This window comes from Streptomyces sp. NPDC018000 (assembly GCF_044328025.1).
In the GTDB taxonomy this organism is placed as follows: Bacteria; Actinomycetota; Actinomycetes; order Streptomycetales; family Streptomycetaceae; genus Streptomyces.
The window spans coordinates 667,010-782,352 of the sequence record NZ_JBIRGM010000001.1 but is presented as its reverse complement, the minus strand read 5'-3'; the positions used below and the strand labels follow the sequence as shown (position 1 = coordinate 782,352).

96 protein-coding genes, 3 tRNA genes and 3 pseudogenes (2 of these 102 running past the window's edge) are annotated in these 115,343 nt (G+C 69.2%); 49 read left to right on the top strand and 53 right to left on the bottom strand.

Translation table 11 applies throughout. The annotated features are described in order from the left end of the window. The 5 genes from ACH4EW_RS03740 to ACH4EW_RS03720 form a co-directional block, all read right to left on the bottom strand. Positions 1–439, bottom strand: partial view of a rod shape-determining protein gene (locus tag ACH4EW_RS03740; protein WP_398250815.1) — the 5' end (the start) only. 581 nt of this gene lie to the left of the window's left edge; the window shows 439 of its 1,020 coding nt (coding positions 1–439); the start codon lies at positions 437–439; the stop codon falls past the left edge of the window. Positions 440–727: 288 nt separating this feature from the next. Continuing rightward, on the bottom strand, positions 728–1,141 hold the full coding sequence (gene ndk, locus ACH4EW_RS03735; RefSeq protein WP_398250812.1) for a nucleoside-diphosphate kinase: 414 nt from the start codon (positions 1,139–1,141) through the stop codon (positions 728–730). A gap of 96 nt (positions 1,142–1,237) precedes the next feature. Further along, positions 1,238–1,597, bottom strand: coding sequence for a DUF4233 domain-containing protein (locus tag ACH4EW_RS03730; RefSeq protein WP_398250809.1), 360 nt, complete (start codon positions 1,595–1,597; stop codon positions 1,238–1,240). 3 nt (positions 1,598–1,600) lie between these two features. Next, positions 1,601–3,124 carry a bifunctional folylpolyglutamate synthase/dihydrofolate synthase gene (locus ACH4EW_RS03725; RefSeq protein WP_398250806.1) on the bottom strand — a complete coding sequence of 508 codons (1,524 nt, stop codon included), beginning with the start codon at positions 3,122–3,124 and terminating at the stop codon, positions 1,601–1,603. A 135-nt stretch (positions 3,125–3,259) separates the two neighbouring features. Continuing rightward, entirely contained in the window at positions 3,260–5,881 is a 2,622-nt protein-coding gene (locus tag ACH4EW_RS03720) for a valine--tRNA ligase (protein ID WP_398250803.1), read from the bottom strand. 140 nt (positions 5,882–6,021) lie between these two features. Between ACH4EW_RS03720 and ACH4EW_RS03715 the strand changes: the two genes are divergently transcribed. Beyond that, on the top strand, positions 6,022–6,975 hold the full coding sequence (locus tag ACH4EW_RS03715) for a hypothetical protein (protein WP_398250800.1): 954 nt from the start codon (positions 6,022–6,024) through the stop codon (positions 6,973–6,975). Between the two features lie 66 nt (positions 6,976–7,041). Here the strand turns inward: ACH4EW_RS03715 and clpX are convergent, their stop codons facing one another. From clpX to ACH4EW_RS03690, 5 genes are all read right to left on the bottom strand, one after another. Further along, positions 7,042–8,340, bottom strand: a complete 1,299-nt coding sequence (gene clpX / locus ACH4EW_RS03710; protein WP_093898220.1) for an ATP-dependent Clp protease ATP-binding subunit ClpX — start codon at positions 8,338–8,340, stop codon at positions 7,042–7,044. A gap of 156 nt (positions 8,341–8,496) precedes the next feature. Then, positions 8,497–9,180, bottom strand: a complete 684-nt coding sequence (locus ACH4EW_RS03705; RefSeq protein ID WP_398250797.1) for an ATP-dependent Clp protease proteolytic subunit — start codon at positions 9,178–9,180, stop codon at positions 8,497–8,499. A gap of 80 nt (positions 9,181–9,260) precedes the next feature. Continuing rightward, complete coding sequence (locus ACH4EW_RS03700) at positions 9,261–9,866, bottom strand: ATP-dependent Clp protease proteolytic subunit (protein ID WP_176729207.1); 606 nt, start codon at positions 9,864–9,866, stop codon at positions 9,261–9,263. Between the two features lie 480 nt (positions 9,867–10,346). Then, complete coding sequence (gene tig / locus ACH4EW_RS03695; RefSeq protein ID WP_398250794.1) at positions 10,347–11,741, bottom strand: trigger factor; 1,395 nt, start codon at positions 11,739–11,741, stop codon at positions 10,347–10,349. A gap of 169 nt (positions 11,742–11,910) precedes the next feature. Further along, positions 11,911–11,987: transfer RNA gene (locus ACH4EW_RS03690), tRNA-Pro, on the bottom strand. Positions 11,988–12,154: 167 nt separating this feature from the next. On the opposite strand from ACH4EW_RS03690, the gene ACH4EW_RS03685 reads away from it, so the two are divergent. Further along, positions 12,155–12,228: transfer RNA gene (locus ACH4EW_RS03685), tRNA-Gly, on the top strand. 104 nt (positions 12,229–12,332) lie between these two features. Here ACH4EW_RS03685 and ACH4EW_RS03680 read toward each other — a convergent pair. Continuing rightward, on the bottom strand, positions 12,333–12,527 hold the full coding sequence (locus ACH4EW_RS03680; RefSeq protein WP_398250791.1) for a hypothetical protein: 195 nt from the start codon (positions 12,525–12,527) through the stop codon (positions 12,333–12,335). 478 nt (positions 12,528–13,005) lie between these two features. Here ACH4EW_RS03680 and ACH4EW_RS03675 point away from each other — a divergent pair, with 478 nt between their 5' ends. Further along, positions 13,006–14,160 carry an acyltransferase family protein gene (locus ACH4EW_RS03675; protein ID WP_398250788.1) on the top strand — a complete coding sequence of 385 codons (1,155 nt, stop codon included), beginning with the start codon at positions 13,006–13,008 and terminating at the stop codon, positions 14,158–14,160. A 30-nt stretch (positions 14,161–14,190) separates the two neighbouring features. Here the strand turns inward: ACH4EW_RS03675 and ACH4EW_RS03670 are convergent, their stop codons facing one another. Both ACH4EW_RS03670 and ACH4EW_RS03665 read right to left on the bottom strand, forming a co-directional pair. Further along, the gene (locus ACH4EW_RS03670; RefSeq protein WP_398250785.1) at positions 14,191–14,697 is read right to left on the bottom strand and encodes an HD domain-containing protein; all 507 of its coding nucleotides are present in this window, start codon (positions 14,695–14,697) and stop codon (positions 14,191–14,193) included. Between the two features lie 242 nt (positions 14,698–14,939). After that, positions 14,940–16,085: a PP2C family protein-serine/threonine phosphatase gene (locus tag ACH4EW_RS03665; protein WP_398250782.1), complete on the bottom strand. Its 1,146-nt coding sequence runs from the start codon at positions 16,083–16,085 to the stop codon at positions 14,940–14,942. 104 nt (positions 16,086–16,189) lie between these two features. Here ACH4EW_RS03665 and ACH4EW_RS03660 point away from each other — a divergent pair, with 104 nt between their 5' ends. Next, positions 16,190–17,422 (top strand): GNAT family N-acetyltransferase, encoded by a 1,233-nt coding sequence (locus ACH4EW_RS03660; RefSeq protein WP_398250779.1) that lies wholly within the window; start codon positions 16,190–16,192, stop codon positions 17,420–17,422. A 131-nt stretch (positions 17,423–17,553) separates the two neighbouring features. Here ACH4EW_RS03660 and ACH4EW_RS03655 read toward each other — a convergent pair whose 3' ends face one another. Further along, complete coding sequence (locus ACH4EW_RS03655; protein WP_398250776.1) at positions 17,554–18,363, bottom strand: Fpg/Nei family DNA glycosylase; 810 nt, start codon at positions 18,361–18,363, stop codon at positions 17,554–17,556. Between the two features lie 108 nt (positions 18,364–18,471). After that, positions 18,472–18,960 carry a ribose-5-phosphate isomerase gene (locus tag ACH4EW_RS03650; protein ID WP_398250774.1) on the bottom strand — a complete coding sequence of 163 codons (489 nt, stop codon included), beginning with the start codon at positions 18,958–18,960 and terminating at the stop codon, positions 18,472–18,474. 212 nt (positions 18,961–19,172) lie between these two features. Between ACH4EW_RS03650 and ACH4EW_RS03645 the strand changes: the two genes are divergently transcribed. Beyond that, positions 19,173–20,645: an amino acid permease gene (locus ACH4EW_RS03645; RefSeq protein WP_398250771.1), complete on the top strand. Its 1,473-nt coding sequence runs from the start codon at positions 19,173–19,175 to the stop codon at positions 20,643–20,645. 111 nt (positions 20,646–20,756) lie between these two features. Here the strand turns inward: ACH4EW_RS03645 and ACH4EW_RS03640 are convergent, their stop codons facing one another. Further along, positions 20,757–21,353, bottom strand: coding sequence for a biotin transporter BioY (locus ACH4EW_RS03640; RefSeq protein ID WP_398250768.1), 597 nt, complete (start codon positions 21,351–21,353; stop codon positions 20,757–20,759). Between the two features lie 411 nt (positions 21,354–21,764). Here ACH4EW_RS03640 and ACH4EW_RS03635 point away from each other — a divergent pair, with 411 nt between their 5' ends. Then, positions 21,765–23,183, top strand: coding sequence for an amino acid permease (locus ACH4EW_RS03635; protein ID WP_398250766.1), 1,419 nt, complete (start codon positions 21,765–21,767; stop codon positions 23,181–23,183). On the opposite strand, the gene ACH4EW_RS03630 is transcribed toward ACH4EW_RS03635, so the two are convergent. Further along, on the bottom strand, positions 23,173–23,688 hold the full coding sequence (locus ACH4EW_RS03630) for a histidine phosphatase family protein (protein ID WP_398250763.1): 516 nt from the start codon (positions 23,686–23,688) through the stop codon (positions 23,173–23,175). The genes ACH4EW_RS03635 and ACH4EW_RS03630 overlap by 11 nt on opposite strands. A gap of 65 nt (positions 23,689–23,753) precedes the next feature. Here ACH4EW_RS03630 and ACH4EW_RS03625 point away from each other — a divergent pair, with 65 nt between their 5' ends. Beyond that, on the top strand, positions 23,754–23,954 hold the full coding sequence (locus tag ACH4EW_RS03625) for a hypothetical protein (RefSeq protein ID WP_398250760.1): 201 nt from the start codon (positions 23,754–23,756) through the stop codon (positions 23,952–23,954). A 221-nt stretch (positions 23,955–24,175) separates the two neighbouring features. Continuing rightward, positions 24,176–24,817: a superoxide dismutase gene (locus tag ACH4EW_RS03620; protein ID WP_398250758.1), complete on the top strand. Its 642-nt coding sequence runs from the start codon at positions 24,176–24,178 to the stop codon at positions 24,815–24,817. 136 nt (positions 24,818–24,953) lie between these two features. Here ACH4EW_RS03620 and ACH4EW_RS03615 read toward each other — a convergent pair whose 3' ends face one another. From ACH4EW_RS03615 to ACH4EW_RS03605, 3 genes are all read right to left on the bottom strand, one after another. Beyond that, entirely contained in the window at positions 24,954–25,829 is an 876-nt protein-coding gene (locus tag ACH4EW_RS03615) for an alpha/beta fold hydrolase (RefSeq protein WP_398250755.1), read from the bottom strand. A 69-nt stretch (positions 25,830–25,898) separates the two neighbouring features. After that, a complete protein-coding gene (fabV, locus tag ACH4EW_RS03610) occupies positions 25,899–27,110 on the bottom strand; it encodes an enoyl-[acyl-carrier-protein] reductase FabV (protein ID WP_398250752.1) in 1,212 nt (403 codons plus the stop codon). Between the two features lie 264 nt (positions 27,111–27,374). Next, positions 27,375–28,043, bottom strand: coding sequence for an O-methyltransferase (locus ACH4EW_RS03605; RefSeq protein WP_398250750.1), 669 nt, complete (start codon positions 28,041–28,043; stop codon positions 27,375–27,377). 78 nt (positions 28,044–28,121) lie between these two features. On the opposite strand from ACH4EW_RS03605, the gene ACH4EW_RS03600 reads away from it, so the two are divergent. From ACH4EW_RS03600 to ACH4EW_RS03590, 3 genes are all read left to right on the top strand, one after another. Beyond that, positions 28,122–28,772, top strand: a complete 651-nt coding sequence (locus tag ACH4EW_RS03600; RefSeq protein ID WP_398250747.1) for a CatB-related O-acetyltransferase — start codon at positions 28,122–28,124, stop codon at positions 28,770–28,772. Then, entirely contained in the window at positions 28,769–29,608 is an 840-nt protein-coding gene (locus tag ACH4EW_RS03595; RefSeq protein ID WP_398250744.1) for an MOSC domain-containing protein, read from the top strand. The genes ACH4EW_RS03600 and ACH4EW_RS03595 overlap by 4 nt, the downstream gene beginning before the upstream one ends. 115 nt (positions 29,609–29,723) lie before the next feature. Next, positions 29,724–29,870, top strand: a complete 147-nt coding sequence (locus ACH4EW_RS03590) for a hypothetical protein (RefSeq protein WP_398250741.1) — start codon at positions 29,724–29,726, stop codon at positions 29,868–29,870. 202 nt (positions 29,871–30,072) lie between these two features. On the opposite strand, the pseudogene ACH4EW_RS03585 reads toward ACH4EW_RS03590, so the two are convergent. After that, positions 30,073–30,625: pseudogene (locus ACH4EW_RS03585) on the bottom strand (IS4 family transposase); the annotation flags it as partial. 405 nt (positions 30,626–31,030) lie between these two features. Here ACH4EW_RS03585 and ACH4EW_RS03580 point away from each other — a divergent pair. Further along, entirely contained in the window at positions 31,031–31,369 is a 339-nt protein-coding gene (locus ACH4EW_RS03580; protein WP_398250738.1) for a hypothetical protein, read from the top strand. An 84-nt stretch (positions 31,370–31,453) separates the two neighbouring features. Next, positions 31,454–32,932 (top strand): annotated as a pseudogene (locus ACH4EW_RS03575) (DNRLRE domain-containing protein); the annotation flags it as partial. A gap of 1,431 nt (positions 32,933–34,363) precedes the next feature. Here ACH4EW_RS03575 and ACH4EW_RS03570 read toward each other — a convergent pair. The 6 genes and pseudogenes from ACH4EW_RS03570 to ACH4EW_RS03545 all read right to left on the bottom strand — a co-directional run bounded on the left by ACH4EW_RS03570 (position 34,364) and on the right by ACH4EW_RS03545 (position 37,554). Then, complete coding sequence (locus ACH4EW_RS03570) at positions 34,364–34,870, bottom strand: hypothetical protein (RefSeq protein ID WP_398250735.1); 507 nt, start codon at positions 34,868–34,870, stop codon at positions 34,364–34,366. Between the two features lie 139 nt (positions 34,871–35,009). Then, positions 35,010–35,582 (bottom strand): transposase, encoded by a 573-nt coding sequence (locus ACH4EW_RS03565; RefSeq protein WP_398251272.1) that lies wholly within the window; start codon positions 35,580–35,582, stop codon positions 35,010–35,012. A 40-nt stretch (positions 35,583–35,622) separates the two neighbouring features. After that, positions 35,623–35,751, bottom strand: a pseudogene (locus tag ACH4EW_RS03560) (IS5/IS1182 family transposase); the annotation flags it as partial. 39 nt (positions 35,752–35,790) lie between these two features. Next, on the bottom strand, positions 35,791–36,204 hold the full coding sequence (locus ACH4EW_RS03555) for a hypothetical protein (RefSeq protein ID WP_398250732.1): 414 nt from the start codon (positions 36,202–36,204) through the stop codon (positions 35,791–35,793). Between the two features lie 265 nt (positions 36,205–36,469). Next, positions 36,470–36,676 (bottom strand): DUF397 domain-containing protein, encoded by a 207-nt coding sequence (locus ACH4EW_RS03550; protein ID WP_398250729.1) that lies wholly within the window; start codon positions 36,674–36,676, stop codon positions 36,470–36,472. Then, positions 36,673–37,554, bottom strand: a complete 882-nt coding sequence (locus ACH4EW_RS03545) for a helix-turn-helix domain-containing protein (protein WP_398250726.1) — start codon at positions 37,552–37,554, stop codon at positions 36,673–36,675. Before ACH4EW_RS03545 ends, ACH4EW_RS03550 begins: the two co-directional genes overlap by 4 nt. A 213-nt stretch (positions 37,555–37,767) precedes the next feature. Here ACH4EW_RS03545 and ACH4EW_RS03540 point away from each other — a divergent pair, with 213 nt between their 5' ends. Next, on the top strand, positions 37,768–38,172 hold the full coding sequence (locus ACH4EW_RS03540; RefSeq protein ID WP_398250723.1) for an ATP-binding protein: 405 nt from the start codon (positions 37,768–37,770) through the stop codon (positions 38,170–38,172). 202 nt (positions 38,173–38,374) lie between these two features. On the opposite strand, the gene ACH4EW_RS03535 is transcribed toward ACH4EW_RS03540, so the two are convergent. The 3 genes from ACH4EW_RS03535 to ACH4EW_RS03525 form a co-directional block, all read right to left on the bottom strand. Then, positions 38,375–38,866, bottom strand: a complete 492-nt coding sequence (locus tag ACH4EW_RS03535; RefSeq protein WP_398250721.1) for a hypothetical protein — start codon at positions 38,864–38,866, stop codon at positions 38,375–38,377. 113 nt (positions 38,867–38,979) lie between these two features. Next, positions 38,980–39,234: a DUF6332 family protein gene (locus tag ACH4EW_RS03530; RefSeq protein WP_398250718.1), complete on the bottom strand. Its 255-nt coding sequence runs from the start codon at positions 39,232–39,234 to the stop codon at positions 38,980–38,982. Between the two features lie 302 nt (positions 39,235–39,536). Further along, positions 39,537–40,514 carry an ArsR/SmtB family transcription factor gene (locus ACH4EW_RS03525; protein ID WP_398250715.1) on the bottom strand — a complete coding sequence of 326 codons (978 nt, stop codon included), beginning with the start codon at positions 40,512–40,514 and terminating at the stop codon, positions 39,537–39,539. Positions 40,515–40,575: 61 nt separating this feature from the next. Here ACH4EW_RS03525 and ACH4EW_RS03520 point away from each other — a divergent pair, with 61 nt between their 5' ends. After that, the gene (locus ACH4EW_RS03520; RefSeq protein ID WP_398250712.1) at positions 40,576–41,784 is read left to right on the top strand and encodes an MFS transporter; all 1,209 of its coding nucleotides are present in this window, start codon (positions 40,576–40,578) and stop codon (positions 41,782–41,784) included. 72 nt (positions 41,785–41,856) lie between these two features. Here the strand turns inward: ACH4EW_RS03520 and ACH4EW_RS03515 are convergent, their stop codons facing one another. Further along, positions 41,857–42,504, bottom strand: a complete 648-nt coding sequence (locus ACH4EW_RS03515; protein WP_398250709.1) for a DsbA family protein — start codon at positions 42,502–42,504, stop codon at positions 41,857–41,859. Between the two features lie 131 nt (positions 42,505–42,635). Here ACH4EW_RS03515 and pepN (ACH4EW_RS03510) point away from each other — a divergent pair, with 131 nt between their 5' ends. The 4 genes from pepN (ACH4EW_RS03510) (at position 42,636) to ACH4EW_RS03495 (ending at position 51,292) form a co-directional block, all read left to right on the top strand. After that, on the top strand, positions 42,636–45,248 hold the full coding sequence (pepN, locus tag ACH4EW_RS03510) for an aminopeptidase N (RefSeq protein WP_398250706.1): 2,613 nt from the start codon (positions 42,636–42,638) through the stop codon (positions 45,246–45,248). A gap of 232 nt (positions 45,249–45,480) precedes the next feature. Beyond that, on the top strand, positions 45,481–46,539 hold the full coding sequence (locus ACH4EW_RS03505; RefSeq protein ID WP_398250703.1) for a hypothetical protein: 1,059 nt from the start codon (positions 45,481–45,483) through the stop codon (positions 46,537–46,539). Between the two features lie 197 nt (positions 46,540–46,736). Continuing rightward, positions 46,737–50,036 carry a S8 family serine peptidase gene (locus ACH4EW_RS03500; protein WP_398250700.1) on the top strand — a complete coding sequence of 1,100 codons (3,300 nt, stop codon included), beginning with the start codon at positions 46,737–46,739 and terminating at the stop codon, positions 50,034–50,036. 227 nt (positions 50,037–50,263) lie between these two features. Then, positions 50,264–51,292, top strand: a complete 1,029-nt coding sequence (locus ACH4EW_RS03495) for an aspartate-semialdehyde dehydrogenase (RefSeq protein WP_398250698.1) — start codon at positions 50,264–50,266, stop codon at positions 51,290–51,292. 58 nt (positions 51,293–51,350) lie between these two features. Here the strand turns inward: ACH4EW_RS03495 and ACH4EW_RS03490 are convergent, their stop codons facing one another. Then, entirely contained in the window at positions 51,351–51,698 is a 348-nt protein-coding gene (locus ACH4EW_RS03490) for a type II toxin-antitoxin system PemK/MazF family toxin (protein WP_398250695.1), read from the bottom strand. After that, complete coding sequence (locus tag ACH4EW_RS03485; protein WP_398250692.1) at positions 51,685–51,915, bottom strand: ribbon-helix-helix domain-containing protein; 231 nt, start codon at positions 51,913–51,915, stop codon at positions 51,685–51,687. Before ACH4EW_RS03485 ends, ACH4EW_RS03490 begins: the two co-directional genes overlap by 14 nt. Before the next feature lie 99 nt (positions 51,916–52,014). Between ACH4EW_RS03485 and pepN (ACH4EW_RS03480) the strand changes: the two genes are divergently transcribed. Next, positions 52,015–54,597 carry an aminopeptidase N gene (pepN, locus tag ACH4EW_RS03480; RefSeq protein WP_398250689.1) on the top strand — a complete coding sequence of 861 codons (2,583 nt, stop codon included), beginning with the start codon at positions 52,015–52,017 and terminating at the stop codon, positions 54,595–54,597. Positions 54,598–54,907: 310 nt separating this feature from the next. On the opposite strand, the gene ACH4EW_RS03475 is transcribed toward pepN (ACH4EW_RS03480), so the two are convergent. From ACH4EW_RS03475 to ACH4EW_RS03465, 3 genes are all read right to left on the bottom strand, one after another. Further along, positions 54,908–55,138, bottom strand: a complete 231-nt coding sequence (locus ACH4EW_RS03475) for a hypothetical protein (protein WP_398250687.1) — start codon at positions 55,136–55,138, stop codon at positions 54,908–54,910. A gap of 175 nt (positions 55,139–55,313) precedes the next feature. Further along, positions 55,314–55,586, bottom strand: coding sequence for a hypothetical protein (locus ACH4EW_RS03470; protein ID WP_398250684.1), 273 nt, complete (start codon positions 55,584–55,586; stop codon positions 55,314–55,316). Between the two features lie 74 nt (positions 55,587–55,660). Further along, the gene (locus tag ACH4EW_RS03465; RefSeq protein ID WP_398250681.1) at positions 55,661–55,840 is read right to left on the bottom strand and encodes a hypothetical protein; all 180 of its coding nucleotides are present in this window, start codon (positions 55,838–55,840) and stop codon (positions 55,661–55,663) included. A gap of 69 nt (positions 55,841–55,909) precedes the next feature. Here ACH4EW_RS03465 and ACH4EW_RS03460 point away from each other — a divergent pair, with 69 nt between their 5' ends. From ACH4EW_RS03460 to ACH4EW_RS03440, 5 genes are all read left to right on the top strand, one after another. Further along, positions 55,910–58,951 carry a beta-N-acetylglucosaminidase domain-containing protein gene (locus ACH4EW_RS03460; RefSeq protein WP_398250678.1) on the top strand — a complete coding sequence of 1,014 codons (3,042 nt, stop codon included), beginning with the start codon at positions 55,910–55,912 and terminating at the stop codon, positions 58,949–58,951. 657 nt (positions 58,952–59,608) lie between these two features. Next, positions 59,609–59,926: a hypothetical protein gene (locus ACH4EW_RS03455; protein WP_398250675.1), complete on the top strand. Its 318-nt coding sequence runs from the start codon at positions 59,609–59,611 to the stop codon at positions 59,924–59,926. A gap of 545 nt (positions 59,927–60,471) precedes the next feature. Next, positions 60,472–61,272, top strand: a complete 801-nt coding sequence (locus ACH4EW_RS03450) for a hypothetical protein (RefSeq protein WP_398250672.1) — start codon at positions 60,472–60,474, stop codon at positions 61,270–61,272. Beyond that, complete coding sequence (locus ACH4EW_RS03445) at positions 61,269–61,847, top strand: hypothetical protein (protein WP_398250669.1); 579 nt, start codon at positions 61,269–61,271, stop codon at positions 61,845–61,847. Before ACH4EW_RS03450 ends, ACH4EW_RS03445 begins: the two co-directional genes overlap by 4 nt. Next, positions 61,844–62,587 carry an ATP-binding cassette domain-containing protein gene (locus tag ACH4EW_RS03440; RefSeq protein ID WP_398250666.1) on the top strand — a complete coding sequence of 248 codons (744 nt, stop codon included), beginning with the start codon at positions 61,844–61,846 and terminating at the stop codon, positions 62,585–62,587. The genes ACH4EW_RS03445 and ACH4EW_RS03440 overlap by 4 nt, the downstream gene beginning before the upstream one ends. A 96-nt stretch (positions 62,588–62,683) precedes the next feature. Here ACH4EW_RS03440 and ACH4EW_RS03435 read toward each other — a convergent pair whose 3' ends face one another. Next, positions 62,684–63,220 carry an HNH endonuclease gene (locus ACH4EW_RS03435; RefSeq protein ID WP_398250663.1) on the bottom strand — a complete coding sequence of 179 codons (537 nt, stop codon included), beginning with the start codon at positions 63,218–63,220 and terminating at the stop codon, positions 62,684–62,686. Between the two features lie 330 nt (positions 63,221–63,550). Between ACH4EW_RS03435 and ACH4EW_RS03430 the strand changes: the two genes are divergently transcribed. The 14 genes from ACH4EW_RS03430 (at position 63,551) to ACH4EW_RS03365 (ending at position 82,616) form a co-directional block, all read left to right on the top strand. Then, positions 63,551–64,618 carry a mechanosensitive ion channel family protein gene (locus tag ACH4EW_RS03430; protein ID WP_398250660.1) on the top strand — a complete coding sequence of 356 codons (1,068 nt, stop codon included), beginning with the start codon at positions 63,551–63,553 and terminating at the stop codon, positions 64,616–64,618. A gap of 239 nt (positions 64,619–64,857) precedes the next feature. After that, positions 64,858–66,081: an ROK family protein gene (locus tag ACH4EW_RS03425; protein ID WP_398250657.1), complete on the top strand. Its 1,224-nt coding sequence runs from the start codon at positions 64,858–64,860 to the stop codon at positions 66,079–66,081. Positions 66,082–66,147: 66 nt separating this feature from the next. Continuing rightward, positions 66,148–67,485, top strand: a complete 1,338-nt coding sequence (locus ACH4EW_RS03420) for an ABC transporter substrate-binding protein (protein WP_398250654.1) — start codon at positions 66,148–66,150, stop codon at positions 67,483–67,485. A 91-nt stretch (positions 67,486–67,576) separates the two neighbouring features. Beyond that, positions 67,577–68,458 carry a carbohydrate ABC transporter permease gene (locus tag ACH4EW_RS03415; RefSeq protein ID WP_398251269.1) on the top strand — a complete coding sequence of 294 codons (882 nt, stop codon included), beginning with the start codon at positions 67,577–67,579 and terminating at the stop codon, positions 68,456–68,458. 1 nt (position 68,459) lies between these two features. Continuing rightward, positions 68,460–69,362: a carbohydrate ABC transporter permease gene (locus ACH4EW_RS03410; RefSeq protein ID WP_398250652.1), complete on the top strand. Its 903-nt coding sequence runs from the start codon at positions 68,460–68,462 to the stop codon at positions 69,360–69,362. A 3-nt stretch (positions 69,363–69,365) separates the two neighbouring features. Then, entirely contained in the window at positions 69,366–70,655 is a 1,290-nt protein-coding gene (locus tag ACH4EW_RS03405) for a 6-phospho-beta-glucosidase (RefSeq protein ID WP_398250649.1), read from the top strand. Beyond that, positions 70,646–71,620, top strand: coding sequence for an N-acetylglucosamine kinase (locus tag ACH4EW_RS03400; RefSeq protein ID WP_398250646.1), 975 nt, complete (start codon positions 70,646–70,648; stop codon positions 71,618–71,620). Before ACH4EW_RS03405 ends, ACH4EW_RS03400 begins: the two co-directional genes overlap by 10 nt. Positions 71,621–71,940: 320 nt before the next feature. Next, positions 71,941–73,332 (top strand): hypothetical protein, encoded by a 1,392-nt coding sequence (locus ACH4EW_RS03395; protein ID WP_398250643.1) that lies wholly within the window; start codon positions 71,941–71,943, stop codon positions 73,330–73,332. Positions 73,333–73,343: 11 nt separating this feature from the next. Then, the gene (locus ACH4EW_RS03390) at positions 73,344–74,381 is read left to right on the top strand and encodes a glutamate ABC transporter substrate-binding protein (RefSeq protein WP_398250640.1); all 1,038 of its coding nucleotides are present in this window, start codon (positions 73,344–73,346) and stop codon (positions 74,379–74,381) included. A 102-nt stretch (positions 74,382–74,483) separates the two neighbouring features. Further along, the gene (locus ACH4EW_RS03385) at positions 74,484–75,809 is read left to right on the top strand and encodes a hypothetical protein (protein ID WP_398250637.1); all 1,326 of its coding nucleotides are present in this window, start codon (positions 74,484–74,486) and stop codon (positions 75,807–75,809) included. A gap of 61 nt (positions 75,810–75,870) precedes the next feature. Next, on the top strand, positions 75,871–78,489 hold the full coding sequence (locus ACH4EW_RS03380) for a tetratricopeptide repeat protein (protein WP_398250634.1): 2,619 nt from the start codon (positions 75,871–75,873) through the stop codon (positions 78,487–78,489). Continuing rightward, a complete protein-coding gene (locus tag ACH4EW_RS03375; RefSeq protein ID WP_398250631.1) occupies positions 78,486–79,775 on the top strand; it encodes a PP2C family protein-serine/threonine phosphatase in 1,290 nt (429 codons plus the stop codon). The genes ACH4EW_RS03380 and ACH4EW_RS03375 overlap by 4 nt, the downstream gene beginning before the upstream one ends. Positions 79,776–79,918: 143 nt before the next feature. Next, positions 79,919–81,277, top strand: a complete 1,359-nt coding sequence (locus tag ACH4EW_RS03370) for a VWA domain-containing protein (protein ID WP_398250628.1) — start codon at positions 79,919–79,921, stop codon at positions 81,275–81,277. A gap of 109 nt (positions 81,278–81,386) precedes the next feature. Continuing rightward, entirely contained in the window at positions 81,387–82,616 is a 1,230-nt protein-coding gene (locus ACH4EW_RS03365) for an FHA domain-containing protein (RefSeq protein WP_398250625.1), read from the top strand. Between the two features lie 54 nt (positions 82,617–82,670). On the opposite strand, the gene ACH4EW_RS03360 is transcribed toward ACH4EW_RS03365, so the two are convergent. Continuing rightward, a complete protein-coding gene (locus ACH4EW_RS03360) occupies positions 82,671–83,654 on the bottom strand; it encodes a methyltransferase domain-containing protein (protein WP_398250623.1) in 984 nt (327 codons plus the stop codon). A gap of 149 nt (positions 83,655–83,803) precedes the next feature. Between ACH4EW_RS03360 and ACH4EW_RS03355 the strand changes: the two genes are divergently transcribed. The 4 genes from ACH4EW_RS03355 to ACH4EW_RS03340 all read left to right on the top strand — a co-directional run bounded on the left by ACH4EW_RS03355 (position 83,804) and on the right by ACH4EW_RS03340 (position 91,511). Then, positions 83,804–84,208 carry a globin gene (locus ACH4EW_RS03355; RefSeq protein ID WP_398250620.1) on the top strand — a complete coding sequence of 135 codons (405 nt, stop codon included), beginning with the start codon at positions 83,804–83,806 and terminating at the stop codon, positions 84,206–84,208. Positions 84,209–84,398: 190 nt separating this feature from the next. Then, positions 84,399–87,734 carry an FtsX-like permease family protein gene (locus ACH4EW_RS03350; RefSeq protein ID WP_398250617.1) on the top strand — a complete coding sequence of 1,112 codons (3,336 nt, stop codon included), beginning with the start codon at positions 84,399–84,401 and terminating at the stop codon, positions 87,732–87,734. A gap of 1 nt (position 87,735) precedes the next feature. Then, entirely contained in the window at positions 87,736–90,552 is a 2,817-nt protein-coding gene (locus tag ACH4EW_RS03345; RefSeq protein WP_398250614.1) for an FtsX-like permease family protein, read from the top strand. Then, entirely contained in the window at positions 90,549–91,511 is a 963-nt protein-coding gene (locus ACH4EW_RS03340) for an ABC transporter ATP-binding protein (protein ID WP_398250611.1), read from the top strand. The genes ACH4EW_RS03345 and ACH4EW_RS03340 overlap by 4 nt, the downstream gene beginning before the upstream one ends. Positions 91,512–91,590: 79 nt before the next feature. Here ACH4EW_RS03340 and ACH4EW_RS03335 read toward each other — a convergent pair whose 3' ends face one another. The 7 genes from ACH4EW_RS03335 to ACH4EW_RS03305 form a co-directional block, all read right to left on the bottom strand. Beyond that, entirely contained in the window at positions 91,591–92,280 is a 690-nt protein-coding gene (locus ACH4EW_RS03335) for a hypothetical protein (RefSeq protein ID WP_398250608.1), read from the bottom strand. Beyond that, positions 92,277–92,699 carry an acyl-CoA thioesterase gene (locus ACH4EW_RS03330; protein ID WP_398250605.1) on the bottom strand — a complete coding sequence of 141 codons (423 nt, stop codon included), beginning with the start codon at positions 92,697–92,699 and terminating at the stop codon, positions 92,277–92,279. The genes ACH4EW_RS03335 and ACH4EW_RS03330 overlap by 4 nt, the downstream gene beginning before the upstream one ends. Positions 92,700–92,704: 5 nt before the next feature. Then, the gene (gene ettA / locus ACH4EW_RS03325; protein WP_398250603.1) at positions 92,705–94,369 is read right to left on the bottom strand and encodes an energy-dependent translational throttle protein EttA; all 1,665 of its coding nucleotides are present in this window, start codon (positions 94,367–94,369) and stop codon (positions 92,705–92,707) included. A gap of 195 nt (positions 94,370–94,564) precedes the next feature. Continuing rightward, positions 94,565–96,007 carry an LAETG motif-containing sortase-dependent surface protein gene (locus ACH4EW_RS03320; RefSeq protein WP_398250601.1) on the bottom strand — a complete coding sequence of 481 codons (1,443 nt, stop codon included), beginning with the start codon at positions 96,005–96,007 and terminating at the stop codon, positions 94,565–94,567. Between the two features lie 235 nt (positions 96,008–96,242). Continuing rightward, the gene (locus tag ACH4EW_RS03315) at positions 96,243–96,875 is read right to left on the bottom strand and encodes a single-stranded DNA-binding protein (protein WP_398250598.1); all 633 of its coding nucleotides are present in this window, start codon (positions 96,873–96,875) and stop codon (positions 96,243–96,245) included. Positions 96,876–96,975: 100 nt separating this feature from the next. Continuing rightward, the gene (locus ACH4EW_RS03310; RefSeq protein ID WP_398250595.1) at positions 96,976–98,952 is read right to left on the bottom strand and encodes a GTP-binding protein; all 1,977 of its coding nucleotides are present in this window, start codon (positions 98,950–98,952) and stop codon (positions 96,976–96,978) included. Next, positions 98,949–100,601 (bottom strand): dynamin family protein, encoded by a 1,653-nt coding sequence (locus tag ACH4EW_RS03305; protein WP_398251266.1) that lies wholly within the window; start codon positions 100,599–100,601, stop codon positions 98,949–98,951. The genes ACH4EW_RS03310 and ACH4EW_RS03305 overlap by 4 nt, the downstream gene beginning before the upstream one ends. A 328-nt stretch (positions 100,602–100,929) precedes the next feature. Between ACH4EW_RS03305 and ACH4EW_RS03300 the strand changes: the two genes are divergently transcribed. From ACH4EW_RS03300 to ACH4EW_RS03290, 3 genes are all read left to right on the top strand, one after another. Continuing rightward, positions 100,930–101,002 (top strand) — tRNA-Arg (locus ACH4EW_RS03300). A 718-nt stretch (positions 101,003–101,720) separates the two neighbouring features. After that, entirely contained in the window at positions 101,721–102,455 is a 735-nt protein-coding gene (locus ACH4EW_RS03295) for a PDZ domain-containing protein (RefSeq protein ID WP_398250592.1), read from the top strand. Positions 102,456–102,766: 311 nt separating this feature from the next. Beyond that, positions 102,767–103,063, top strand: a complete 297-nt coding sequence (locus tag ACH4EW_RS03290) for a hypothetical protein (RefSeq protein ID WP_398251263.1) — start codon at positions 102,767–102,769, stop codon at positions 103,061–103,063. A gap of 393 nt (positions 103,064–103,456) precedes the next feature. Here the strand turns inward: ACH4EW_RS03290 and ACH4EW_RS03285 are convergent, their stop codons facing one another. Next, positions 103,457–103,942, bottom strand: a complete 486-nt coding sequence (locus tag ACH4EW_RS03285; RefSeq protein ID WP_398250589.1) for a hypothetical protein — start codon at positions 103,940–103,942, stop codon at positions 103,457–103,459. A 463-nt stretch (positions 103,943–104,405) separates the two neighbouring features. On the opposite strand from ACH4EW_RS03285, the gene ACH4EW_RS03280 reads away from it, so the two are divergent. Next, positions 104,406–105,167 (top strand): thioesterase II family protein, encoded by a 762-nt coding sequence (locus ACH4EW_RS03280; RefSeq protein WP_398250586.1) that lies wholly within the window; start codon positions 104,406–104,408, stop codon positions 105,165–105,167. Between the two features lie 90 nt (positions 105,168–105,257). Here ACH4EW_RS03280 and ACH4EW_RS03275 read toward each other — a convergent pair whose 3' ends face one another. The 3 genes from ACH4EW_RS03275 to ACH4EW_RS03265 all read right to left on the bottom strand — a co-directional run bounded on the left by ACH4EW_RS03275 (position 105,258) and on the right by ACH4EW_RS03265 (position 108,187). After that, positions 105,258–106,769: an FG-GAP and VCBS repeat-containing protein gene (locus ACH4EW_RS03275; protein WP_398250583.1), complete on the bottom strand. Its 1,512-nt coding sequence runs from the start codon at positions 106,767–106,769 to the stop codon at positions 105,258–105,260. Between the two features lie 221 nt (positions 106,770–106,990). Then, the gene (locus ACH4EW_RS03270) at positions 106,991–107,584 is read right to left on the bottom strand and encodes a DUF4291 domain-containing protein (RefSeq protein WP_398250580.1); all 594 of its coding nucleotides are present in this window, start codon (positions 107,582–107,584) and stop codon (positions 106,991–106,993) included. 132 nt (positions 107,585–107,716) lie between these two features. Next, the gene (locus ACH4EW_RS03265) at positions 107,717–108,187 is read right to left on the bottom strand and encodes a transglycosylase SLT domain-containing protein (RefSeq protein ID WP_398250577.1); all 471 of its coding nucleotides are present in this window, start codon (positions 108,185–108,187) and stop codon (positions 107,717–107,719) included. 622 nt (positions 108,188–108,809) lie between these two features. Here ACH4EW_RS03265 and ACH4EW_RS03260 point away from each other — a divergent pair. Next, entirely contained in the window at positions 108,810–109,232 is a 423-nt protein-coding gene (locus tag ACH4EW_RS03260; RefSeq protein ID WP_398250574.1) for a hypothetical protein, read from the top strand. Between the two features lie 132 nt (positions 109,233–109,364). On the opposite strand, the gene ACH4EW_RS03255 is transcribed toward ACH4EW_RS03260, so the two are convergent. The 4 genes from ACH4EW_RS03255 to iolC form a co-directional block, all read right to left on the bottom strand. Beyond that, complete coding sequence (locus tag ACH4EW_RS03255) at positions 109,365–110,864, bottom strand: CoA-acylating methylmalonate-semialdehyde dehydrogenase (RefSeq protein WP_398250571.1); 1,500 nt, start codon at positions 110,862–110,864, stop codon at positions 109,365–109,367. A gap of 12 nt (positions 110,865–110,876) precedes the next feature. Then, positions 110,877–112,721 (bottom strand): 3D-(3,5/4)-trihydroxycyclohexane-1,2-dione acylhydrolase (decyclizing), encoded by a 1,845-nt coding sequence (iolD, locus tag ACH4EW_RS03250; RefSeq protein ID WP_398251260.1) that lies wholly within the window; start codon positions 112,719–112,721, stop codon positions 110,877–110,879. A gap of 41 nt (positions 112,722–112,762) precedes the next feature. Continuing rightward, the gene (iolB, locus tag ACH4EW_RS03245; RefSeq protein ID WP_398250568.1) at positions 112,763–113,644 is read right to left on the bottom strand and encodes a 5-deoxy-glucuronate isomerase; all 882 of its coding nucleotides are present in this window, start codon (positions 113,642–113,644) and stop codon (positions 112,763–112,765) included. A 151-nt stretch (positions 113,645–113,795) separates the two neighbouring features. Then, positions 113,796–114,800 (bottom strand): 5-dehydro-2-deoxygluconokinase, encoded by a 1,005-nt coding sequence (iolC, locus tag ACH4EW_RS03240; RefSeq protein ID WP_398250565.1) that lies wholly within the window; start codon positions 114,798–114,800, stop codon positions 113,796–113,798. A gap of 132 nt (positions 114,801–114,932) precedes the next feature. Here iolC and ACH4EW_RS03235 point away from each other — a divergent pair, with 132 nt between their 5' ends. Further along, positions 114,933–115,343, top strand: partial view of a sugar phosphate isomerase/epimerase family protein gene (locus ACH4EW_RS03235; protein WP_398250562.1) — the 5' portion only. 516 nt of this gene lie beyond the right edge of the window; 411 of the gene's 927 nt are visible here — the first part of the coding sequence; it begins with the start codon at positions 114,933–114,935; its stop codon lies beyond the right edge, outside the window.

Here is a 115,343-nt window from a genome sequence, read left to right as displayed (position 1 = left end):
CGTGGACCGGCAGCCCTGAGCCGATGGCCGCCGCCATGGGCTCCTCGATGATGTGCACCTGGCGCGCGCCGGCCTGCGTCGACGCCTCGATGACGGCGCGTCGCTCGACTCCGGTGATGCCGGAGGGCACGCAGACGACAACCCGCGGGCGGGCCAGGTAGCGGCGCTTGTGGATCTTCAGGATGAAGTAGCGGAGCATCCGCTCGGTGATCTCGAAGTCGGCGATCACGCCGTCCTTCAGGGGCCGTACGGCAACGATGTTGCCCGGCGTACGCCCGATCATCTTCTTGGCCTCGGAGCCGACCGCCAGGATGCCGCCGGTGTTGGTGTTGATGGCCACGACGGACGGCTCGTTCAGAACGATGCCGCGCCCCCTGACGTACACCAGCGTGTTGGCAGTCCCGAGGTCGATAGCCATGTCACGGCCGATGAACGACATTGAGTTCCCCTTGCTCCCCATGAGGATGCGTCGGGCCTTCCAGGAAAGCGATGATGGCTTGTTCTGGTAGGCGAGATGAGCGCTGCGGGCGTGGAAGATTCCATCGTAGTGCCGTGTGCACGGACACCGCGCGAGGTCCTTCGCCTTGTGGGCGGAACGGGTGGCCGTTCCACTCATGGTGACGTTACGTCGCAGTGATGCGTTCCCGCGATCCGGGACCCTATGCCGAAGGGCGACCGAATTAATTCGGTCGCCCCAGGTCATGAGCGCTGTTCGGCTGATCCGAAGTCAGGAAAGGCCCGGGAAGAAGAGCTTCAGTTCTCGCTCTGCAGACTCCTCGGAGTCCGACGCGTGGATGAGGTTCTCCCGGGTGATCGTGCCGAAGTCACCACGGACGGAGCCGGGCGCGGCTGCGATCGGGTCGGTGGGTCCGGCCAGCGTACGAATACCCTCGATGACCCGCTCGCCCTCGGCGACCAGCGCCACGATCGGACCGGACTGCATGAACTCGACGAGCGGCTCGTAGAACGGACGGCCGACGTGCTCGGCGTAGTGCTGTTCCAGCGTGGCGCGGTCGAGGGTGCGCAGCTCCAGCGCGGTGATCCGCCAGCCGGCCTTGCGCTCGATCCGCCCGACGATCTCGCCGACGAGTCCGCGCCGGACGGCGTCGGGCTTGAGGAGAACGAGAGTGCGCTGGGTCATGGTGTGCGGCTCCTTGCAGGCATGCGGGTGCGGTGAAGCGAGGCTACAGGGGTACGGGGACGGACCTGCGGCCGGGTTTGGCCACGGGGTGCCGGATCAGCCACCGGCCGGGGCCTCGGACGCCTCCTGCGCGGCCGCCCATCGGGCCTTCACCTCGTCGATCTTGCGGCCGTAGTGCACCGAGGCCCACCACAGGGCACCGAAGACCAGGCCGAGGATGAACATCGTCGGGACGACGAAGCCGCTCAGCACCAGGGCGATCTGCAGCGCCCAGCCGAGCTGTATCCCGCCGGGGCGGGTGACCATCCCGCAGAGCAGTACGGACAACAGCATGCCGATGCCGCAGACCGTCCAGACCATGGTGTTCGTCAGGTCGTCGGACTTCATCGCGACGAGTCCGGCGAAGCCGATCACGAAGAACTCGCCGATCAGTGTCGATGCACAGAGCGTACGCACAGGTCAGTGCCTTCCCAGAAGCAGCCGGGCCTCGCCGACCGTGATCACGGAACCGGTCACCAGAACGCCGGCGCCCGCATACTCGTCCTCCTCCTCGGCAAGGGTGATCGCCGCCTCCAGCGCGTCGTCGAGACGCGGTTCGACCTGGACGCGGTCGACGCCGAAAACCTCGACCGCGACGGCGGCCAGTGCGTCGGCGTCCATCGCGCGGCCGCTGGAGTTCTGGGTGACGACGACCTCGGCGAAGATCGGCTCGAAGGCTTCGAGGAGCCCCTTGACGTCCTTGTCGTCGCTGGCGCCGACCACACCGATCAGCCGGGAGAAGCCGAACGCCTCGGAGAGCCCTTCGGCGGTGGCGCGGGCGCCCGCCGGGTTGTGGGCCGCGTCCAGGACAACGGTCGGGCTGCTGCGAACCACTTCGAGACGGCCCGGCGAGACCACCGAGGCGAAGGCCTGGCGGACCGTGTCGATGTCGAGTGCGCCGGGCTGCTCGGCGCCGATCCCGAAGAACGCCTCCACGGCGCAGAGAGCCACCGCCGCGTTGTGCGCCTGGTGGGCGCCGTACAGCGGGAGGAAGATCTCTGTGTACTCGCCACCGAGGCCGCGCAGCGTCAGCAGCTGGCCACCGACGGCGATCTCGCGGGAGACGACACCGAACTCCATGCCCTCGCGGGCGACCGTGGCATCGACCTCGACGGCCTTCTTCAGCATGACCTGCGCGGCATCGACGGGCTGCTGCGCCAGGATGACCGTTGCACCCTGCTTGATGATCCCGGCCTTCTCACCGGCGATCTCGGCGGGCGTGGCACCGAGCCGGTCGGTGTGGTCCAGCGAAATGGGGGTGACGACGGCGACCGAGGAATCGATGACGTTCGTCGCGTCCCAGCTGCCGCCCATGCCGACCTCCACGACGGCGACGTCGACCGGCGCGTCGGCGAACGCCGCGTACGCCATGCCCGTCAGCACCTCGAAGAAGGAGAGCCGGTACGGCTGCTGGGTGTCGACCATCTCCACGTACGGCTTGATGTCCTGGTATGCCTCGATGAACCGCTCGGGGTCCATCGGGGAGCCGTCCAGGCTGATCCGTTCGGTGATCGACTGGACGTGCGGCGAGGTGTAACGGCCGGTGCGCAGGTCGAAGGTGCCGAGCAGCGCCTCGATCATGCGGGCCGTGCTCGTCTTGCCGTTGGTCCCGGTGATGTGGATCGAGGGGTACGCGCGCTGCGGCTCGCCGAGCACATCCATAAGCGCGGCGATGCGCGTGACGGAAGGCTCCAGCTTGGTCTCGCCCCAGCGTCCGGCGAGCTCCTGCTCCACCGCGCGCAGTGCCTTGTCCACCTCGGGGTCGGCGGGGCGGGCGGGGATGTCCTGGCCCTGCGGCGGCGCCGAGCGGGTGCGCAGCGTACGGCTCCCGGCCTCGATCACCGCCAGGTCGGGGTCGCGCTGGGTCGCTTCGTCGACGATCTCGGCGAAGGTCTCGTCGGGATCGGAGGCGTCGTGCCGGTCGGAAGGGCGGGGCTCACTCACGTGGCCAGTCTACGGATGGGCACGGACATCGCGCGCAGCGCCCGGTGTCGCCGGAGTCCTGGCCGTGCGCGGGGATGGGCGAAGCCCTTGTACTCCCGCTGCCGGGAGTACAAGGGCTTCGTCTTCAGCGGGTGGTCAGCCTTGCGGCAGGTTCGCCAGCTGGTTGGTGATCCGCTCGATGTCCGCCTCGGCCTTGGCGAGCCGGCCACGGATCTTGTCGACCACGTTGTCCGGGGCCTTGCCGAGGAACGCCTCGTTGGAGAGCTTGCCGTTGGCCTGGGCCTTCTCCTTCTCGGCGGCGCCCAGGTCCTTCGTCAGACGCTTGCGCTCGGCCTCGACGTCGATCGTGCCGGACAGGTCGAGTGCGACCGTGGCCCCCGCGACCGGCAGCGACGCAGTGGCATGGAAGCCGTCCCCGGCCGGCTGCAGGCGCAGCAGCTGGCGGATGGCCGCCTCGTGCGGGGCGAGCGCCGTGCCGGTCAGGGTGAGCTCGGCCGGGACCTTCTGGCCGGGCTGCAGGCCCTGGTCGGAGCGGAACCGGCGGACCTCGGTGACGACCTGCTGGACGAGCGCGATCTCCTGCTCGGCGGCCTCGTCGCGGAAGCCGGAGTCCTTCGGCCAGTCGGCGATGACGACGGACTCGCGGCCGGTCAGCGTGGTCCAGAGCGTCTCGGTGACGAACGGGACGACGGGGTGCAGCAGCCGCAGCATCACGTCGAGGACCTCGCCGAGGACCCGGCCGGAGACCTTCGCCTGCTCGCCGCCGGCGAAGAACGTGGTCTTGGACAGCTCGACGTACCAGTCGAAGACCTCGTCCCACGCGAAGTGGTAGAGGGCGTCGGAGAGCTTCGCGAACTGAAAGTCGTCGTAGAACGCGTCGACTTCCGCGACCGTCTTGTTCAGCCGCGACAGGATCCACCGGTCGGTCGCCGACAGCCGCTCGACGGGCGGCAGCTCGCCCTCCACGGTCGCGCCGTTCATCAGCGCGAAGCGGGTGGCGTTCCAGATCTTGTTGGCGAAGTTACGGGAGGCCTTGACCCAGTCCTCGCCGATCGGCACGTCCGCGCCCGGGTTGGCACCTGTGGCGAGCGTGAACCTCACGGCGTCCGAGCCGTACGCGTCCATCCAGTCGATCGGGTCCACCGCGTTCGGGTTGGACTTCGACATCTTCTTGCCGAACTCGTCCCGGACCAGACCCGTAAGCGCGACGGTCTTGAAGGGGACCTCACCGTCCATCGCGTACAGACCGAACATCATCATCCGGACGACCCAGAAGAAGATGATGTCGTGCCCGGTGACCAGGACGTCGGTCGAGTAGAACTTCTCGAGGTCCGGGGTCTCCGCCGGCCAGCCGAGCGTCGAGAACGGCCAAAGACCGGACGAGAACCAGGTGTCGAGGACGTCCTCGTCCTGGACCCAGCCCTCGCCGGTGGGCGCCTCGTCGTCGGGGCCGACGCAGACCACTTCGCCGTTCGGCCCATACCAGACGGGAATCCGGTGGCCCCACCACAACTGCCGTGAGATGCACCAGTCGTTGAGGTTGTCGACCCAGTCGAAGTACCGCTTCTCCATGTCCTTCGGGTGGAGCGCGACCCGGTCGTCGCGGACTGCGTCGCCCGCGGCCTTGGCGAGCGTCTCGACCTTGACCCACCACTGGAGGGAGAGGCGGGGCTCGACGGTCGTCTTGCAGCGCGAGCAGTGCCCGACGGAGTGGACATACGGGCGCTTCTCGGCGACGACGCGGCCCTGCTCACCCATGGCGGCGACGATCGCGGAGCGCGCCTCGAAGCGGTCGAGTCCCTGGAAGGGGCCGTGCACGGTGATGACACCGCGCTCGTCCATGATCGTCATGAACTCGAGGTTGTGGCGCTGGCCGATCGCGAAGTCGTTCGGGTCGTGAGCGGGCGTCACCTTGACGGCACCCGTACCGAACTCGGGGTCGACGTGGGTGTCGGCGACGACCGGGATCGTCCGGTCGGTCAGCGGCAGCTTGATCCGCTTGCCGACGAGGTGCGCGTACCGCTCGTCGTCGGGGTGAACGGCGACGGCCGTGTCACCGAGCATGGTCTCGACCCGGGTGGTGGCCACGACGACGGTCTCGTCGCCCTCGCCGTACTTCAGTGAGACGAGCTCGCCGTCGTCGTCCTGGTAGTCGACCTCGATGTCGGAGATCGCGGTCAGACAGCGCGGGCACCAGTTGATGATGCGCTCGGCGCGGTAGATCAGCTCGTCGTCGTAGAGCTTCTTGAAGATCGTCTGGACGGCCTTGGAGAGCCCCTCGTCCATGGTGAAGCGCTCACGCGACCAGTCGAGCCCTGCGCCGAGGCGCTTCAGCTGGCCCAGGATCCGGCCGCCGTACTCGTCCTTCCACTGCCAGACGCGCTCGGTGAATGCCTCGCGGCCGAGGTCCTGCCGCGACTTCCCTTCCTCGGCGAGCTGCTGCTCGACCTTGTTCTGGGTGGCGATGCCCGCGTGATCCATGCCCGGCAGCCACAGCGTCTCGAAGCCCTGCATGCGCTTGCGCCGCGTGAGGGCGTCCATGAGCGTGACCTGGAAGGCGTGGCCCAGGTGGAGCGCACCGGTGACGTTCGGCGGCGGAATGACGATCGTGTACGGGGGCTTGTCACTCTTCGCGTCCGCGGTGAAGTAACCCCGCTCTACCCAGCGCTCATACAGCTTCCCCTCTACCTCGGCCGGTGCGTACTGGGTCGGCAGTTCGGGGTTGCTGGCTGGCGTCTGCTGAGTGTTCTCGGTCACGGGGGACAGTTTAGAGCCGTCACAGTCGTGCACTGAAACCGGTTTGTTCAGTAACGGTGTGACTCCCGGTGGTCCATGGCGGCGGACCTTCCGTCAGGATGTTCGGAACGCATAAGCATTCCGAACAGGGGACACCGCAGATGAGCTACAACCAGCCGGGCCCGTACAACGGGCAGCCGCCCCAGGGCCAGCCCGGACCGTACGGCAGCCAGCCGCCCCAGGCTCCGCCGCAGGGCCAGCCCGGTTACGGGTACCCCCAGCAGCCCCCCCAGGGTGCCCCGCAGCAGCAGCCCCAGCCTGGCTACGGCTACCCACAGGCCCAGCAGCCGGGCCCCTACGGCCAGCAGCCGCCCATGCCCCCGTACGGCGGCCAGATGCCGATACCGCCGGCCCAGCCGAAGAAGAAGACGGGCCTGATCATCGGCGGCGCGGTCGTGGCGCTGGTGGTCATCGCGAGTGGGGCGTACTTCCTGACGTCGGGCGGCGGGGACAACAGTGACGTCGCGGACAGCACGAAGGGCTACAAGCTGACGCCGGCCGCCTCGGTGGACGGGTACAAGAAGCAGTCGGCGGGATCGACCGATTCGAAGCCGATGACCGGCACCGAGAAGAAGAAGGCCGAGGAGATGGGGATCAAGAACCCCCAGCAGACCACGGCCAGCTACCAGTCCGGTTCCGAGGACAACCCGCTCATGGTGAAGGGCCTCGTGTTCTCGGGCGTCTGGGGCGATGTCACCGACCCCGCGAAGGTCATCGACAACTCGTTCGCCAATGCCGAGAAAGAGATGAAGAAGGACAACGAGGACATGGAGTCCTCCCTCGTCGGCAGCCCCAAGAACGTCACTCCGCCCGGGTTCGAGGGCGCGCTGATGAAGTGCCAGGACCTCAAGATGATCAACAAGAAGGGTGATGGCACCACCGAGAACGGCCCGAAGGAGTTCGTGATGCCCGTCTGCGTGTGGGCCGACTACAGCACCGCGGGCGTGGTCACCGGCGTCGACGTGGCACTCTCCATGGCCGGCAAGGGCATGTCCCAGGACGATGTGGCCGCCCTGACCGCCAAGCTCTACAACACGTCCCGCACCAAGGTCTGATCGCGGCAACACCGAAGGGGCGCCAGCCAGTTCATCTGGCCGGGCGCCCCTTCCGTTTGCGTACCGCTAGGCGGACTTCTCGTGCCGGCCGCCGTCGTTGTTCCCGATCGTCCGCGGCTCGCGCGGGACCAGGGTCGGGTTCACGTTGTTGCGGACGACGTCCGCCGTGATGACGACGCGGGCGACGTCCTTGCGGGACGGCACCTCGTACATCACGGACTGGAGGACCTCTTCCATGATGGCCCGCAGGCCACGCGCGCCGGTGCCGCGCAGGATCGCCTGATCGGCGATGGCCTCCAGGGCCGGGCGGTCGAAGTCCAGCTCGACACCGTCGAGTTCGAACAGTCGTTGATACTGCTTCACCAGCGCGTTGCGCGGCTCGACGAGGATCTGCAGCAGCGCCTCACGGTCCAGGTTGTGGACCGAGGTGAGGACGGGCAGCCGGCCGATGAACTCCGGGATCATCCCGAACTTCACCAGGTCCTCCGGCATGACCTCCTGGAACTGGTCGCTTGCCTCGATCTCCCGCTTGGAGCGGATCGTCGCGCCGAAGCCGATGCCCTTGGCACCCGCCCGCGACTCGATGATCCTCTCCAGACCGGAGAAGGCACCGCCCACGATGAACAGCACGTTCGTCGTGTCGATCTGGATGAACTCCTGGTGCGGGTGCTTCCGGCCGCCCTGCGGCGGTACGGAGGCGGTGGTGCCCTCCAGGATCTTCAACAGGGCCTGCTGGACGCCCTCGCCGGAGACATCGCGGGTGATCGACGGGTTCTCGCTCTTGCGGGCGACCTTGTCGATCTCATCGATGTAGATGATCCCGGTCTCGGCCTTCTTGACGTCGTAGTCCGCGGCCTGGATCAGCTTCAGCAGGATGTTCTCGACGTCCTCGCCGACATAGCCGGCCTCGGTCAGCGCCGTCGCGTCGGCGATGGCGAACGGGACGTTGAGCATACGGGCCAGAGTCTGCGCGAGAAGCGTCTTGCCGGAGCCGGTGGGGCCCAGCAGCAGGATGTTGGACTTGGCCAGTTCGATGGCGTCGTCCCTGCCCTGCGCGCCGCCGTTCTCGCCCGCCTGGACCCGCTTGTAGTGGTTGTACACAGCGACCGAGAGGGCCTTCTTCGCGGGCTCCTGCCCGACGACGTAACCCTCGAGGAACTCGTAGATCTCGCGCGGCTTGGGGAGTTCCTCCCACCGCACCTCGGAGGTCTCCGCGAGCTCCTCCTCGATGATCTCGTTGCAGAGATCGATGCACTCGTCGCAGATGTACACACCGGGTCCCGCGATGAGCTTCTTCACCTGCTTCTGGCTCTTTCCGCAGAACGAGCACTTGAGCAGGTCGCCGCCATCACCGATGCGTGCCACGAGGTGCTTCCCCTTCGCCTGGGAGCAGCCTGGTTCAGCGGCTCCTGGTGCCTCTATCCGACGGTACCTTGCCTTGCCCCCTGTTCGGGCCCCCCTTGGCTGGTTCACGCCGTCGATGCGGTGTGAACCAGCCGTGCCAAGGGGTGAAGGCCGACGTCAGGCGGCCGCTCCGGCCGCCTGCTTGCGGGTCGACACGATCTGGTCGACGAGACCGTAGGCGAGGGCGTCCTCGGCGGTCAGGATCTTGTCGCGCTCGATGTCGTCGCGGATCTTCTCCAGCGGCGTGGTGGAGTGCTTGGCCAGCATCTCCTCCAGCTGGGTGCGCATCCGCAGGATCTCGTTGGCCGCGATCTCCAGGTCGGAGAGCTGCTCACGGCCGGTCTGCGAGGACGGCTGGTGGATCAGTACACGGGCGTTGGGCAGCGCCATCCGCTTGCCGGGCGTACCCGCGGCGAGCAGCACGGCCGCGGCGGAGGCCGCCTGGCCCATGCAGACCGTCTGGATGTCCGGCTTCACGAACTGCATCGTGTCGTAGATCGCGGTGAGCGCGGTGAACGAGCCGCCGGGGCTGTTGATGTAGATCGAGATGTCCCGGTCCGGGTCCATCGACTCCAGGCACAGCAGCTGCGCCATGACGTCGTTGGCCGAGGCGTCGTCGATCTGCACGCCGAGGAAGATCACGCGCTCCTCGAAAAGCTTCGCGTACGGGTCGTACTCACGCACGCCCTGCGAGGTGCGCTCCACGAAGCGCGGCACGATGTAGCGGTTGTCCACCTGCGGGCCGGTGTAGAGGCCGCTCGCGGAGGCGCCGGGGAAGTTGTTCATGTGAGTGTTCACCATCCTGGTGGCGTTCTGTGGCTGTGTGTCTCGGCGTACGAGAGGTGCGCGGGGCGGTGGAGCCGGATCCGGTGGATACCGGATCAGGCGCCGGTGCCGCCGCCGCCCGGAACGCCCGATGCGATCGTGATGATCTCGTCGATGAGGCCGTACTCCTTGGCCTCCTCCGCGGTGTACCAGCGGTCGCGGTCGCCGTCGCGGATGATCGTCTCGACCGTCTGGCCGGAGTGGCGGGCGGTGATCTCCGCCATCCGCTGCTTGGTGCGCAGCAGGTACTGGGCCTGGATCTTGATGTCCGAAGCCGTACCGCCGATGCCGGCCGAACCCTGGTGCATGAGAATGTCGGTGTTCGGGAGCGCGAAGCGCTTGCCCGCGGTGCCGCCGGTGAGCAGGAACTGGCCCATCGAGGCCGCCATGCCCATACCAATGGTGACCACGTCGTTCGGGATGTACTGCATGGTGTCGTAGACCGCCATGCCGGCCGTCACCGAACCGCCGGGGCTGTTGATGTAGAGGTAGATGTCCTTGTCCGGCTCTGCGGCAAGGAGAAGCAGCTGCGCCGTGATCTTGTTGGCGATCTCATCGTCGACCTGCTGACCGAGGAAGATGATGCGCTCGCCGAGCAGTCGGCTGTAGACCTGGTCACCGAGGCCTCCACCGAGGGACGGCTCTCCGGCGGCGTAGGGCATCAGATTCGTCACGTATCCACCTGCTCGTCTCTGACGGCTCCGGCCGTCTCAGCGTCTTCGTACCGGGTGGGCGGGGACTCCCCTGCCCTTCCTATTCATGGACCCTAACGCGCAGGTAGGACAACGCCATCCCGCTTCCGCAACTGTTCGCTGGGAGCGCAAGCTCCGCAGTCCGCACAAGGGTTGTGGGGCACCGTACGCCATGTGCCGGCCGGTCTGACGACCTGGGGGGCGATTGGGAGTGGATCAGGGAGCGTCGTCGTGCGGCTTCGATTGCAAGGCGGAGGAGAGAGTCGGATGGGGTCTCCCCTGGTCGAGCGAAGCCGAGAGCTCGGGGAAGGCGCATCGATGACCGACGACAACGCGGCAAGCGGATTCGCAGGGCGGCGCGAGCCCGCTCCCTATCGGCCCCCAGGTCGTAAGACGACGGGCTCCGAACGCGCAGCGTCCGGAGCCCGTCGTGCGGGTTCAGCGCGAGGCTCAGGCCTCGTTCTTCTCCTCGGTGACCTCGGCAACGGCCTCGGCGGCACCATCGACGGCCTCGACGGTCTCGATGGCCTCCTCGTCGTCCTCCAGGTCGATGACCTCACCGTTGGTGTCGACGACCTTGGCGGCCTCGACGACCACGGCCAGCGCCTTGCCGCGGGCGACCTCGCCGACGAGCATCGGCACCTGGCCACCCTCGACGACGGCCTGGGCGAACTGGTCGGGGCTCATGCCGGAGGAAGCAGCGCGCCGCATGAGGTGCTCGGTGAGCTCCTCCTGGTTGACGTTCAGCTTCTCCTTGTTGACGATCTCGTCCAGGATGAACTGGGTCTTGATGCCCTTGATCGCCTGCTCGGAGGTCTCGGCCTCGAACTCCTCGACCGTCTTGCCCTGGATCTCCAGGTACTTGTCGAGGGTCAGACCCATCTGACCGAGCTGGTGGTGCTCCAGGTTGTGCTTGCGGGTCTGGACCTCGTCCGCGAGCAGCTTCTCCGGGATCGGGACCTCGGCCAGCTTCAGCAGCTCGTCGAGGACGCGCTCCTGGGCCTGGGTGGCCTGGTCGTACTGCTTGGTGTTCTCGAGGCGCTTGCGGCTGTCCGTCTTCAGCTCGTCGAGGGTGTCGAACTCGCTCGCCATCTGGGCGAACTCGTCGTCCAGCTCGGGGAGCTCACGGGCGGCGACGGCGGTGACCTTGACGGTGACCTCGGCCTCCTTGCCCTCGGCCGAGCCGCCCTTCAGCTCGGAGGTGAAGGTGGCCTCGCCACCCGCCTCCAGGCCGGTGACGGCGGCGTCGATGCCGTCGAGGAGCTCGCCGGAGCCGATGGTGTACGAGACACCCTCGGCCACGCCGTCCTCCAGGACCTCGCCGTCGACCTTGGCCTGCAGGTCGATCGTCACGACGTCGCCCTCGGCGGCGGCGCGCTCGACCGGGTTGGTGGAGGCGAAACGCTCGCGGAGCTGCTCCACGGCCTTCTCGACGTCCTCGTCGCTGACCTCGAGGGCGTCGACGGTGACCTCGATGCCGGAGTAGTCCGGAATCTCGATCTCGGGGCGTACGTCAACCTCGGCGGTGAAGGCCAGCAGCTCGCCGTCCTTCAGCTCGGTGATGTCGACCTCGGGCTGGCCGAGGACGTTGAGCTCCCCCTCGTTGACAGCCTCGGTGTAGAACTTCGGGAGGGCGTCGTTGACGGCCTCCTCCAGCACCGCACCACGGCCGAATCGCTGGTCGATGACCCGGGCAGGGATCTTGCCCTTGCGGAAGCCCTTCACCGTGACCTGCTGGTTGATCTTCTTGTACGCCGCGTCGAGGCTGTCCTTGAGCTCCTCGAAGGGCACCTCGACAGTGAGCCGAACCCGGGTCGGGTTCAGGGTCTCCACGGCGCTCTTCACGGTTCGGTCTCCTTGTGGCTGACTTCTTGGGGTTCTGCTCCGCCGCACGGGAGGCGGCTTCGCGGACCGAGCCCGGTACATCAGACACACGGGCACGCAATTTGCATAGTAACGGCAAGGAGACGGACTCCCACAATGCGCTCTTGCCGTGGGTCTGCGATCTTGCCGATGGTCGGGGTGGCCGGATTCGAACCGACGACCTTCCGCTCCCAAAGCGGACGCGCTACCAAGCTGCGCCACACCCCGTCGGTGCGACACGTAGGGTACATGCAGACGGGCGGCGCATCTGCCGCTTTTCGCGCGCGGCACCGAACGCGACACCGGGTGACCGCAATCGGGTGTGCGGACAGCGCCTGCGACCCGCTACGATGCTTCTCGTTGCCGCCGGTCCCCGGACCTTCGGTGCGGTGCTTGCGGGCGTAGCTCAATGGTAGAGCCCTAGTCTTCCAAACTAGCTACGCGGGTTCGATTCCCGTCGCCCGCTCCACGCTTGGGCCCGGTCCGACGAATTCCTCGTCGGACCGGGCCTTTTGCGTTCTGTTCGCGTTCCGCCGAGCCCCCTGCCGGGGCGTCGGCGTCGGCGCAGCCGGCTCAGAAGCTGATCTGGTTGATGGTCTCCGCTATCGAGTTCATGATCCTTTGTATCGACGGCGCCATGCCGGTCGATGCCAGGAAGAAGCCGAAGAGCACCGCGACGACCGCGGGTCCGGCCTTGAGGGATCCATTCCTGATCAGGACCACCAGGATGATCGCCAACATCAGCACCACAGACAGTGAAATGGCCACGACTGCTCACACCCTTGGTCGGTCCGCCTTGCCGGCCCGGAGGCGTGCGGCCGTGCACTCCCCCGATCCGTCCATCGTGCCACCAACTTCCCTGTGGTCGCCGCCAAGTGACGGAGCTAACGGACGGGATCGCGCCATCCTTGCGCCCCGCGTGCGCCCGGGGGCGCACGGCCGCACGAGGGGTGGCGCAGGCCCCGCCAAGGCTTCACCCATCCATGAGTGAACTGTGGATCAAATAATCACAACACCTTGCGACTGTGACGGTTCCCATACCCGCACACTTCATTCACATACAATTCCAAGACTTGAGTGCGGCACAATTCACCTCGCCCCAGCCGCCTGGCAATATGCCCTGTTCGAGGGGGGCAAAGCCGGGCATAGTGGGCGGTTTTGGCGGTTTCGCTTTTGATTGAACGCGGACATGCAATATCAGTGGGTAGATTTACGAATTGCAATCGAGGCATCTAAAGTGCTTTAGATGTTCCACGCTCCGAACGTATTTCAGAGGGCCCCGCTCCCATCAGCGACCCGGGAGTCGGAGCCCGGACGCCAAGAGACGAAGACTGCCGCTCCGGCGCCCCCCGCACCGGTGGGGAACAAGCCTCCGGCGGCTGCGCCGGCGAAGAAGCGCGATGCCTACTTCGACAACGTCAAGTATCTGGCCATCGTGCTCGTCGCGGTGGCTCACTCGTGGGAGCCGGTGATGGACGGCAGCCGGACCGTCCGTGCGCTGTACATGGTGGCGTACACCTTTCACATGCCGGCGTTCATCATCGTCTCCGGCTACTTCTCCCGCTCGTTCGACATGTCCGCCGCCAAGGTAAAACGCCTGGTCACCGGCGTCGTCGTGCCTTATGTGGTGTTCGAGACGGCGTATTCACTGTTCAAGCGGTACGCGGACGACTCGCCTGATCATCCGATCACCCTGATCGACCCCTGGTATCTCACCTGGTTCCTGGCCGCGCTGTTCATCTGGCGGCTCACCACACCGCTCTGGCAGGCGCTGCGCCATCCACTGCCCGTGGCGCTCGTCATTGCCATGCTCGCCTCTTTCTCCCCGACGATCGGCAACGATCTCGATCTCCAGCGCGTTCTGCAGTTCCTGCCGTTCTTCGTACTGGGACTCCAGCTGAAGCCCGAGCACTTCCAGCTGGTGCGCCGGCGCGAGGTGCGGATGCTCGCGCTCCCTCTGTTCGCCGGGGCCCTGGCGTTCGCGTACTGGGCGGCGCCGCGGATGCAGTTGGGCTGGTTCTACCGCAACAGCAGCGCGCAGGAGATGGGCGCCCCGTGGTGGTCCGGTGCCGTGATGACACTGGTCATGTTCGGCTGCGCGGTGCTGCTCACCATCGGGTTCCTGTCCTGGGTGCCGCGCCGCCACATGTGGTTCACCGCGCTCGGCGCCGGAACGATCTGCGGCTATCTGCTGCACGGATTCCTGGTCAAGGGCGTGGAATATGCCGGGGTGTTCGACACCTATGAGTGGCTCTCCTCGCCCGGCGGCCGGGTCGTCGTCTCGCTGGTCGCGGCCGGTGCGGTGACGCTGCTGTGTACGCCGCCGGTACGGCGGGTGCTGCGCCCGGTGACCGAACCGGAGATGAACTGGGCGTTCCGGCAAGGGGCGGGCAAGAGCTGATCCGGGTCGATCAGGCCCTGTCCGAGTGGATCAGCCCTTCGCCGTGTTGGCTTGAATTGATTGCTCGATGGGCGAATCACCCGAGGTGAGCCCGAGCAGCCCCCGTACCTGCGCATACTTCTCGGCCAGCCGGGTACGGGTCGCCGGTTCCAGCAGGGCGAGGCGGGCCGGGTCGGCGTTGTGTGCCAGATCGGACTCCTTGATCAACAGGGCGCCCGGGGTGTCGAGGATGCGCCGGGTGTACGAACGGAGGTCCTCGCCGTCACGCTTGGTGACGGCGAGGACCATGTCCTTGACATGCTGCGACAGCGCGGCGTCGGCCAGCCATTCCTCGGACAGTGCGTCGTCCTCGACTGCGTCGTGGAGCCAGGCCGCGGCGATCTGTTCGTCGCTGCCGCCCCTGATCCGTACGCCCTCCGCGACAGCGGCGAGGTGTTCGGTGTACGGACGTCCCGCCTTGTCCCGCTGCTCCGCGTGGGCCTCGCGGGCGATCGCCTCGACTTCGGCCGGGGTCAGTTGTGCGTGTGGCGTGGGCATGGCCCGACTCTACGGACGGGGCGCCGTTCTGCGCAGGGCCGCGCGGGCCGGGATCATGGTGGCGGCGAGGCCGAGCCCCACGGTCGCGGCGACGAACGATCCGTACAACATCGGCGGGAGTAAACCCCAGCGCCGCGGGCATGGCGGCGGCCGCGGGGCTGGACGAACGGCTCGACGCCCACGTTCCGGTGAAGGGCCAATCCCCGTTGACGCACGCCCGTTTTGCACTATTTGTGCACGGCTCAGGATTTGCGCGACAACAACAGCAGCGCCCGGTCGTCGTTGACGTCCTTGGCGCATGCCTCGATCAGATGCCAGGCCGCGCCCTCGAAGCCGGTGGGGACATAGCGGTCGGCCTCACCGGTCAGCCGGTCGATGCCCTCCGCGATATCGCGGTCGGACGCCTCCACCAGGCCGTCCGTGAACAGCATCAGTACGTCGCCGGGTGCCAGCGAGCCCTTCACGGCGTCGAACTGCGCCCCGTCGTACACCCCGAGCAGCGGACCCTCCGCGGCCTTCTCCTCCCACTGGCCGCTGCCCGAATGCAGCTGCAGGGCCGGCGGGTGACCCGCCGAGAAGAGTTCGTAGTCGCCCGATTCGAGGTCCAGGACCAGATGGATCGAGGTGGCGAAACCCTCGTCCCAGTCCTGGCGCAGCAGATAGCCGTTGGCCGCCGTCAGGAAGGCGTGCGGTGGCAGCGAGCCGAGGAGGCCGCCGAAGGCTCCGGACAGCAGCAGGGCGCGGGAGCCCGCGTCCATGCCCTTGCCGGAGACGTCGGTGAGTACGGCCTCCAGCGTCCGCCCGCCATTGGTACGGGCGGCGACGACGAAGTCACCGGAGAAGGACTGTCCACCCGCCGGGCGCAGCGACATCTCGCGGTGCCAGCCCTGCGGCAGCCGGGGCAGTGCGCTCTGCACCCTGATGCGTTCGCGCAGGTCGAAGAGCATGGTGCCGCCGCGTCGCCACGGCACACCGACCCTGGCCCGGAACTGGGCGAGGACCAGGCCGAAGAAGCCGCAGGCCGCGACCACCAGGACGATGCCGGGTGTCACCCGGGCCGGACCGTCCTCGTACGGGCCCAGTTCGAGCGACTCCACGATCAGGGCGGTGGCGGCGGTCGCGTACAGACCCAGCAGGCTCGCGGGCCGCAGCAGCAGACCACCCGCGACGATCGGCAGAACAAGCGCGGCCGGCGAGCACCACACCGGGTTCAGCAGTGTGGCGCAGGTAATGGCCGGAATGGTCAGCAGCAGACCGACCAGCGCGATCCAGTCCGATCCGTCTCCGCGGAAGTAGTCGACGCCGGACTTGCGCAGCGCGATGCGTGCCCGGTGCGCCGATTTCCGCAATCGGGCCGGGTACGAGTCTGCTCCTGCGCGACGGGCCATTGCGGGGACTTTATCTACCCGACCGCCTCCGGTGCAGGGGGACCCCGTGACAATCTGTTCGAAATTGGGTCGACCGGCCGACGCGCCCCTGATAAGCATGGCCCATGAGTACTGAGCTGCGCGTGCTGCGACCGTCCGAATGGAACGACTGGTTCGAGTGTCTCGAGCTCGCATTCGGCGGAGTCGCAGAGCCCCCCGAGCAGCGCGAGCTGGACGAGGCGCTGACCGAGCACGAGCGGTCGATCGGAATCTGGGACGGCACCGATGTCGTCGCCACCGCCGGGGCGTTCAGCTTCAATGTCGCCGTGCCGGGCGGGGCGCTGGTGCCTGCCGCCGGGGTCACGATGGTGAGTGTCGCGTCCACCCACCGCAGGCGCGGGCTGCTGACCTCGATGATGCGTCGGCAGCTCGACGACGTCCGGGCGCTGGGTGAACCGATCGCCGTGCTGACCGCGTCGGAACCGGTGATCTACGGCCGGTTCGGATACGGCGCGGCCTCGCGGCAGATGTCCCTGACGATCGACACGGACCGGGTGCGGCTGACGGTGCCGAAGGGCACGGACGAGGTGCGCCTGCGCCACGCGAAGCCGGACGAGGCGATGGCCGCGTGCGAGGGCGTGTACGAGCAGCTGGTGGCAGGACGTCCCGGCACACCGGCCCACGGGCCCGGCTGGGAGCGGAAGCCCATGGTCGACCCGGTGAGTTCCCGGCAGGGCGGTTCGGCGCAGCAGTGCGTGCTGGCGGAGCGGGACGGGGAGATCGTCGGCTATGTGACCTATCACATCAAACCGGACTGGGAGCCGGCCGGCCCCAAGGGCAGGGTCACGGTGAACGATCTCGCCGCGCTGGACCCGGCGGCGTACGCGGCGTTGTGGCGGTTCGTCTTCGAGATCGACCTGACGTCGACGATCGAGGCGCGGAACCGGCCGGTCGACGATGCGGTGCTGCATCTGGTGTCGGACGTGCGGCGGTGCAACATCCGGATCCGGGACTCGCTCCATGTGCGGCTGGTGGAGCTGGGGGCGGCGCTGGAGGCGCGGGCGTACCGGGCGCCGGTGGACGTGGTGTTCGAGGTCGAGGACGCGTTCTGCCCCTGGAACGCGGGGCGTTGGCGGCTCACGGGAGACGCGAAGGGGGTGGCGTCGTGCCGGCGGACCGACGATGCGGCCGATCTCGCGCTTTCGGTACGGGAGTTGGGCTCGGTGTATCTGGGCGGCGAGTCCCTGAGCGCGTTGGCCCTGGCCGGGCGGGTACGGGAACTGCGTCCGGGCGCGCTGGCAGAGGCGTCGCTGGCGTTCTCGTCGGACGCGGCGCCGTGGCTGCCCAGGGGGTTCTAGGTGCCGCGACCGGCAAGGTTTGCCCGTAAAGGAGCGGCGGCCGGTGCGTGTGATCGCAAGGCGGCCGGAAGCCCTGGTAGCGGCGCTACCTGGGCCTTTCCAGGGGCCATTGGTCCCGGGAACTGTTCGGTCTAAGCGCGCTGGCAGCCCGGGCACCAGAAGAGGTTGCGGGCGGCGAGATCGGCGGTGCGGATCTCGCCGCCACAGATGTGGCAGGCCTGCCGGGCCCTGCGGTACACGTACACCTCGCCGCCGTGGTCGTCGACGCGCGGCGGACGCCCCATCGCCTCCGGCATGTGCTCGGGGCGGACCGTGTCGATCCGGTTGTTCCGCACGCCCTCGTGCATCAGCGCCACCAGGTCGGCCCAGATCGCGTCCCATTCCGCACGCGTGAGGTCCTTGCCCTGACGGTACGGGTCGATCCCGTGCCGGAACAGCACCTCCGCGCGGTAGACGTTTCCGACCCCCGCGATGACCTTCTGGTCCATCAGCAGGGCCGCGACGGTGACGCGGCTGCGGGAGATCCGCCGCCAGGCCCGCTCGCCGTCCTCGTCGGTGCGCAGCGGGTCCGGGCCTAGGCGGTCGTGTATCGCGCGCTTCTCGGGGCCGGTGATCAGCGCGCACATGGTGGGGCCGCGCAGATCCGCGTGGTGGTCGTCGTTCACCAGGCGCAGCCGGACCGTTTCGGTGGGCGGCGGAGCCGGGGTCGTACCGAAGCCGAGCTTGCCGAAGAGGCCCAGGTGGATATGGACCCAGCCGGCGTCCTCGAAACCGAGGAAGAGGTGCTTGCCATGGGCGTCGACACCGGTGAACGTGCGGCCGTCGAGCAGCGCGGCACTGTCGGAGAACTTGCCCTGCGGGCTGCTCACCCGCACCGGCCGCCCGGCGAACCTGTCCCGGTGATCCGCCGCGAGGCGGTGGATCGTGTGTCCCTCGGGCACGACGGCGACTCTCCTCGGTGACGTGGGAACGTGATGACGCGGAAACGAAGTGGCACGGGGAAATGACTGTGCCGCCGGGAGCACCGGCGGCACAGGGGTGGGGGCCGGTCAGCCCTGCTGCGGGTGGTGGGCCGGGATCGGGGGGAGCTCACCGGTCGTCTCGTACGCCGTCAGCATCTCGATACGACGAGTGTGACGTTCCTCACCCGAGTACGGGGTGGCGAGGAAGATCTCGACGAACTTGGTGGACTCGTCCACCGAGTGCATCCGGCCACCGATGGCGACCACATTGGCGTTGTTGTGCTCGCGGCCAAGTGCGGCGGTCTGCTCGCTCCAGGCCAGTGCGGCGCGCACGCCCTTGACCTTGTTGGCGGCGATCTGCTCGCCATTGCCGGAGCCGCCGATCACGATGCCGAGACTGCCCGGGTCCGCGGCCGTCCTCTCGGCGGCACGCAGGCAGAACGGCGGGTAGTCGTCCTGGGCGTCGTAGATGTGGGGGCCACAGTCGACGGCCTCGTGGCCCTGGGCCGTGAGCCACTCGACGAGGTGGTTCTTGAGTTCATAGCCGGCATGGTCCGAGCCGAGGTACACGCGCATGTTCCGAGTGTGGCACGAGTGTGGCCGGTCAGCGGCAATCGGGGTCGGGCCCTGTGTGTGCAACGCCACTCGGGCAACCATCCGGCCAAAGAATTCGGAATGAGGGCTTCCGCTTATGTGGTTCGACGAGTTTCAATGCATCGCTGGCTGTTGCACCCCGCTGCGGCGGTCGGGCACTCAGCGAGCGCTCCGAGAACGTAAGGATTCGATCCATGACATCGCAGACGACTCTGACCGGGCCGGGCCACCAGCCCGGCAAGCCGGACCGGTCGAACGGACCGGACGCGCCGGGCTCCTCCGACGGTCTCCAGGCCGGTCTCAAGAACCGCCATCTCTCGATGATCGCCATCGGCGGCGTCATCGGAGCGGGCCTGTTCGTGGGCTCCGGCGCCGGTATAGCTGCCGCGGGACCGGCGATCCTCGTGTCCTACGCCCTGGTCGGCATGATGGTCGTCTTCGTGATGCGGATGCTCGGCGAGATGGCCGCGGCCCGTCCCAATTCGGGCTCCTTCTCCGCCTACGCCGACCAGGCGCTGGGCCGCTGGGCCGGCTTCTCGATCGGCTGGCTGTACTGGTTCTTCTGGGTCGTGGTGCTCGCCGTCGAAGCCACGGCGGGTGCCGAGATCCTGGAGGGCTGGGTGCCGAGCGTCCCGCAGTGGGCGTGGGCGCTGATCGTGATGGTCGTACTGACCGCGACGAACCTGGTCTCGGTCGGTTCGTACGGCGAGTTCGAGTTCTGGTTCGCCGGGATCAAGGTCGTGGCGATCGGCGCGTTCATCGTCGTCGGACTGCTCGCCGTCTTCGGGTTGCTGCCCGGCTCGGACAACCCCGGCTCGGGGCTCGCGCATCTCACCGACGCCGGCGGGTTCTTCCCCAACGGGGTGGGGGCCGTCCTCACCGGTGTGCTGATGGTCGTCTTCTCCTTCATGGGCAGCGAGATCGTCACGCTGGCCGCCGGCGAGTCCGACAACCCGCAGCGCGCCGTCCAGAAGGCCACCAACAGTGTGATCTGGCGGATCGCCGTCTTCTACCTGGGCTCGATCTTCGTCGTGCTCACCCTGCTGCCGTGGAACGACGAGTCGATCGTGAAGGACGGCAGCTATGTCGCCGCCCTCAATTCCATCGGCATTCCGCACGCCGGTGAGGTGATGAACGTCATCGTCCTGACCGCCGTGCTGTCCTGCCTCAACTCCGGCCTCTACACCGCCTCCCGGATGGCCTTCTCCCTCGGCCGCCGCGGTGACGCGCCGAAGTCGTTCGCCCGGGTGAACAAGCGGGGCGTGCCGCAGGCGGCCATCCTGTCCTCCGTCGTCTTCGGCTTCATCGCCGTGTTCTTCAACTACAAGTGGCCCGACACCGTCTTCCAGTTCCTGCTGAACTCCTCCGGTGCGGTCGCCCTCTTCGTCTGGCTGGTCATCTGCTTCACCCAGCTGCGAATGCGGGGCATGATCCTGCGCGAGCAGCCGGAGAAGCTGGTCGTACGGATGTGGCTCTTCCCGTACCTCACCTGGGCGACCATCGCGATGATCTCGTTCGTCCTCGTCTACATGCTCACCGACGACAGCGGACGCGAGCAGGTGCTGCTCTCGCTGCTGGTCGCGGCCGTGGTGGTGGGGATCTCGCTGGTACGTGAGTTCCGCAACCGCAAGGACCGCACCGCTGTGGGAACGCCCGGCAACAGCTGACGGCCGATGTCAGGGGGCGAGCCCCGGGACGATACGCGGACACGGAAGAGGCTCGCCGGTCTGGTGTCGCGTCACGCGACCCGGCGAGCCTCTTCGGAAGGAGCTACGGCATCAGCCGCGACGGCCGAGGAGCTTCCAGGCCGTGGGCAGCACGCCCATCGCCAGCGCCGCCTTCAGCGCGTCGCCGAGGAGGAACGGCACCAGGCCGGCCGCGATCGCGGCGCTCGCCGACATACCGGTGGACAGCGCCAGGTACGGGACACCGACCGCGTAGATGATCGCGGAGCCGAGCACCATCGTGCCCGCGGTGCGCAGCGCGGAGCGGTCGCCGCCGCGGCGGGCGAGGCCGCCGACCACGGTGGCGGCAAGCAGCATGCCGAGGACGTAGCCGAACGAGGCGCCGCCCGCGCCGGCGCTGCCGCCCGCGAACCACGGCATGCCGGCCATGCCGACGAGCGCGTACACGGCCAGGGAGAGGAAGCCGCGGCGGGCACCGAGCGTCGTGCCGACGAGGAGCGCGGCGAACGTCTGGCCGGTGACCGGGACCGGGGAGCCGGGGACCGGGACGGCGATCTGGGCAGCGATTCCGGTGAGCGCGGCGCCACCGAGGACCAGGGCCGTGTCGACGGCGTAACGGTGCCTGGCGGCGGGCAGCAGGTCGGCGAGGACCGCTCCGGTACGGGCAGGGGCGGCGGCAGCAGTGCTCATCGGGACTCCGCGGGGGTGAGGGCAGGTGGGGGACAGACTGAGGCTGACGTTAGCCCAAGAGTTAACGCTCGATCACCATCAGTGGCCCACAAAGGGGCGGCTGAGGCATTGGTGAGGTTCACACAAAGGAGCCGACCCAATCATGTGACGGCGTGATGCTCATCACTGGGGTGGGGGCGGATCGGCTCAAATTCTGCCGGGAGAGGCCACCTGGAGAGACTGTAGGTTCTCACCAAAACCGTCCAGGAACCTGAGCCCGGCCGACGATCGCACCGGCCGTGACCCGTGTCCGGCTGCGCACCTTGTGTGAGCATTGTGCCCGTATAGCGGACAGCGGTTCCCTGCGAACGGGGTGCGTGTTCAGACTGTGCGCACGTCCCCCGCGTCTCACCTACCGAACAGAGCTTGTCCATGTCTCGGAATTCCGCGTCTCCCCCCACCAGCTCCCCGGTCGCCGTCTCCGATACCGAGGCCGATTCGGCCCTCACCCACGGGCTCAAGCAGCGCCACCTTTCGATGATCGCCCTCGGCGGCGTCATCGGCGCCGGGCTCTTCGTCGGCTCCGGCGCGGGTATCGCCGCCGCGGGCCCGTCGATCATCATCGCGTACGCCGTCTCCGGACTGCTGGTCATGCTCGTGATGCGGATGCTCGGCGAGATGTCGGCCGCGAACCCGGCCTCCGGTTCCTTCTCCGTCCATGCGGAGCGGGCGATCGGGCCATGGGCGGGGTTCACCGTGGGCTGGGCGTTCTGGGTGCTGCTCAGTGTCGCCGTCGGCCTGGAGGGCATCGGCGCCGCGAAGATCGTCACCGGCTGGCTGCCCGGTACGCCGGAGTGGGCCTGGGTCGCGCTGTTCATGGTGGTCTTCCTGGGCACGAACCTGGCCTCGGTGAAGAAGTTCGGCGAGTTCGAGTTCTGGTTCGCCACGCTCAAGGTCGTGGCGATCACACTCTTCCTGGTGCTGGGGCTGCTGGCGATCCTCGGTGTGCTGCCCGGTACGGACGCCCCCGGCACCGCCAACCTCCGCGGCGAAGGCGGCTTCATGCCGAACGGCGCTGAGGGCCTGGTGATCGGGCTGCTCGCCTCCGTCTTCGCGTACGGCGGTCTGGAGACCGTCACCATCGCCGCGGCCGAGTCCGAGAACCCGGTGCAGGGTGTCGCGAAGGCCGTGCGGACGGCGATGTGGCGGATCGCGCTCTTCTACATCGGCTCGATGGCGGTCGTCGTCACGCTGGTCCCGTGGGACGACCCGAGGGTCGTGGAGGTCGGCCCGTTCTACGCGGCCCTGGACCACCTCGGCATCAACGGCGCCGCGCAGATCATGAACGTGGTCGTCCTGGTCGCCCTGCTCTCCGCGATGAACGCCAACATCTACGGCGCCTCACGCATGGCCTGTTCGCTGGTCGCCCGCGACCAGGGCCCGAAACGGCTCGGCAGGATCTCCTCGGGCGTCCCGCGCACGGCCGTCCTGGTCTCGTCCGTGTTCGGCTTCCTGTGCGTGCTGCTCAGCTACTGGCGTCCCGACGACGTCTTCATGTGGCTGCTCAACATGACCGGCGCGGTGATCCTCGTCGTCTGGGTCTTCATCGCCCTCTCCCAGCTGATCCTGCGCGGCCGGCTGGAGCGCGAGGCTCCGGAGAAACTCGTCGTACGGATGTGGCTCTTCCCGGTCCTGACCGTGGTGGCGCTCCTGGCGATGGCCGGCATCTTCTTCCTGATGCTCCAACAGCCCGACACGCGGAACCAGTTGGTGGCGACCGGCGCCCTGACCGTCGTACTGGCGGCCATCGGTGTCGTACGGCAGCGGCGGTCCGTGGCCGTCAAGGGCTGACATCCGGTGCGCACGGCACATTGAGGGAGAACAGCGCACCGCCCTGCTCCCCGATCCGCACCTCGCTCACCGCCCCGTTCCGCAGCTGCGGGAAGACCCGGCGGTAGGCGCCCAGCGGAATCGACAGCAGTTCGCAGAGCACGAGCCGCAGCAGGGTGTTGTGCACGACGACGAGGACCCGCTGCCCCGGATGCCCGTCCGCGATCCGGCGCAGCGCCACCGTCCCCCGGGCCGCCGCCGACCGGGGGGCCTCGACCCCGGGAAACGGGTGGACCACCGGGTCGGCGCGGTACTCCCGGGCCCGCTCCGGGTGTTCGGCCGCGAACTGGGCCAGGGTGCGCCCCTCCACCTCACCGAAATCGCATTCGCGCAGGTCGTATGCGCGCCGGGGGGCGAGATCGAGGGCCCAACACGCGGGCTCTGCCGTCTCGATCGCGCACGTGAGCGTCGACGTCCAGATCGCGTCGACCGGATGCCGGGCCGCCCAGGTACGTGCCGCAGCCACACCATCCGGCCCGCCGCCTCCTGCAGCGTAGTCGTGGCCGCGCCCCGTACGCGGCGAGCACGGCCATGCCGAGCGCGGGTTCGCTGTACTGCGGGATGTGCACGGGCCGGCCCAGGATGCACGTCACCGTCCTCACCGACGGGTCGATCACCTTCACCGGGCCCACCCGGGACTTCCTCGCCCACGCCCCCGCCGGCACGCCCGAGGCACGCCGCGCCGAAGTCTCCTACACCACCGTGGCCGACCACTCCGCCGCTCTCGGCTGACGCGCACTCAACACGAACCGCGCCAAGGAAGCAACGCTGCCGGAGAGGGCACCGACCCTCACATGCATAGTCAGGTGCATGACATGTGCGCAACTTCATCGCGGGCCGGGCCTTCAAGACGTAGGTCGAAGGGCTGATCACCTTCCAGCTTTGCTGCTGTTAGCCTGCTCTTGCACATAGGTTGCAATAACAATGAGACAGCAGCTGGAGGGTTCGACCACATGGCCACGTACACGCTCCCGGAACTCCCGTACGACTACGCGGCGCTCGAACCGGTCATCAATCCGCAGATCATCGAGCTCCACCACGACAAGCACCACGCCGCCTATGTGAAGGGCGCGAACGACACCCTGGAGCAGCTGGAGGAGGCACGCGACAAGGGTGCCTGGGGTGCGATCAACGGGCTCCAGAAGAACCTCGCGTTCCACCTGTCCGGCCACATCCTGCACTCGATCTACTGGCACAACATGACCGGCGACGGCGGCGGCGAGCCCCTCGCGGCGGACGGTGTCGGTGACCTCGCGGACGCGATCACGGAGTCGTTCGGCTCGTTCGCCGGCTTCAAGGCCCAGCTGACGAAGGCCGCGGCCACCACGCAGGGCTCCGGCTGGGGCGTCCTCGCGTACGAGCCGGTCAGCGGCAAGCTGATCGTCGAGCAGGTCTACGACCACCAGGGCAATGTCGGCCAGGGCTCCGTCCCGGTCCTGGTCTTCGACGCCTGGGAGCACGCCTTCTACCTCCAGTACAAGAACCAGAAGGTCGACTTCATCGAGGCGATGTGGGCCGTCGTCAACTGGCAGGACGTGGCGAAGCGTTACGCGGCCGCCAAGGAGCGCGCCGACGTGCTGCTGCTCGCCCCCTGACGGGGAGGCGCACGAACGCCCTGCCTCGTGATCGTCTTCTCAACCTTCACCGGGCAGGCGGATGGAGGGGGGACCCTCGCCTGGACGTGACAGGCGGGGGTCCTTCTGTTGTCAGGTTGCGCTGCAGGGGCGGGTGTCAGGAGGCGGGGGCGCGCTTCAGCAGCGTGCTCAGCACCTGCTCGGCATGCGTCCAGAGCACCGCCCCGCCGGCCTGCGGCACCAGGTGCCGGACCGCGCCGGGGATGCGCGCGGCAAGACCGGCGCCCTGGTCGGGCGAGTGGCCGGTGTCCTTCTCCCCGTACCAGATGTCGACCGGTACGGCGATGTCCGGCAGTTCGATCCCCCAGCGGCCCATGGCCAGAACCGTGTCCCGGGCATAGCCTGCGGCGGCCCCCTGAGCGAACGCCTCGTCGAGCGCGCGCCGATAGGCGGCCTCGAACGCGGGCTGCCGATACACGGCGAGGTCGCACTCCGGGCTGCCGGACATGACCATGTCCCACATCGTCTGCGGGGTGAGCCCGGCGAAGACCTTCTCGGCGGCGGCCGGGTCGGCCACCGCCAGGTCGACGAGGCGCCGCAGTTCACCCGGCAGCGCGTCGGCGAAACACGGCGCGGCGATCTCGTCCGCACCGGAGACCACCGCGAGCGCGCCGACCACACCGGCAGCGGCGCACGCGAGGGCGAAGGGCGCCCCCTGCGAGTTGCCGACCATCAGGGGCCGGCCCAGGCCGCGCAGGGCGGCGAACGCGCGGATGCCGTCGGCGAAGTCCCCGAAGGTGCGGCCGGGGTGGGGCGAGGAGGCGCCCAGTCCCGGACGGTCGAGCGAGATCAGCCGCACCCCGAGACCGTCCACCACGTCACCGCCGAACCCGAGATGCCTGCTGGTGGCCGCCCCCGGCGACAGCAGCACCGGCACACCGTCCACCGGCCCCCACTCGGCCCAGCCCAGCTGCCGCCCTCCCGGCAGCTCTTCGGTACCGATACGAACCGGATCAATCACGTGCAAACTCATGTGCCTGATCATGACCGGATCCGCCGATCGTGTCGAAGGACTTTCCGTCGAATCCTCGACCGAATTGCTTCAGGGGGCGGCGGTGTCCGGCCAGGAGATGTCGGTCTCGACCGGTGCGGCATAGTCGATGCCGGGTACGGCGAACCCGTACAGCCGCTGCACTTCGGCGCGGAACCAGTCGAGATCCGCGAGTTCGGCGATGTTCTCGGTCGTGGCGGCGCTCCACCGCGCGGTGACAGCCTCCTGGACGGCAGGGGCGAGTTCCCAGGTGTCGAGGCGCACGCGCCCTTCTTCGTCGAGGTCGAGCGGGCGGACACCGGTCAACTGGTCCCACAGGCCGGTGAGCTGCCCGATCGGCGGGACCATGGCGTTGCCGAGGACGTTGCGGAGCAGCCCGAGGTACAGAGCGATGCCGGGAATCGCGGTCGAGGACTGGGTGACGGCAGCCGCGTTGACGGAGGTGACCGCGCGCCCGCCGACCAGCTTTCCGAGGCGCTCGTCGAGAGTGCGGGCTGTCTGTTCGAGGTGGGACTTGGCGGCGCCGATGGTGCCCTGCCGGTAGATCGCGGCCGTCAGGGGGGAGCCGATGTAGGAGAGGGCGGCGGTGGTGAATCCGTCGGCGAGCAGCCCCCGGCCGGCGAGGTAATCGATCCACCGTTCCCAGTCCGTCCCACCCATGACGGCGACGGTCTGCTCGATGTCGTCGCCGTCGGCCGGCTGCGTCTCGACCTCCCGCACCTCACCGGTGCCCCGGTCGTCGAACACGAGGGTCTTGGTGCTGTACGCCTCGCCGATGGGCTTGAGGACGGACGCATAGGTGGTCCCGGTGTCCGGGTCGGTGCGGCGCGGGGCGGCCACCGAGTAGATCAGGTGGTCCAGACGGCCGCCGAAGCGCTCCTTCAGTACGTGGGCAACCTGGTGCTTCATCTCGTCGGAGAACGCGTCTCCGTTGAGGAACACCATGTCGTGACCGTGCCGCCGGGCGAGTTCGGCGGTCGCGGCAGTGCGGTACCAACCGGCCGTGCCGGTGCGGCGTCCAGGGGCCTTTTCGAAGCAGACCGCGATCCCGCGGATCCCGGCACGGGCCAGACCGGCGATCGTCGCGGCCAGCCCGTACCCGGCGGAGGAACCGATGACCAGTGCCACCGGTGCCCGGTCGGGCACCCGGGAAGGGGCGGGGACGGCCTGCCACATGTCCTCCACCAGGCGCCGGCAGCCGGCCGGGTGGGAGTCGAGGAAGAGGAAGCCGCGGTTCTTGGGGGCGATGACGCGTTCGCTCATGGGCTCGGGTCTTTCGGGTCGTCACGGACGGAGGTGGCGGCGACGCGGAGGCCCGCACCACGCCCTGCAAGTCTGCGACCGCACGAACACGGGAGGTCACCCCACCAGGCACAGTAATGCTCAGCCGCTCTTGGAGACTTCCCACCACTTCGGCGGGCGCGGCTCCGCCGACGCCCGAATCCCGCCGCCCGACCCCATCCCCACCCTGCCGCGCTGCCCACCCAATGGCTGCTTGTCGTACCGTCACAAGCAGCCCATCAGGTATCAGCCGGTGACCAGGGCCATCATCAATCCGTCGTATCCCTTGCTGCCGACCGTCTGCAGGGCGGTCGCGCTCAACGTCGGTTCGGCCGCGACGAGTTCGGTGAAGCGGCGCACTCCCTGCACCTTCGGGTCGTCGCTTCCGCCGTCGACCACCTCGCCGTCCCGCACCACGTTGTCGGCGATGATCAGGCTGCCGGGCCGGGTCAGCTTCAGCGACCAGGCCAGGTAGTCCGGGTTGCTCGGCTTGTCCGCGTCGATGAACACGACGTCGAACGGGCCGTGCCCCTCCTTGGCGAGCTCCGGCAGCGTGTCGAGGGCGCGGCCGACCCGGATCTCGACGGCATCCGCGAGCCCCGCCCGCTCAATGTTGGCTCGCGCGACCTCCGCGTACGCCGGATCTGCCTCCAGCGTGACGACCTTGCCGCCCTCGGGCAGCGCGCGGGCCAGCCAGATAGTGCTGTAGCCGCCCAGAGTGCCGATCTCCAGCACGGTGCGCGCCCCTTGGAGCCTGGCCAGCAGGTTCAGCAGCTTGCCCTGGTTGGCGGCGACCTGGATCGCCGGAAGCCCGGCCTTGTCGCTGGCCTCGACGGCCGCGTCCAGGGCTTCGTCCGGGCCTACCAACAGGCCGTTGAAGTAGTCGTCGACCTCGGTCCACTGCGCCAACGTCACGGCATGCCCCTCTCTCGATCCCTTGCGAGTTCCCAAAGGGAACTTACATCATGCGAGGTGGATGCAATGATGGGCGCCATGAGCCTTGGCCCCGCCGACCCCACCGTCCTGCACCCGATGCCCGGCCAGCCCCGGGTCGTGCAGTTGAAGCCCCTGGTGAAGTCCGAACTGATCGAGGTCGGGGACTACTCGTACTACGACGACCCCGACGACGCGACCGCGTTCGAGACCCGCAACGTGCTGTACCACTACGGCCCCGAGAAGCTCGTCATCGGGAAGTTCTGCGCACTGGGGACGGGGGTGCGGTTCATCATGAACGGCGCCAACCACCGGATGGACGGCCCGTCCACGTTCCCCTTCCCCACCATGGGCGGCTCCTGGGCCGACCACTTCGATCTGCTGGCCGGGCTGCCTGGCCGGGGCGACACGGTCGTCGGCAACGACGTCTGGTTCGGCTACAACTCCATGGTGATGCCGGGCGTACGGATCGGGCACGGCGCGATCATCGGCGCCGGCTCGGTCGTCACCGGTGACGTACCCGACTACGGCATCGTCGGCGGCAATCCGGCCAAGCTGATCCGTACCCGGTACGACGAGGAGACCATCATCCGGCTTCTGGCCGTCGCCTGGTGGGACTGGCCCACCAAGCACCTCACCCGGCATATCCGCACCATCATGTCCGGCAGCATCGACGACCTCGAAGCGGCTGCGCCGGAGGAGACATCGTGACGATCACCGTTCGAGAACTCACCTACTACCCGGTCAAGGGCTGCGCCGGTACCACGGTCGATTCCGCACAGGTCGTCGATACCGGCCTCGAACACGACCGGACGTTCATGGTGGTGGACGCAGCCGACGGCGCCTTCCGCAGCCAGCGCACGCATCCCTCGATGGCCGCGATCCGCGTCGAAGTCCTGGACACAGGGGCGGTGTTGGCGCTGTCCGCCGATGGCGTCGAACCACTCCACCTGAAGGTCGACCGGGACGGCCCGCGCCGCGATGTCAGCATGTTCGACCGCCCGCTCGGCGCGGCGGCCGACCAGGGGGACGAGGTCGCGGAATGGTTCTCCGACGCGCTCGGTGCGAAGTCCCGCCTGGTACGGGTGGCCCCCGGCTTCGACCGGGACGGCTGGGGCGACACCCCGGGCAAGGTCAACTTCGCCGACGCACACGCGGTGCTGGTCGCCTCGACGGCCTCCCTGGACGGCCTCAACGCCCGCATCACCGCCCGGGGCGACGCCGAGCCGGTGCCGATGGACCGCTTCCGCCCCAACATCGTCCTGACCGGAAACGACGAGCCGCACTTCGAGGACCGGGTGCGCCGGATGATCCTCGGTTCCGTGGAACTCGCCCATTCGGTACGGGCCACGCGATGCGCCGTCCCCATGGTCGACCAGAGGACCGGCCGGCGCGCGGGCCCGGAGCCGATCCGGACCCTGTCGACGTACCGGCGCGAACCGGAGTACAAGAACAAGGTCAGCTTCGGCGCGAAGAACGCGGTGGTGCGCGGGGGCGTGGTGAGCGTCGGGGACGTGGTCGAGGTCGCGGAGCGGATCGGCCGGTGAAGCCCCCAACCCGCCGCTGACCCCTGGCCCGCTGGGGCGCGTCTCTCCGATCTTCGTGGATCAGCCCGCGGCGTCTGGCGCGATGCATGGGAAGCCGGAGCAATGTCCTCGCCTCGTGGCCACCCGGCCCCGCACCATCGCCTTCTCCAGCGGGAAGCGGCTGCCCGGCACGAACGCCCCCAGGCGGATGCGGACTGCGGTGCGGGCCGCGTTCTCGGCCGGCAGCTTCCTTGGCGGCCTCGTCTATGGCCGTCGCACCTAGCCCCAATACCGTTCAGTTAGTAGTTTGGATGGTGATGTGGGGGCCGTGTTTGGGCTGGGGCCAGTGTGTGTGGTGGGAGCGTTTCGCGGCCCATTTCAGGACTTTGCGCCTGACGACTCGGGGGTGTGAGCGTTTTCGGCGTTTTGGGTTGAGGTGTTGGGTGAGCCATCGGACGGCGTGACGCCAGGTCGCATCGGCTGGATCAGTGCCCGGAGGGGGAAAACGCGCTCTGCGCGACTGAACGGCGCGCGATGCGGAGGGCTTTGACGAACGAGACTCTGTCGGGGGGCGCACCCGGCGTGTGCGGCAGTGTCAGCCATCAGGGTGCGGATGGCGTAGTGGCAGCACAGGTGTCCCCAGATTTCTTGCTGGACAAGGTCGGGGGCTTTCGAGCGCAGTACCGCGCGGGGTCCGCGCTGGTGGGTTTTCAGTTCGTCGAAGGTGGTCTCGATCTCCCACCGTTGGGCGTAAGCAGTTGCGAGGTCCTCGGCGCCGGCCTCGGCAGGGTCGAGGATCGTGGTCAACAGCCGGTACTCCTCGGCGTTGCCCCGGCCGTCATCGACTGTGTAGTCGATCACTCTGACCGTGAGCGGCTCCGTCGTGGCCCGGTTCGTGCCCGATGTCGGGACGATCCGGGCCAGCCAGGACCCGTCGGTCAGGCTTTCCAGATACCTGGGCCGCAGGTTCGTTTTCACTCGCCAGAGCAGATCCGCTCCTGTGGCCGCGGCCCGCTGCCAGAGGCGGAACCCGTAGAAGCACTTAACTGAACGGTATTGTTAGCCCGGCTCCGCCACACGCCAACCCCTCGCCATCAGCGCCGTGTTCCTCGCCGGATGGCTGGCCGATCACGCGCTCGCCATCACCGCCGTCCCGACGAGGCAGACCAGGGCTCTGATGATGTCGAAGCGGTCGGGGCGGTAGCCGACTACGCCAAAGTCCTGCGTGACACACCAACCAGCAACCACATCGACATTCGGCCATGATCGCCACGCTGTGGCGTGATTAATGCAACGTTTACAGAGGGACACACCCCGGGTCACAACTCTCCCATGTTTCGGCAAAGTTGATTCCAGTCGATCTTTTTCTGTCAAGCCCGATAGCCACTTTTTCACACCTACAGTGCCCATACACCTTGTCGATCAAGAAAGGGTGTGTGGTTCGTGCACTCACGAATACGCCGCTCGCACGGGAGAACCAGAGCTCGGCTCGCGGTCGGGGCCGCCTTGCTGCTGGTCGCGGAAGTCACGTTCGCAGCGGGGACGGCAAGTGCTTCCACGCCGCCTCCGGCGAAAGAGTCCTCGGAGGCCAAAAGCTCGTCCTCCGAACCAGCCAAGGCCGCTAAGCACCCCAAGGGGTCCAAGGGCTGGGCCATTTCCGAGGCCAAGAAGACGGGAGAGAAGGTGGTCGCCACGGACGAGACCACCGCGACCTCCTACACCGTCGCCAACGCGGACGGAACACTGACCACCGAGCTCACCTCCGGTCCGGAGCGTGTGTGACGGGCCGGCAAGTGGCGGAAGGTCGACGTCACCCTTACCAAGGACACGGACGGCACCGTCCGTTCGAAGGAGCACCCCCACGGGCTGCGCCTGGCCAGCAAGGGGGGTACCAAGGCGAAGTCCCTCAAGGCCGCGCAGAACTCCCCCGCGCGGGACCTGGTCACGCTGGGAAGCGGTGACGGGAGCGTGACCCTCCAGTGGAAGGGTGCATTGCCTGAGCCCGAACTCGACGGGACCCGCGCCCGCTACCACGACGCCGTCCCGGGCGCCGACGTGATCGTCGAGGCGACCCGTACGGGCTTCGAGCAGTTCGTCGAGCTCGCCGAGAAGCCTGCCGCCGCCGACTTCACGTACACCCTGCCGCTACAGGCAGAGGGCATGAAAGCGAAGGCGAACAAGGACGGCTCGGTCACATTCACCGACGCCGAGACCGGCGACGTCCGGGCCACGATGCCCGCCCCGGTGATGTGGGACGCCGCCACTGACGACCGGTCCGGCGAACACACCCACCGGGCCCGCGTCGACATGGAGGTCCTCGACAAGGGGGACGGGAACATCGACCTCGTCGTCACCCCCGACCCGGACTTCCTCGCCGACCCGGCGACGCAGTACCCCGTCACGGTTGACCCCTCCACCTCCGCACTGGCGAACACCTTCGACACCTACGTGCAGCAGGGCGAGACCGTCGACTGGTCCACCGACGTCGAACTCGACCTCGGCAACCCCGGCACCACCAACCCCGACGGGACACCCCGCACCGCGAGGTCCTTCATCACGTGGAACACCACCCCCTTCCAGGACGCGTTGATCGTCGACACGAACCTGGCGCTGTGGAACTTCCACTCAGGAAACACCGACTGCTCCGCACAGACCTGGACCGTCGGGAACACCAGCGCGCCATCGACCTCGTCACGGTGGACGAACCAGCCGACCTGGACCCAGTACCACTCTTCCACCCAGACGGCTGGTAACCCGGGCTGCACGAGCAGCCAACCCGACGGATGGATCAATGCCGACGTCGACACACTGGTGCAGACCTGGGCCTCCGCCAAGGCGACCCGCGGCCACATGGGCCTGCGCGCGGCCAACGACAGCACCCTGGCATGGAAGCGTGTCAACTCCGCGAACAACGCGACCAACCAACCGAGGCTCAGCGTCACCTACAACTACCGGCCGCTGGACGGCACGGCCCAGCAAGCAGGCCCACCGTTCCGGTCCTACAACGATGTGTGGGGTGTCAACACCCTTACACCGACGCTGAGGGACAAGTTCGAGGACGCGGACGGCGACCTGGTGAGCGGTACCTTCCAGGTCTACGACGCGGAAACCAACACGCCGATCACCACGCCGGCAGGCGAAGGACTGCTCGTCTCCAACTCCGTCACCCCCGGAGAGTGGGCGACTGTACAGGTCCCGGCCGGGCAGCTCGTGGACGGCAAGATGTACAAGTTCCGTACCAACGCCTACGACGGCACCCACTACAACCTCAACTGGTCCCCGTGGCGCACGTTCGTCGTGGAGACTGCAGCCGCCGGCGTGCCCACCACCCTTCAGCCCGGCGATTCCTACACGATCAACGACCCCGAGCTGATTGCCGACCCCGCCAAGGTGGAGGAAGTCCTGAACAGGGACGGCAACTTGGAAGCGCTCGGTGTGCAGCCGCGCAATGGCCCCTCCGCCCTGCAAGCTGCCGAAACAGCGGCTGTCTGGGAGCGCACCTACACCGTTCCCAGCACAAGGTTCATCCGTGGCCGCAAGCCCGAGAACTCAGGCCTTGACAAGTACGAGTACATCGCCAACGTCGACGAATGCGTCAACGCTGACGATTCGGACAACAGGGCCGGGTACATAAAGAATCGTTTCTCCTACTGCCAGGAGACCTTGACGGTAATGCCAGCCATCAAGTGTGGACTGTGGCCACCGGGGTGCTATCTGCAAGGTACCTTCATATCGCGAAATACGCTTATCGGGCAGGGTAAGATAGGCGGCCTGGACGGCGGCTCGTACACCCGGTACGTCGAATTTGACTTCAACGTGGATGTCTTCGTCTCCAGCGGAGACTTCAATAAGGTTGGCGCCAAGCTGGAAGCCGCCTTGGAATGCGAGGGAAGTTGGGCTGCCGGAGCCCCGCCGGAAGCCAAGGTCGAGGAAGCTTGCTACACCGGAATCTACCCCGGCCGTAGCGATCCACCCAGCCAGTGGAAGTACGACGGCGACACAAAATTCGACCTCTGGTCATCGGCGCCAAAGCTTCCCGATGTCGCCAATGGCGATCAGATCGCTACGGGCCTGTTCACCCCGGTCCTCAAGTTCAAGATCCCCGGCTACGACCAGGTCCTCCCTTCGGAGGGTGAGGAAGGGGAAGTTCGTTTCGACAGCGCTGCCTACAACCAGCGCGCCCAACTGGGTTCCGTATTTCCCGACGCCACACCCGCCCTTCGCTACGACAGAAGCGACACGAGCGATCCTGCTGCTCCTGTAGAGCCGTACCTTGGAGTGGCTGCGGTCGCTGACCATGTCGGCGACGCGCTCGAGAACCCGGGCAGCACCTTCCCGACAAAGGCCGACAAGAGCCTGCCCGGCGGAGAAGCATTGCAGCCGATGCACCGCCTCGCGAAGGCGGCCGGGGCGCTTGAGTTGAGCCGCTACAACGCCAATAGCAGGGCTAAAGATTCCGCCTGCGCCAAGCCCACCATGCCGGGTCGGCCCGGACCGGATGAAGAACTCGACTGCGACGAGTTCCCTATGGCCTCTACATATGAGGGTGCGGCACGCGCAGATTATGAAGGAGCTCAGTACACGGACGAATTCTCTGTTCGCTACATCGACCGGGTTGAGAACCAAGAGGCTGGGCGTCGCCTCAACGGCTGGTACGACAACGACCGGATCCTGAACCACGACGCCTTCATACTCGTCATCGGCGACTGACCGAGACACCAGCTCGGGAGTAGTCAAAATGCGGGGCCGGCTCATCATGCCAGCCCCGCAGTCTTTTCACCCGGCTTTGACACCGGCGGCTATGCGCCAGATCTGCACAAGGCAGTATAGATCTTTACCATCCAATTCATCTTTCTGCCCCGGAGGAATTTGCAACGTGCGCGCCCCTCCTATCGGAGAGATGAAAGGGCCCCTCTCACCATTGAACATCCACTGCCATCGCATCTTGTACAGACCGGGTGAGGGAAGGATCAAAGGGATCTGTTGCACCCCGCCATCAATGGTATGAATTCCAAGATCACCTCCGGGAAGTTTCACCTCCACCTCTTCTCGGCCGAACCAATGGGCATCCTTTTCGGGAGGAAGGGTGGACCAGCTCTCCAACCGAACGACCGCCTCAATAACCTGGGATGGCACCTGCAGATAAACCAGGCCGGGGACGGAAATCAGCCAATTCGCATTATCCGGATCTGGCCCATACGTGTCGACAACTGTATCAACCAACCCGAACAGGCGGTAACTTGGACTAACCACGGTTTCATATGTGTCCAGCAGTCTACTCAAGGGGCACCTCTCTCACGTCGACAGTCGAGCCACAAGTAGGTATTGCTACCCAAACATTAACCTGCGCTTTTCACTTGCGGCAGTGTCCAAGTCGTGGGCGGAAAGGTGAAAGTGTCTTCTGAGCTGCAGTGCCGGTGACTTACCGCGTTTCCGCAGGTCGGGTGGGGTATCGAGTGACTCTGAGTGTGTAGTGGACGTTACTCGGAGTGCGGGGCTGGTCCCGTTTCCTGACCACGAAGGTGTTCTTGATGGGTTTCTTGATGCGCTGCCACTGCCGGTTGCGGCAGGCCGGGAGGAGGGCGGCCAGGATCTCCGTCACGACCTCGCGGCGGGCGGTGTCCAACGTGATCGCGTCCGCTGCGGCCTGGCCGGCGACCTTCAGCCGGGCGAGCTGCAAGGTGACGCTGAAGGAGATCCGGTCCGGATCGACCCCGCTGTGTTCCGCCGCGTACATCTGCGGTGCACACAACGCCTGGTAGACGGTGAGGAGTGCGTAGACCTCCTGGTAGATCAGTTCTGGTGCCTTGGAGCGCAGGATGAATCCGGCGCCGCGCAGACGGTTCTCCGACTCGGCGAATCCGTTTTCGATCTCCCACCGCTGGTGATAGGCCATGGCCAACTGGTGGGCCGGGGCGCGTTGGTGGTCGAGCAGGCTGGTGACCAGCCGGAAGGTCTCGGTGCGGGGTGGGCCGGCTTGCGGGCGGATGGTCACGGTGTACTGGCTGATCCGGACGGTGTGGCCCTCGGGCGGCACGGCCAGTGCGCGGCCGGCCCGCACCCTCGCGGCGCAGTGCGGTCACCAGCTTGCCGATGGAGCGCGGGCTAAGCCCGGTGAACGGAGCTATCAAGGAAGGCTCCGACGACGTGATCACACCAGTCATTCCGAGATCATCTCAACCATGCCGGAGGGTTGGGTTGACTCAGATGCGGACGCTCAGCCGCAGGTTGAGCCGGTGGCGTAGACGAGCAGAGGCACCACGAAGGGTTCCGAGCCTGCGCACCTCGTCCACCTCAAGTTCCAGCCGGTCGGCGAGAGCGAGTACGGCGGCGTAGGGTCGTTCGCCCTCCTCGAGCTTCGCTGCAACGGCTTCGAGGACAGCTCGAAGAACGACGGGGTTCGCGCCGGGGTGTTCTGCCAGCAGGCGAAGAAGCCTGTTGTCGTTCCAGACGCTGTCTCGGGCCGTACTCAGTTCCTGGAGGGCTTCGGGCGGGGTGTAGGGATTGGCGGCCAGGGCTTGCCAGACGAACGGGTACGGACACCGCGCGAGACGCTGCAGGACAAAGCTGTCCTTCTCGGCATGCGCCAGTACGAGGTAGTCGGCAGGCGTGGGCACGAGGATGACCTCTCAGAATGGTCGAAGCCGTCATCTTGCCACTGCAACTTCGCTACAGCGGATACGGGACGGTCATGCCCTACCTGCCTCGACCATCGCTTACGGGACAACTCTTGGTGCCGCGTTCCGTCTCTCCGATCACGGCCGCAGCCAGATGTCGACTGCGGCAGCATTGACGGTGCCGACACAGACGTATCCGCGCCGGCCATACCGGGCGAACGAGCGGCCGGGAACCGATCGAACGTGGTCGAGGTCGCGGAGTGGCTCAGCGCGCGAAGGCCCCGGCCTTCACCCCGTCGATGAACGCCGCCCACTCCTCGGGGGCGTAGAACTGGAGCCCGCCGTCGCGGTTCTTGCTGTCCCTGACGGCCCGGCCGCCGTCGGCGGTCTGGGCGACCTCGACGCAGTCCTGGCCCGCACTCTGGGAGGCACTGGCTTTCTTGAATGCCGTCACGATCTCGTGGCGCTTCATTCCTCTTCCTTCTCACTCTCCGGGATGTCACGCAGAGTCTTCCTGATAAACGCAAGACTCTGGTTTGGGGTCAGCGCCGCCGCAGTCAGAGCCTCAAAGATCCGCGCATGGCCCGCCATCTCCTCCAGATCTTCGAGGAGCACAGTGCTGGTTGTCGTGTCGTAGCCAACAACCTCTGACGCCGGCTCGGGACCGAAACTGAGCATGACGAAGTGCGACGAGAGGTGAGCCGCCCGCCACTCGGACAGCGGGAGCACCTGAACACGTACATTTTGCTGCTGGGCCACATTCAGAATGTGTTCGAGTTGCTCGCGGTGCACTTTCCGCGAGGGCATGGGTGCCGTGAGAGCTGGCTCCCAGATGACCGCCGCGAATCGTGCACCGTCCTTCCCAATGAGGCTTCTCCGCACAGCCCTCATCGCAAGCGCCTCATCTACCGACTCGGCCGAATGAACGGTGAGGTCCGAACTCATCAACGTCCGCAGATAGTCGTCGGTTTGAAGCAGACCGGGGATGAAGAGCGGTTGCCACGTCCGGATGAAGGTGGCATCGGTCTCCAGCGTGATGAAGTCGGCAAACCCGGCTTCCCTGGTCGCCCAGCTGAAGTTGAGCCACCATCCACGCTTGTTCGAGTCACGCGCCAACTGCTCCAAGCGCTGGTACACCGCATGGTCTTCCACCCCGTACAGCTCCAGAAGCAGCCGAACATCGCCAGGTCGGGCCGACACCTGACCGGCCTCGATCCGGCTGATTTTGGCCTTCGAACCCACGATGTGATCGGCGGCGTGCTGCTGATCGAGCTTCGCCGCCTCGCGATACCTCCTGAGCGCCGCACCGAGCCGCCTACTGCGCACAGTAGGGCGTCCACCTGCGGGCATGTCCCCTCCTCTTACCGCGTGTGACCAGTTTGCACGCCAACGGACGCTACACGCCAGGCGCTTGAGACCGTGAGTGAGATGCAAATTCTCGCTATCACTCAGTTGCGCTCCAACAGATTCTCACTCTACCGTGAGATGCATCACGCAACGCGTCTCAATGAACGCACTCCGTGACCTCGATCTCGCCTGCCCACCCACGACCTTGGGGGACCCATGTCCGGGCGTACGCACATCAAGAGGTTCCGGGCCCGCAGGGACTCCGTCCCCGCCGCCCGGCACCACGCCGAGAGCATCCTCACCGAGTGGCGACTCGGCGGTCTCATCGACGAAACCGCCCTGATCGTCAGTGAGTTGAGCACCAACGCCATCAACCACGCCAAGGGCACCGGCGACTACTTCGAGCTGGGGTTACGTCGTCGCAACGGCATCCTCGTACTGGAGGTGTCCGACTCCTACCAGTGGCGAATGCCTGAACTCCGCACCCCGTCGCTCGACGACCTCTCCGGCCGGGGCCTGGTCATTGTCGACGCCCTTGCCGCGAAGTGGGGCGTACGGCCGCGCGACCCCGGCAAGACCGTGTGGGTCCACCTGGGCATCGAGCAGGCGATGGTGTCATGACGCAAGCTCCTCAGGACCGTCTGGCGGTGCGAGACCGCCGCCGGCGGACTCCTCGTCCGGGCCGAGCACGCCGACACCCCTGCGCGGGCGTTGATCTGGATGCGGGTCTCCGTACGGACTCTGCTCTCCGGCTTCGACGCGGAGGACCGCGAACGCACCTTCCGCTGGCTGAACCACGGCCAGTGGGAAGCCGTGATACGGCTCAAGGCCGGCGAGCCGTACACCTACACCGCACGCGCGCGGGCCTCCGTGATCGAGTGGTGCGCGCGCCCCGTGCGGGCCCTGCCCGTGGGCACGGTCGCCACGATTCCTTGCCCTTGCCGAGAGATTTCCCGATGTGGGACATGACGGACCAGATGATCGCCTTCCGGCACGGGCTCAGGTCCTTGGACTCGATGTACTGGGTGTTGTCCCCACCGACCCGGTAGTTCTCCCGGCGGCCGTCCGCCCTGAGCTTGATGCCCTCCAAGCGGCGCCGCAGATGGGGAACGGTGATGCCGACCTGGTGGTCGTCCACTCTCACCCGGGTGACCTCGTCCCAGGGGATCTCTTCGGCGGCATCCCTGACGTACAGGTACGTGCCGCCGATCTCGATGTGGCCGTACCGGATCTCGCCGCCCTCGGCGGCCAGTTGACGCACGTCGTGCCGTGCGCGCGCCTCGACGACACGGTCGGTGATCCCCCGAGAAAACATCGGCGTCAGGTTGCCCGTGGACCGCAGGAACGTGTGCTCGGCGAACCGACGGTGAGCCGTGGCCCCGGACGGCCCCGTTGGCAGGCTACCGACCGCAAGGAGGGGCCCCGCAGTCAGTGGCCTCTACGGCGCTGCGCGTCGAACCGATACAGCACCCGTACCAGACGCCACATTCCGACCATCGCTCCAAGCAAGGCACCTCCCATCAGCACGCCTTTGGCCGCTGAACCAGAGAGGCCAAAAACCAGTGTGAGAGCCAGAGCGACGGCAAAGACCGCTGCAGCCAGCGCGACGGCAGTCACCAGGGCGAAAACGATCTCTACCGTCATTGCGTCCTTTTCCCACCGCGACTCACGCCCCATATCCATGCTTCAAGTCTCACATCACGGTCACGTCATGGCACCTGAGTTGGAACAGCACCCGGCTCCCGGCCGAGGCGCCCTCACCAATTGAGATGTCTTCTCATTACCCGTCACGTACGTCTGTTCCACCGGGAGTCGGAAGGCTCTCGGGTATACGTCACCGTATGGCTTCGATGTCTGCCCGCAGACTATGCCCAGCCCCTGACTGACGGAGCGCTTGAGCCCCAAAGCCGCCCCGGCCCCCGGTCGGCGCCTCCTCGCGCGACCGGCCCCGCCCCTCACCCCGCCGCCCCGCTGCCCCGGACGACTCAGCCGTCTGGCCGGGCACCCACCAGGGCGTCGCCCAAGTCCGTACGGAAATACAGCACCGAACGCCCTGCCCTGCGGCGGTCGGCCAGTCCGGAGTCCAGCAGGATCTTGAGGTGGCGGCCCACCGAACCCAGCCCCTGGCCGGTCAGGGCCACCAGTTGAGTGGTGCTCTTCGGGCTGGAGAGGAGGACAAGGACCGCCGCCCGCGCGGGGCCGAGCAGGCGACCAAGGCTGTCGGGCACCCGCGCCCGCCCCGCATCGGCCAGGGCGCCCGAGCACGGGTAGACAACCGCGTACCGCTGGGCTTCGTCATCCCAGGAGACCCAGCCGGTGCGCTGGGTGACCGGCACGAACAGCAGCCGCACACCCGCCAGTTGCTTCGGCGGGTAGTCGTGCGCGTTGATCTGGAGCCGGCTCCCGCCGAGCCACCGCATGCCCGGGCGCAGACCGCTCAGTGCGGCGGCCCAGCCGCCCTGGCTCAGCTGCCCGGTACGGGCGACAACGTCAGCCTCGATGATCCGGCGGCGGCGCGGCCAGTCCGGCAGGACCGTGTGCTGCCAGACCCAGTGCAGTACGTCGGCGGCGCGTTGCGCCAGGTCGTCGCGGTCCAGGAGCTCCGGGAGGGGCCGTCCGCCCAGGGACACCATCAGGTCGACGCGGGCACGCTCGGGCGTGGTCGCCCGGACGGGGGCCAGTTCCTCATCGAAGGACAGTGTGCCCTCGCCCTCAGGCGTGGGAGTGATGAAGTCCGCGTTCCAGCTGCCGCCGAGCGCCGCCGGTACGAGCAGGGCGGCGACCGGGTCGGCGGCCTGCCGTGCCCGGTAGGCGGGCAGATGGGCGTCGAGCCAGGCCTGCTCGCCGGGGTGATCGGGCCGGCCCCGTTCCAGGGAGTTCAGGGCGGAGATGGTCTCGGCGAGCGGCGAGACGACGAACCGGCTGCCCGCGAGCGTATCCGTGTTGATCTGCCACAGACCCATGATGTTTCGCCTCCACGCGAAAAAGTAACGGTCGGCGTGGGCACCCTCCGAGACTCCCCGCATGCGCACCTACCGGGAACTCTTCCGCGCCCCGCAGTTCGGGCCGCTCTTCGCGACCAGTGCCGTACAGGTCGCGGGATCGACGATGGGCGGGCTGGCCCTCGGCACCCTCGTCTATGCCGCGACCGACTCGCCGCTGCTCGCCGCCCTGTCCATGTTCGGCTCTTCGCTCGCCCAGGTGATCGGGGCGGCCGTGCTGATGTCGGCGGCCGACCGGCTGCCGCCACGGGCCGCCATGACCGGCATGGCGCTCGCCTTCGGGCTGGCCACCGCCACCCTCGCCGTCCCCGGGCTTCCGCTGCCCGTCGTCTTCGCGATCATCCTGATTGAGGGCGTGATCGCCGCTGTGGGCGGCGGGGTACGGTACGGCCTGCTCAACGAGGTGCTGCCCAAGGACGGTTATCTGCTGGGGCGTTCGGTGCTCAACATGTGCTCCGGCCTGATGCAGATCGGCGGGTTCGCACTCGGTGGGCTTCTGGTGACGACGCTGTCCGCACGCGGCACGCTGCTGGTCTCCGCCGCCCTGTATCTGACCGGTGCGGCCGTCGCCCGGTTCGGGCTTGCCCGCCGTCCACCGCGCGCCGCCGGGCGGCCGTCGGTCGCCGAGACGTGGCGGATCAATGCCGTGCTGTGGTCCTCCGGTCCGCGCCGCCGGGTCTACCTCGCGCTCTGGGTGCCGAACGGGCTGATCGTCGGCTGCGAGTCGCTGTTCGTCCCGTACTCCCCGGAGCACGCGGGGCTCCTCTTCGCTTTCGGCGCGCTGGGGATGCTCGTCGGGGACACGGTGGCGGGCCGGTTCGTCGCCCGGCAATGGCGGGCGCGGCTGGCGACGCCGTTGCAACTGTTACTGGCCGTGCCGTACCTGTTCTTCGTCACGCGTCCGGCGCTGCCGCTCGCCATCGCTCTGACCACGCTCGCCTCGGTCGGGTTCGCGGCGAGCCTGCTGTTCCAGGAGCGGCTGATGTCCCTGACTCCGGACGAGATCACCGGTCAGGCGCTCGGACTGCACTCCTCCGGCATGCTCACCATGCAGGGCGTCGCAGCCGCGCTCGCCGGCGCCGTCGCCCAGCGGACCTCACCGGGGACGGCGATGACCGTGATGGCGACGGCCTCCCTCGCCATGTCCCTGGCCCTCGTCGCGGCGGGGCGGCGGGCCGAGGCGCGGGGCGAAACGGACCCCGGGCCTCGGCAGGAGGTCAGTGCGGCGTGACCGTTTACAGCTCGGTGTCGGCCGGATGGTGCGGGGCCGGATGGCGGCCGGGCCCGCACCCGGTCGTCCGGCTCAGTCGAAGACCGGGCCCTGCGTACGGGTCCGCTTGATCTCGTAGAAGCCGGGGATCGACGCCACCAGCAGCGTGCCGTCCCACAGCTTCGCCGCTTCCTCGCCCTTCGGGGCGGGGGTGACGACCGGGCCGAAGAAGGCGATCTGCTCGCCGTCCGCGCCCGGGACGGCGATGACCGGGGTGCCGACGTCCTGGCCGACCTTGTCGATGCCCTCCTTGTGGGAGGCGCGCAGCTCGGCGTCGTACGCGTCGGAGTCCGCGAAGTCCGCCAGCTCGGCGGGCAGGCCGACGTCCCCGAGCGCGGCCACGATCGCCTCGCGGGTGGGGCCCTCGCCCTGGTTGTGGAAGCGGGTGCCGAGCGCGGTGTACAGGGGGCCGACGATGTCGTCGCCGTGCTTCTGCTGGGCCGCGACGACGACGCGGACCGGGCCCCAGGCCTTCTCCAGCAGGTCGCGGTACTCCTCCGACAGCTCGTCGAGCTTGTCCTCGTTGAGTACGGCAAGGCTCATCACGTGCCAGCGGACCTCGACGTCGCGGACCTTCTCCACCTCCAGCATCCAGCGGGAGGTCATCCAGGCCCAGGGGCAGAGCGGGTCGAACCAGAAATCGGCAGGGGTCTTGCCGGGCGCCGTGCTGTTGTCAGACATGTTTCTCCTCGTAAGGGCGTTCGCACCTGTGCGCGAGAACGCCTCGGGACGCATCGGCCATTCCCGTATGCCGGGCCGAGTGGCGACATGGGAGGATCAAACGATTCGAACGTGACACAAAGGAGTGTGCCGTGCCCGGTGAGAACCTGTCCCGCGACGAGGCCCGTGTGCGGGCCGAGCTGCTGACGGTCGACGGCTACGAGGTCGGTCTCGATCTGCGTTCCGCCGTCGGTGGGTCCGACGGGGACGGCGACGGGGCCTCCTCCGGTCCGCGGACCTTCCGCTCGGTGACCACGATCCGGTTCCGCACCGCGCGCGCGGGAGCGTCGACCTTCGCGGATCTGGTGGCGCCGAGCGTGAACGCGGTGACGCTGAACGGGCAGCCGCTCGACCCCGCCGTCGTCTTCGACGGGACGCGGGTGGCGCTGGAGGAGCTGCCGGAGGGCGACAACGTCCTGGTGGTCGACGCGCAGTGCGCGTACAGCCGGACCGGCGAGGGAATGCACCGGTTCGTCGACCCGGAGGACGGCGAGGTCTACCTCTACACGCAGTACGAGCCGGCCGACTCGCGGCGGGTCTTCGCGAACTTCGAGCAGCCCGACCTGAAGGCTCCCTTCCGCTTCGAGGTGACGGCGCCCGAGGGCTGGACGGTCTGGAGCAATGGGGCCGAGGAGTCGCGGGACGGCGAGGTGTGGCGGTTCGCCGAGACGAAGCCGATCTCGACGTACATCACGGCGATCGTGGCCGGTCCGTACCACTACGTCACCGACTCCTACCGCCGTACGTTCGACGACGGTACGGAGCTGGAGATCCCGCTCGGCGCGATGTGCCGCAAGGGGCTCGCCCGGCACTTCGACGCGGACGACATCTTCCTCGTCACCAAGCAGGGCCTGGACTTCTTCCACGACAACTTCGACTACCCGTACCCGTTCGGGAAGTACGACCAGGCGTTCGTGCCCGAGTACAACCTCGGCGCGATGGAGAACCCGGGCTGTGTCACGTTCCGCGAGGAGTACATCTTCCGCGGCAAGGTGACGCAGGCGTCGTACGAGAGCCGCGCCAACGTCATCCTGCACGAGATGGCGCACATGTGGTTCGGCGACCTCGTCACCATGCAGTGGTGGGACGACCTGTGGCTGAAGGAGTCGTTCGCCGACTTCATGGGCGTCTTCGCCATGGTCGAGTCGACCCGCTTCAAGGACGGCTGGATCACCTTCGCCAACAACCGCAAGTCCTGGGCGTACCGCGCCGACCAGCTGCCGTCCACGCACCCGATCACGGCCGACATCCGTGACCTGGAGGACGCCAAGCTCAACTTCGACGGCATCACGTACGCCAAGGGCGCCTCGGTGCTGAAGCAGTTGGTGGCGTACGTGGGGCGGGACGCGTTCCTGGAGGGCGCCCGGCGCTACTTCAAGAAGCACGCCTACGGCAATACGCAGCTGGGTGATCTGCTGTCCGTCCTGGCCGAGACGTCCGGGCGTGACATGACCGCCTGGTCCCGGTCGTGGCTGCAGACCGCGGGCGTCAACTCGCTGACCCCGGAGGTGACGTACGACTCGGCGGACCGGATCACGGAGCTGGCGGTCCTCCAGGAGGCGGCCGCTTCCCACCCGGAGCTGCGGCCGCACCGGGTCGCGGTCGGCCTGTACCGGCGAACCGCCGACGGCGACCTGGTGCGGTACGCGCGCGCCGAGGTCGATGTGGCGGGGCCGCGCACGGTGGTCGGGGAGCTGGCCGGAGCGGAGCGGCCTGAGCTGATCCTGGTCAACGACGACGACCTCACGTACTGCAAGGTCCGCTTCGACGAGGTGTCCCTGGCGACGCTGCGGGCGCATCTCGGTGACATGACCGATCCCCTGGCACGGGCGCTGTGCTGGTCCGCGCTGTGGAACCTGACCCGGGACGGGCTGATGCCGTCCCGCGACTTCGTCTCCCTCGTGCTGGCCTTCTCCGGCCGGGAGTCGGACATCGGCGTCCTGCAGATGCTGCATGCCTGGACCCGGACCGCACTTGTGCACTACGCGGCGCCCGAGTGGCGTGAGGAGGGCGGCCGGGCGCTGGCCGATGGTGCGCTGCGGGAGCTGCGGATCGCCGAGCCGGGCAGCGAGCACCAGTTGGCGTGGGCGCGGTTCTTCGCGTCGGTCGCCGACTCGGACGCGGACTTCCAGCTGCTGTCCGGGCTGCTCGATTCGGCCCGGATCGACGGGCTGGACGTCGACCAGGAGCTGCGGTGGGCATTCCTGTCCCCGCTGGCCGCGCACGGGGTGGCCGACGAGTCGGTGATCGATGCCGAACTGGCCCGCGACGACACGGCGTCCGGGAAGCGGCACCAGGTACGGTGCCTGGCCTCGCGGCCCTCGGCCGCGGTCAAGGAGCAGGCCTGGGCGGATGTCGTGGAGTCCCAGGCGTTGTCCAACGCGCTGGTGGAGGCGACGATCACCGGGTTCGAGCAGTCGTCGCAGCGGGAGTTGCTGGCGCCGTACGCGGAGAAGTACTTCGCCGCGATCGAGCGGGTGTGGGCCGAGCGGTCGATCCAGATCGGGATGGCTGTGGTGAGGGGCCTGTTCCCGGCCCTGCAGGACGACCCGTCGACGCTGGCGGCCACGGATGCGTGGCTGACCGCCCATGCGGATGCGGCGCCGGCGCTGCGCAGGCTGGTGCTGGAGGCGCGGGACGATCTGGCTCGGGCGTTGCGGGCGCAGGGGTGCGACGCGGCGGCGGCAGCGGAGCCTGGGGTCTGACGGACGCCGGGGCCGGGTGCCCAGGCTTTGTTCTCACTCGCCGGACGGGCTCGGTTTTCCGGCCCGTCCGGGGTGGGGCCCGTGGGGGCGCCCGCCCCGGGCGGGCCGAACGCCGCCGCGACGGTCCGTTCCGGTTGTCGAACATGCCTGCTTCAGGACGGTGTTGTCCTGAATTGTCGACGGGCATGTAACAGGGGTTAGTGCCACGTCCGCTTGCGGGATACCCCGGAACATGACCCAGAACACGCCACTCTCCCCCAGTCACCTCCGTATCACCGACGATGTCCGTCAACGCGTGCTGTCCGCAGCACAGTTGAAGGCGCACAGTGTGTCCGCCGCGGAGGCCGCCGCGCAGTGCAGGACCGGCGGGCCGTGGCAGCAGCCGCTGCCCGGCGTGTATGTCCTGCACCCGGGACCGGTCACCGACGAGGAACGGCTGCGGTCCGCCCTGCTGTACGCGGGCCGGCCACCGGCGTCCGGCCGTCGGGGCGTGCCCGCGCAACCGGGACCGGACACGGAGCCCGAGTACGGCGAGGCCATGGTCACCGGGCTTGCCGCACTGGTCCTGCACGGGTTCGCGGCGGCCTCGCCGGCCCAGATCGATGTGCTGGTGCCGCGTACCCGGCGACTGCGGTCGGTCGGGTACGTACATCTGGTGCGGGCCTCCGAACCGCCCTGCCCCGAGCAGGTGCGGGGCCTGCCCGTGGCCCCGGTGGAGCGGGCTCTCGCGGACGCGGTCGCCGGGCTCGAGGACGCCTCGACCGTACGCCATCTGCTCACCGAGGCGGTCCGCGGCGAGCATTGCGAGCCGGCCGCCCTCGCACGCGAGCTGAGCCGGGCCGAACTGCTGGACTGCCCCCAACTGGTGGACGCCGTCGACGCGTTGCTCGCCGAGGGGCGGGCGCTGGCGGAGAACCGGCTGTACGACATGGTGCGGTCGCACGGCCTGCCGGAACCGCTCTGGAATGTGGACCTGCGGCTCCCCGGCGGCCCGCACCTCGGCGGAGTGGACGCCTACTGGCCCGAGCAGGCGGTCGCCGTGGTGCTCGACACCAGAGCACCCCGGCACAGCAGGCTCGACGACGACCGGCGCCAGGAGGAGCACGACGCGCAGTGGTCCGCGTACGCCGCCAAGCGGGAGCACCTGGAGCGACTCGGCGTCACCGTCATCCACCTCTCCCCGAAGAAGCTCCGCGACGCGGCGGGGCAGCAGGCGATCGTGGTGCATGCGGCACTGATGGAGGCGGCCGATCGTGAACCGGCCGCGTATGTGATGCTCCTGCCCCGTTGAGGACGGGCCGCGGAAGCCATGTGCCGGTCGGCCATATTCGCCGTTTCGTCCCTGATGGCGCATCAGCTCCACTGGCGGAATTCCGCCATGTCCATATCTCGCCCCTCTCAACTCTCCACAAGCCCTGGCATTTACGAAAGGGTGAGCGGTCATCCGGTACCGAATTCCGGACTCTCTCTTTCACTTCAGGGATGCTGATGACCGCCGATCGCACGTACCCCAGTTCCATACCCGGGGCGAGACGCGCGGCCCGAATCGCGGCTGCCGCCGGTCTGGTGGCCGCGCTGGCCGCCACCGGCGCCGCCCCGGTCTTCGCCGCCGATGACCCCGCGCCCGTCAAATCCGCCGCCGACGGCGCAACGGCCGACAAGCTCGGCGCGGCCGATGCCGACCTTCTGGCCAAGGCCAAGGCGAAGGGCGAGAAGAACGTCACGATGATGGTCGCCACCGCTCCCGGTGCGACCGAGCAGGTCACCAAGCAACTGGACGCCGTCAAGGGGTCCGTGCTGGGACGTGCCTACGACAAGCTCGGCTACGTACGGGCCACCGTGCCCACCGCGTCCGCCGAGGCGACCATCGAGGCGGCCTCCAAGCTGTCGTCCGTCCAGGGCATCGATCTCAAGCAGGAGATCAAGCTGGACGACCCGACGCCCGCGGGCGACCGGGCCGCCGGGGCGACGGCGAAGTCCACGGGCACCTACCCGGCGCCCGGCAGGAAGACGCCGGCGAAGAACCCGTACAACCCGTCCTTCGAGACGGGCGCGGTCGACTTCGTCGAGCAGCACCCGAAGGCCGACGGCCGGGGCGTGACCATCGGCGTCCTGGACTCGGGTGTGGACGTCGGTCACCCGGCGCTGCAGAAGACCACCACCGGTGAGCGCAAGATCGTCGACTGGGTGACGGCCACGGACCCGGTCAACGACGGTGACGGCACCTGGCTGAGGATGACGGACGCCGTGTCCGGCCCGACGTTCACGTACGAGGGCCGTACGTACAAGGCGTCCGAGGGCGACTACAAGATCGAGCTGTTCGCCGAGGACGCCACCAAGGGCGGCGACATGGCGGGCGACCTGAACCGCGACGGTGACACCACCGACGTGTGGGCCGTGCTCTACGAACCGGTCACCGGCACCACGCACGTCGACCTGAACAACGACGGCGACTTCACCAACGACACCGCCCTGAAGCCGTACAAGGAGAAGCACCAGATCTCCTACTTCGGCAAGGACGACCCGCGGACCGATGTCGCCGAGCGCATCCCGTTCACCATCGAGACGCGCAAGAACGTCGTCCACAACGCGGCCGGCGACAAGGCCGACTACGTCAGCATCGGTGTCATCGAGTCCGAGCACGGTACCCATGTCGCGGGCATCACCGCCGCGAACAGTCTGTTCGGCGGCAAGATGAACGGTGCCGCGCCCGGTGCCAAGATCGTCTCCTCGCGTGCCTGCACCTGGTCCGGCGGCTGCACCAACATCGCGCTCACCGAGGGCATGATCGACCTCGTCGTGAACCGGGGTGTCGATGTCGTCAACATGTCGATCGGTGGCCTGCCGCCGCTCAACGACGGCAACAACGCCCGCTCCAGGCTCTACAAGCGGCTCATCGACACCTACGGCGTCCAGCTGGTCATCTCGGCCGGAAACGACGGCCCGGGTGTGAACACCATCGGTGACCCCGGCCTCGCCGACCACGTCATCTCCGTCGGTGCGTCCATCTCCAAGGAGACGTGGGCGGCCAACTACGGCTCGAACGTCACCAAGAAGTACGACATGCTGCCCTTCTCCTCACGCGGCCCGCGTGAGGACGGCGGCTTCGCGCCGATCCTGACGGCCCCGGGTGCGTCCATCAACACCACCCAGACCTGGCTGCCCGGCGGCCCGGTCAAGGAGGCGGGCTACAGCCTGCCGGCGGGTTACTCCATGCTGCAGGGCACCTCGATGTCCTCGCCGCAGGCCGCGGGCGCGACCGCGCTGCTGCTGTCGGCCGCGAAGCAGAAGCACATCGAGCTGCCGCCGGCCGATCTGCGTACGGCGCTGACCAGCACCGCCACCCACATCAAGGGTGTGCCCGCGCACGCCCAGGGCTCCGGTCTGATCGACATCGTCGGTGCCTGGAAGCAGATCGAGAAGCAGGGTGCCCCGGCGCACGAGTACTCGGTGAAGGCCCCGGTCGACACCGCGATCGACTTCGCGCTGAAGACCCCCGGCTTCGGTACCGGTCTGTACGACCGCGAGGGCGGTCTGAAGGCCGGCCAGAAGAAGTCGTACGACGTCACGATCACCCGCACCACGGGTCCGGACAAGGCCGTCAAGCACCGGCTGTCGTGGAAGAACAACGACGGCACCTTCAAGCTGACCGGCCCGAGCACGGTCTCCCTGCCGCTCGGCGAGCCGGTCACTGTCAAGGTCCAGGCGCAGCCGGGCAGCGCGGGCGTGCACAGCGCGATCCTGCTCGTGGACGACCGCAAGACCGTCGGCGTGGACCAGCAGATCCTCTCCACGGTCGTCGTCTCCACGCCGCTCGTGAAGCCCGCCTACGCGTTCAAGGCGTCCGGCTCGGTGCAGCGCAACAGCAGCACGTCGTACTTCGTGAACGTGCCGGAGGGCGCCAAGACCCTTGAGGTCGCGATGAGCGGGCTGCGCTCGGGCAGCCAGACCCGCTTCATCTCCATCCACCCGTACGGGGTGCAGATGGAGAACAGCTCCACGATCTTCTGCTACCCGAACTACGAGAACCCGGCCAACACCTGCCGCCCCGACGTGCGCTCCTACAAGGACCCGCAGCCGGGCGTCTGGGAGATCGAGGTCGAGGCACGGCGCACGTCGCCGCTGCTGGACAACCCGTACAAGCTGGATGTCTCGCTGCTCGGCGCCACCTTCGACCCGGCGGTGCAGACCATCGCCGAGGCGAAGATCGGCACGCCGGCCGCGGTGAACTGGCAGGTCACCAACAACGCCGGCGACCTGGAGGGCACGCTCAAGGGCGGCTCGCTGGGCTCGGCCAAGGTCGCCAGGCCGTCGATCAAGACGGGCGACGAGCAGGAGTACACGGTCACCATCGGTGAGGGCGTCGAGAAGCTGGACGTCGCCATCGGCGGAACGTCGGACGCCAACGCGGACCTGGACCTGTACGTCTTCAAGGGCAACGCCACGGTCGGCAAGTCCACCACGGCCGGGTCCGAGGAGTCGGTCAGCCTGGCGAAGCCCGCCGCCGGCACGTACACCGTCGTGATCGACGGCTACTCCGTCCCCGCCGGGACCACCACGTACGACTACCGCGACGTGTACTACGCGCCGTCGCTCGGCACGATCAAGGTCGACGAGTCGAAGGCCGTGAACCTGGCCAGCGGCGCCTCGGCCCAGATCGGTGCCGAGGTCTCGGTCGCCGGGGCGGCCCCCGAGGGCCGGCAGTTCTTCGGCGAGGTCCACCTGGTGAACAGCCGCGGGACCGCGGCGGGCACCGGCAGCGTCGTGATCGAGAAGGTCACGCCGTAGCGGTTCACGCCGTCGCGGCGGCCTCGGTCGCCGCGTGATCCATGTGGTCCATGCATGTGATCCGTACGACAGTGGGGCGGGGCTCTGTGGAGCCCCGCCCCACTGCTCTGCCGGTCCGGCCGGGTGGGCAGTGTCCACAGCGCGGACAATGGATTGGACAAGGAAGCCGTTCACATACGCATCATGGAGCGGCAACCGCGCCAGCTCGTATGTTTGAAGGAGTCCCTGTGAAGGTCGGAATCGTCGGCGCCACCGGTCAGGTCGGCACAGTCATGCGCAGGATCCTGGCCGAGCGGAAGTTCCCGGCCGACGAGCTGCGGCTGTTCGCGTCCGCGCGCTCGGCGGGTTCCACGATCGAGTGGCAGGGCCGGGAGATCACCGTCGAGGACGCCTCGACGGCCGATTACTCCGGGCTGGACATCGTGCTGTTCTCGGCCGGTGGCGCGACGTCGAAGGCGCTCGCCGAGAAGGTCGCCTCGCAGGGTGCCGTCGTGATCGACAACTCCTCCGCCTGGCGCAAGGACCCCGAGGTCCCGCTGGTCGTCTCCGAGGTCAACGCGCACGCGATCGCGAACCGGCCCAAGGGCATCATCGCCAACCCGAACTGCACCACGATGGCCGCCATGCCCGTGCTGCGCCCGCTGCACGACGAGGCCGGCCTCCAGGCGCTGACCGTCGCCACCTACCAGGCGGTGTCCGGCTCCGGTCTGGCCGGTGTCGCCGAGCTGCACGGCCAGGCGTCCAAGGTCGTCGCCGACGCCGACAAGCTCACCCACGACGGCGAGGCCGTCGACTTCCCCGAGCCGGGCGTCTACAAGCGTCCGATCGCCTTCAATGTGCTGCCGCTGGCCGGCTCGATCGTCGACGACGGCTCCTTCGAGACCGACGAGGAGCAGAAGCTCCGCAACGAGTCCCGCAAGATCCTGGAGATCCCGGAGCTGAAGGTGTCCGGCACCTGCGTCCGGGTGCCGGTCTTCTCCGGCCACTCGCTCCAGATCAACGCACGTTTCGCCCGTCCGGTCAGCGTCGAGCGCGCATACGAGCTGCTGAAGGACGCCCCGGGCGTCGAGATCTCCGAGATCCCCACCCCGCTGCAGGCGGCCGGCAAGGACGCCTCGTTCGTCGGCCGGATCCGGGTCGACGAGACCGCGGAGAACGGCCTCGCGCTCTTCGTCTCCAACGACAACCTGCGCAAGGGCGCAGCACTGAACGCGGTACAGATCGCGGAGCTGGTGGCGGCGGAGCTGAACGGCTGACGCCTGTACGCACAAAATGGGCGGCCACCGCAGTGCGGTGGCCGCCCTTTCGTGTCCGTCAGAGGGCGAGATGCCGTCGCAGGGCGGCGTCGATCTCGGCCATGCGCCGGCGCGGGACAGTGCCGACGTGCCGCAGGAACCGCTCCTCGGCCAAGGCGCGCACCTGCTCGCACTGCACCTTGGAGTCCTTCGGCAGGCCGCACTCCGCCGCGGGAAGCAGCACCTGGAAGGGATAGACCCGGGCGGTGTTCGATGTCAGTGGCACCACGGTGATCACACCACGCCCCATCCGCGAGACAACGGCGTTGGCCCCGTCGTTCGAGACGATCACCGACGGACGGGCCTTAATGGCCTCGCTGCCCCGCACCGGCTCGTACTCGACCAGGTAGATGTCACCGCGCTTCATCGCTCAGCCCGTCACCCGAGAACTTGTCCCAGAACGCGGCATCCTCGCTCGCGTCCCATTCCGCGAATGCCGCCTCGTAGTCAGCCTCCAGATTCGAGGCACGCAGCAGCTCGATGGCGGCGTGTATCACCGCGGACCGGGAATCCGCCTCGGTCTTCTTGGCGTACTCGTCGACGAAGGCGACATCCTCCTGCGGCAAGCTCACACTGATCTTCATACTGTTGATGCTACCGCGGTAGCTTATCTATAGCTACTCCGTCTCCGGGCGCGACGTGGAAGGATGACCGAAAACGTCACATACCAAGGAGATGACCGCGTGCCTGGCACCAATCTGACCCGCGAAGAGGCACAGGAGCGGGCGCGCCTGCTGACCGTGGACGCGTACGAGATCGATCTCGACCTCTCCGGAGCGCAGGAGGGCGGAACCTACCGGTCCGTGACCACCGTGCGCTTCGACTCCGCCGAGGCCGGTGCGGAGACCTTCATCGACCTGGTCGCCCCGGCCGTGCACGAGGTCGAGCTGAACGGCAAGTCGCTGGACGTCGCGGCCGTGTTCCGCGACTCGCGTATCACGCTTCCGCATCTGGTCGCGGGCTCCAACGAGCTGAAGGTCGTCGCCGACTGCTCGTACACCAACACGGGCGAGGGCCTGCACCGCTTCGTCGACCCGGTCGACCAGCAGGCGTACCTCTACACCCAGTTCGAGGTGCCGGACGCGCGCCGCGTCTTCGCGAGCTTCGAACAGCCCGACCTCAAGGCGACGTTCCGGTTCACGGTGAAGGCGCCGCACGGCTGGACCGTCATCTCGAACTCGCCGACACCCCAGCCGCAGGACGATGTCTGGTCCTTCGAGCCGACGCCGCGCATCTCGACGTACATCACGGCCCTGATCGTCGGCCCGTACCACTCGGTGCACAGCAGCTACGAGAGGGACGGCCAGTCCGTTCCGCTCGGCATCTACTGCCGCCCGTCGCTGGCCGAGTTCCTCGACGCGGACGCGATCTTCGACGTGACGCGGCAGGGCTTCGACTGGTTCCAGGAGAAGTTCGACTACGACTACCCGTTCGCCAAGTACGACCAGCTGTTCGTCCCGGAGTTCAACGCGGGCGCGATGGAGAACGCGGGCGCCGTCACCATCCGCGACCAGTACGTGTTCCGCTCGAAGGTGACGGACGCGGCGTACGAGCGGCGCGCGGAGACCATCCTGCACGAGCTGGCACACATGTGGTTCGGCGACCTCGTCACCATGGAGTGGTGGAACGACCTGTGGCTGAACGAGTCGTTCGCCACGTACACCTCGGTCGCCTGCCAGGCATACGCGCAGGGCTCGAAGTGGCCGAATTCCTGGACTACGTTCGCCAACTCCGAGAAGACCTGGGCCTACCGCCAGGACCAGCTGCCCTCCACGCACCCGATCATGGCGGACATCCGTGACCTGGACGACGTGATGGTCAACTTCGACGGGATCACGTACGCCAAGGGCGCCTCGGTCCTGAAGCAGCTGGTGGCGTACGTCGGCATGGACGAGTTCTTCAAGGGCGTCCAGGCGTACTTCAAGGCGCACGCGTTCGGCAACACCCGTCTGCCCGACCTGCTGGGCGCGCTGGAGAAGACCTCCGGCCGCGACCTGAAGACCTGGTCGAAGGCATGGCTGGAGACGGCGGGCATCAACATCCTGCGCCCGGAGATCGCCACGGACGAGAACGGCCACGTCACGTCCTTCACGGTCCTCCAGGAGGCCCCGGCCCTCCCCGCCGGCGCGAAGGGCGAGTCGACGCTGCGCCCCCACCGCATCGCCATCGGCTGCTATGCCATCGACACCGCCGACTCCGGCAAGCTGGTCCGTACGAACCGGATCGAGCTGGACGTCGACGGCGCGCGCACGACCGTGCCGTTCCCGGCCGGCACCGCCCGCCCCGCCGTGATCCTGCTCAACGACGACGACCTCTCGTACGCGAAGGTCCGTCTCGACGAGGAGTCGCTGCGCGTCGTCACCGAACACCTCGGCGACTTCACCGAGTCCCTCCCCCGCGCCCTGTGCTGGGCCTCCGCCTGGGACATGACCCGCGACGGCGAGCTGGCGACCCGGGACTACCTCTCCCTGGTGCTCTCGGGCATCGGCAAGGAGTCGGACATCGGCGTCGTCCAGTCGCTGCACCGTCAGGTGAAGCTGGCGCTGGACCTGTACGCGGCGCCGGAGTGGCGCGAGGCCGGGCTGACGCAGTGGACCGAGGCCACGCTCGCGCACCTGCGCGCGGCGGAGCCGGGCAGCGACCACCAGCTGGCCTGGGCCCGCGCCTTCGCGGCGACGGCCCGCAACCCGCAGCAGCTGGACCTGCTGCAGTCGCTGCTCGACGGCAAGGAGACGGTCGAGGGCCTGGCCGTCGACACGGAGCTGCGCTGGGCATTCGTCGAGCGGCTGGCCGCGACCGGTCTGTTCGAAGAGGACGAGATCGCCGCCGAGTACGAGCGCGACAAGACGGCGGCGGGCGAGCGCCACGCGGCGACCGCTCGCGCGGCCCGCCCCACCGAGGAGGCGAAGGCGGAGGCGTGGGCCTCGGTCGTCGGGTCCGACAAGCTGCCGAACGCCGTCCAGGAGGCGGTCATCGCCGGTTTCGTCCAGACCGACCAGCGCGAACTGCTGGCCCCGTACACGGAGAAGTTCTTCGCAGCGATCAAGGGTATCTGGGAGTCGCGCAGCCACGAGATTGCGCAGCAGATCGCCGTCGGCCTGTACCCGGCCGTCCAGATCTCGCAGGCCACCCTGGACACCACGGACGCCTGGCTGTCCTCGGCGGAGCCGAACGCGGCTCTGCGCCGGCTGATGTCCGAATCGCGTTCGGGTGTGGAGCGCGCGCTGAAGGCCCAGGCCGCGGACGCGGCGGCTGCCACGGCGTAACGGCCGAGCGGTGAAGCGGTGAGGGGCGCCCCGCGGTCGGGGGTGCCCCTTCTCTTGCTTCTCTTCGCCGCGGGCGGCGGTGACACGCCGACGCCAGACCCTGCATGAGCTGTACATCCGCGGCGGTCACAAGCTCGACGTTCGTCACGGTGCGCCACTGTGCCGGGACTCCGCACCGCCGTCGAAGCGTGGTGGCGGAGCCGATGACAGGCCTGGCACCCGGGTCCGGACATGCGTGTGCGCCGCGCGGTACCGGGGTACCTGCGGCGCACTCGGGAAGCAAGACCGACCCGGTCGGTCTCAGTAGGTGCTAGACCTTCTTCTTGGACTTGTCGAAGATCATGACCAGGCCCGCGATGACCACGAACAGGACGATGGGGGCCACGACGAACTGGAGGATGGTGTCCATCGCACTCAGTCCCGGACCGGGGTCGTCACCGTCGTCGCGGGTGAGCGCGAGCGCAGGGGACGACATGAGCAGCATCATCAGCGTCGTTCCGGCCGCGACGGCGCCGGCGCGCATAGCGTTCTTCTTGTCCACGAAACAAACGTAGCGAATGCCCGGGAAGGGCGCGCGCCCGGGGTGCCGTACGAGGTCACGGGCGGAATTCCCGGTGGATTCCCGGGTGAGGATCCAGGTTGGCCCGTGGGCGGTCCTCGCGGGAGCGGAGGACCTCCATCAGCCGGTGCAGGCGGGCGAGCCGGGACAAGCCCATTCAGACTCCTGGGGACTCCATGCCCCACGCGCCGCCGGAGGTGGCCGGCTCGCTGGTCAGCGCGGCGTTGGCGGCGAGCGGGGCTTCGCTGGTCAGGGGTGTGGCGTCGGCGAGCGGCGGCTCGCTGGTGAGAGGTATCGCATCGGCGAGCGGCGGCTCGCTCGTCAGCGGACCGGTGCCGGGTGCGGTGGCCGGGAACCCACCGGGCAGCGGGGCGGGACCGGGTGTCTGTTCGGCGAGGGCGGAGAGCAGGAGCGGCGCGGCAGCGGGCATGGCGGCCTCCCGGCCGTGGAGGGACAGGACTCAGCGGACCTACCCAGCGGGCTCGGCCGCAGACGTAGGCGTCATCACAACGACTTCAACGTGCTCTGGGTCACATTCCGTTCCTCGGGGGCCGGTTCGCCGTAAGACCGGTCGGCCATATCCGCTGTTTTCGGCCATTCGGCGTCACCCTTGGCGTCGCCCGTAAACAGCCGAACACCCGTCACCCCGCTCACCACATCGGGCATTTGCGGCACACCAGCCACCCGCATTGACACCTTCGCGCGTTGGGTGGTGGGCTCGGAGCCCACCGGGGAGAGCGAGGGAGAAGAGCGATGCGGCTCAGGCGCAGAAAGCAGGCAACGGCCATCACGGTCGCCGTGCTCGGCGGGCTGCTCTCCGCAGGGACGACGGCCGCCGTCGCGGCCCCTTCGGCGCCCGGCCCCTCCGCCGTCGCCACCCCCGACCGCACGGACGACGGCGGCCTGCCCGCCGTGTGGCCGCGGCCCCAGTCCATCAAGGCCTCCGGGCCGTCCGTACCGCTCTCTGCCGAGGTCACCCTCGTGGCCGACGCGCACGCGGATCCGTATGCCGTCGACGCACTGAGGAAGCTCCTGCGGGACGCGGGCGTGCGGACCGTCCACGAGGCGTTGCCGGGCCGCGGACCCGTCATCCGGCTCGGCGGCAACGGCGCCCAGGACGCCCTGCGCTCGCTGCACGCCCCCGACCGCGGCGATCTGCCGTCCGGTGGCTACCGGATCGCGGTCGGCCGGGTCGCGGGCCGGGACACCGTCGCCGTGGACGGCGTCGGCGAGGACGGACTCTTTCACGGCGTGCAGACACTGCGTCAGCTGATCCGGGACAAGAGCATCGCCGGGGTCACCGTCAGGGACTGGCCGGGCACCGCCGTACGCGGGATGACCGAGGGCTTCTACGGGCAGCCGTGGACCCGTGCGCAGCGGCTGGCGCAGATCGACTTCATGGGGCGTACGAAGCAGAACAGGTATCTGTACGCGGCGGGCGACGACCCGTACCGGCAGGCCCGTTGGCGCGACCCGTACCCCGCCGACCGGCGTGCCGACTTCCGGGCGCTGGCCGAGCGGGCCCGCGCCGAGCATGTGACGCTCGGCTGGGCCGTCGCCCCCGGCCAGGCCATGTGCATGTCGTCGGACAGCGATGTGAAGGCGCTGACGAAGAAGCTCGACGCGATGTGGGCGCTGGGCGTGCGCGTCTTCCAGTTGCAGTTCCAGGACGTCAGCTACAGCGAGTGGCACTGCGACAGCGACGCCGACACCTTCGGCAGCGGCCCCGAGGCGGCGGCCAGGGCGCAGGCGCGGGTGGCGAGCATGGTGGCGCAGCATCTCGCGGACCGCCATCCGGGCGCGGAGCCGCTGTCGGTCATGCCGACGGAGTTCTACCAGGACGGGGCGACCGACTACCGCAAAGCGCTCGCCGAGGAGCTGGACGACCGGGTCCAGATCGCCTGGACCGGTGTCGGGGTCGTACCGAGGACCATCACCGGCGGGGAACTGGCCGGTGCCCGCGCCGCGTTGCGGCATCCGCTGGTCACGATCGACAACTACCCGGTCAACGACTACGCGCAGGACCGCATCTTCCTCGGCCCGTACACCGGCCGGGACCCGGCGGTGGCGATGGGTTCCGCGGCGCTGCTCGCCAATGCGATGGAGCAGCCGTCCGCGTCCCGCATTCCGCTGTTCACGGCCGCCGACTTCGCCTGGAACCCGAAGGACTACCGGCCGCAGGAGTCCTGGCAGGCGGCGATCGACGATCTGGCGGGCGGCGACGCCCGCGCCAGGGACGCGCTGCGCGCGCTGGCCGGGAACAGTGCGACGTCCGTGCTGGGCGGTGACGAGTCGGCGTATCTTCAGCCGCTGCTGACCGCGTTCTGGCAGTCCCGTACGACGACCGACGCCACGGCGCAGGCCGATGCGGCGCGCAGGCTGCGGGAGGCGTTCACCGTGATGCGGGAGACCCCGCAGCGGCTCAAGGGTCTGGACGGCGGGCGCCTGGACGACGAAGTGCGGCCGTGGACGGAGCAGTTGTCCCGGTACGGCCGGGCGGGCGAGCTGGCCGTCGATCTGCTGCAGGCCCAGTCGCGCGGTGACGGGGCTGCCGCGTGGCAGGCGTCGCTGGCGCTGGAGCCGGTGCACAAGGCCACGAAGGCGAGCGATGCGACGGTCGGCAAGGGTGTTCTCGGTCCGTTCCTGGACCGGGTGCGCCGAGAGGCGGACGCCTGGACCGGCGCGGACCGCGACGCCGGTACGGTGACCGAGGCCCCGGGCAGCTATACGGTCCGGCTGAACCGCTCCCGCCCGGTGGAGACCGTGACGGCGATGACCGTACCCGGCCGCGGCACGGTGGCCGGTGCGACGCTGGAGGCCCATGTGCCCGACAAGGGCTGGCGCAGCCTCGGCCCGGTGTCGGCGACCGGCTGGACCCAGACGCCGGCCAAGAAGCTGCGGACCGACGCGATCCGGATCAGCTGGCCCACCGGCGGTCCGTCGACGCCCCCGGTCATCACCGGCACGCTGCCGCCGATCGTCCCGGGAAGCCGGATGGGAAGCAGCCTCACAGCCGGCTCCTCCACAAGTGCGCGGGGCCGGGCTCCGCAGGTGCGCGCGCTCGTGCCGTGGTTCGGTGACGAGCCCGCCGCCCGGCTCGATCTCGTACGCGGCGAGACGGATGCCGAGATCGGCGGCAAGCCGCAGCGGGTCGAGGCGCGGCTGGCCGCTCGGCGCCCTGCCGAGGTACGGGGCACCCTCACCGCGCAGGCCCCCGAGGGCATCGAGGTGAGCGTCCCGAAGCAGACGAGGGTGCCGCGCGGTTCGCGTACCGACGTCCCCGTCGAGATCACCGTCCCGGCGGGCACCCCGGCGGGCGATTACGAGGTGCCGATCGGCTTCGGCGACGAACGCAGCACGCTGACCGTCCGGGCGTACCCGCGCACCGCGGGACCCGACCTGGTGCGTACCGCCACCGTCTCCTCGTCCGGCGACGAGACGCCGGACTTCCCGGCGACGGCCGCCTCCGACGGCGATCCGGACACCCGTTGGTCCTCGCCGGCAGAGGACGGCGCCTGGTGGCAGGCGGAACTGCCGCAGCCGGCCCGGGTCGGCCAGGTGGTGCTGCACTGGCAGGACGCGTACGCCTCCCGCTATCGCGTCCAGGTCTCCGCGGACGGCCGCAACTGGCGCACGGCGGCGACCGTACGGGATGGCAGGGGCGGGCGCGAGTCGGTCCGGATGGACGCGAAGGGCACCCGCTTCCTCAGGGTGCAAGGCGATGCCAGGGGCACCGAGTTCGGCTACTCGCTCTGGTCGGTGGAGGCGTACGCGGTGGCTGGGCAGGACAACTGACCTTCCCCGCCTTTGCCGGCCCGGGGACGGCAAAGGCCCGGGAAATCAGGCCGATATGCCATCGGTCCGAGCCATCGCGTCGTCCGCGCCGAACGGGTTGCGAGCAGGGCAGATCGACCTGCGCAGGTGGCATGCCCCGTGCGGATGGCGGCCGCCCCTCCGACGACCCGCCTCGCACAGCACGAGAACATGACGGATGAATCGAACCGACCAGTGGCCGAATCCCGTTGAAGAATCGAGGCCAGATTGTTCCAGGAAAACGTCAGAATATGATGACCTGTGAAATCTGCATGTATGGGAACAAATGCGATCCGGCTCACTGTGTGCGGACATGCCGAAATGTCGCACAACGGGGCACCGCCCAAATATCACCTGCGGGATCCCTCTACGACTGGAGGACGCGCCTCCCGCAGCCAGGAAAAGCGTTGCCCGAGATTCACTCAGGTGTTACCGTCTGGACGGTGCGGGGGGGGAATCTTCGCATGCACGGGGGGCATGCGAAAGCTTTCACCTCTCGTGCCGGATTGCATCCAGAATGGGAAATCCGTGAAACTTGGCGCACGCCTGGCAACGACGGCCGGAACGGCCGCGGTCATCACTCTCGTTTTCGCCACTTCCGCTGAAGCCAACTGGTCAAGCAGCATTACAGCGGCAAGCGTGGGCTTCGAGTCCCGCCGCTGGTCCGACGAGTTGTACTCGCAGATCCAGTTCACCGGTTGTCACACCGACTCCGGTATAACGAAGAGCACCGATGTGCAGATGTGGCGCGATATCCCCTTCCAGCCCGACGACTCGTACGACACCAAGACCTTTACCGCCTGCTTCGGCAGTGGTACGAGCAACGGCGAGTGGACCGACCTGGGCTCGGGTATGAAGAACGTCTACTTCCAGATCATGAAGATCGGCGGCACGACCTTCGGCCCGCAGCTCAGTGTCAACAGTGTCAGTGTCGACACCACCAAAGCTGACGGCTGACCGAACATCCGCCCCGGGGCCGTCACGGCGGCCCCGGGGCGGCCCCTTAAACTCTGTGAGTCGCGATGAAATTCACCACCGCACTGCGTAGTAGCAGCGTGCGCTGGGCCGGCCCCGTTGTTCTCCTGCTGACTGCCCTTTATTACCTGACGGGAGAAGTCGCACCTCCCAGTCAATATCATCACTGGGCTCCGGCCATTGTGTCGGCTCCACTCATGGTTCTTTACGCGCTCGCCTATGCGGTTTCTGCCGCCCTTGGGGTATGGGAAAGCGGGCGGTTACGGAAAGCTCATATCTGGGAATTACTGCCCTCCCGTAGCCGATATCGGGTCGCGGCCAATGCGCTGTTGCCCGTGGTGATTTTGTCCTGGCTCGTATTGTTGCTGCCGCCGGCCGTGTCCCTCGTTCGCAGCGGCACTGTCCCGAGCCTCGACTCCCTGCGGCTGCCTTTGATGGGCATGGTGATATCTGTTGCCCACGCGATTGTTGGATTTGCCCTCGGCTCCGTTCTACCGCAACTGATCGCCACCCCTGTGGTTGCCGTGGTGGACTGGATTGCAGTCGCCTTCACCCGGGCCACACAGCCCTACTGGCTCCGCCATGTGTCCGGGCAGTTCTCCGACATCGGCTTCGGTGAAGTACCCCGGCTGGTGTCCGTGTCCGCGCCTGTCCTACTGGCAGGGGGCATCGCCATCGGCCTGATGCTTCTCTGGCTGCCGTACGGCCCCCGGGCACTGCGCGGTGTTCTCGCGCTCGGTGTCGCCCTGGCCGGTGTCCTCGGTGCTCACCACATCACCCGGGGCTGGCCGCACACGCCTCCCATGGCCACCGGCCTGGCCGCCGTGGACTGCACGGGGGAACAGCCCCGGGTGTGCATGCCGCAAGTGGCCTCCGGACACCTGGCACAGGCCCAGCGCGAAGCGTCCGACGTACTGCGCACCTTGCATGCCGCCGGAGTCCCCGGCACCGCCCCCACACGGATCGAGGACCTGCTCACCGGGACGGCCTCGGCCGGGTCCGGCGACCGGGTGTGGAGGATGAGTCTCATGTCGGCCGACCAGCCGCACGAGGCCGGCTATCAGGTCATGGTCCGGGCACTGAAGTTCCGCTGCGCGCAGGTTCCCGTCGTCCGGGCTCACTCCGTGTGGCTGTGGGCCGCCACCCGTACCGGACAGGTCGAGGCGTACCAGGACCGCCGCAGGCGCGAAGCCGTGACCCCCCAGAGCCGGCAGATCGAGAGCGAAGTCGGCGCCCAGGTCCGTTACGTTCTCGGCCGGGCGCCCGCCGAGCAGACCCAGTGGATCCGCAGCACCCTCAACTCCCCCTGTACAGCGAGCAGCACATGAGGTGGTGGATCGGCGCCCGGCGGGCGAATGCAATGATGCCGCTGGCGCTGGCCGGTTTCCTGCTGCCCCTGTTCGCGGTGCAGAACGTCCGGGTCGCCCTGCCTTCGCTCGTCGGTTCTCCTCAGGTCGCCCTCACCCTTTTCGTCCCCGTACCGGTCCTCGCCTGCCTCATGCACATCCTCGAATCGCGCCTCCCCGCCCCCGAGGACTCCGGGGTGCGGCCGATGGGCCGGTACGACGCCGCGCTCGTCGCCGTGCTGGCCGCGGGGACGCTCGGGTGCGCCCTGCTGGTCGCCGCCTGGGGGGGTACACAGGAGGCCGCCGCCTCGGGCCGCAATGTGCTCTTTCTGGCCGGTCTGATGCTCCTGGGGCGCGCCGTCGTCGGTCCGGCCGCGGTCCTGGTGCCCGTGGCCTGGCTCGTTCTTGTCGTCGGCATCGGCTTTCGTGGCAATGTGCCACGCCTGTGGACCGTCGTACCGCAGTCCGCCTACGACGTTCCCGCGGCCGTCGTCTCCCTGCTGGTGTTCATCGTCGGCGTGACCGCCCTGATCTTCGCTCCGAGGAAGGCACCGTGACCCTCGAACTCACCCGCTGCACCTATCGCTACCGGCGTCGGCGGCAGCCTGTCCTGCAGGACTTCGACTACGCGCTCCCCGAAGGGCTCTCCATCCTCCTGGGGCCCAACGGCGCGGGAAAGTCGACCTTGCTGAAACTCGCGGCCTCGGTCGCCACCCCACAGCGGGGCAGCGTCCACCTCGATGGGCTCCCGGCGGGAACAAAGCAGTACCGGCAGGACGTGGCGTGGATGCCGCAGGACATCACCCCCATGCCCGGGCTCACCGCACGCGAGTACGTCGCGTACATCGGCTGGCTCAAGGGCATGAGCCGTCCCGAGGCCTGGAAACGGGCCCGGAAGTCCCTCGCCCAGGTCGACCTCGCCGACCGGATGGACGAGCGCAGCGACCGCCTTTCCGGGGGCCAGTTGCGGCGGGTCGGGGTGGCAGGCGCGCTGGTGCACGGTGCCCGTGTTCTGCTGCTCGACGAGCCGACCGCGGGGCTCGACCCGTACCAGCGGCGTGTCTTCAGGGACATGCTCTCGGGGCTCACCGGCGACATCCGGGTGCTGCTGTCCACGCACGACGTCGCCGACCTCGCCGAGGAGGCCGACCACGTCACCGTCGTCTACGACGGCAAGATCGTCCACCACGGTGACACCAGCTCCTTCCTCGCCCTCACCCCGCCCGGCACCGTCGAGGGCCGTGCGGCCGAGGGCGCATACACAGCCCTGCTGCGCGGCTGCGGCGCCCGGGCCTGAGGTCCCCGACATCAGGCCCGGGCGTATTGCCCGCTGAGCCGCGGTGCGCGCGGCGCTCCGCGAAACCGTCCTCCCGACACGCAGAAGCCCGGATCGTCAAGCTGAGATGCCGTCGATCCGGGCCATCGCGTCGTCCGCGCCGAACGGTTGCAAGTACGGCAACCAGCGCGGGTCGCGGTGTCCCGTCCCGATGATGCGCCAGGCGAGACCCGTCGGCGGGGCGGGCTGCTGGTGCAGCCGCCAGCCGAGCTCCGGCAGGTGCCGGTCCGCCTTGACGTGGTTGCAGCGGCGGCAGGCGGCCACCACGTTGTCCCAGGCATGCTTTCCGCCGCGGCTGCGCGGAATGACATGGTCGACGCTGGTCGCGGTGGCGCCGCAGTACATGCAGCGGCCCCCGTCCCGGGCGAACAGCGCCCTGCGGGTCAGTGGCACGGGCCCCCGGTAGGGAACCCGTACGAACCGCTTCAGGCGGACGACACTGGGGGCCGGGACGGCCCGGGTGGCACTGTGCATGAAGGCGCCGGATTCCTCGAGGCAGACGGCCTTGTTTTCGAGCACGAGGACGAGCGCGCGGCGGAGCGGTACGACGCCGAGCGGCTCGTACGACGCGTTGAGAACCAGGACATGCGGCACGGTGGATGCCTCCTTGTACGCCGGCGGCGCGTGGCTCGCGCCGGGACGATCCGATCTCAGTCTCTACTCACGCCTGGTCAAAGCGCCACCACGTGCGGGTAACGGGCCGGGAGGATTTTTTCTCCGCTGCCTGCTTCCCGCGCCGTCGCCGCACGCCGGAACAGGCGCTTCGGGGCCGCCGCCGCAGTGGCCGCGCACGGATGTGCGATCGGCCACACGCCGCCTGCGCGCCCCCTGTGTGATGCGCTCTCCCCCCGATCGTGGCAATGGAACACTCGCGATCCCCCGTTAGTGTGGTTGGCCCGCCGTCGCCCATCTGGAGGTTCCACCGTGTTCCCGTCCGCCCTGTTGGCCGCAGCCCCGTCCCCCGGGCCCGGTGGCTCGCTGGACGAGGCCGCCGAACAGGCCGGAAACGCCGCGAGCTGGGTGGAAGAGAATTGGTCCACCTGGCTGAGCACCGGTCTGCGCATTCTGCTCATCGTCGCGATCGCGATCGTGTTGCGCGTCGCGATCCGTCGTGCTCTCACCAAGCTCATCGACCGGATGAACCGCAGCGCCCAGGCGGTGGAGGGCACCGCCCTCGGCGGGCTGCTGGTCAATACGGAACGCCGCCGTCAGCGCTCCGAGGCGATCGGTTCCGTACTCCGCTCGGTCGCGTCGTTCCTGATCCTGGGCACTGCCGCCCTGATGATCCTGGACGCGTTCCAGATCGATGTGGCGCCGCTGCTGGCCTCCGCCGGGGTGGCCGGTGTGGCGCTCGGTTTCGGTGCGCGCAACCTCGTCACCGACTTCCTCTCCGGTGTCTTCATGATCCTGGAGGACCAGTACGGCGTCGGCGACACCATCGACGCGGGCGTCGCCTCCGGCGAGGTCATCGAGGTCGGCCTGAGGGTCACCAAGCTGCGCGGCGACAACGGCGAGATCTGGTACGTCCGCAACGGCGAGGTGAAACGAATCGGCAACCTCAGCCAGGGCTGGGCGACGGCCGGTGTCGATGTGCCGGTGCGCCCCACGGAGAACCTCGACAGGGTCGGTACGGTGATCTCCGAGGCCGCCGCGGCGATGGCCAAGGAAGACCCGTGGAACGAGCGGCTGTGGGGCCCCGTGGAGATCCTGGGCCTGGACTCCGTGCTCCTGGACTCGATGACGGTCCGGGTGACCGCGAAGACGATGCCGGGCAAGGCGCTGAGCGTGGAGCGCGAGCTGCGCTGGCGGATCAAGCGGTCCTTCGACGAGGTGGGCATCCGCATGGCCGGCGGCATCCCGGCCCAGCCGGACGAGCCCTCGCCGGCCGACCCGACGGCCGGCATGGCCGCCCCCTCGGCGTACGCGTCGACGACCTCGCCGCAGTCCCTGGCCACGACACCGATCCCCCCGCCGGCGAACGTCTCGAAGTAGCGGCAGCCCTTGGGCAGCGCCCGCCGCATGTATCCGGGCGGCGCAGCCGGCAGGGCGGTGCGAAGCGTGAGTGCCTCCATGTCTCTACGGACAGCGGGGGATGACCCGCCGTGCTTTCACAGTCTCGAGTAACGCTTTGGTAGCCACCGGGGTTCTGACCATTGACGGCCCGGTGGCGTGCGCATAACGTCCTCTCACCGAATAGGAAACTTTCCTAACAGAGGGCAGGTGCAGTGCTCATGGCCGGAACCACACCGGGTACCCCCCGCGTACTGCGGGCCATGAACGACCGGGCCGCCCTCGATCTGCTGCTGGAGCACGGGCCCCTCTCCCGGACCAGGATCGGGAAGCTGACGGGGCTCTCCAAGCCCACCGCGTCGCAGCTGCTCGCGCGGCTGGAGGCCGCCGGCCTGGTCGTCGCCACCGGGACCACGGCGGGGCGGCCGGGGCCCAACGCCCAGCTGTACGCGGTGAACGCGCGGGCCGCGCATGTCGCGGGCCTGGATGTGAACGCCCGCCGGATCGTTGCCGCCGTTGCCGATGTGACCGGTGAGACGGTCGGGGAATTCGAGCTGCGCACCCCGGGGCGGCGTGCCGACAGTGTGGTGCGGCAGGTGGCGGATGCGCTCGACGGAGCGGTCAAGGACGCCGGGCTCACCCGCTCCGAGGTGCACCGGGTCGTCATCGGCACCCCGGGCGCCTTCGACCCGGGCACCGGACGGCTGCGGTATGCCTCGCATCTGCCCGGCTGGCACTCCCCCACCCTGCTGGACGAGCTGGCCGCCTTTCTGCCGATGCCGGTCGAGTACGAGAACGATGTGAACCTGGTCGCGGTGGCCGAGCAGCGGCTCGGCGCGGCGCGCGGGCACGACGACTTCGTCCTGTTGTGGAACGAGGAGGGGCTCGGTGCCGCCCTCGTCATCAACGGACGGCTGCACCGCGGCTTCACCGGTGGCGCCGGTGAGGTCGGTTTCCTGCCGGTGCCGGGCGTCCCGCTGGTCCGCCAGGTCACCAAGGTGAACGCGGGCGGCTTCCAGGAGCTGGCGGGCGCGCAGGTGTTGTCCCGGCTGGCCCGGGAGCTCGGCATCGACGACGCGCCGGTCCGCGGCTCGGGTACCCATCACGAGGTCGCGGCCGGCCTGATCGCCCGGGCCGCCGAGGCCGCCAAGGCGGGTGAGGACGGCCCGTACCCCCGGCTCCTCGATCTGTTCGCCACCGGCCTCGCGACCGGTCTCGCCTCCATGATCGCCGTACTGGACCCGGAAGTCGTCGTGCTGTCCGGCGAGCTGATCGCGGCCGGCGGGGAACCGCTGCGCGGCCGGGTGGAGTCCGAGCTCGTCGAACTGGCGGCCTCCCGGCCCCGGCTGATCGCCGGTGCCGTGACGCATCGCCCCGTCCTGCGCGGCGCGCTGGAGAGCGCACTCGCCACCACCCGTGACGAGGTCTTCGACACCTCGCGCTGAACCCCTTGCCGTCCCCTCGCCTTCAGTCATCGCCCTTCTCCGCCCATCCTTCATCGGGAGACCGCCATGTCCGGACACCGCAGGAAGACGGCTGCCGCGCTCGCCGCGACCGCCGCAATATCGCTGTTCGCCTCCGCCTGTACGGGCCAGAGCAACTCCGGTGCCAGTGATGACGCGTCCAAGGAGACGACCATCAACTTCTGGCACGGCTGGAGCGCCCCGAACGAGGTCAAGGGAATTCAGGCCACGGTCGACGCCTTCGAGAAGGCGCACCCCAATATCCATGTGAAGGTCGTCGGCAATATGACCGACGACAAGATCAACCAGGCGCTGCGGGCGGGCGGTTCGACGGCCCCGGACGTCGTCTCGTCGTTCACCACGAACAATGTCGGCAAATTCTGTTCGTCGAAGGCGTTCGTCGATCTGAACCCCTTCCTGAAGAAGGACGGGATCGACGCGGCCAAGACCTTCCCCAAGGCGATGAACGAGTACACGCAGTTCGACGGTGTGCGCTGCACCGTGCCACTGCTCGGTGACGCGTACGGGCTCTACTACAACAAGGACGCGTTCAAGGCCGCCGGCATCGCGAACCCGCCGAAGACCTGGTCCGAACTGGCCGCGGCCGCGAAGAAGCTGACGAAGACCAAGGGCGATTCGTACGAGCAGCTCGGCTTCATGCCGAACTACCACGGCTACGAGTCGACGACCGAGCACTACCTCGGTGGCTGGGACCCGGAGTACTTCGACGCGGACGGCAAGTCGAACATCGCCAAGGACCCCGCGTTCGCCGACATGCTCACCACCCAGAAGAAGCTGGTCGACGACCTGGGCGGCTACGAGAAGCTGGAGAAGTACCGTACGTCGTTCGGTGACGAGTGGGGTGCCAAGCACCCGTTCCACACGGGTCAGGTGGCCATGCAGCTGGACGGCGAGTGGCGGCTCGGGATGGCCGAGGAGAGCAAGCCGGAGTTCGAGATCGGGGTGGCCCCGATGCCCGTCGCCGACGACGAGCGCGACACCTACGGCAAGGGCTATCTGACCGGGACCGTCGCCGGTATCGCCGCCACCTCGCAGAAGCAGAACGCGGCCTGGGAGCTGGTGAAGTACATGACGACCGACACCGACGCGGTGGTGAACTTCGCCAATGCGATCCACAACGTGCCGTCCACGCTGGACGCGCTGAAGTCGCCGAAGCTGAAATACGACCCGCGGTTCAAGACGTTCCTGGACATCGCCGCGAACCCGAACAGCACCACCACCCCGCCCTCGGTGAACGGCGGCGCCTACCTGATGTCCCTGCAGAACCTCGGATTCGACATCGAGAAGGGCAAGCAGAAGGACATCAAGGCGGGTCTGGAGAAGACCGCCGAGGAAATCGACGCAGCGATCGCACAGGCGAAGTAGCACTGCGATGAGCACGAGTAAACGTACGAGCACGGGCACGTACACACTCCGTTCGAAGCGCAGAAGAACGGCGCTGCGGACGGCGGCCTTCATGTCGCCGTGGCTGATCGGGTTCTGCTTCTTCTTCGCCTACCCGCTGATCTCCACGCTCTATTTCTCCTTCACCAGCTACGACGGTTTCGCGGCCCCGGAATTCAGCGGGCTGAAGAACTGGTCGTACGTCTTCAATGAATACCCGCTGTTCTGGCCCGCGCTGCGCAACACGCTCTGGCTGGTCGTGGTCATGGTCACCTGCCGGGTGGTGTTCGGTCTCGGCGTCGGGCTGCTGATCACCAGGATCAAGACAGGTGCCGGAGTCTTCCGCACCCTGTTCTACCTGCCGTATCTGGCCCCGCCGGTCGCGGCGACACTCGGCTTCGTCTTCCTGCTCAACCCGGGTACGGGGCCCGTCAATTCGATCCTCGGCGATCTGGGGCTGCCCACGCCGGGCTGGTTCACCGACGCCACCTGGTCCAAGCCGGCCCTGACCGCGCTCGCGGTGTGGGGAGTGGGCGACCTGATGGTGATCTTCATGGCCGCGCTGCTCGACGTACCGAAGGAGCAGTACGAGGCGGCGGAGTTGGACGGGGCGTCCGCGTACCAGCGGTTCCGCTTCGTCACCCTGCCGAACATCTCGCCGATCATCATGTTCGCCGTGGTCACCGGGATCATCCAGACGATGCAGTACTACACCCAGCCACTGGTAGCGGGGAAGGTCGCCTCGGGGGTGATCGGCGGATCCGGGCAGCCGTTCGAGCCGGGCTATCCCGACAAGTCGACGCTGACGCTTCCGCAGCTCGTCTACAACCTCGGTTTCCAGCGCTTCGACTACGGCTCCGCCTGCGTGGTCGCACTCGTTCTCTTCGTACTCGCCATGGCGTTCACCGCACTGCTGATGCGGCGCCGCAGCGGACTGATCCAGGCAGGTGAGTGACGTGGCGCAGGCTCTCGACACCCGCAAGACAGCCGACCGGGCGACCGACCCGGTCAACCCGGCCGAACGCGCGGCACGCCGCAAGGCGCTGCTGAACTGGATCGCCGTGCACTCGCTCGGCGTCGCTGCCGCGCTCTTCTTCGTGCTGCCGTTCGTCTTCCTCCTGCTCACCTCGCTGATGAGCGACCAGCAGGCGCTGACCCGCGATCTGTGGCCGCACCCCTTCGAGTGGAGCAACTACAAGAAGGTGTTCGACACCCCGGGCTTTCTGACCTGGTGGAAGAACACCCTGCTGTACGCGGGGCTCGGCACCGTACTCACGGTCGTCTCGTCGGTGCCCGTGGCGTACGCGCTCGCCAAGTTCCGCTTCCGCGGGCGTCATCTTTCGCTGATGCTCGTCATCTCGATGATGATGCTGCCGCCGCAGGTCGTCGTCATCCCGATGTATCTGTTCTGGGCGAAGCAGCTGGACATGTCCGGCACGCTCTGGCCGCTGATCATCCCGATGGCCTTCGGTGACGCGTTCTCCATCTTCCTGCTGCGGCAGTTCCTGCTGACCATCCCGAACGAGTACCTCGACGCGGCGAAGGTCGACGGCTGCGGTGAGCTGCGCACCCTGCTGAAGGTCGTCGTACCGATGGCCAAGCCGGGCATCGCCGCCGTCGCGCTCTTCCAGTTCTTCTACGCCTGGAACGACTATTTCGGCCCGCAGATCTACGCCTCAGAGAACCCGGCCGCCTGGACGCTCAGTTACGGCCTGGAATCGTTCAAGGGCGCGCACCACACCGACTGGAACCTGACCATGGCCGCGACCGTACTGGTCATGGCCCCTGTGATCCTCGTCTTCTTCTTCGCTCAGAAGGCTTTTGTCGAGGGCGTCACACTGACCGGAGTAAAGGGCTGACCCATGAAGCTCGCAGTAGTTGGTGGCGGGTCCACCTACACACCTGAACTGATCGACGGCTTCGCCCGTCTGCGGGACACGCTGCCCATCGAGGAGCTGGTGCTCGTCGACCCGGCGGCCGACCGCCTCGAACTCGTCGGCGGCCTCGCCCGGCGGATCTTCGCCAAGCAAGGACACCCGGGGCGGATCGTCACCACCTCGGACCTCGACGCGGGCGTCGCCGACGCCGATGCGGTCCTGCTCCAGCTGCGCGTCGGCGGCCAGGCCGCCCGCAACCAGGACGAGACATGGCCGCTGGAGTGCGGCTGCATCGGCCAGGAGACCACCGGGGCCGGCGGCCTCGCCAAGGCGCTGCGCACCGTCCCCGTCGTCCTGGACATCGCCGAGCGGGTCCGCCGTACCAACCCGAACGCCTGGATCATCGACTTCACCAATCCGGTCGGCATCGTCACCCGGGCGCTGCTCCAGGCCGGGCACAAGGCCATCGGCCTGTGCAACGTGGCGATCGGCTTCCAGCGGAAGTTCGCCAGGCTCCTCGATGTCGCACCCGGTGAGGTGCACCTCGACCATGTCGGGCTCAACCACCTGACCTGGGAGCTCGGGGTCCGCCTCGGCGGCCCGGACGGCGAGAACATCCTGCCGAAGCTGCTCGCCGAGCACGGCGACGCGATCGCCGGCGATCTGCGCATGCCACGGGCAATCGTCGACCGGCTCGGCGTCGTCCCCTCCTACTACCTGCGCTACTTCTACGCGCACGACGAGGTGGTACGGGAGCTCGGCACCAAGCCGTCCCGGGCGGCCGAGGTCGCCGCGATGGAGAAGGAACTCCTCGCCATGTACGGCGACCCGGCGCTGGACGAGAAGCCCGCACTGCTCGCCAAGCGCGGCGGCGCCTTCTACTCGGAGGCGGCCGTGGACCTGGCGTCCTGCCTGCTCGGCTCGGGCGGCGCCGCTGTGCAGGTGGTCAACACGTACAACAGGGGGACGTTGCCGTTCCTGCCGGACGACGCGGTGATCGAGGTGCAGGCGAGGGTCGACGCAGCGGGTGCCACCCCGCTCGCCGTACCGGAGCTGGACCCGCTGTACGCCGGTCTGATCGCCCATGTGACGGCGTACGAGGACCTCGCCCTGGAGGCCGCGCTTCGCGGAGGCCGAGCCACCGGGCGGGCGGGTGGGAGAGACGCAGTGTTCAAGGCGCTGCTCGCGCACCCGTTGATCGGTCAGTTCGAGTACGCCGAGGCACTCACCGACAAACTGATCGCGCACAACCGGGAGCACCTGGCGTGGGCGTGAACGCTTTGGTCCTCGCGATCGATGCGGGGAACAGCAAGACCGATGTGGCACTGATCGGTGTGGACGGAACGGTGCTGTCGGCGGCCCGCGGCGGTGGCTTCCAGCCGCCGGTCGTGGGGATCGAGGCGGCCGTGGACGTTCTCGGTGCGGCCGTCGGCCGGGCGCTGGAGCTGTCCGGCACACCGGTCGGCTCCGTCGCACATGTGTCGGCCTGTCTCGCCAACGCCGATCTTCCGGTGGAGGAGGAGCAGTTGGCGGCGGCGCTGCGCGCCCGTGGCTGGGGATCCACGGTCGAGGTGCGCAACGACACCTTCGCGATTCTGCGTGCGGGGGTGGACGAGCCGCGGGGTGTGGCCGTCGTGTGCGGTGCGGGGATCAACTGTGTCGGCATGGTGCCGGACGGACGGACCGCGCGCTTTCCCGCCATTGGCCGGATATCCGGTGACTGGGGCGGCGGTTCGGGTCTGGCCGAGGAGGCGATGTGGTTCGCCTCGCGGGCGGAGGACGGACGCGGTGAGCCGACCGAACTGGCCCGTGCGCTGCCCGGGCATTTCGGGCTCGACTCGATGTACGCGCTGATCGAGGCGCTGCATCTGGGCCGGGTCGAGTTCGAGCGCCGGCACGAGCTGACTCCGGTGCTCTTCGCGACCGCGGCGGCCGGGGACCCGGTGGCGGGTGCGCTGGTGGACCGGCTGGCGGAGGAGGTCGTCGCGATGGCGTCGGTGGCGCTGAGCAGGCTCGGTCTGCTGGACGAGGAGGCGCCGGTGGTGCTGGGCGGCGGCGTGCTGGCGGCCCGCCACCCGCAGCTGGACGACAGGATCGCCGGGCTCCTCGCGGTTCGTGCCCCGAAGGCGCTGGTCCGGGTGGTGACGGAGCGTCCGGTCCTGGGGGCCGCGCTGCTCGGTCTGGATCACGTGGGGGTGTCCGGCGAGGTGCACGAGAGGCTGCGTACGCAGTACGGCTGAGGGCTCGTCGAGTGGTCTCTCCCAAGGGGCGTCCCACGGTGTTTCACGCCGCGGGACGCCCCTTGCGCACGGGAACCGTTCAGTTGTCCCGGACGTGTTCATGAGTGGGGGAAGATCGGTTCGCTTCGGGGATTGGTCCGCCGATCGTCTTGATCGGCGGCACAGGCCTTGATCGAATGCCTGTGATCGCATCCGTGGACCGATGCAGGATCCGGGCGTTCTGGGTGTGGATGTCGGTCCCTGCGGCCATACTGCTGGCCGGGTACCAGTCCCCGATCCGCCGGGGCCGGGCCACCGTCAGTGACCGAGGGGGAGGTCAAGTGACATACCCGCCGAATGTGCGCACGGCGCCGGAACACGCGCGGGCGCAGCCGCCCGTGCCCGCGACCGTACCCGCTCCGCCGCAGCGCGGGGCCCGGTCCGCGACGGCGGATCGGTTGCGGGCCACGGCGACGACCGAACCGGGCAGGCTGCAGATCATCGGGGCCGTACTGGCCCTGCTCGTCGTCGCGTTCGGGGCCGTGACGGCGTTCGAGATCGCCGACCGGGCGGCCGCAGCCGACGACGTGGTGAGCCGCAGCCAGCCGCTGAGCGCCGACGCGGCGGCCATCTACCGCTCGCTGGCCGATGCCGACACCGCGGCGGCGAGCGGCTTCCTGGCCGGGGCGCAGGAGCCGCGCGATGTCCATGACCGGTACGACAAGGACATCAAGGAGGCATCCCGGCTGCTGGTGAAGGCCGCGGCCAACACGGACGCGTCGACGGCCTCCGGGCACGAGATCACCACGCTCGGCGAGGAACTCCCCCGGTACACGGGTCTGATCGAGCGGGCCCGCGCCAACAACCGGCAGGGACTGCCGCTGGGCGGTGCGTATCTCCGCTACGCGAACCAGAAGATGACCAACGAACTGCTGCCTGCCGCCGAGCGGCTGTACACGGCGGAGACCGGGCGGCTCGACCGTGACATCGACTCGGCCAGGGCCCGGCCGTTCCTCTCGCTCGGGCTCGGTGCCGTAGCACTGGCCGCACTGTTGTGGGCGCAGCGGCGCAACTACCGCAGGACGAACCGGGTCTTCAACCACGGGCTGCTCGTCGCGACCGCCGCGTCCACCGTGGTGCTGCTGTGGCTGGCCGTGGGGCACACGGTGGCGCGGTCCGAGCTGCTGGACGCCGATGTGCACGGCCAGCGGTCCCTCGATGTTCTCAACCATGCGCGGATCGACTCGCTGAAGGCACGCGCCAATGAGAACCTCACCCTTGTCGCCCGCGGCGCGGTACTCACACCGGACGGCAGGAACGACAAGTACGAGACCGACTACAACACGGGCATGAAGGCCCTCGGTGAAGAGCTGAGGAAGGCCAGGAAGCTCGCCGACGACTCCCGGGGGAGCGGGCCGGTGGTGAACGCCGTCAACGGTGTCTCCGAGTGGCAGGGCCGCCACCGGACCGCCCGCGCGACCGACGACAACGGCGACTACAAGGGTGCGCTGAAGCAGATCATCGGGCCGAAGAACTCGACGGGTGAGTCCTTCAACCGGGTGGACGAGGCGCTGAAGCACGCGCTCGCCCATGAGCAGGGCGAGTTCACCCGGGCCGCGAAGGACGGACGCGGGGCACTGGGCGGGCTGCCGGTCGGGGCGGCGGCGCTGGCCGCGCTGGGTGCCGTCGCCGCGATCGTCGGGGTCAACCGCAGGCTCTCGGAGTACCGGTGAGAGGGGGAACGATGACCAGGAAGCGCACGGGGTCCGTCCGCGGCAGGCTGCGCGGCTGGGGCGGGGTGACGGGCATGGCCGTGGCCTGTGCGGTGACGGCCACGCTCACCCTGCTGCCGCTCTCCCACGGCCGCGCCGACGCCTTCGTCACGGACACCGCGGGACCGGGTGCGGCGCAGGCCGTGCAGACCCGGTCCGGCGACTGCACGGACCCGGAGGCGAGCCTGCCGCCGTCCAGTGCCGACGGCCCGAGCATCGCGAAGATCAAAGCCCGCGGAAAGCTGATCGCCGGTGTCGACCAGAACAGCTTCAGCTGGGGGTACCGCAATCCCGAGGCCGACAGGCTCGAAGGCTTCGACATCGATCTGGTGCGGGCCATCGCCGAGAACATCCTGGGCGATCCCGACGCGGTGATCTACCGGGCCATCCCCACCAACCAGCGGATCGCCGCTCTGGAGAACGACAAGGTCGATGTCGTCGTCCGGACAATGACGATCAACTGCGCCAGGCTGGAGCAGGTCTCGTTCTCCACCGCCTATTTCCAGGCCGGGCAGCAGGTCCTGGCGCCGAAGGACTCACCGATCACCGGGTTCGACAAGTCCCTGGCCGGGAAGCGGGTCTGCACCGCCGAGGGCTCCACCGCGTACGAGGCGCTGGAGAAGCAGTCGTTCGGCGCGGTCTTCAAGGACGAGCACGACGGCGCCGACACGGACGAGGACCGGCTCACCGTCCCCAACCAGCTGGACTGCCTGGTGCGGCTCCAGCTGGGTGAGGTCGACGCGGTGGTCACGGACAACGCGCTGGCGGCCGGCCAGGCCGCCCAGGACCCGGCGGTCGAGCTCAAGGGCGACAAACCGTTCACCACCGAGTACTACGGCGTGGCGGCGAAGCGCGGCGCGGACGATCTGGTGGCCCGGGTCAACCAGGTGCTGGTCGACTACCGCAGCGGTGGTGCGAACAGCCCCTGGATGCTGTCGTACCGGAAGTGGCTGGAGGCCGGTCTGCCGGGCATACCGGCGCCGCCGGCCCCCAAGTACCGGAGCAACTAGCGCCGGCCGGCCAGGTGTGCGCGCGGGCGCGGACCGGGCCGGCGAGGCGGTGGCACTGATCCTGCCGGGCCCGTCCCGGCAGGAAGAGCGGAGAGGTGATCGATGGGCGTCGCGGGCTCCTTCCCCGGCTATGCGGGGAGGTCCTCCGGCCCGGTCATGGACCGGGACGAGGCGGACCGTGCACTGGCCCGGCTGGGCGCGGAGCACGAGGCGATCGAGACCTCGCTCCTCGCCCTGCAGGATCACGCGGGACGTCGGCTCCTGGAGGGCGCCGATCTGACCGGCGTCACCAAGGAACGCTGGGCCTCCACCGAGCACTCGATCACGCTGCTGTGGGGGTATTTCGACGCCTACGCGGCGGCGCTGGCCGAGGCCCGCGAGGTGCGGGCCCGCCGGCGCCACCCCAACCGGGACGACCTGGTGGCCCTCACCGAACTGCTGCGCGGCCGGAGTGTCACCGTGGCCCATGCGGCCGGCCGGCCCGATCCGTCGGTCACGGGCCCGGCCAAGCTCTCCGAGCGGTTCACGCTGGAGGAGCTGGTCACCCGGATGAACGACCTGTACGCCCGCTCGCTGGACATGGTCGTCGCCTCCGACTCCGTGTGGTCCGCGCTGCCCGCCCGGATAGATCTCCTCGCCGCCGAGCTGCACCGCACCCGCTCGCTGGCGCACTCGGTCGGCGTACGGCCGGGTGAGCACCCGGCGGGCGACGACCTGGAGGCGATCACCCGTGAACTCATCACACTGCGGGTCCAGGTGATCTCCGATCCGCTCGCGTTCTGGTTGTCGGGCCCCGGCAGTTCGGCGCCCGGCGGCGGCCGCCCCGACACGACGCGCTACGACCGGGCAGCCCGCGCCCTGGACGACGTACGCCGCGAGATCGAGGCGGTGCTCTCGGTCCGGAAGGACGCCGAGCAGCGTCTGGTCCACCTACGTGATGTCCTCTCCCGCGCGGACCGCACCCTGACCGAGGCCCGGTCGGCGCGCGGCGAGGTGCTGGCGAAGATCGCCGCCTCCGAGGTGCCCGCGGTCAGCGGCCCGGCGACCGCACTCCAGGAGCGGCTGGCCGCCGCTTCGGAGTACCGCAGGCATGCGCAGTGGCACCGGCTCTCCCCCCTCCTGGAGACGCTGGAGCGGGAGGCCGAGGAGGAGCTGCTGCGGGCCCGTGAGTCGCTGACCGCGGTCACGGCTCCGCTGGCCGTACGGGCGGAGCTGCGCGGCAGGCTCGACGCGTACAAGGCGAAGGTCGCCCGGCACGGGCTGGCCGAGGATCCGCTGCTGATCGAGCGGTACGACGCGGCGCGCCGGATGCTGTGGAGCGCACCGTGCGATCTGCGGGTCGCCACGCAGGCGGTGCTGCGCTACCAGGAGGCGGCGGCCGAACTGCTGTCCCCGGACCGGGCCTCGGGACCGGAGGACCGGCGATGAGTGCGGGTGTGTGCAAGGTGGAAGGGCCGCTGCTGCGGCGGGGCGAACAGGGGGACGGACCATGAGTACGCAGTGCCAGCGCCCTGCGTGCGAGGGCGGTTACGAGGATGTGGGCGGCGGTGAGCTGTACTGCGACACCTGCGGTCTGGCTCCGGTCGTCTCGCCGACGGGCATGGTGAGTTCGCCGCCCACCGGGATCGCGGTCGGCGGTGGCGCGAGCAGCATGGGCAGCCGGGGCGGCAGCGGTTCGCGGGCCTCGTCCCGGGCGTCCTCGCCCACCTCGTCCCGCTCGTCGACCTCGCGGCGTTCCGTTTCGGGGCGGCTCTCGCGCTCGCTGTCCGGTGGCACCACGGCCCGTTCGGTGTCGGTGCGTTCCTCCGGTTCGCCCACGGGCGCGTCGTCCGGCCGGGGGAGGCTGGGCGCGGGCCTGGTACAGGTGCCTGACGTGCCGCGTCCCGACCCGCGTTCCGCGGTGATGCGGAACCCGCAGGTGCCGGAACGGAAGCGTTTCTGTTCACGTTCGGACTGCGGGGCCCCGGTGGGCCGGGCCCGCGGCGAACGGGCGGGCCGCACGGAGGGGTTCTGCACCAAGTGCGGCCACCCGTACTCCTTCGTGCCCAAGCTCCGCGAGGGCGACGTCGTGCACGGCCAGTACGAGGTCGCGGGCTGCCTGGCGCACGGCGGGCTCGGCTGGGTCTATCTCGCGGTCGACCGTGCGGTGTCCGACCGCTGGGTGGTCCTCAAGGGCCTGCTCGACACGGGCGACCAGGACGCCATGGCGGCCGCCATCTCGGAGCGCCGCTTCCTCGCCGAGATCGAGCACTCCAACATCGTCCGGATCTACAACTTCGTCGAGCATCTCGACCAGCGCACCGGCTCGCTCGACGGCTACATCGTGATGGAGTACGTCGGCGGCAAGTCGCTCAAGGAGATCGCGAACGAGCGCCGGACCCCGGCCGGGAGGCGCGATCCGCTGCCCGTCGAGCAGGCGTGCGCGTACGGCATCGAGGCGCTGGAGGCGCTCGGCCATCTGCACAGCCGCAACCTGCTGTACTGCGACTTCAAGGTCGACAACGCGATCCAGACCGAGGACCAGCTGAAGCTGATCGACATGGGCGCGGTCCGCAGAATGGACGACGACGAGTCGGCCATCTACGGCACGGTCGGGTACCAGGCGCCGGAGGTCGCGGAGGTCGGCCCGTCGATCGCCTCCGACCTGTACACGGTCGCGCGGACGCTCGCGGTGCTCACCTTCGACTTCCAGGGCTACACCAACGTCTTCGTGGACTCGCTGCCGGACCCGGACAACATCGAGGTGTTCCGGACCTATGAGTCGTTCTACCGGCTGCTGGTGCGGGCCACCGACCCGGATCCGGCGCGGCGGTTCGCCTCGGCGGCGGAGATGGCGGAGCAGCTGACGGGTGTGCTGCGCGAGGTGGTGTCGCTGCAGACGGGGCGTCCGCGTCCCGCGCTGTCGACGCTGTTCGGTTCAGAAGTACGGGTCATGGACACGCAGTTGTTCGCCGAGCTGACGGACGACGTATCGCGGCTGGGGGCACGGGCTGCCGCGTCGGCGCCGTCCGGGCGCTTCGGGCGGCGGCGGAACGGGGCGAGGGCCGGCTCGTACGCGCCGGCCCGGGCCGTGATTCCGGCTCCCCGCGTTCCGGCCGCCCCCGGTCCCGGTGCGCCGTCGGGGCCTTATGCCCTGAACGGCCCCCGGCTGGCCTGGTTCGACGCGCGGTCCACCTCGCTCGCGCTGCCCGTGCCCCGGGTCGACGCGAGCGACCCCAACGCGGGCTTCCTCGCCGGACTGATGACCACCGCCCCCTCCGAACTGATCGCCGCGCTGAACGCCGTGTCCGCGGCCTCGCTGGAGACCCGGCTGCGTGAGCTGCGCGCCCGCCTGGAGATGAACGAACTCGGTGCGGCCGGGCAGACGCTGACGGCGCTGGAGAGCCAGTACCCGGACGACTGGCGGGTCGTCTGGTACCGCGGCGTCACCTCGCTGGTGACCGGTGACAACGAGAACGCGGCGCTCTCCTTCGACGCGGTGTACGACGCGTTCCCCGGTGAGCCGGCGCCCAAGCTGGCGCTGGGTATCTGTGCCGAGGTCCTGGGCCAGCTGGACAACGCCGCCGAGTACTACCGGCTGGTGTGGACGACCGACCCGAGCTTCGTCAGCGCGGCGTTCGGCCTGGCCCGGGTGCAGCTCGCCGCCGGGGACCGGGCCGGGGCGGTCAGGGCGCTGGAGTCCGTGCCGGAGGCGTCGATCCACTACACGGCGGCCCGGGTCGCCGCGGTGCGCGCCCGGCTGCGTGAACGGGCACCGGACGAGCCGCTGATCGACGATCTGATGGCCGCCTCGGCCCAGGTCTCGGGGCTGGCCGGTTTCGGTCTGGACGCGGTACGCCGCGAGCAGTTGTCGACAGAGGTGCTGGGGACGGCGCTCGACTGGGTACTCTCCGGTAGTCCGACGGCTCGGTCCTCGGCCCCCCAGCCGTACCCGCCTGCCGGGTCGCCCGGGCCGAGAACACTGCTCGGCAGTGAGCTGGACGAGCGCGGCCTGCGTTTCGGGCTGGAGCGTTCGTACCGGATGCTCGCCCGGCTTGCAGAGCCCGGCGACGAGAGGATCGAACTGGTGGAGCGGGCCAACCGTTTCCGCCCCCGGACGTGGGTGTGAAAATGTCGCAGAAGCCCCAGGAGACGGCCCCGTCGAAGTGCCCCGGCTGCGAAGAGCCGCTGGAGCCGGCGGACCTGTTCTGCGGTGCATGCGGGTACGACCTGTCGGCCGTGCCCGGACCGCCGCAGGACCACCCGACGATCGCCACGGCCCTGCCGGCGGAGAACGGCGCGGCCGCCGCCCGCACTCCGGCGCATCGCCCGGCAGCGGTCCGCTTCGACGAGCCGGGCGGATCCGGCGACTTCGAGCCGGCCGCGCCCGGGGCCGCACCCGCATCCACGCCGTCCGCGGAGGTGTCTGCGCCCGACCCCCGTACCTCTGCCGCGAAGCCGCCCTCCACACCACCGGCCGGCAGCAAACGGTGTGTGGCCTGCCGCGCCGGCCGTGTCGACACCGACGGCTACTGCGAGAACTGCGGTCACGCACAGCCGCGCGAGCGCGACCACATGGAGCAGGAGCTCGGTTCGGTGGCCGCCGTCAGCGACCGGGGCCTGCGCCACCACCGCAACGAGGACTCGTTCGCGGTGTCGACCACCGCTCTGCCCGACGGTTCACCGGCCGTCGTCGCGATCGTCTGTGACGGCGTCTCTTCGGCAAGCCGCCCCGACGAGGCGTCTGCGGCCGCCGCGAGCGCCGCCAACGAATCGCTTCTGGAGTCGCTGCCGCGCGGTATCCATCCGCAGCAGGCGATGCACGAGGCGATCGTCGCAGCCGCCGAGTCGGTCAACTCCCTGGCCGAGGAGCCCGGTCAGGCCATGGAGCACGACACCCGCCGCCACCAGAACGCCCCGGCGTGCACCTTGGTCGGCGCGGTGGCGGCGGGTGGTCTGCTGGTCGTCGGCTGGGTCGGCGACAGCCGCGTCTACTGGGTGCCGGACGACCGCACCAAGCCGCCCGCCCGGCTGACCGAGGACGACTCCTGGGCCGCGCAGATGGTGGCGGCGGGCCTGATGAACGAGGCCGAGGCGTACGCGGACGTGCGCGCCCACGCCATCACGGGGTGGCTCGGCGCCGACGCGTACGAACTGGAGCCGCACACCGCGTCCTTCAGACCGGACCGGTCCGGTCTCGTGGTGGTGTGCACGGACGGCCTCTGGAACTACGCGGAGTCGGCTGCCGAGATGGCCGCGGCGGTGCCGGCCGACGCGCAGCTGCGGCCGTTGCACGGCGCCCAGGTGCTGGTGGGTCATGCACTCGACGGTGGGGGCCACGACAACGTAACAGTGGCCCTGATGCCGTTCGCCGTAGCGACGCAGGGGGCAGGATCGGCCTGCGGCACCACATGAGCCCCGTTCCACAGCGCTTGGTTCCGTTTCCGTCCGCCCACTCCACACCTGACGATTTCACTCGCGTTCGCCCGCTTTCAGCTGCATTTCTGCCCTCACAGCTGTCTTTCATCTGACACCTGGAGCCTCAAGGAGCCGATCGGATGGCCAACTTCTCCAAGTCGAACGTGCCGCGCTTCTCCGTCGAGGTGTACCAGAACGAATATCTGCCGGAGGGCGGTCGCGAGGTCAACGCGATCGTCACGGTCACCTCGACCGGAGGAGGCACCACCGGCGGCGTCCCGCTGTCCGGTGCGGCTGCCACGCCCGCGCACGTACCGGGGCAGGCTCCGAAAGCCGCCGTGGTGATCATGGTCGACTGCTCCGGTTCCATGGACTATCCGCCGACGAAGATGCGCAACGCCCGCGATGCGACGGCCGCGGCCATCGACACCCTGCGCGACGGCACCTCGTTCGCCGTGGTCGGCGGTACGCACGTCGCCAAGGAGGTCTACCCGGGCAACGGGAGGCTCGCAGTCGCCGATGCGCGGACCAGGGCCCGGGCGAAGGAGGCCCTGCGCGCGCTCAGCGCCGGTGGCGGTACGGCGATCGGCACCTGGCTGCGGCTGACCGACCGGCTGCTCGGCGCCGCCGATGTGGAGATCCGGCACGGCATCCTCCTCACCGACGGGCGCAACGAGCACGAGGCGCCGGAGGATCTGCGGGCCGCGCTCGAATCCTGCGCGGGCCGCTTCACCTGTGACGCCCGGGGTGTCGGCACCGACTGGGAGGTGAAAGAGGTCACGGCCGTGGCCTCCGCGCTGCTCGGCACGGCCGACATCGTCGCCGACCCGGCGGGGCTGGCCGCGGACTTCACGCAGATGATGGAGAACGCGATGGGCAAGGAGGTCGCGGATGTCGCGCTGCGGTTCTGGACGCCCGTCGGGGTCGAGATCAAGTTCGTGAAGCAGGTCGCACCGTCCGTCGTCGATCTGACCGGCCGCCGCACCGAGGCGGGCCCCCGCGCCGGGGACTATCCCACGGGTTCCTGGGGGGACGAATCCCGCGACTACCACCTGTGCGTACGGGTGCCGGAGGCCGGGATCGGGCAGGAGATGCTGGCGTCCCGGGTCTCGCTGATCCTCCCCGACCCGTCGGGCGGGGCCCCGCAGACCCTTTCGCAGGGTCTGGTACGGGCGGTGTGGACGCAGGACATGGCGGCGTCCACCTCGATCAACCCGCAGGTCGCGCACTACACGGGCCAGGCGGAACTGGCACAAGTCATCCAGCAGGGGCTCGATGCCCGCAAGTCGGGAGACTTCGGCGGCGCGACCGCGAAACTGGGCCGTGCGGTGCAGCTGGCAACGGCCTCCGGGAACGAGGACACCGCGAAACTTCTTTCGAAGGTGGTGGACGTCGTCGATGCCGCGACCGGTACTGTGCGACTGAAGGCGAAGGTCGCGGAGGCCGACTCGATGACACTCGAAACACGCTCCACCAAGACCGTTCGCGTCAAGAAATAGCCGCACAGCCGCGCGGTCGGGCCGCCCGGCCGGAGCGATCCGCCGGGTGGCGAAGAGCAACAGAAATGACGGCCCCCGGGGCCGGACGAGGAGAGGAGGAAGCGCCGACATGCCGACCTGCCCGAACGGACACCAGTCGGGTTCCGACGACTGGTGCGAGGTCTGCGGCCATCGCATGGCGGGTGCGGGCGCGCCCGCGGGTGCAGTTCCCCCGCCGCCTCCCCCGCCGCCCGCTCCCGGTTACGGCTTTCCGCAGGGCCCCGGCCCCGAAGCGACCCGGCAGGCCGAGCTCTGCCCGCAGTGCCGCACGCCGCGTGAGGCGATGGCGCCGTTCTGCGAGGAGTGCCGCTGGAACTTCCTCACGAGCACAGCGACGTCGTACACGCCGCTGGCGCCGTCCCACAGCATTCCCGGCCCTCCGCCCGGTCTCAACCTGCCGCCCGGCTTCCAGGCACAGCAGCCGCCGGGCCCTCAGCAGCAGCGCGATCCGTTCGAGTACCAGGGCTCGCGGCCCTCACAGGTGAACCGCCCGGCCGAGCCGCTCTCCCCCGACCAGGGAAGCCGGCCCGGGCCCCCGGCACCGGGGCCGCATTCGCCGGGTCCCCAATCGCCGGGGCCGCAGTCGCCACAGCCGCCGCAGCCGTTCCAGCAGCAGGGGCCGCCGCCGTCCTTCCCGCAGAAGACCGCGCCGCCCCCGCCGTTCCAGCAGCAGTCGGCGCCGCCCGCGTTCCAGCGGCCCGGTCCGCCCGCCCCGCAGGCCCCCCAGCCGCCGACGCCCCAGCCACCGGCCCCGCCCCAGGCGGCGCAGGCTCCGCAGTCCGGCGATGACGACGACTGGATGCTGTCGCCGCCGTCCCGAACGCAGGCCCCGCAGCCGTCGGCCCCGCCGCAGCAGCAACCGCCGTCCCCGGGTCGGAACCAGAACCAGCCGCCCGCGACCTGGACCGCGGTCGCCGCCCCGGACCGTGAGTACTTCCTGGCGATGATGCAGCGCAGCGGTCCCGAGGCGGCCGGGCTCAACCTGCCCGCGTACTCCCCGGAGCAGCAGCTTCCGCTGACCGGCAGCCAGATCACCATCGGTCGCCGCAGGAACAGCACCGGGGAGTCCCCCGACATCGATCTGTCCGTGCCGCCGGAGGACCCGGGCGTCTCGCACCAGCACGCGGTGCTGGTGCAGCAGCCCGACGGCAGCTGGGCCGTGGTCGACCAGAACTCCACCAACGGCACCACGCTCAACGGCGCCGAGGACCCGATCCAGCCCTATGTCCCCGTCCCGCTCCAGGACGGCGACAGGGTGCACGTCGGGGCGTGGACGACGATCACGATCCGCCGGGGCTGAGAGGCTGTCGGGTGACCTCTGACCGGGCCGTCACCCGACAGCCTCTGACCCGCGCTACCCGCTGGGCAGTGGCCAGGCGTACGGCCCCTCGGGGTCGTCCAGCCAGGCCCACTGCCGCCCGTCCCGGACCGTGATGCCGAACCTCTCCCGCTCGGGGCGTCTCTCGCGCTGCCAGAGGGAGAGGGCCTCGCGCGGGTCGAGGGTGGCCTCGGTCAGCGTGAGCAGGAACCGGAAGAGCTCGTTCTGGCTGACGCGCCTCGGCAGTGCGCCGGCGTGCGGGCGCCGTACGGGCTGCGGCTGCGTGCCGCGCAGCGGTACGAAGTACGCGGGCGTGTGCAGAAACCGGCCCTCGGCGTACTTCCCTTGCGCCCCTTCCCGTACCCGCAGCGCGATCAGTCCGGTGGCGAACGGTGCCAGAATCCGTGCGCCGGGCGTGCACTGGTCCAGCCAGGCCTGCGGTACGCACGTCAGGGTGCAGGTCGCGATGATCCGGTCGTACGGGCCGCGCGGGGGCCAGCCCCGCGCCCCGTCCCCGGTGATCACCGCCGGGTGGTATCCGGCCGCCGCCAGATGCCGGCGGGCCGACTCGGTGATCTCCGGGTCGAGGTCGACGGTGGTCACGGCGTCGTCACCGAGCCGGTGCGCGAGCAGCGCCGCGTTGTAGCCGCTGCCCGCGCCGATCTCCAGGACCCGCTGCCCTTCCTGTACGTCCAGCTCTTCGAGCATCCGGGCCATCAGCGACGGCTGGCTGCTCGACGAGATCAGCTCACCGTCCCGGATCCGGGTGGCCAGCGCCACGTCCGCGTACGCCCCGCGCAGCCACTGGGCCCGCCTGACCGGGTCGGGGTCCTCGCACCACAGGCGGTCGAATCCACCGCCCACGAAGTAGTACGGCACGAAGAGATGCCGCGGCACCTCCTCGAACGCGGCCAGCCATTGCGGATCACCCAGCTCCCCACCGGCCACGATCCCGCGCACCATCGCCCACCGCTCCTCGGCGGCGGCCGCGGCGAACTGATCCGGGCACGCGTCGTCCATACCTCCACCTTCCTGCGCCGGGGCCCCGGGGGCCAGGAACCGGGCCGGGGCGGGTCCTGCCGTGCCAGACGTCGCGCGGCGGACGGCAGTTCGACGAGACAGGACCTAGGACCCCGGTCCTCGGCCGGTGCGTCTGCGACGATGGACGGGTGACAGAGATTCCGCGCGACACCCTTCAGGAGCAGACCTTCTACGAACAGGTCGGCGGCGAGGAGACCTTCCGACGCCTGGTGCACCGCTTCTACCAGGGAGTCGCCGAGGACCCGCTGCTCCGGCCGATGTATCCGGAGGAGGATCTGGGTCCGGCCGAGGAGCGGTTCAGGCTGTTCCTGATGCAGTACTGGGGTGGGCCCCGTATCTACAGTGAGCAGCGCGGACATCCCCGGCTGCGGGTGCGGCACGTTCCGTTCCGGGTGGACCGGGCAGCTCATGATGCGTGGCTGGGCCATATGCGGGCCGCCCTCGACGAGCTCGGGCTGGCGCCGGAGCACGAGCGGCAGCTGTGGGACTACCTCACCTATGCCGCCGCCTCGATGGTGAACACCGAGGGCTGAGCACGCGTCCCTGTCCCCCGCCACAGGTGCGGAGTCCCCGCCACAGGTACGGAATGCGTTCCTCCGTATCCGATTAACGGTCACGATCCCATCAAGCTGTACACAAGCGGTTCCCAACGATGCGTACGTGCTGGAAGCATCCGTACAACGTCGGGGGGCGGGTGTGCGGTGAGGGTCCAGGGGGGCACGTGTGACGGGGTTCGTCTTACTTCGGGTGAGGGCCTATCGGCTCCTGCTCGCCGCCGCTGTCCTGGCCGTTGTGCTCACCACCTCGGTACTGGCCGCGCTCACCGCCTTCTCCGGCTCCATCGGTGACGCGGCGCTGCGTCACTCCCTCACCCATCGGTCGGCGAGCGCCGCCTCTCTCGTGATGTCCGCGCAGGTGGTGCCGGCGCAGCGGGACGCGGCCGACGCGATCGCCCGGAAAACCGCCCGCGACACCTTCGACGGCCTTCCCGTGACCGTCCGGACGCTGGAGACGTCGGGGACGTACGCGCTGCCGCGCGGCCTTCGGGCTCCGGACGTCCGGGGCGGCGATCCGGATCTCACCCGCTTCGCCTCGCTCGACCGCAGCCGCATCCGGCTCACCGCGGGCCGCATGCCGGCGGCCGGGAACGGGAAGGCCGGTGATCCCGTCCAGGTCGCTCTGCCCCACGCCGCCGCCCGGGACCTGAAGCTGCGGCCCGGCTCGCGGCTCACCCTCACGGACCGGCTGGACGACAAGCCGTTGCGCGTCCTGGTCACCGGGGTCTACGCGGCATCCGACCGGACAGACCCGTACTGGCAGTTGGACGAGCTCGGCGGGCGCGGTATCCGCAAGGTCGCTTTCACGACGTACGGTCCGCTGCTCACCGACCCTGCCGTGACCGGTTCCGGACGGGTCAGCTCCGGCAACATGTCCTGGCTGGCAACCGCCGATTTCCGCACGGCCACCACGGACCGGATGGACGCACTGCACAGTGCTGCCCTGGCTGCTCCGAAGAAGCTGCAGGCCGCCCCCGAGTTCAGGACCGGCGCCACTGTGCAGACCTCGCTCCCCCGAGTGCTGGAGCAGATCGACCGGGCGCTGCTGGTGTCCCGTTCGACGCTGATGATCGTGGCCGTCCAGCTGGTGCTGCTCGCCGGTTACGCGCTGCTGCTGGTGGCCCGGCTGCTGAGCAGTGAGCGCGACGGCGAGACCCGGCTGCTGCGGGCCCGCGGCGGATCGCGCGGCCGCATCACCACGTTCGCAGCGATCGAGGCACTGCTGCTGGCGTTGCCCGCCGCGCTCGTCGCCCCGCTGCTCGCCGGGCCGCTGACCCGGCTGCTCGCGGACCGCGGCGCACTGTCCCGGATCGGGCTGCGGCTCGAAGCGGGCGCCACCGCCACCGTATGGCTGGTCGCCGCCGTCGCCGCGCTCACCTGCGCGCTGGCCGTCGTGGCGCCCGCGCTGGCGGCCGGTGCCGGGGACCGTCGGGCCGGCCGTGCCGCGGCGCTTCCCGCGCCGCTCCGGGCGGGTGCCGACATCGGCCTGCTGGTGATCGCGGCGGTGGCGTACTGGCAGCTCGACCGCCGGACCACGGGGTTCGGCGGCGGTGCGCTGAGCGGAGACCGGCAGGGGGAACTCGGTGTCGACCCGCTGCTGGTCGCGGCTCCCGCGCTGTTGCTGCTCGCGGGCACCGTACTGACACTGCGGCTGCTGCCGCCCGCGGCCAGGCTCGCGGAACGCGGTGCGTCCGGCGGCCGGGGGCTGATCGCGGCCCTGGCCGGCTGGCAGTTCAGCCGGCGCCCGCTGCGTCATGCCGGACCGGTGCTGCTGCTGATCCTGGCAGTGGCGATGGGCATGCTGGCCATCGGGCAGGGCGCGTCCTGGGACCGTTCGCAGGACGACCAGGCGGACTTCAGGGCCGGTGCGTCGCTGCGCGTCCTGGCCAGTGCCGACGACGACCCGGAGGAGGCGGGCAGGTACGCGCGGCTGTCGGGCGTACGGGAGGCGGCGCCCGCGTTCCGTACGACCACGGAGCTCACCGGTCAACGCACCGCCGAGGTCCTCGCCCTGGACACCGCGCACGCCTCCGAGCGGATGCTGATCCGCGACGACCTCGTCGACCGGCCGCGGGAGCATCTGTTCGACCCGCTCGCCCCGCCGAGGGCCGCACGGGCCGGGCTGCCGCTGCCGAAGAACAGCGAACAGGTCCGGTTCGATGTGCGGATCACGGCGGCCGGGGCGCACGGGCGGCCGTCGCCGGACGCCACCGCGCCGCTCCTCACCGTGCTGCTGGAGGATCGTTACGGCCTTCCGTACCGGGTGCAGGCCGGAGCCGTACCCGTCGACGGCAGGACGCATCCGTTGGCCTTCGCGGTGGCGTCCACGGGTGACCTCGCCGTGACCGGGTTCGAGCTGGACGGCAACCCTCCGGACGGTCCGGGCGAGTCGCACCGGCTGGACATCGGCGCCCTCAGGACCGTGACGGCCGACGGAGCCGAGCAGGCGGTCCCGGTCCCCGAAGGGTTCCGCTGGAACGCCGAACAGACCGACTGGACCGCCGAACTGACCGACACCGGATCCGGTGAGGCGCGCCCCGGCGTTCCGGTGGACGCGACGGCCTCCGCGAAGAGCCCACTGGCCATCGGATACGACCCCGGCTCGGCCGCGGACCCGTGGGAAGCGCCGCGCGCCTTCTCCGTGCGGGCCACCGCGCCCCGTCCCGACGCGCCGATGCCGAACGCCATCGTCACCGACGCGTATCTGAAGGCCGCCGGAGCGAGGAAGGGGCAGAGCGTCGACATCACGCTGGCCGGCGAGACGGTCCGGGTGAAGATCGTGGATGTGGTGCGCAGGCTGCCGACCACTGGCCCCGGCACCGGCTCCGATGCCTCCGCTACCGGCCTCGGCCGGGACCGGGACGGCGGAGCCCTGCTGCTCGACTTCAGGGCCGTCGCCCAGGTCTTGACACAGCGCCCGGGCGCTGTGTTCAACGCCAACGAGTGGTGGCTGAGCACCGCCCCCGGACAGGCTGGAAAGGTCGCGGCCGCGCTGCGCGCACAGCCCGACATCGATCCGGCACAGGTCCAGGTGCGTGACGAGATCGCCCGGGAACTGGTCAGCGATCCGCTGGGCGCCGGGCCGCAGTCCGCGCTGCCCGCGGTGGCGGTCGTCGCCGCGGCCCTGGCCGCGGTCGGCTTCGCGGTGAGCGCCGTCGGCGCGCAGCGGGAAAGGAACGCGGAGTTCGCGGTCCTGCGGGCGCTGGGTACGCCACGCCGACGGCTGACCAGGATGATCGCCGCCGAACAGGGCGTGCTGATCGCGATCGCGCTGCTGGCCGGGACCGTGCTCGGGGCCGTACTGAACCGCGCCGTCGTGCCGCTCATCGTGCTGACCGCGCAGGCCACCATGCCGGTGCCCGAGGTGCTGGTGCAGTTGCCGGCCGGGCAGATCGCGGCGTTGCTGGCGGGCGTCGCCGCGCTTCCGCTGGTGGTCATCGTGTCCCTCGCCCTGCGCGGCCCCGACCCCGCGTCCTCGCTGCGCCTCCAGGGAGACAACTGACATGGCTCCGCGTTCCGTTCGAGACCGCAGCGTCCCCGTCGCCTGTGCGCCCTGGGTCCGTACCCGGTTGCGCAGCGCTCCCGGCGCGGCTTGGGCGCTGGGGCTGCTGGTGCTGCTGACGTCGTTCCTCGCCGCCGCCTTCCCGCGCGCCGTCGAACGTTACGAGAACGAGGGGCTGCGCCATGACATCGCCGTCGCGGACCCCCGGCACAGTGTTCTGGAGCTCGGCGCGCCGCAGCCCGACCTCCAAATACCCCAGGCAGAGCGCGAGGCAGAGGTGCGTGAGGCGGGGCTGGCGTCCGCCTATCGGGCGGCACTGTCCGCGCTGCCCGACGTGGTGCGTACCGACACCGCCCAGTCCTCGTACGGCTTCCGCACCGGGAAGCCGATCGCCGCGCAGGAGAGCTGGCTGTCCCGGCCGGACCGCATCGACCCCGAGCTGACCTACTCGACTCTGCCGGCCCTCCCGGACCACGCCACCCTGCACTCCGGGAAGTGGCCCGCCGTCCACGGCGAGGTCTCCTCGGACACGCCGGAGGTGGAGGGCGCGGTCACCGAGGAGACGGCGAAAGCCCTGCGGATCAAGGCCGGTTCGGCCATCTCCCTGCCGACCGGCGGCAGGACACCGCTGACCGTACGGATCACTGGCATCGTCACCCCCGAGCGCCCCGAGGCGGCCTACTGGTCGGCCCAGCCACTGCTCCGGACCCCGGCCCTGCTTCCCGAACCGGATCTGGAACCTCCGCGATACCACTGGGCCGCGGCTGTCCTGCTGCCGCCGGATGCCGCGCCCGCACTGCTCGCCACCACGGGTGCCCCGGAGGCGTTCTGGCGGTTCGCGCCGGACAGCTCCCGCCTCACCGCCTCCGACGTGCCGGAACTGCGCTCGTCGATCGCCTCGCTGGAAGGCGGTCCCGGGCTGGTGAAGCTGCGTGCGGCGGTCGACGAAAACGCCGAGCTCTCGACGGACATGGACGAGATCGTCACCCGGTACGACACCTTGCGTACGGCGATCGGCCCGATCGTGACGGTCGCCGCCGTGGGCATCGGAGCCGTCGCCGCCGTAGTCCTGCTGATGACCGGCGGGCTGATCGGGGTACGGCGCCGCAGCGAACTGGCGCTGCTGCGCTCACGCGGCGGGTCGCTGCGCGGCATCGGCGGGCGGCTGCTCGCCGAGACGGCGGTCACCGTGGTGCCCGCGGCGGCGCTGGGGCTGCTGATCGCCGTGGCGACCGTCGGGCAGGCCCGGCTGTGGCCCTCGGCCGCAGGCGCGGCCGCCGTCGCCGTACTGGTCTGCGCCGCCCTGCCGCTGCGTACGACGCTGCAGCACCGCAGGCCGCAGCTGCACGGAGCCCGCGACGACCTGATGAGCGCCCGCCCCTCACGGCGGCGCACGGTCGCCGAACTCACCCTGCTGATGCTGGCCGTGGGCGCGGTCGTCGCCCTGCGCCGACGCGGTACCGGGGGCGACGGCGGTGGCGACCTGCTGATCAGCGCCGCCCCCGTACTCGTCGGGCTGATCGCCGCCCTGGTCCTCGTACGTCTCCTTCCGCTGCCGCTGCGTCTCGCCTCGCGCTCCGTCGCCCGGCGGCGCGGTGCGGTCGGCTTCCTGTCGCTGGCCCGCGCCGGGCGCACCTCGGCGGGCGGCACGCTGCCGCTGCTCGCGCTGCTGATCGCGCTGAGCACGGCGGCGTTCGGCGGCTCGGTGCTCGCGGGCGTCGCCGACGCGCGGGACGACGCGGCGGTGCGCGCGACGGGCGCGGACGCCCGGATCGACGGCCCGGGCATCTCCGTGCCGCTGCCGGACCGCCTGATCCGGGAGGTGCGGGAAGCGGGCGGCGTACAGGATGTGACGGGGGTGCGGATCGAGTACGACGTTCCGCTGCCGGCCGACGGGTCCGGGGCCCAGCGCACCAAGAACGCCACCCTGGTGGGCGTCGACCCGGCAACGTATGCGCGGCTGGCCCGCGCGACCGGCCTCGGGCCGTTCTCCGCCGACCGGTTGAAGGCTTCCGGTCCCGCGGCTCCGAAGGGGACGGCGCCGTCCAGGGACCGGGAGCTGCCCGTCATCGTCTCGCCGTCCGTCGCCGAGCGGCTCGGCGACGGACCACGCGACCTCTCCACGGCGGCCGGGAACTTCAAGGTGCGGGTGGCGGGTACCGTCCTGCGCACCCCCGCCGTCTCCGACAGCGACTTCGTGATCGTCGACGCCTCATCGCTCTCCCGCCGGCAGACCACCACCCTGCTGGTGACCGGCGGCTCCCTGGACGCGAAGGCGCTGCGCACGGCGACGCACCACGCGGGCAAGGACTTCTCCCTGCGGCTGCGCTCCGAGGAACGCCAGGCCTTCGTCGACACCCCCATGCAGCGCGGCGCCGAGGGGATCTACACGGCGGCGGTCGCGGCCGGCGCGGGCTACGCCCTGCTCGCCGTCCTGCTGTCGCTGCTGCAGACCGCACCGGAACGCACCGCCCTGCTGGCCCGGCTGCGGACCATGGGCCTCACCCCCCGGCAGGGCAGACGGCTCCTCGGCCTCGAAGCGATGCCGCAGGTGCTGCTGGCCGCCGTCGGCGGGCTGTTCGTCGGATGGGCGACGACCGCCCTGCTGGCGCCGGGCGTCGACCTGGTGAGCCTCGCGCTCTTTGCCGGGCCGCGCTCCGGCGCGACCGACACCGTTCTGCTGCGGGCCGACCCGTGGTCGCTGACGCTTCCGGCGCTCGGCGTGGTCGTCCTCGCCGCCGCCGTGGCCGCCGTCCAGGCCTGGTGGGCCGGCCGCCGCGGACCGATCACCGAACTCAGGGCAGGAGACCCCCGATGACGTCGCCGTCGACCCCCACCACCCTGGCCGAGCTCGAACAGCGGGCCGCCGCACGCCGCGACCGGCCCTCCTACGGGCACGACGCGGTGATCGCCTGCGACCGTCTGGTCCGCATCTTTTCCACGGACGGGGTGGAGGTGCAGGCCCTCCAGGGCCTCGATCTGCTGGTCGCCGAGGGCGAGTTGATGGCCCTGGTCGGTGCGTCCGGCAGCGGCAAGTCGACCCTGATGAACATCCTGGCGGGCCTCGACGTGCCCACAGCCGGGTCGGCGAAGGTAGCAGGGTCCGATCTGCTGTCGATGGGAGCGAAGGAACGGCTCCGCTACCGCCGGGACGTCGTCGGCTTCGTCTGGCAGCAGACCGCCCGCAATCTGCTCCCGTACCTCAGCGCCGTCCAGAACATCACCCTGCCGATGCAGCTGAGCGGCCGGGGCCGGAACCGTGAACGGACCGCGCGCGCCGAGTCGTTGCTCCGGATGCTGGGCCTGGAGGAAGTCCGCGACCGGCGCCCGCAGCAGCTCTCCGGCGGCCAGCAGCAGCGGGTGGCGATCGCCGTCGCGCTCGCCAACAGCCCGTCGGTGCTGCTCGCCGACGAACCGACCGGCGAACTCGACTCCGCCACCGGCGAGCAGGTGTTCGCCGCGTTCCGCCGCGCCAACGAGGAGCTCGGCACCACGATCGTGATCGTCACCCACGACCAGGCGGTGGCGAACGAGGTCCGCCGCACGGTCGCCATCCGCGACGGCCGTACGTCCTTCGAGGTGCTGCGCCGCACCGAGGTCGACGCGGCGACGGGCCTGGAGTCCCAGGTGGCCCGCGAGTACGCAATGCTCGACCGCGCGGGCCGGCTGCAACTGCCCGCCGAATACACGGAGGCGCTCGGAATGGAGCACCGCGTGATGCTGGAGCTGGAGCAGGACCACATCGGCGTCTGGGCGGACGACCAGCCGCACCCGTAACGGGTGTCGGTGGTGCCGGCACCGGGCCGCTTCGACCGGGTGGCCCGATGTTCCCGCGTCACTGGCGTCGTGCCGTTGCTCAGCGCGCGCCCACCGTTACCGCGAGCGTGCCGAGTCCGCTGCCCGGGCCGCGCAGGGCGATCGAGCCGAACGGGGTGCGCAGCCGCAGCCAGGAACCGGCCGCGAGCAGGGCGACCGGGAAGTCCGGCGCCGGGCGGAGGAAGCCCAGGGACTGGGCGGCGTGGACGGCACGCAGCGGAAGTTCGGTGCCCGCGACCGTGCGCGACCAGATCTCGCGCCCGATCAGGTCCCGCTCCGCCCGGGTACGGCGCTCCTCGGGCAGGGCCTCGTCGCGGGAGCGGAACTCCGCCACCGCGGCGGTGACTGCTGTGCGCAGGGAGACCGGGTCGGGCAGGCCCGGCAGTTCGTGCCAGCCGCCGCGGGGCGGGAGGACACCCGTCCACGGCGGCCCGGTGACGGGTGCGGGCAGGGCGCCCGAACCGGCTGCCGTGCCCTCGACGCCGAGGGTTTCGAGGAGTTCACCGGCGGACACCGTGACGTCCAAGTCGTGCGGGCCGGCCAGCCGCGCCGCCCGGACCGCCAGGACCTCGAACGACGGCGGCCTGCCGAACACGGCCAGCGCACTGCCGCCCGCCTGCATCCGCACCGCGGCGGCCCGGTCGTAGTGGAGCAGCCGGCCGAGGAAGGCCGCGAGATCCGCGGCCTCCCTCGGGTCGGCGAACTCCAGCGACCGCACGGGCACCGTCATACTGCGGCAGGCTCCTCGGCCAGGAACTGCCGGAGGAAGAAGTTCTCCTCGGCGGAGATCCGCCGGGGCCGCGCCTGAGCCAGGTCGTACGGCACGACGACGGTCGAGGCCCGTACATAGACCTGGTCCGGGTCCTTGATCTCGTACGCGATCGTCAGCGACGCGGCACCGATCTTCGTGACCCACGACTCGACGGTCACCGGCTCGTGCCGGTGGACCAGCGGCCGTACGTAGTCGATCTCGTGCCGCGCCACGACGGACCCGCCCGAGAAGGACGGCGAACCGTCCCCCGGCGCCAGCCGGAACATGAAGTCGATGCGCGCCTCCTCCAGATAGCGGAGGAAGACCACGTTGTTGACGTGGCCGAAGGCATCCATGTCCGACCAGCGCAGCGGGCAGTTGTAGATGTGACGTGCCAAGACGATCAGCCTCGCGTGAGCTTCTTGTACGTGGCACGGTGCGGGCGGGCCGCTTCCGCGCCGAGGCGGTCGACCTTGTTCTTCTCGTACGACTCGAAGTTGCCCTCGAACCAGTACCACTTGGAGTCGCCCTCGTACGCCAGGATGTGCGTGGCGACGCGGTCCAGGAACCAGCGGTCGTGGGAGATGACCACAGCGGCGCCCGGGAACTCCAGCAGGGCGTTCTCCAGCGAGGACAGGGTCTCGACGTCGAGGTCGTTGGTGGGCTCGTCGAGAAGCAGCAGGTTGCCGCCCTCCTTGAGCGTCAGCGCCAGGTTCAGGCGGTTGCGCTCACCACCGGAGAGCACACCGGCCGGCTTCTGCTGGTCCGGGCCCTTGAAGCCGAACGCGGAGACATACGCCCGCGAGGGCATCTCGACCTGGCCGACGTTGATGTAGTCCAGCTCGTCCGAGACGACGGCCCAGAGCGTCTTCTTCGGGTCGATGTTGGCGCGGGACTGGTCGACGTAGGAGATCTTGACCGTGTCGCCGATCTTGATGGAGCCGGTGTCCGGGGTCTCCAGGCCCTGGATCATCTTGAACAGCGTGGTCTTGCCCGCGCCGTTCGGACCGATGACGCCGACGATGCCGTTGCGCGGCAGCGTGAACGACAGGTCGTCGATCAGGACCTTGTCGCCGAAGGCCTTCGAGAGGTTCTCGACCTCGACGACGATGGAACCGAGCCGCGGGCCCGGCGGAATCTGGATCTCCTCGAAGTCCAGCTTCCGCATCTTCTCCGCCTCGGCCGCCATCTCCTCGTAACGAGCCAGACGTGCCTTGGACTTGGTCTGCCGGCCCTTGGCGTTGGAGCGGACCCACTCCAGCTCTTCCTTGAGCCGCTTGGCGCGCTTCTCGTCCTTGCGGCCCTCGACCTTGAGGCGGGCGGCCTTCTTGTCGAGGTACGTGGAGTAGTTGCCCTCGTACGGCAGCGCGCGGCCGCGGTCGAGTTCGAGGATCCACTCGGCGACGTTGTTCAGGAAGTAACGGTCGTGGGTGACTGCGACCACGGCACCCGTGTACTTCGAGAGGTGCTGCTCCAGCCAGTTCACCGACTCGGCGTCGAGGTGGTTGGTGGGCTCGTCGAGGAGCAGCAGGTCGGGGGCCTCGATCAGCAGCTTGCAGAGCGCGACACGGCGCTTCTCGCCACCGGAGAGGTTGACGACCGGCCAGTCGCCGGGCGGGCAGCCCAGGGCGTCCATGGCCTGCTCCAGCTGCGCGTCCAGGTCCCACGCGTTGGCGTGGTCCAGGTCCTCCTGGAGCTTGCCCATCTCCTCCATCAGCGCGTCGGAGTAGTCGGTCGCCATGAGCTCGGCGACCTCGTTGAAGCGCTTGAGCTTGCCCATGATCTCGGCGGCGCCGTCCTGGACGTTCTCCAGGACCGTCTTCGCCTCGTCGAGCTTCGGCTCCTGCATGAGGATGCCGACGCTGAAACCGGGCGACAGGAACGCGTCACCGTTGGACGGCTGCTCCAGACCCGCCATGATCTTCAGCACCGTGGACTTACCGGCGCCGTTGGGGCCCACGACACCGATCTTCGCGCCGGGCAGGAAGTTCAGGGTGACGTCATCGAGGATCACCTTGTCGCCGTGCGCTTTGCGCGTCTTGCGCATGGTGTAGATGTACTCAGCCAAGAGAAACCGTCCGGCTATCGATGTGTGGGCAGATACACCCCATCTTGCCTGACGGCCGTCCAAGGATGGAAACCAGTCCGGTCCGCGGAACACCCTGCGCCGCCTTCCGGCATGCGGTGGCCCTGGTACGCGGACGCGTACCGGGGCCACCATCAGGCAAACGTGACAGATTGCCTACGGTTCGTCACTCCGTGGTTACTGGGCGGAGGACTGCGTGTTGCGCTTGCGGAGGAGGAAGACCGCGCCGCCGCCGACGACAACGAGGGCGATCGCGATCCCCGCGATGATCGGAGTGGCGCTGGAGCCGCCGGTCTCGGCGAGGTCGCCCGTGGACCCGGTCGAGCTGCCGCCGACCGTGGCCGGGGTGGGCTGGGCCTGGGTCTGCGTGTCGAGGCCGCCGGTGCCGCTGCCGCTGGTCTTGCAGTCCAGGACGCCCTTGAACGTCTGCGAGAAGCCACCGGGTCCGGTGATCGTGAAGTCGTACGCCTGGTCCTCGGCGACCGGGACGGTCACCGTCTCGGACTTGCCCGCCTCGATGGTGTGCTTCGCCCCGGCCAGCTCGAAGGTGAACGCCTCGTCGCCCTTGTTGCTCGCGGTGACGTCCACGCCGCCCTTGGCGCAGTTCTTCTTCGCCGAGACCGCCGGGATCGCGCCCTGCTTGGCCCAGGTCGCGGTGGCGGCCGCGGAGACCGTGGACTCGCTGGAGCCGGCCAGGATCATGGTCTGGCTCTTGGTCACCCCGGCGAAGGCCCGGCCGACCGGCACCGACGTGGTGGCCTGGACGGAAAGCGAGGCGGAACCGTCGGCGGCGCCCGCCGGTACGTCGAAGTAGAGCTCAGCACCATTGGCCGCGGCCGTCACGGGCTTGCCGCTCTTGTCGGTGACCTTGACACCGCTGGCGGCGTCGGCGGGCGGGGTCACGGAGACCTGGCCCGCATTGGTACGGACAGTGACCGGCCCGAGCCGCTCACCGGACTTGCCGGAGACCGCGGCCGGGTCCAGGACGAGGGACGGCTTGGGCTCGGCCTGGTCGACGGCGTTGCGCTCCAGCCAGTCGGCGAGCTTCTCGGCCTGGCCGTCGATTGCGTCGATATCGACGTTGTCCGAGTAGCGCCAGATGGCGACCTGGGTGCCCGCCGCCGCGGTCTTCTCGGTGAGCGGCCCGGTGCCGGCCTGCTCGGCGAGCGCCGCGAGGTCGTCGACCTGCGGGTAGGAGTGCTCCAGAATCCAGCGGATCTTGCCCGCGTTCTTATTGCTGCCGAGCGAGGTCTGGTTCCAGGGGGTCTCCAGATACTTCGCCCGGTCCTGGGTGGGGTTGTGAATGTCGATGCAGTACGTCTTGAGCTTGCCGCCGCCGTCGACGGTCATCTCGAAGAGCCCGGCGGGCAGCTCCTGGTTCCGGCCGTCCGTGTGGAGCACAGCGCGGTCGTAGGTCTTCAACCCGTCCAGGACCGCGGCCGCGCCACCTTGATGCTGCGGCGCCTCGTCGGCGACCGCACTCCCCGCGCCGACAAGGGCGCCTGCCATGACCAGACCCGATGCCACCACCGAAGCGGCCAGCCGGGCTATACCCCGCCGCCGTGGAGAATTGGCCGTCTCGGTGAACGACAAATCGGTCGCTGAAGAAGCAGAAAACACAGAATTCCCCTCCAGGCGAGACCCTCCGCGCCTGATGCGCGTGTGGGGGTTGTCCCGCCAGTCGACTCAAGTGCCCGTGAGTACTGGGGAATCCTAAAGACGAAGCGATGAACAGTCCCCCGTCATACCGTCGTACAACCATTCCGAATCGGAATCGTTATCGCCTATCGCGCGACTCCGCGCCCCTCGGCCCGCCCCGATCCGCCCAGGTCAGCCCAGGTCTGCCCAGGTCCGGTCACGGAACCGAAGCCAGCTCCTGGTCACCTTTCTGACGCCCTGTCGTCCGCTTGGCCCGCTGCCGCCCGACCCGTTCGCTCACTTCACCCTGTTTACCCCCTTCCTCGCATTCACTCCTTTCCTCCAGATTGTCTCGCCCGGCCCGTTCGACCCGTTCGGCTCGTGACACGCCGTACGAACCGCCCGATCGTCCCGATCCGTCCGAGTCACCCGTCCCGCCCGAGTCCCCCAGTCTGTCCACGCTCCCCGAGCGCGTCATCAACCCCGGATCACCCCTCATCACCCGTCGGAACGCAGCCGTCCCCCGGGTCAGATCGTGTCCTACCGCGACTGCCTCGATGTCCACGAACGTCCTGTGCCGGCCCTCCCGTTCCTCCTCGCGCACCTTCAACCTGCCATGCACGACAAGTGGTTCGCCGACGGAGACGGAACCGGACAGGTTCGACGCCAGAGTCCGCCAGGCCCATACGGTGTAGAAGCTGGTGTGCCCGTCTGTCCAAGCCTGTTTCTCGCGGTCCCAACGGCGCGGCGTCACCGCGAAACGGAATCGCGCCATTCCGCCGGTCGCGGTCTCCCGGAACTCCACGCCCGTCGCCGCGTTGCCCACCAGTGTCACCAAGGTGTCGTTCATGACTCCGCCTCCCCTTCGGCTTTCGGCTCCAGCGACCACACCCGCGCGGTCACTGATCCCAGGTTGAAGGGAAGGCGGAAATCCTGCTGATACCTGTGGGCTACCGAACAGTTGTGGAAAACTCCGTCACCGCCACGTACCGCTCCCGCACCTCGCGGTAGCGCACGAGCTCCGCCGCCACCGGATCGAGCACCCGTGCCCGCCCACAGGCCGCCGCCGCCTCGCGCAGCTGACGCTCGGCCTCCTGCCCGTACCGTCGCGCGGGACCCCGTGCCGCGGCCGCGCACGACCACTGCACCAGGGGGCCGCCGATGACCCCGGCCAGCATCACCAGGGCGGGCGTGAGAAATCCCGGTTCGAGTACGCCGACGATCTGGCCGACCAGCCAGAGACCGCCGAAGATCTGCAGCACCGTCATCGATGCCTGTGCCAGCACGGCGGCGGGCCACCACCTGGGCCGCGGCGGCTTCCCGCCCGCGCGACCGCTGCGCGCCACGCCCAAGGCCCCGGCCACCCCGGCGGCCATGACCGTCGAACCGCCCGGACCGCCCGTACTGAGTGCACCGCCTGCCACGCCGTCCGGGGAGCAGCTCACCGCCCGTCCCCGCCCGTCCGCGGTGCCGTCCCTTTCCGTCAGTTCGTCGAGCGCCTCCGGCAGCCCTTGCGCACCGTTCACCGCGGCCTCGCGGACCGCTTGCGCCCAGGGGCCGGGCAGCCCGTCGGCGGCCTCGTCCGCCACCGTCCGCACCGCCTGTTCGACGCGTTGCCGGGCCGTGAGCTGCTCCTCGGGGGGTGCGGGCTGCGACGGGCACTCCAGGCCTCCCGGCCGCCGGGTGGACCCGTACCAGCGCCACAGCCGCAGCCACGGCGTGCCGCACGCCCGGCCGGCGTTCCTTCGCCACTCGCGTTCGGCCGCCTGGCCCGCCGCGGCCGCTCCGACGGCCTCCGCGAGTCGGTGGGCGAACTCCTTGCGGGCCCCTTCACCGAGACCGGGCCGCCCCTCGGCGACATACACCGGACGGAGCCTGGCCGCGGCGGCGTCCACATCCGCGGACAGTCGGCGCGCAGCCGCAGTGCGCTCCTGGACGAACCGGCCGAGCATCTCGCGCAGTTCACCCACGCCTTCGCCCGTGAGTGCGGACAGGGACATGACGGTGGCGCCCGGTTCACCGTGTTCGCCGAGCGCCATGCCGTCCTCGTCGAGCAGCCGGCGCAGATCGTCGAGGACCTGGTCGGCGGCGTCGCCGGGCAGCCGGTCGATCTGGTTGAGCACGACGAACGTGATCTCGGCGTGCCCGGCGAGGGGCCGCAGGTAGCACTCGTGCAGGGCCGCGTCCGCGTACTTCTCCGGGTCGACGACCCAGATCACCGCGTCAACCAGCGCAAGCACCCGGTCGACCTGATCACGGTGTCCGGTCGCCGCCGAGTCGTGGTCGGGCAGGTCGACGAGGACGAGCCCCTGGAGCGCCTCGTCGGCGTCCGTACCGCTCTGCTGCGGCCTGCGCCTGAGCCGTCCCGGAATGGCGAGCCGGTCCAGCAGCCCGGCGGCCCCGTCGGTCCAGGAGCAGGCGATGGGGGCTGCGGTGGTCGGCCTGCGCAGCCCGGTGTCGGAGATCTGGACTCCCGCGAGGGAATTGAAGAGGGTCGATTTGCCGCTGCCGGTCGCTCCGGCGATGGCGACGACGGTGTGCCGGGAGGAGAGCCGCCGGCGGGCTGCCGCTTCGTCGAGCACGCGTCCCGCTTCGGCGAGGGTGGCCCGGTCCAGCCTGGCCCTGGACAGCCCGACGAGTTCACGCAGCGCGTCGAGCCGCGGCCGGAGCGGACCGCCCGACGGTTCGTACGCATCGACCCGGGGCGGCCGTACGTCGTCGTTCGGGGCGGCCTGGGACTCGGCGTCCGCCGCCTTGGCGGCCGCGCGCCGTGCGATGAGCCCGTCGTTCCAGCCACCGGCCGCCTCCGGCACAGTTGCGCGCCCGTCGTCGGGCGTCCGGCGCAGGTTCCGGTGGTTCTGGTTCCCGTCCTCGTGAGAAGCGGGACTCTCGCCCCGGCCGGGCCCCTCTTCAATGACGGCAGTCATCGCTGCCACCTCTCCTTCTGCAGTACGGACAGCGCGGCGATCAGTTCGGCCTGCGGCTCCGGGGCCACGCCGAGTGCGTCGAGCGGTGCGAGCCGCCGGTCGCGCTCGCCGTCCAGCACCCGGTCGAGGCAGTTGGTGAGCAGTGCGCCCCCCTTGTCGCGCAGCCGCAGCGCACCCTGGGCGCCGATCCGTTGGGCGAGCTGTTCGCCGGCGCCGCGGGTGCGGCGACCGCCGAGCAGTGCGGCGGCCACGAGCGCCACCACTGTCCCGGCGTCGGGTGCGGCGTTGCGTTCGAGCTGGCGCACCTCTTCCTCGGCCAGTTCCTCCAGCACCCGCCACCACCGCCGCGCAGCCATGGCGATCCGGCCCCGGATGTCCTCGGCGTGCCCCCATCCCCCGGCCTCCCGGCCGACATCCTCGAAGCCGAACACCCCGGCCGCGGGCTCGCGCTGCCAGGTCGTGCGGATCTTTTCGTCGGCGGCTGCCACGGCGCACTGCAGAAGTGCGGCGAGGCTCTCCACCAGCGCTTCGAGGAGTTCCTCGGAGGAGCTGTACGTCGGGTATCCACGCCACCGGGTCCGGGCGTCCCCGGCGAGTACGCCGCCGTTGCGCAGCCGCTGCCGGACCCGGGCGCCTTCCGTGCGGTACGCGTCCTCGACCACACCGGTCAGCCGAACGGCCGCCGCGTACTGCGCCGCGACGGCACCGGCCAGCGCAGGCATCCGTACGTCCAGCGAGTCGATGACCCCGGCCGCCGTACGCCCGGCCGCCTGCTGTCGGGCCGCCGGGTCCTGGGCGCGGTGGCTGAGCCAGGCCCGCAACGGGGCGACCGCGGTGGTGGGCAGCAGCCCACTGCCGCCACCGGCCGATTCGGGCAGCTCGGGAATGGTGAAGCGCGGCACCTCACCGAGGCCCGCCTTGGTGAGCAGCGCCCCGTACTGCCGGTCCACCTCGTCGATCACCTGGTGCGGCACCCGGTCCAGGACGGTGACGAGCGAGGCGTCGTACTCCTTGGCGGTACGCAGCAGGTGCCACGGCACGGCGTCCGCGTACCGGGAAGCCGTGGTCACCATCACCCACACGTCCGCGGCGCAGATCAGCTCGGCTGCCAGGACCCGGTTCCGTACCACGAGCGAGTCGATATCGGGCGCGTCGAGCAGTGCCAGCCCGCGCGGCAGCCCGGTGGCGGTCTCGACGCGCAACGTGGTCCCGTCCTCCTCCTCGCTCCCGTCGAGCCCGTCGTTGCCGTCGCACCGGCCGGGATCCCCGTTCTCCTCGGGCGGCAGCCAGACCCTGGTGAGCTGTGGCAGTACGCGGACCCCCGCGAACCAGTGGTGATCATCCGGATGGCAGACGAGTACGGGTGTCCGCGTGGTCGGGCGCAGCACCCCGGCCTCGCTGACCAGCCGCCCCACCAGCGAATTGACGAGCGTCGACTTCCCGGCGCCGGTGGAGCCGCCGATGACCGCGAGCAGGGGTGCTTCAGGATCTCTGAGCCGGGGAAGCAGATAGTCGTCGAGCTGGGCGAGCAGCTCGCTACGGGTCTGGCGGGCGCGCGCAGCCCCCGGCAGCGGAAGCGGAAGACGCACGGCAGCGACACGGTCGCGCAGGGCGGAAAGTGCATCGATGAGCTGAGGCCGTACGTCCAAGGTCACCACATGCGAAGAATGCCCAATTTTGGAGCCTTTTTGAAGCGTATAGCCACCTCTGCGCGCCGGTTCTCCCACCGGGACGGAGTCAGGACAGAGAGGACGAGTGGGGCGCAGGCATAACGAGTGCACAACACCCGGGACGCGAGGCGTCAAAAGCGATGCGCAAATCCCGCCCACCTGCGATTATCGGTTCGCTTCACCGAACCTCCACATCGTGCCACGCAGGTGAAGCAACCAGGTCGAGGCGATCGGAGCCCTATCCTTGTCCCGGCGGGTCACCGACCTGCCCGGCCCCAGGGCTCCAGGCCGCCGAGGCCACCACCCGGCCCCCGTAGCTCAGTGGATAGAGCAGGCGCCTTCTAAGCGCTTGGCCGCAGGTTCGAGTCCTGCCGGGGGCGCACATCGACAGACCCTCCTTCGGGAGGGTCTTTTGCTGGTCAGGGGTGATTTTCGGCCGGGGGTGGTGCGAGCCGCCGCCGGCGGCTGGATCCGTCCGACTGAAACTGGCCAGGGGCGGCCTCCGGGTGCCTTTCCCGAAAGCTTCCCGAAGTTTCGGCTGAAGCCGCTTTCGTGACGCGCGTTCACGTGACGCCCCTCGGTGACGACGGCCGCCGCTCGGTCGTTCCCCGCCGACCATCCGCGCCGTACCTGCCAGGCCCCGAGAAGGCGCCGCCCGGCCAGCTGTTCCCGGCCGGGCGCACCTCGGTGCTCGCCCCGTCGGCGGCGAGATGTCGGTCGATCCGAGCTCCCAAGCGGCGTTGCCCCCCTTGAGTCGAGAGTCCTGGGCCGTGACTGTCGCCGGGAACGCCAACGACGCGGACGCCAGTGGACACCGTTCGCGGCGCCTGCCGGTGCCCGCCGAATTCTCCGAGATCAAGCGAACCTCCGCGTGGCTTCGCGTATCCGGCCGCCGAAAAGTCCGCGACACGAACGCGAGCACCAGCATCCGAAGCCCAGGTCTGCTGGCTTCAACGTCGTACTCAATGTGCGGAGCGGGCCAACCAGCCGCTGTGCGGTCTTCTGGCATGCCGCGAGCCGACTCGACCGTGTCGAACGGTTACGCAATGCATACGAAATGTCACTATTTGCGCACCCTCTCCTGAAAGGAAGCTGCTCATGGCGCTCCGACGTACCCGGGCAGCGGTGGCTGCCGCCATCGGCGCCGCTCTGCTCGCAGGGGCTGGGCCCGCCGCGTTCGCTTCGAGCCCCGCGCCCCAGCCACCCTCCGTTCGAGCCGTGACGCCTCAGCAGAACGTGCCGACTCTGGACGCGCCCGGCCCTGCCCAGCGCGTCACCTACGGGGCGGACGGCATCACCCGTCGCCACTTCAGCCGGCTCACGGTCCAGGCTCCGCCGAACACCCGGATCACCGCCGTCGACCCGAACTGTGACGGTTGGACCTGCCCGGTCACCATCGCCCCGGACGGGAAGAGCGCCTACGCCGACTTCCCGTCGAACAACTGGATCTGGATCTACCCGTTCCACGTCAGCCTCGCCGCCAACGGCGACGCCCCGCTGGCCGGAGGCACGTACTCCGGCACGTTCAGCCTCGACGGCGACACCCAGCCCCTGACCGTCAACATCTCCCCAGGGACGCAGGGCGCCATCTCGGCGTTCCTCACCGACACCCCCAACGGCGGGGGCTCCTACGTCAACTTCGTCCTGCCCGGGTCGAACGCGGCTCAGTCGGGCCTGCAGGTCGGTGACATCATCACAGCGGTCAATGGCCAGGCCACCTCCAATACGGCGGCCGTCAACAACGCGATCACCGGCTGGCGCGCAGGCACCGCCGTTCCGATCACCGTCTTCCGAGCGGGCAGCACGGTCAACCTGCAGCTGACCCTCGACTGAGCACCGGAACACCGAGCCCACCAACCGGCGGACCTTGCCGCTCGACGATCTCGGAGAACCTCGGCAGGTACGAGCGAGGCGGCCCGCATCGGCGGCCGAAGAGCCACCGCGGGCAGCCACGGCCCGAGCGAGACCCTCACGACTGCCGAGGTTTTCCGGTGGCCTGCCTGTGCGCCTCGCCCAGTGTCTGGATATCGATCACTGAATAGGCGGAAGTCGGTATGAATGAGCATCCATCCGGATAGACCACGCTCAGGTCGTCGACAGGCGGCTCAGAACCTCGACACTCGACACCGGAGTATTCCGTGGCAATGATCCAGACCGGCAAGGTAGACCTCCGTTCGGACAGCGCGATCGAGACCGCCGGAGGCAACACCTCGACCTTCACTCGGGTTACTTTTCCCTCGCCGTTCCCGGCGGGGGCCGAGGTCATCGTGCTTCCGCTGACCCAGACCTTCAACGGCCCGGAGACCCCGGGCATCCGCGTCCACGACGTGACCGAGCGGGGCTTTCTGATCCGTCTCAACGAGGTCAACGTGAACGCCAACGTCAAGAGCGACGGCAAACACACCACCGAGACCATCGGATGGCTCGCCACCACCACCTGACGGTCGTCGCCGGCACCGCCGCTGCGGGTGACCGAACGGCTTCTGCAGCAACACCGGCCCTCTTCCCCACCCGGTAGCCGGGGGGGGAGAGGGCCGATTCATTCCCGGACCGCTCCCTGGCCATGTTGTCGGATCCGTTGAATGGTGATTCGACACCAGCCTGGTCCTGCGCACTGGGCTGGGGCTGTTCTGACGACGTCCCTGTCGGCCCCGGCCGCCTCCCATCTCGCTCCGGCCCAAGGCGCGCAGTGTGTCGCAGGCGCCAGCCGCCGAGGACGTTGTTCAGGGCCGGGATGCGATAGAGGTTGCGGCACAGGTCGTGCTGCGGAGCTTCCGGGAAGCGATGTGCCCAGACGGAGCCGATCCGTGGCTGTCTCCCCTTCCAGGGGCGCACTATGGCCGCTTTTTCTGCAGGACGTATGTACTGCGGGAGTCGGGGTCGCCGAAGAAGAAGTAGAGCTGCAACCTTTCCCTGTTGTCGCGCCGCAACTCGAACGTCCACGTATAGGCATCAGGAGCCGGGGCACGTTCGGTCGGATCGTCGTGCGGCTCAGCCGGATCCGGCGCGCGAGTGGCCGATGCCGTGCGCGCGGTGAGAGCCACGCGGACATGCTGACCGTCGTTCCATCCCATGCGCTCGTCGGTCAACTCCCACGTCCCCGTACCCGACAGTCGCCACCTGTCGTCGAAGTCGAATTCCTGTCCGTCCAGGAGGTGGATGACGGCCTTTCCATCAGGCTGGAGAGTGACCTCGGTATGGTCCACGCAGAGCCACGAACCCGCAATGTCCGCCCGCTTCGCGTCACGCAGTGCGGGCACCTCGTCGTACATGTGTGGATTGCATCCCACCAATGCGAGCAGGCAGGCAACAAGACTCACCGCCCGGCACCTTGCCAGGCCAGGTGACTTGGTCTTCACAATCCGCCCCCGTCGCGGCACCACGAACGACTGCGGTTCGACCAGCCGTCGAGCACATGCCCGTCATCCTGTCAGCACTAATGAACATGTTCAATTTCTTCGTCGGGCTACGCGCGTGTGCGTGCGGTCGCCCTCCCGTGCGCGGGTCCGCGCGGTGGCCCATGCCACAACCGCGCCAGATCCGGCGGCGCTTCAGCGGGAACTGCGATCCGCCGGATCGACCCCGCCGTCGAGGCGACCGCCATGGACGGCCCCGCGCCCTGCACGGCCTCGCCGCCGTGTGACGGCCATGCTGCTCGCGGGCAGAGCCCTTGACGGTCCGGACAGCCCGTACCGTGTGACGGCACGTGCCGCCGCGGACGGTCCGGACGCCCGCGTGGCCCCCGCCGGCCTGGGCCTCCCCTACACAAGAAGACTGGTCGCCATGAACACCCTGAAGAACACCACCGACGGAACGTGGTTCCGGCGGTACGCCCCGTCCGCCTCGACCCGTATGCGACTGCTCTGCCTGCCGCACGCCGGCGGTTCGGCGAGTTTCTTCCACTCCTGGGGGAACGCCTTCGGCGACGACGTCGAGGTTCTGGTGGCCCGGTACCCGGGACGCCAGGAGCGGATCGCCGAGCCCTGCATCGAGAGCATGGAGGAGATGGCCGACGCGGTGACCGCCGCGCTCCTGCCCCTCCTGGACAAGCCGCTGGCACTCTTCGGCCACAGCATGGGGGCTTCGCTCGCCTACGAGGTGGCGGTCCGCCTGGAACGGGAGCACGGCTTCGACCCGAGCGTTCTCCTCGTCTCCTGCCAGCAGCCGCCCCACGGGCAGCAGCCGCGGACCGCGCACCTGGGCGGTGAGGAGTCCGTCCTCGCCGAGGTCCGCAGGCTCGGCGGTACCGACGCCGCACTGCTGGAGAACCCCGACCTCCGGGAACTCGTGATGCCTGCGCTCCAGGCCGACTTCACCGTCGTCGGGCGGTACGCCGAGAACGGCCCCCGGCCCGCCGTACCCGTGCGCTGCCCGGTCATCGGTTACGTCGGGGACCGCGATCCCAACGTCGCCGTGGAGGAGATGCGCGCCTGGGCCGGCATCGCTCCGAAGGGCTACGAGCTGAAGGTGCTGCAGGGCGACCACTTCTACCTGGTGCCGCAAAGGGACGGCCTCATCGGCGATCTGACGTCACGTCTGCACTGACCCGTAGCCCTGCTCGGGCCCGGTTCCCGTCCCATGCGGGACCGGGACCCTCCCGGTCCCGGTCCCGCATGGCCCGCCGCCCCGACTTCTTCAGCGGTTGAACGACGATCCCAGCTCCGCGCCCGTCGCCACCGTGCCCAGCGTCCCGTGGCCGAACGTGAACGATCCCTTGGCCGTCACACCGGAGGCCGTGGCCGGGAAGACCCACAGGGAGCCCGCGCCGGCGTTCTCGCCGGGGGCGCCGACGACCAGTTCGGTGCGGCCGTCGCGGTTGGCATCGACCAGCTTGGCGGCGCCGCCGAACTCGTCGTTCGTCTCGGCCGCACCGGGGACGTTCACCGTGTCCTGGTTGAAGCCCACCGTGCCGGTGCCGGTGGGGCCTGATGCGGTGCCGGGGAGGATCAGGACGGAGCCCGCGTTCTTCGTCGTGCCGAGGTCCTCGTAGGGGACGCCGACTGCGATGTCGCCGTAGCCGTCACCGTTCATGTCACCGATCGACACCGACGCCCCGAACCCGTCGTCCGATTCGGCGGCACCCGGGACACCGGCGCTGTCCTGGTTGAAGGACTTGGCCCGGTCGCCCCGCGGGCCGGTGGTGCTGCCCGGGACATAGGTGATCATGCCGCCGTTGGCGAGCGGTATGTCCACATCGCTGTCGTAGCCGTCGACCGGGCGGCCCACGACAAGGTCGGCGTACTTGTCACCGTTGACCTGGCCTGCCGTGATGGTCTCGCCGGCCTGGAGGCGGGACCCGTTGGCCCCCTTGACGATGGTGTAGTCCTCGCTGAGGCCGGTGGCGCTGCCGTTGCGGACGATGATGCGCCGGGCGTCGTACTCGTCGCCGTCGTGGACGGTGGCGGCCAGATCGTCGTGGCCGTCGCCGTTGAGGTCACCGGCGGTGAGCTCCATGTAGCGAAGGTCGTCCATGTCGCGGATCACTGCGACGGGGGCCGCCGCGCTGCCGTCGCGCTTGAACGGGCCGGACAGAACATGAAGGTCGCTCATCCCGAGGGTGACGATGTCCATGGCTCCGTCGCCGTTGAAGTCGCCGACCGCGATCTTTCCGCCGATCCGGTCGTACTGCTCGTCGCCGGTCAGGAGGGTCGCCCCACCGGACAGTCCGTGCGCGCCGCCCCAGATCACGGTGAGCGAACCGGCCGACATGGACGTGCCGGCCGTCTTGTTCCCCGCGCCGACCACGAGGTCGCTGTACCCGTCCTTGTCCAGGTCGGCGGAGACCGTCGAGCTGCCGAACGCGTCACCGGCCTCGGCGGTGTCCGGGATTCCGGGCGAGTCCTGGGTGAAGACCTGTCTGGTGGAGGTCTGCAGACCGTCCTTGGAGCCGTACACCACACCCACGTACCCGGCTTTGGCCTTGCCGCCGACGGTGGCACCGGGCGCGGTGAAGGCCAGGTCCGGGAAGCCGTCCCCGTTGAAGTCGTCGCGGCGCGGGGCCGGGGCGGGCGCGGCGCCGGTGGTGGACGCCGAGGCCGTGGCGGGGGCCGGGGCGGGCGTCGATGCCTGAGCGCTGGGAAAGGTGATCACGGCGGCCGCCACGGTGATGGCGAGAACCACGCTGGTTCCGAGGGCACGGGATGCCACGTGGACTCCTTCGATCAGGGATTGGGCGTGGGGTGCACGGGGTGTTTCCGGGAATGTGCGAAACACCCTCACTGCACTGGCACTGTGCAATCTCAGACCGATGGACGCGCGTGAAGGTTGCGTTCCAGACCGTGATCATTGCGATCAGGTACGTCGGCAGGACGCCGCTTGCGCACCGAATGGACCGCCGCGGCCGATGACGGCGAGCCCGCCGTGCACCGTCAGGACCGGACTCCTGCCTCCTTCGATGGGTACGGCGACTCCCGCGGCAGGAGTGCCGCCGCGTCGTCGAGCCGACCGGCCGCGACGAGTTCGTGGATCTGCCGGGCCAGCGGAGTGACGTCACGGATCGACACCGTCCACTCGTCCGCGTATCGCCGCGCCGCCTCACCGGAGAGTCCGAGCTGGAGGGAGCGGTACGGAAGCCGGTCCAGGCGGAGGTCACGCTCGGGATCCCACTGGACGCGGGCCGGGCTCCGGCGCAGATTGCGCTGCCAGGTGGCGCGGTCGGGGTGAACTCCCCTCACATAGTGGGAGAGTTCGGAGTTGGCCAGGGCCCAGTCGAAGCCCTCACGGGTGATCTCGACAGCCAGGACGGTCTCCTGACCGTCCTTCGTGGCCCAGCCGCAGCGGTACATCATCCACAGGAAGCTCGGCTTGATCCAGGTCATGCGGTCGCGCTTCCAGACGTCCGGGAAGCGTCCGTCGCGGACAGCGGGAAGGCCGATGAACGGGGCGTACGCCTGATAGACGGTGACGGTCGTATCCGTGTACTGGGCGCGGATCTCGTGCTGCGGGTTGGCCAGGTCGGTCATCGCCCCATCACAGCACTGGCCGGGCGGGTACGGCGAGCGAGTTACGGGTGTGCTCCGCGTGGGGAGCCGTCACGGCTCCCCACTTCGGCTTCAGAATCCACCGGGCGCGGTTGCACGATCGTAACGTCCAGGTCAGTAGGCCGAGTTGACGTTGTCGATGGAGCCGTAGCGGTGGGCGGCGTAGTTGGCGGCGGCCGTGATGTTGGCGACGGGGTCGTAGATGTTCTTGGAGGTGCCGCTCACGTGATAGCTGTTGAAGGTGGGGTCGATGACCTGGAGCAGGCCCTTGGACGGGATGCCCTTGGCGGCGTTGGAGTCCCAGCCGTTGATGGCATTGGGGTTGCCGGAGGACTCGCGCATCAGGTTGCGGTGGATGCCCTCGTAGGTGCCGGGGATGCCCTTCGCACGCATGACCTCCAGCGCCTGGTTGATCCAGGAGTCGACGTTGCCGCCGCCGGAATGGGCGGGGGTGGCGGCCGAGGCGGCCGGGGCTCCGGCGAACATGCCGGCCACGATGGCTGCGCCGGCTGCGGTCATGCCCAGCGACATCTTCTTGGCCCTGGTCATGCGGGCGAACTTCTTGGGCATCGCGGTGATCTGCATTCGGAAATTCCTCTTCCGTCGTGGGGTGATGCCAAGAATTGTTAATCGAGGAAGAAATTCAGGTCAATGCCCCCTGCTTACTATTGGGATTCGTACCGGGCGAGGGAAATGGCCGGGGAAGTGCCGCGACTGCCGGGACACGGGGCGCAGCGGATCTACTATTCGATTACATAGTGACGCCGCTCACGTGGCCCACCCCACACGGCAAATGCCTCAAATCGCCACAAGAGTGACGCCAATCACGTGGTCCGCCTCACATTGAAGAAGCCCTATTCACTCACCGCAATAAAGAATGAGCACGTAGTAATCGACGCGAGGGGATCGCGAGGGGGGATCGGAATGTCGGGCACATCGGAGCGTCGGGATTGGATGCGCCCCACGAACGCTGCGACCGCGTCCGCGACGTCCTGACATCGCACGGACGCCCGACGAGTCATCACCCACTGCGTGGACGCGACCGCGGCGCGCGCATCACATCCACCGGCTCCCCGACGGCCGACGACCCGATTTCCGCCGACGACGATTACCCGGGAGGTAATTGAGGCAGCCCGGCGCCGGTCATTACCGTCCCCGTATGGCGCTCGAGCTGCCACCCGCGCACCGACAGCGAAAGGAAGACCTCATGATGTCGTCCCAGAACGCGGGTACGGTCCCGGCGACGGCCGCCGCCCGTTCCGACAGCCTTCTCCGATTCGCCCTTGTGGCGGACGTGGTCCTCACCGGTGCGAACGGCATCGGATACCTCGTACTCGCCACGGTCCTGGACTCGTTCCTCGGCGTACCCGTCTCGGTGCAGTACCCGGTGGGCGTGTTCCTCACCGTGTACGCCCTGTGGGTGCTGGTCGTCTCCCGTCAGGAGAACATCAGCCGCGGCTCGGTCGGCTTCATCATCACGCTGAACGTGGCCTGGGCCGTGGCCGGCGTCGCGACGGTCGTCGTGGACGCACTGACCGCGACGGGAATCGGCAACGGGTGGATCGTGTTCCAGGGCCTGGTCGTGGCGGCCATGGGCGGGCTCCAGTACGTGGGCCTGCGGCGCATGTGAGAACGCGGGGGCCGCGGACATGACGACGGCCCGTACGGATACGACTTCCGTACGGGCCGTCAGGCGGTCCTGCGGATCAGCGGTTACGAATCGCTGCTCGCGGATCAGTGCTCGCGGATCAGTTGTTGTGGATCAGTTGTTGCGCGGGAAGCCCAGGTCCACGCCCGCCGGGGCGTCGGCCGGGTCCGGCCAGCGCGTGGTGACGACCTTGCCGCGGGTGTAGAAGTGCACGCCGTCGTTGCCGTAGATGTGGTGGTCGCCGAAGAGGGAGTCCTTCCAGCCACCGAAGGAGTGGTAGCCGACCGGCACCGGGATCGGCACGTTGACGCCGACCATGCCGGCCTCGATCTCCATCTGGAAGCGGCGGGCGGCGCCACCGTCGCGGGTGAAGATCGCGGTGCCGTTACCGTACGGCGAGGCGTTCATGAGGGCGACGCCCTCTTCGTACGTCTCGGTGCGCAGGACACACAGGACCGGGCCGAAGATCTCGTCCTTGTACGCGTCCGAGTCGGTGGACACGTTGTCGAGGAGGGAGAGGCCGATCCAGTGGCCGTCCTCGAAGCCCTCGACGGTGAAGCCGGTGCCGTCGAGGACGACGTCGGCGCCCTGGGCGGCGGCGCCCGTGACGTACGAGGCGACCTTGTCGCGGTGGGCGGCGGTGATCAGCGGGCCCATCTCGGACGTCGGGTCGTTGCCGGGGCCGATCTTGATCTTCTCGGCGCGCTCCTTGATCTTGGCGACGAGCCCGTCGGCGATGGAGCCGACCGCGACGACCGCGGAGATCGCCATGCAGCGCTCACCGGCCGAGCCGTAGGCGGCGGAGACGGCGGCGTCGGCAGCGGCGTCGAGGTCCGCGTCCGGCAGCACCAGCATGTGGTTCTTCGCACCGCCGAGCGCCTGGACGCGCTTGCCGTTGGCGGAGGCGGTGGCGTGGATGTAGCGGGCGATCGGGGTGGAGCCCACGAAGGAGACCGCGGCCACGTCGGGGTGGGCCAGCAGGCCGTCGACGGCAACCTTGTCACCGTGCAGGACGTTCAGCACGCCGTCCGGCAGACCGGCCTCGGCTGCCAGCTCGGCCAGCCGGTTGGCGGTCGACGGGTCCTTCTCGCTGGGCTTGAGCACAAACGTGTTTCCGCAGGCGATGGCGAGCGGGAACATCCACATCGGCACCATGGCCGGGAAATTGAACGGGGTGATGCCCGCGACGACACCGAGCGACTGGCGGATCGAGGAGACATCGACCCGGCTGGAGACCTGCGTGGACAGCTCGCCCTTGAGCTGGGTGGTGATGCCGCAGGCCAGCTCGACGATCTCCAGACCGCGGGCTACCTCGCCCAGCGCGTCCGAGTGCACCTTGCCGTGCTCGGCGGTGATCAGCGCGGCGAGCTCGTCGCGGTGGGCGTCGAGCAGCGCCCGGTAGCGGAAGAGAATCGCGGTGCGGGTGGCCAGCGAGGACGTGCCCCAGGTGGCGTAGGCGTCCTTGGCGGCGGCTACCGCGGCGTCGACCTCTTCGAGCGAGGCGAGCGCGACCTGGGTGGTGACGGCGCCGGTGGCCGGGTCGGTGACCGGGCCGTAGTTGCCCGACGCACCCTCGACGGTCTTGCCACCGATCCAGTGGTTGACGGTCTTCATGACAGAACTCCTTCAAAGGTGGTGGCGTCGGTCGGCGACGTGACGGTCATACTCTTCCCGGGCTTTGACGGCCGACGGCCGCGTGGCCGTTTCGGCTACAGGAACATCCCACCATGCCTGCGCCGGAGGGGGCCCCGACACTGTGTCTGCCGTTTCGGTCTCGACGTAGACACAAGTGGGACGGTCCGCAGCACGCGCCTGGGCAAGGGCTTCACGCAGGTCACACACGGTCTTGGCGCGCAGCACCCGCATCCCCAGCGAGCCTGCGTTGGCCGCGAGATCGACGGGGAGCGGGAGGCCGGTGAAGCCGCCGTCCGCGGCGCGGTGGCGGTAGGCCGTACCGAAGCGCTCGCCGCCGACCGTCTCGGACAGGCCGCCGATGGACGCGTAGCCGTGGTTCTGCAGGATGACCAGCTTCACGGGAAGTTCCTGCTGCACCGCGGTGACGATCTCGGTGGGATTCATCAGATATGTGCCGTCGCCGACGAGGGCCCAGACGGGGCGGTCGGGGGCGGCCAGCTGAACCCCGATCGCGGCCGGGATCTCGTAGCCCATGCAGGAGTAGCCGTATTCGATGTGGTACTGGTGCACGGAGCGGGCCCGCCAGAGTTTGTGCAGGTCACCGGGGAGCGAGCCGGCCGCGTTGATCAGGATGTCGTCCTCGGTGACAAGGGCGTCGAGGAGGCCGAGGACCTGGGCCTGGGTGGGGCGGGCGTGCGGGTCCTCGGCGGTGAACGCAGCGGCGACACGCTGCTCCCACTTCTCCTTGGCCTCGGTGTACTCGGTCTCATAAGACGGGTCTACGCGGTGGTTGCGTGCGGCAAGTGCGGCGGTGAGGGCTTCGAGGGCGGTGCGGGCGTCGGCGACGAGCGGGAGCGCGCCGAGCTTGTGGGCGTCGAAGCCGGTGATGTTGAGGTTGAGGAAGCGGACGGCCGGGTCGGAGAAGAGCGTGGCGGAGGCGGTGGTGAAGTCGGAGTAGCGGGTGCCGATGCCGATCACCAGGTCGGCGGTGCGGGCCAGCTCGTCGGCGGTCGCGGTGCCGGTGTGGCCGATGCCGCCGACATCGGCGGGGTGGTCGTACCGCAGCGAGCCCTTGCCGGCCTGGGTGGAGGCGACGGGGATGCGGGTGGCGGCGGCGAACGCGGCGAGGGCCTCCTGCGCCGCGCTGTGACGGACGCCGCCGCCCGCCACGATCAGCGGCCGGCGGGCACTGCGCACGGCCCGTACCGCCCGGTCGAGCTCATGCGGATCGGGGGCCGGCCGGCGTACGTACCAGATGCGCTCGGCGAAGAACTCCTCCGGCCAGTCGTACGCCTGGGCCTGCACGTCCTGCGGCAGCGCGAGCGTGACCGCGCCGGTCTCCGCCGGGTCGGCGAGGGTGCGCATGGCCTGGAGCGCGGCCGGGATCAGGGCCTCGGGTCGGGTGATCCGGTCGAAGTAGCGGGAGACGGGACGCAGACAGTCGTTGACCGAGATGTCGCCCGCGGACGGGACTTCGAGCTGCTGGAGCACGGGGTCGGCGGGCCGGGTCGCGAAGGTGTCCCCGGGCAGGAGGAGGACGGGGAGGTGGTTGATGGTGGCAAGGGCGGCACCGGTCACGAGGTTGGTGGCGCCGGGGCCGATGGAGGTGGTGACGGCGTGCGCGGAGAGCCGGTTCGACTGGCGTGCGTAGCCGACGGCGGCGTGCACCATGGCCTGCTCGTTGCGGCCCTGGAGATAGGGCATCGCCCGGCCCGACTCGACGAGCGCCTGACCGATTCCGGCGACGTTTCCGTGGCCGAAGATGCCCCAGGTGGCGCTGATGAGGCGCTGCCGACGGCCGTCGCGCTCGCTGTACTGGCGGGACAGGAAGGACATCAGGGCCTGGGCCGTGGTGAGCCTGCGGGTGCGTGGGGCGCTCACGAGGTCTCCTCCGTCCGGTGGAACGGAAGTCTGGGGTCCACCGGCTGCGACGGCCAGGTGTCACGGATCCAGCCGTGGTCGGGGTGGTCGCTGATCAGCCACTCCCGCTGCTCCCCCGGGCCCGCCATCACATTGAGGTAATAGAGGGTGCGGCCGGGGGCGGCGATGGACGGGCCGTGCCAGCCGTCGGGAATGAGGACCGCGTCGCCGCTGCGGACCTCGGCGAGTACATCCGTACCGCCGTCCCGCGACGGCGACACACGGTGGTACCCGAGGCCGTCGTTCTCCACCTCGAAGTAGTAGATCTCCTCCAGCACGGACTCGATGCCGGGGCGGTGCTCGTCGTGCTTGTGCGGCGGGTAGGACGACCAGTTGCCGCCGGGGGTGAGGACCTCGACGGCGATCAGCCGGTCGCACTCGAAGGTGTCGGCGGCGGCGAAGTTGTTGACCTGGCGGGAGCAGTTCCCCCGCCCGCGCAGCTCGACGGGTACCTCCGACGCGGGGCCGTAACGAGCGGGGAGTCGTCGCTCGCACTTCGCTCCTGCCAGGGCGAAGCGGCCTCCTGCGCCGGAGGCGATCTGTGCATGGGCGTCACGCGGTACGTACGCGAAGTCGGATACCCCGGTGAACACGCTTTCCCGGCCCAGCAGTTCAAAGATCTCACCTGAGGCGTGCACCGTACAGCCACCGGTCAACGGCAGGACGATCCATTCGCTCTCCCCGGTGGCAAGCGTGTGAATTCCGCCCGGTCCCAGCTCCAGCACACGCAGGCTCGACCGGTCCCAGCCCGCGCGCTTCGGGTCGATGTCGAGGGCGTAGGGGCCGCTCGCCGTGCTCCCTGCGCCGATGTGGTACCGCGGTCCGTTGTGCGTCGTCATACCCATTCCCAACTGCGGAGCCGTACTGCGGGGCCGTTCCAGGAGCTCGAAGGGGTTGGCCATGGCCAGTTCACGGTCGCCGACGGCCAGGGAGCCTCCGGGTGGCGCATGCGCAGTCGGACGAGTTCGGAGACCGAGGAGGCCGGGGGCGTCATGGGGTGGCTCCGGTGGGGCGGGAGGTGATGGCCCCTTCGGTCAGGGCCGCTTCGACTTCGTGCGGGAACGGCATGGCGGACGAGCAGGCGAGCCGGGAGGCGACGATGGCACCGGCGGCATTGGCGTACCGCATGATGCGTTCGGTCTCCCATCCTGCGAGCAGCCCGTGGCAGAGTGCCCCGCCGAAGGCGTCACCGGCACCGAGGCCGTTGACGACCTCGACGGGCAGCGGCGGCACATCGGCCACCGTGCCGTCGCGGTGGACGGCGAGTACGCCCTTGGGGCCCTGTTTGACGACGGCGAGCTCGACGCCCGCGGCGATCAAAGCGCCGGCGGCCGCGTACGGTTCGCGCTCGCCGGTCGCGATCTCGCATTCGTCGAGGTTGCCGACGGCGACGGTGGCATGGGCGAGGGCCTCGCGGTAGCGGGCGGTGGGCGTGGACGAGGTCCCGGGGATTTCTTCTGTGGTGTCCCAGAACATCGGGCGCCAGTCGAGGTCGAAGACGGTGATGCCGCCGGACCGGTCGCGGGCGCGCAGGGCAACGAGGGTCGATGTACGGCTCGGTTCGGCGCACAGCCCGGTGCCCGTCATCCAGAAGACCCGCGCGGACCGCACCGCGTCGAGGTCCAGCTCCGACTCCCGGATCTCCAGATCGGGGGCCTTGGGCTGCCGGTAGAAGTAGAGCGGGAAGTCATCGGGCGGGAAGATCTCGCAGAAGGTGACCGGCGTCGGATACGCGTCGACGGGCGTCACCCAACGGTCGTCCACCCCGAACTCCCGCAACTGGTGGTGGAGATACTCCCCGAAGGCATCCCGGCCCGTGCGGGTCACCACGGCAGTCCGCCGGCCGAGCCGGGCTGCCGCGACGGCGACATTGGCCGGTGAGCCGCCGAGGAACTTCCCGAATGTCTCGACCCGGGCCAGCGGCAGACCGGTCTGCAGGGGGTAGAGATCCACACCGATCCGGCCCATGGTGATCACGTCGTACAGCTCAGGCATCTGCATCCCTTCGACCGGCGACCGGGGCGGCTGCTCCCAGGTCTAGCCCTCCCCCGTAACCCTGTCAATGCTTTGTCCGGACATAAGGACGAATGATTGACACTCGTCTCCCGGGCCGGAAGGCTGGGCCGCATGACCTCCTCCGCATTGGCTCCGGCCCGTATCCGTATCGGTTCGGCACCCGACTCGTGGGGTGTGTGGTTCCCCGACGATCCGCAGCAAGTGCCCTGGCAGCGCTTCCTCGACGAGGTCTCCGCGGCAGGTTACGAGTGGATCGAGCTCGGCCCGTACGGCTACCTCCCGACCGACCCGGTCCGCCTCGCCGACGAGACCCGCCGCCGCGGGCTCACGGTCTCGGCCGGGACCGTTTTCACCGGATTGCACCATGGGCCGGACGTCTGGGACCGGACCTGGGCGCATGTCGCCGACATCGCGGCACTCACCCGGGCGATGGGCGCCGGGCATCTCGTGGTCATCCCGTCGTTCTGGCGCGACGACAAGACCGGCGAACTTCTGGAGGACCGCAGCCTCACCGCGGAGCAG

What these genes read in the sequence shown, in the direction of transcription:
- ndk (WP_398250812.1), bottom strand. Translation starts at nt 1,141, where the DNA reads ATGACCCAGCGCACTCTCGTTCTCCTCAAGCCCGACGCCGTCCGGCGC.
- ACH4EW_RS03715 (WP_398250800.1), top strand. Translation starts at nt 6,022, where the DNA reads ATGAGCTACAACCAGCCGGGCCCGTACAACGGGCAGCCGCCCCAGGGC.
- ACH4EW_RS03705 (WP_398250797.1), bottom strand. Translation starts at nt 9,180, where the DNA reads ATGGTGAACACTCACATGAACAACTTCCCCGGCGCCTCCGCGAGCGGC.
- ACH4EW_RS03700 (WP_176729207.1), bottom strand. Translation starts at nt 9,866, where the DNA reads ATGCCCTACGCCGCCGGAGAGCCGTCCCTCGGTGGAGGCCTCGGTGAC.
- ACH4EW_RS03675 (WP_398250788.1), top strand. Translation starts at nt 13,006, where the DNA reads ATGTTCCACGCTCCGAACGTATTTCAGAGGGCCCCGCTCCCATCAGCG.
- ACH4EW_RS03670 (WP_398250785.1), bottom strand. Translation starts at nt 14,697, where the DNA reads ATGCCCACGCCACACGCACAACTGACCCCGGCCGAAGTCGAGGCGATC.
- ACH4EW_RS03665 (WP_398250782.1), bottom strand. Translation starts at nt 16,085, where the DNA reads ATGGCCCGTCGCGCAGGAGCAGACTCGTACCCGGCCCGATTGCGGAAA.
- ACH4EW_RS03660 (WP_398250779.1), top strand. Translation starts at nt 16,190, where the DNA reads ATGAGTACTGAGCTGCGCGTGCTGCGACCGTCCGAATGGAACGACTGG.
- ACH4EW_RS03650 (WP_398250774.1), bottom strand. Translation starts at nt 18,960, where the DNA reads ATGCGCGTGTACCTCGGCTCGGACCATGCCGGCTATGAACTCAAGAAC.
- ACH4EW_RS03645 (WP_398250771.1), top strand. Translation starts at nt 19,173, where the DNA reads ATGACATCGCAGACGACTCTGACCGGGCCGGGCCACCAGCCCGGCAAG.
- ACH4EW_RS03640 (WP_398250768.1), bottom strand. Translation starts at nt 21,353, where the DNA reads ATGAGCACTGCTGCCGCCGCCCCTGCCCGTACCGGAGCGGTCCTCGCC.
- ACH4EW_RS03635 (WP_398250766.1), top strand. Translation starts at nt 21,765, where the DNA reads ATGTCTCGGAATTCCGCGTCTCCCCCCACCAGCTCCCCGGTCGCCGTC.
- ACH4EW_RS03625 (WP_398250760.1), top strand. Translation starts at nt 23,754, where the DNA reads ATGCCGAGCGCGGGTTCGCTGTACTGCGGGATGTGCACGGGCCGGCCC.
- ACH4EW_RS03620 (WP_398250758.1), top strand. Translation starts at nt 24,176, where the DNA reads ATGGCCACGTACACGCTCCCGGAACTCCCGTACGACTACGCGGCGCTC.
- ACH4EW_RS03615 (WP_398250755.1), bottom strand. Translation starts at nt 25,829, where the DNA reads ATGAGTTTGCACGTGATTGATCCGGTTCGTATCGGTACCGAAGAGCTG.
- fabV (WP_398250752.1), bottom strand. Translation starts at nt 27,110, where the DNA reads ATGAGCGAACGCGTCATCGCCCCCAAGAACCGCGGCTTCCTCTTCCTC.
- ACH4EW_RS03600 (WP_398250747.1), top strand. Translation starts at nt 28,122, where the DNA reads ATGAGCCTTGGCCCCGCCGACCCCACCGTCCTGCACCCGATGCCCGGC.
- ACH4EW_RS03550 (WP_398250729.1), bottom strand. Translation starts at nt 36,676, where the DNA reads ATGAAGCGCCACGAGATCGTGACGGCATTCAAGAAAGCCAGTGCCTCC.
- ACH4EW_RS03545 (WP_398250726.1), bottom strand. Translation starts at nt 37,554, where the DNA reads ATGCCCGCAGGTGGACGCCCTACTGTGCGCAGTAGGCGGCTCGGTGCG.
- ACH4EW_RS03540 (WP_398250723.1), top strand. Translation starts at nt 37,768, where the DNA reads ATGTCCGGGCGTACGCACATCAAGAGGTTCCGGGCCCGCAGGGACTCC.
- ACH4EW_RS03535 (WP_398250721.1), bottom strand. Translation starts at nt 38,866, where the DNA reads ATGTTTTCTCGGGGGATCACCGACCGTGTCGTCGAGGCGCGCGCACGG.
- ACH4EW_RS03530 (WP_398250718.1), bottom strand. Translation starts at nt 39,234, where the DNA reads ATGGATATGGGGCGTGAGTCGCGGTGGGAAAAGGACGCAATGACGGTA.
- ACH4EW_RS03525 (WP_398250715.1), bottom strand. Translation starts at nt 40,514, where the DNA reads ATGGGTCTGTGGCAGATCAACACGGATACGCTCGCGGGCAGCCGGTTC.
- ACH4EW_RS03520 (WP_398250712.1), top strand. Translation starts at nt 40,576, where the DNA reads ATGCGCACCTACCGGGAACTCTTCCGCGCCCCGCAGTTCGGGCCGCTC.
- ACH4EW_RS03515 (WP_398250709.1), bottom strand. Translation starts at nt 42,504, where the DNA reads ATGTCTGACAACAGCACGGCGCCCGGCAAGACCCCTGCCGATTTCTGG.
- ACH4EW_RS03505 (WP_398250703.1), top strand. Translation starts at nt 45,481, where the DNA reads ATGACCCAGAACACGCCACTCTCCCCCAGTCACCTCCGTATCACCGAC.
- ACH4EW_RS03500 (WP_398250700.1), top strand. Translation starts at nt 46,737, where the DNA reads ATGACCGCCGATCGCACGTACCCCAGTTCCATACCCGGGGCGAGACGC.
- ACH4EW_RS03490 (WP_398250695.1), bottom strand. Translation starts at nt 51,698, where the DNA reads ATGAAGCGCGGTGACATCTACCTGGTCGAGTACGAGCCGGTGCGGGGC.
- ACH4EW_RS03485 (WP_398250692.1), bottom strand. Translation starts at nt 51,915, where the DNA reads ATGAAGATCAGTGTGAGCTTGCCGCAGGAGGATGTCGCCTTCGTCGAC.
- ACH4EW_RS03470 (WP_398250684.1), bottom strand. Translation starts at nt 55,586, where the DNA reads ATGCCCGCTGCCGCGCCGCTCCTGCTCTCCGCCCTCGCCGAACAGACA.
- ACH4EW_RS03460 (WP_398250678.1), top strand. Translation starts at nt 55,910, where the DNA reads ATGCGGCTCAGGCGCAGAAAGCAGGCAACGGCCATCACGGTCGCCGTG.
- ACH4EW_RS03445 (WP_398250669.1), top strand. Translation starts at nt 61,269, where the DNA reads ATGAGGTGGTGGATCGGCGCCCGGCGGGCGAATGCAATGATGCCGCTG.
- ACH4EW_RS03425 (WP_398250657.1), top strand. Translation starts at nt 64,858, where the DNA reads ATGGCCGGAACCACACCGGGTACCCCCCGCGTACTGCGGGCCATGAAC.
- ACH4EW_RS03420 (WP_398250654.1), top strand. Translation starts at nt 66,148, where the DNA reads ATGTCCGGACACCGCAGGAAGACGGCTGCCGCGCTCGCCGCGACCGCC.
- ACH4EW_RS03415 (WP_398251269.1), top strand. Translation starts at nt 67,577, where the DNA reads ATGTCGCCGTGGCTGATCGGGTTCTGCTTCTTCTTCGCCTACCCGCTG.
- ACH4EW_RS03405 (WP_398250649.1), top strand. Translation starts at nt 69,366, where the DNA reads ATGAAGCTCGCAGTAGTTGGTGGCGGGTCCACCTACACACCTGAACTG.
- ACH4EW_RS03390 (WP_398250640.1), top strand. Translation starts at nt 73,344, where the DNA reads ATGACCAGGAAGCGCACGGGGTCCGTCCGCGGCAGGCTGCGCGGCTGG.
- ACH4EW_RS03385 (WP_398250637.1), top strand. Translation starts at nt 74,484, where the DNA reads ATGGGCGTCGCGGGCTCCTTCCCCGGCTATGCGGGGAGGTCCTCCGGC.
- ACH4EW_RS03380 (WP_398250634.1), top strand. Translation starts at nt 75,871, where the DNA reads ATGAGTACGCAGTGCCAGCGCCCTGCGTGCGAGGGCGGTTACGAGGAT.
- ACH4EW_RS03370 (WP_398250628.1), top strand. Translation starts at nt 79,919, where the DNA reads ATGGCCAACTTCTCCAAGTCGAACGTGCCGCGCTTCTCCGTCGAGGTG.
- ACH4EW_RS03365 (WP_398250625.1), top strand. Translation starts at nt 81,387, where the DNA reads ATGCCGACCTGCCCGAACGGACACCAGTCGGGTTCCGACGACTGGTGC.
- ACH4EW_RS03360 (WP_398250623.1), bottom strand. Translation starts at nt 83,654, where the DNA reads ATGGACGACGCGTGCCCGGATCAGTTCGCCGCGGCCGCCGCCGAGGAG.
- ACH4EW_RS03345 (WP_398250614.1), top strand. Translation starts at nt 87,736, where the DNA reads ATGGCTCCGCGTTCCGTTCGAGACCGCAGCGTCCCCGTCGCCTGTGCG.
- ACH4EW_RS03340 (WP_398250611.1), top strand. Translation starts at nt 90,549, where the DNA reads ATGACGTCGCCGTCGACCCCCACCACCCTGGCCGAGCTCGAACAGCGG.
- ACH4EW_RS03335 (WP_398250608.1), bottom strand. Translation starts at nt 92,280, where the DNA reads ATGACGGTGCCCGTGCGGTCGCTGGAGTTCGCCGACCCGAGGGAGGCC.
- ACH4EW_RS03315 (WP_398250598.1), bottom strand. Translation starts at nt 96,875, where the DNA reads ATGAACGACACCTTGGTGACACTGGTGGGCAACGCGGCGACGGGCGTG.
- ACH4EW_RS03310 (WP_398250595.1), bottom strand. Translation starts at nt 98,952, where the DNA reads ATGACTGCCGTCATTGAAGAGGGGCCCGGCCGGGGCGAGAGTCCCGCT.
- ACH4EW_RS03295 (WP_398250592.1), top strand. Translation starts at nt 101,721, where the DNA reads ATGGCGCTCCGACGTACCCGGGCAGCGGTGGCTGCCGCCATCGGCGCC.
- ACH4EW_RS03290 (WP_398251263.1), top strand. Translation starts at nt 102,767, where the DNA reads ATGATCCAGACCGGCAAGGTAGACCTCCGTTCGGACAGCGCGATCGAG.
- ACH4EW_RS03280 (WP_398250586.1), top strand. Translation starts at nt 104,406, where the DNA reads ATGAACACCCTGAAGAACACCACCGACGGAACGTGGTTCCGGCGGTAC.
- ACH4EW_RS03270 (WP_398250580.1), bottom strand. Translation starts at nt 107,584, where the DNA reads ATGACCGACCTGGCCAACCCGCAGCACGAGATCCGCGCCCAGTACACG.
- ACH4EW_RS03265 (WP_398250577.1), bottom strand. Translation starts at nt 108,187, where the DNA reads ATGCAGATCACCGCGATGCCCAAGAAGTTCGCCCGCATGACCAGGGCC.
- ACH4EW_RS03260 (WP_398250574.1), top strand. Translation starts at nt 108,810, where the DNA reads ATGATGTCGTCCCAGAACGCGGGTACGGTCCCGGCGACGGCCGCCGCC.
- ACH4EW_RS03255 (WP_398250571.1), bottom strand. Translation starts at nt 110,864, where the DNA reads ATGAAGACCGTCAACCACTGGATCGGTGGCAAGACCGTCGAGGGTGCG.
- iolD (WP_398251260.1), bottom strand. Translation starts at nt 112,721, where the DNA reads ATGTCCTTCCTGTCCCGCCAGTACAGCGAGCGCGACGGCCGTCGGCAG.
- iolB (WP_398250568.1), bottom strand. Translation starts at nt 113,644, where the DNA reads ATGACGACGCACAACGGACCGCGGTACCACATCGGCGCAGGGAGCACG.
- iolC (WP_398250565.1), bottom strand. Translation starts at nt 114,800, where the DNA reads ATGCCTGAGCTGTACGACGTGATCACCATGGGCCGGATCGGTGTGGAT.